102 protein-coding genes and 2 pseudogenes (2 of these 104 only partly in view) are annotated in these 113,105 nt (G+C 71.8%); 62 read left to right on the top strand and 42 right to left on the bottom strand.

Annotation, left to right across the window (positions count from 1 at the left end):
* The 5 genes from KBX26_RS04750 to KBX26_RS04730 form a co-directional block, all read right to left on the bottom strand.
* Nucleotides 1-1,140: the 5' portion of a GH1 family beta-glucosidase gene (locus tag KBX26_RS04750; RefSeq protein WP_210864810.1), read on the bottom strand. It extends 273 nt beyond the left edge of the window; the window shows 1,140 of its 1,413 coding nt (coding positions 1-1,140); its start codon is at nt 1,138-1,140; the stop codon falls past the left edge of the window.
* A complete protein-coding gene (locus KBX26_RS04745; protein WP_030327736.1) occupies nt 1,137-1,970 on the bottom strand; it encodes a carbohydrate ABC transporter permease in 834 nt (277 codons plus the stop codon). Before KBX26_RS04745 ends, KBX26_RS04750 begins: the two co-directional genes overlap by 4 nt.
* A complete protein-coding gene (locus KBX26_RS04740) occupies nt 1,967-2,965 on the bottom strand; it encodes a carbohydrate ABC transporter permease (protein WP_030327735.1) in 999 nt (332 codons plus the stop codon). Before KBX26_RS04740 ends, KBX26_RS04745 begins: the two co-directional genes overlap by 4 nt.
* A gap of 69 nt (nt 2,966-3,034) precedes the next feature.
* The gene (locus KBX26_RS04735) at nt 3,035-4,339 is read right to left on the bottom strand and encodes an ABC transporter substrate-binding protein (protein ID WP_030327734.1); all 1,305 of its coding nucleotides are present in this window, start codon (nt 4,337-4,339) and stop codon (nt 3,035-3,037) included.
* A 185-nt stretch (nt 4,340-4,524) separates the two neighbouring features.
* Complete coding sequence (locus tag KBX26_RS04730; protein WP_030327733.1) at nt 4,525-5,283, bottom strand: maleylpyruvate isomerase family mycothiol-dependent enzyme; 759 nt, start codon at nt 5,281-5,283, stop codon at nt 4,525-4,527.
* A gap of 114 nt (nt 5,284-5,397) precedes the next feature.
* Here KBX26_RS04730 and KBX26_RS04725 point away from each other — a divergent pair, with 114 nt between their 5' ends.
* Nucleotides 5,398-6,435 carry a UDP-N-acetylmuramate dehydrogenase gene (locus KBX26_RS04725; RefSeq protein ID WP_245233501.1) on the top strand — a complete coding sequence of 346 codons (1,038 nt, stop codon included), beginning with the start codon at nt 5,398-5,400 and terminating at the stop codon, nt 6,433-6,435.
* A 126-nt stretch (nt 6,436-6,561) separates the two neighbouring features.
* Here KBX26_RS04725 and KBX26_RS04720 read toward each other — a convergent pair whose 3' ends face one another.
* On the bottom strand, nt 6,562-7,350 hold the full coding sequence (locus KBX26_RS04720; RefSeq protein ID WP_210864809.1) for a class I SAM-dependent methyltransferase: 789 nt from the start codon (nt 7,348-7,350) through the stop codon (nt 6,562-6,564).
* 125 nt (nt 7,351-7,475) lie between these two features.
* A complete protein-coding gene (locus KBX26_RS04715; RefSeq protein WP_210862890.1) occupies nt 7,476-8,243 on the bottom strand; it encodes an SDR family oxidoreductase in 768 nt (255 codons plus the stop codon).
* Between the two features lie 206 nt (nt 8,244-8,449).
* Here KBX26_RS04715 and mshA point away from each other — a divergent pair, with 206 nt between their 5' ends.
* Both mshA and KBX26_RS04705 read left to right on the top strand, forming a co-directional pair.
* Nucleotides 8,450-9,814 carry a D-inositol-3-phosphate glycosyltransferase gene (gene mshA, locus KBX26_RS04710; RefSeq protein ID WP_210864808.1) on the top strand — a complete coding sequence of 455 codons (1,365 nt, stop codon included), beginning with the start codon at nt 8,450-8,452 and terminating at the stop codon, nt 9,812-9,814.
* Nucleotides 9,815-9,871: 57 nt separating this feature from the next.
* Complete coding sequence (locus KBX26_RS04705; RefSeq protein ID WP_210864807.1) at nt 9,872-10,387, top strand: YbjN domain-containing protein; 516 nt, start codon at nt 9,872-9,874, stop codon at nt 10,385-10,387.
* Between the two features lie 314 nt (nt 10,388-10,701).
* Here the strand turns inward: KBX26_RS04705 and KBX26_RS33135 are convergent, their stop codons facing one another.
* On the bottom strand, nt 10,702-11,586 hold the full coding sequence (locus KBX26_RS33135; protein WP_247680191.1) for a hypothetical protein: 885 nt from the start codon (nt 11,584-11,586) through the stop codon (nt 10,702-10,704).
* On the opposite strand from KBX26_RS33135, the pseudogene KBX26_RS33130 reads away from it, so the two are divergent.
* Nucleotides 11,525-11,893: pseudogene (locus tag KBX26_RS33130) on the top strand (hypothetical protein); the annotation flags it as partial. The gene KBX26_RS33135 and the pseudogene KBX26_RS33130 sit on opposite strands and share 62 nt — an antisense overlap.
* Before the next feature lie 364 nt (nt 11,894-12,257).
* Here the strand turns inward: KBX26_RS33130 and KBX26_RS04695 are convergent.
* Entirely contained in the window at nt 12,258-13,553 is a 1,296-nt protein-coding gene (locus KBX26_RS04695) for an MFS transporter (RefSeq protein WP_210864805.1), read from the bottom strand.
* A gap of 74 nt (nt 13,554-13,627) precedes the next feature.
* Nucleotides 13,628-14,902, bottom strand: coding sequence for an MFS transporter (locus KBX26_RS04690; RefSeq protein WP_030329690.1), 1,275 nt, complete (start codon nt 14,900-14,902; stop codon nt 13,628-13,630).
* A 152-nt stretch (nt 14,903-15,054) separates the two neighbouring features.
* On the opposite strand from KBX26_RS04690, the gene KBX26_RS04685 reads away from it, so the two are divergent.
* Nucleotides 15,055-15,822 carry a phosphoglyceromutase gene (locus tag KBX26_RS04685; protein ID WP_030329691.1) on the top strand — a complete coding sequence of 256 codons (768 nt, stop codon included), beginning with the start codon at nt 15,055-15,057 and terminating at the stop codon, nt 15,820-15,822.
* A gap of 63 nt (nt 15,823-15,885) precedes the next feature.
* Here KBX26_RS04685 and phoU read toward each other — a convergent pair whose 3' ends face one another.
* The gene (phoU, locus tag KBX26_RS04680; RefSeq protein ID WP_030329692.1) at nt 15,886-16,539 is read right to left on the bottom strand and encodes a phosphate signaling complex protein PhoU; all 654 of its coding nucleotides are present in this window, start codon (nt 16,537-16,539) and stop codon (nt 15,886-15,888) included.
* A gap of 204 nt (nt 16,540-16,743) precedes the next feature.
* Here phoU and KBX26_RS04675 point away from each other — a divergent pair, with 204 nt between their 5' ends.
* The gene (locus KBX26_RS04675) at nt 16,744-18,027 is read left to right on the top strand and encodes a cell wall metabolism sensor histidine kinase WalK (protein ID WP_030329694.1); all 1,284 of its coding nucleotides are present in this window, start codon (nt 16,744-16,746) and stop codon (nt 18,025-18,027) included.
* A 24-nt stretch (nt 18,028-18,051) separates the two neighbouring features.
* Nucleotides 18,052-18,735 carry a response regulator transcription factor gene (locus KBX26_RS04670; RefSeq protein WP_030329696.1) on the top strand — a complete coding sequence of 228 codons (684 nt, stop codon included), beginning with the start codon at nt 18,052-18,054 and terminating at the stop codon, nt 18,733-18,735.
* Between the two features lie 433 nt (nt 18,736-19,168).
* Here the strand turns inward: KBX26_RS04670 and KBX26_RS04665 are convergent, their stop codons facing one another.
* Nucleotides 19,169-19,966 (bottom strand): hypothetical protein, encoded by a 798-nt coding sequence (locus KBX26_RS04665; RefSeq protein WP_210864928.1) that lies wholly within the window; start codon nt 19,964-19,966, stop codon nt 19,169-19,171.
* Between the two features lie 80 nt (nt 19,967-20,046).
* On the opposite strand from KBX26_RS04665, the gene KBX26_RS04660 reads away from it, so the two are divergent.
* Together KBX26_RS04660 and KBX26_RS04655 are read left to right on the top strand one after the other, a co-directional pair.
* Nucleotides 20,047-20,991, top strand: coding sequence for a Ppx/GppA phosphatase family protein (locus KBX26_RS04660; RefSeq protein ID WP_030329700.1), 945 nt, complete (start codon nt 20,047-20,049; stop codon nt 20,989-20,991).
* A 75-nt stretch (nt 20,992-21,066) separates the two neighbouring features.
* Nucleotides 21,067-21,873, top strand: coding sequence for a sugar phosphate isomerase/epimerase (locus KBX26_RS04655; RefSeq protein WP_081883736.1), 807 nt, complete (start codon nt 21,067-21,069; stop codon nt 21,871-21,873).
* Between the two features lie 34 nt (nt 21,874-21,907).
* Here the strand turns inward: KBX26_RS04655 and KBX26_RS04650 are convergent, their stop codons facing one another.
* From KBX26_RS04650 to KBX26_RS04640, 3 genes are read right to left on the bottom strand one after another with little or no spacing between them, the layout of a single operon-like run.
* Entirely contained in the window at nt 21,908-22,495 is a 588-nt protein-coding gene (locus KBX26_RS04650) for a CGNR zinc finger domain-containing protein (protein WP_030329704.1), read from the bottom strand.
* An 18-nt stretch (nt 22,496-22,513) separates the two neighbouring features.
* Nucleotides 22,514-23,680, bottom strand: coding sequence for a glutathionylspermidine synthase family protein (locus KBX26_RS04645; protein ID WP_210864804.1), 1,167 nt, complete (start codon nt 23,678-23,680; stop codon nt 22,514-22,516).
* Between the two features lies 1 nt (nt 23,681).
* Nucleotides 23,682-23,954 (bottom strand): hypothetical protein, encoded by a 273-nt coding sequence (locus tag KBX26_RS04640; RefSeq protein WP_245233557.1) that lies wholly within the window; start codon nt 23,952-23,954, stop codon nt 23,682-23,684.
* 105 nt (nt 23,955-24,059) lie between these two features.
* Between KBX26_RS04640 and KBX26_RS04635 the strand changes: the two genes are divergently transcribed.
* The 11 genes from KBX26_RS04635 (at nt 24,060) to KBX26_RS04585 (ending at nt 34,513) form a co-directional block, all read left to right on the top strand.
* Nucleotides 24,060-24,980: a proline dehydrogenase family protein gene (locus tag KBX26_RS04635; protein WP_030329709.1), complete on the top strand. Its 921-nt coding sequence runs from the start codon at nt 24,060-24,062 to the stop codon at nt 24,978-24,980.
* Between the two features lie 105 nt (nt 24,981-25,085).
* The gene (locus KBX26_RS04630) at nt 25,086-25,886 is read left to right on the top strand and encodes an alpha/beta fold hydrolase (protein ID WP_030329711.1); all 801 of its coding nucleotides are present in this window, start codon (nt 25,086-25,088) and stop codon (nt 25,884-25,886) included.
* Nucleotides 25,879-26,454 carry a TetR/AcrR family transcriptional regulator gene (locus KBX26_RS32915; RefSeq protein ID WP_030329713.1) on the top strand — a complete coding sequence of 192 codons (576 nt, stop codon included), beginning with the start codon at nt 25,879-25,881 and terminating at the stop codon, nt 26,452-26,454. Before KBX26_RS04630 ends, KBX26_RS32915 begins: the two co-directional genes overlap by 8 nt.
* 55 nt (nt 26,455-26,509) lie before the next feature.
* Complete coding sequence (locus KBX26_RS04620) at nt 26,510-27,799, top strand: hypothetical protein (RefSeq protein WP_030329715.1); 1,290 nt, start codon at nt 26,510-26,512, stop codon at nt 27,797-27,799.
* Between the two features lie 44 nt (nt 27,800-27,843).
* Nucleotides 27,844-29,226 carry an efflux RND transporter periplasmic adaptor subunit gene (locus KBX26_RS04615; protein ID WP_210864803.1) on the top strand — a complete coding sequence of 461 codons (1,383 nt, stop codon included), beginning with the start codon at nt 27,844-27,846 and terminating at the stop codon, nt 29,224-29,226.
* Nucleotides 29,223-30,233, top strand: coding sequence for an ABC transporter ATP-binding protein (locus KBX26_RS04610; RefSeq protein WP_307857747.1), 1,011 nt, complete (start codon nt 29,223-29,225; stop codon nt 30,231-30,233). Before KBX26_RS04615 ends, KBX26_RS04610 begins: the two co-directional genes overlap by 4 nt.
* Nucleotides 30,230-31,414: an ABC transporter permease gene (locus tag KBX26_RS04605; protein WP_210864802.1), complete on the top strand. Its 1,185-nt coding sequence runs from the start codon at nt 30,230-30,232 to the stop codon at nt 31,412-31,414. The genes KBX26_RS04610 and KBX26_RS04605 overlap by 4 nt, the downstream gene beginning before the upstream one ends.
* 212 nt (nt 31,415-31,626) lie before the next feature.
* The gene (locus KBX26_RS04600) at nt 31,627-31,836 is read left to right on the top strand and encodes a helix-turn-helix domain-containing protein (protein ID WP_007465625.1); all 210 of its coding nucleotides are present in this window, start codon (nt 31,627-31,629) and stop codon (nt 31,834-31,836) included.
* Nucleotides 31,837-32,098: 262 nt separating this feature from the next.
* Nucleotides 32,099-32,200, top strand: coding sequence for a 30S ribosomal protein bS22 (locus tag KBX26_RS04595; RefSeq protein WP_007465623.1), 102 nt, complete (start codon nt 32,099-32,101; stop codon nt 32,198-32,200).
* 119 nt (nt 32,201-32,319) lie between these two features.
* The gene (locus tag KBX26_RS04590) at nt 32,320-33,396 is read left to right on the top strand and encodes an NAD-dependent epimerase/dehydratase family protein (RefSeq protein ID WP_030329729.1); all 1,077 of its coding nucleotides are present in this window, start codon (nt 32,320-32,322) and stop codon (nt 33,394-33,396) included.
* 235 nt (nt 33,397-33,631) lie between these two features.
* Nucleotides 33,632-34,513 carry a lysophospholipid acyltransferase family protein gene (locus tag KBX26_RS04585; protein WP_210859084.1) on the top strand — a complete coding sequence of 294 codons (882 nt, stop codon included), beginning with the start codon at nt 33,632-33,634 and terminating at the stop codon, nt 34,511-34,513.
* A gap of 10 nt (nt 34,514-34,523) precedes the next feature.
* On the opposite strand, the gene KBX26_RS04580 is transcribed toward KBX26_RS04585, so the two are convergent.
* The 3 genes from KBX26_RS04580 to KBX26_RS04570 all read right to left on the bottom strand — a co-directional run bounded on the left by KBX26_RS04580 (nt 34,524) and on the right by KBX26_RS04570 (nt 37,656).
* Entirely contained in the window at nt 34,524-35,393 is an 870-nt protein-coding gene (locus tag KBX26_RS04580) for an HAD family phosphatase (protein ID WP_030329732.1), read from the bottom strand.
* Nucleotides 35,394-35,519: 126 nt separating this feature from the next.
* A complete protein-coding gene (locus KBX26_RS04575) occupies nt 35,520-36,410 on the bottom strand; it encodes a DUF5667 domain-containing protein (RefSeq protein WP_210859078.1) in 891 nt (296 codons plus the stop codon).
* 289 nt (nt 36,411-36,699) lie between these two features.
* Nucleotides 36,700-37,656 carry an ECF subfamily RNA polymerase sigma factor, BldN family gene (locus KBX26_RS04570; protein ID WP_030329736.1) on the bottom strand — a complete coding sequence of 319 codons (957 nt, stop codon included), beginning with the start codon at nt 37,654-37,656 and terminating at the stop codon, nt 36,700-36,702.
* Between the two features lie 498 nt (nt 37,657-38,154).
* Here KBX26_RS04570 and KBX26_RS04565 point away from each other — a divergent pair, with 498 nt between their 5' ends.
* Genes KBX26_RS04565 through KBX26_RS04555 form a run of 3 tightly spaced genes read left to right on the top strand, consistent with a single transcriptional unit; the run spans nt 38,155 to nt 40,776 of the window.
* The gene (locus KBX26_RS04565; RefSeq protein ID WP_210864801.1) at nt 38,155-39,849 is read left to right on the top strand and encodes an AMP-binding protein; all 1,695 of its coding nucleotides are present in this window, start codon (nt 38,155-38,157) and stop codon (nt 39,847-39,849) included.
* On the top strand, nt 39,839-40,093 hold the full coding sequence (locus KBX26_RS04560; RefSeq protein WP_030329740.1) for a glutaredoxin family protein: 255 nt from the start codon (nt 39,839-39,841) through the stop codon (nt 40,091-40,093). The genes KBX26_RS04565 and KBX26_RS04560 overlap by 11 nt, the downstream gene beginning before the upstream one ends.
* Before the next feature lie 20 nt (nt 40,094-40,113).
* Nucleotides 40,114-40,776 (top strand): HAD family hydrolase, encoded by a 663-nt coding sequence (locus tag KBX26_RS04555; protein WP_030329742.1) that lies wholly within the window; start codon nt 40,114-40,116, stop codon nt 40,774-40,776.
* Here KBX26_RS04555 and KBX26_RS04550 read toward each other — a convergent pair.
* Together KBX26_RS04550 and KBX26_RS04545 are read right to left on the bottom strand one after the other, a co-directional pair.
* Nucleotides 40,757-41,410, bottom strand: coding sequence for a response regulator transcription factor (locus KBX26_RS04550; RefSeq protein WP_030329744.1), 654 nt, complete (start codon nt 41,408-41,410; stop codon nt 40,757-40,759). The two genes, KBX26_RS04555 and KBX26_RS04550, sit on opposite strands and share 20 nt — an antisense overlap.
* A gap of 58 nt (nt 41,411-41,468) precedes the next feature.
* Nucleotides 41,469-42,773 (bottom strand): sensor histidine kinase, encoded by a 1,305-nt coding sequence (locus KBX26_RS04545; protein WP_030329746.1) that lies wholly within the window; start codon nt 42,771-42,773, stop codon nt 41,469-41,471.
* A gap of 370 nt (nt 42,774-43,143) precedes the next feature.
* Here KBX26_RS04545 and KBX26_RS04540 point away from each other — a divergent pair, with 370 nt between their 5' ends.
* The 6 genes from KBX26_RS04540 (at nt 43,144) to KBX26_RS04515 (ending at nt 49,909) form a co-directional block, all read left to right on the top strand.
* On the top strand, nt 43,144-43,914 hold the full coding sequence (locus KBX26_RS04540) for a redox-sensing transcriptional repressor Rex (RefSeq protein ID WP_030329747.1): 771 nt from the start codon (nt 43,144-43,146) through the stop codon (nt 43,912-43,914).
* Nucleotides 43,911-45,308 (top strand): glutamyl-tRNA reductase, encoded by a 1,398-nt coding sequence (locus KBX26_RS04535; RefSeq protein ID WP_210864800.1) that lies wholly within the window; start codon nt 43,911-43,913, stop codon nt 45,306-45,308. The genes KBX26_RS04540 and KBX26_RS04535 overlap by 4 nt, the downstream gene beginning before the upstream one ends.
* The gene (gene hemC, locus KBX26_RS04530) at nt 45,305-46,273 is read left to right on the top strand and encodes a hydroxymethylbilane synthase (RefSeq protein ID WP_030329749.1); all 969 of its coding nucleotides are present in this window, start codon (nt 45,305-45,307) and stop codon (nt 46,271-46,273) included. Before KBX26_RS04535 ends, hemC begins: the two co-directional genes overlap by 4 nt.
* A complete protein-coding gene (locus KBX26_RS04525) occupies nt 46,270-47,850 on the top strand; it encodes a uroporphyrinogen-III synthase (protein WP_030329750.1) in 1,581 nt (526 codons plus the stop codon). Before hemC ends, KBX26_RS04525 begins: the two co-directional genes overlap by 4 nt.
* 20 nt (nt 47,851-47,870) lie before the next feature.
* The gene (hemB, locus tag KBX26_RS04520; RefSeq protein ID WP_210864799.1) at nt 47,871-48,854 is read left to right on the top strand and encodes a porphobilinogen synthase; all 984 of its coding nucleotides are present in this window, start codon (nt 47,871-47,873) and stop codon (nt 48,852-48,854) included.
* A gap of 539 nt (nt 48,855-49,393) precedes the next feature.
* Nucleotides 49,394-49,909 (top strand): helix-turn-helix transcriptional regulator, encoded by a 516-nt coding sequence (locus KBX26_RS04515; protein WP_081883737.1) that lies wholly within the window; start codon nt 49,394-49,396, stop codon nt 49,907-49,909.
* A gap of 64 nt (nt 49,910-49,973) precedes the next feature.
* Here KBX26_RS04515 and KBX26_RS04510 read toward each other — a convergent pair whose 3' ends face one another.
* The 3 genes from KBX26_RS04510 to KBX26_RS04500 all read right to left on the bottom strand — a co-directional run bounded on the left by KBX26_RS04510 (nt 49,974) and on the right by KBX26_RS04500 (nt 55,932).
* Entirely contained in the window at nt 49,974-53,252 is a 3,279-nt protein-coding gene (locus KBX26_RS04510; RefSeq protein ID WP_210864798.1) for a lamin tail domain-containing protein, read from the bottom strand.
* A 91-nt stretch (nt 53,253-53,343) separates the two neighbouring features.
* Nucleotides 53,344-54,360, bottom strand: a complete 1,017-nt coding sequence (locus KBX26_RS04505; protein WP_210864927.1) for a GNAT family N-acetyltransferase — start codon at nt 54,358-54,360, stop codon at nt 53,344-53,346.
* Nucleotides 54,361-54,432: 72 nt separating this feature from the next.
* A complete protein-coding gene (locus KBX26_RS04500) occupies nt 54,433-55,932 on the bottom strand; it encodes a lytic transglycosylase domain-containing protein (protein ID WP_210858215.1) in 1,500 nt (499 codons plus the stop codon).
* Nucleotides 55,933-55,969: 37 nt separating this feature from the next.
* Between KBX26_RS04500 and KBX26_RS04495 the strand changes: the two genes are divergently transcribed.
* Together KBX26_RS04495 and KBX26_RS04490 are read left to right on the top strand one after the other, a co-directional pair.
* A complete protein-coding gene (locus KBX26_RS04495) occupies nt 55,970-56,185 on the top strand; it encodes a zinc ribbon domain-containing protein (RefSeq protein ID WP_030329758.1) in 216 nt (71 codons plus the stop codon).
* A gap of 152 nt (nt 56,186-56,337) precedes the next feature.
* Nucleotides 56,338-59,178 (top strand): NB-ARC domain-containing protein, encoded by a 2,841-nt coding sequence (locus tag KBX26_RS04490; RefSeq protein WP_210864797.1) that lies wholly within the window; start codon nt 56,338-56,340, stop codon nt 59,176-59,178.
* Nucleotides 59,179-59,292: 114 nt separating this feature from the next.
* Here the strand turns inward: KBX26_RS04490 and KBX26_RS04485 are convergent, their stop codons facing one another.
* Entirely contained in the window at nt 59,293-59,826 is a 534-nt protein-coding gene (locus KBX26_RS04485; RefSeq protein ID WP_210861211.1) for a phospholipase, read from the bottom strand.
* Between the two features lie 179 nt (nt 59,827-60,005).
* On the bottom strand, nt 60,006-61,664 hold the full coding sequence (locus KBX26_RS04480) for a glycoside hydrolase family 10 protein (RefSeq protein ID WP_210864796.1): 1,659 nt from the start codon (nt 61,662-61,664) through the stop codon (nt 60,006-60,008).
* Between the two features lie 202 nt (nt 61,665-61,866).
* Here KBX26_RS04480 and KBX26_RS04475 point away from each other — a divergent pair, with 202 nt between their 5' ends.
* Complete coding sequence (locus KBX26_RS04475; RefSeq protein ID WP_210864795.1) at nt 61,867-63,369, top strand: amino acid permease; 1,503 nt, start codon at nt 61,867-61,869, stop codon at nt 63,367-63,369.
* Between the two features lie 119 nt (nt 63,370-63,488).
* Nucleotides 63,489-64,514: a LacI family DNA-binding transcriptional regulator gene (locus KBX26_RS04470; protein ID WP_210864794.1), complete on the top strand. Its 1,026-nt coding sequence runs from the start codon at nt 63,489-63,491 to the stop codon at nt 64,512-64,514.
* Here KBX26_RS04470 and KBX26_RS04465 read toward each other — a convergent pair.
* From KBX26_RS04465 to KBX26_RS04455, 3 genes are all read right to left on the bottom strand, one after another.
* On the bottom strand, nt 64,494-65,219 hold the full coding sequence (locus KBX26_RS04465; protein ID WP_030329763.1) for a methyltransferase domain-containing protein: 726 nt from the start codon (nt 65,217-65,219) through the stop codon (nt 64,494-64,496). The genes KBX26_RS04470 and KBX26_RS04465 overlap by 21 nt on opposite strands.
* Nucleotides 65,220-65,625: 406 nt before the next feature.
* On the bottom strand, nt 65,626-65,934 hold the full coding sequence (locus tag KBX26_RS04460) for a hypothetical protein (RefSeq protein WP_030329764.1): 309 nt from the start codon (nt 65,932-65,934) through the stop codon (nt 65,626-65,628).
* Between the two features lie 38 nt (nt 65,935-65,972).
* Nucleotides 65,973-67,610: an ABC-F family ATP-binding cassette domain-containing protein gene (locus KBX26_RS04455; RefSeq protein ID WP_210864793.1), complete on the bottom strand. Its 1,638-nt coding sequence runs from the start codon at nt 67,608-67,610 to the stop codon at nt 65,973-65,975.
* Between the two features lie 62 nt (nt 67,611-67,672).
* On the opposite strand from KBX26_RS04455, the gene KBX26_RS04450 reads away from it, so the two are divergent.
* The 3 genes from KBX26_RS04450 (at nt 67,673) to KBX26_RS04440 (ending at nt 69,304) form a co-directional block, all read left to right on the top strand.
* Nucleotides 67,673-68,443, top strand: a complete 771-nt coding sequence (locus KBX26_RS04450) for an ROK family protein (RefSeq protein WP_203120100.1) — start codon at nt 67,673-67,675, stop codon at nt 68,441-68,443.
* Nucleotides 68,444-68,562: 119 nt separating this feature from the next.
* Nucleotides 68,563-68,931 carry a M48 family metallopeptidase gene (locus KBX26_RS04445; RefSeq protein ID WP_030329767.1) on the top strand — a complete coding sequence of 123 codons (369 nt, stop codon included), beginning with the start codon at nt 68,563-68,565 and terminating at the stop codon, nt 68,929-68,931.
* 118 nt (nt 68,932-69,049) lie between these two features.
* The gene (locus KBX26_RS04440) at nt 69,050-69,304 is read left to right on the top strand and encodes a Smr/MutS family protein (RefSeq protein WP_030329768.1); all 255 of its coding nucleotides are present in this window, start codon (nt 69,050-69,052) and stop codon (nt 69,302-69,304) included.
* 67 nt (nt 69,305-69,371) lie between these two features.
* On the opposite strand, the gene KBX26_RS04435 is transcribed toward KBX26_RS04440, so the two are convergent.
* The 3 genes and pseudogenes from KBX26_RS04435 to KBX26_RS33125 form a co-directional block, all read right to left on the bottom strand.
* Entirely contained in the window at nt 69,372-69,866 is a 495-nt protein-coding gene (locus tag KBX26_RS04435) for a GNAT family N-acetyltransferase (RefSeq protein ID WP_210864792.1), read from the bottom strand.
* 31 nt (nt 69,867-69,897) lie between these two features.
* A complete protein-coding gene (locus KBX26_RS04430) occupies nt 69,898-70,524 on the bottom strand; it encodes a class I SAM-dependent methyltransferase (protein ID WP_210860396.1) in 627 nt (208 codons plus the stop codon).
* Nucleotides 70,525-70,534: 10 nt separating this feature from the next.
* Nucleotides 70,535-70,615, bottom strand: a pseudogene (locus KBX26_RS33125) (DinB family protein); the annotation flags it as partial.
* Nucleotides 70,616-70,667: 52 nt separating this feature from the next.
* On the opposite strand from KBX26_RS33125, the gene KBX26_RS04425 reads away from it, so the two are divergent.
* A complete protein-coding gene (locus KBX26_RS04425; RefSeq protein WP_210860397.1) occupies nt 70,668-72,116 on the top strand; it encodes an ATP-binding protein in 1,449 nt (482 codons plus the stop codon).
* An 85-nt stretch (nt 72,117-72,201) separates the two neighbouring features.
* Here KBX26_RS04425 and KBX26_RS04420 read toward each other — a convergent pair whose 3' ends face one another.
* On the bottom strand, nt 72,202-72,543 hold the full coding sequence (locus KBX26_RS04420) for a hypothetical protein (protein ID WP_030329771.1): 342 nt from the start codon (nt 72,541-72,543) through the stop codon (nt 72,202-72,204).
* Between the two features lie 289 nt (nt 72,544-72,832).
* On the opposite strand from KBX26_RS04420, the gene KBX26_RS04415 reads away from it, so the two are divergent.
* Nucleotides 72,833-74,440 carry a hypothetical protein gene (locus tag KBX26_RS04415; RefSeq protein ID WP_210860399.1) on the top strand — a complete coding sequence of 536 codons (1,608 nt, stop codon included), beginning with the start codon at nt 72,833-72,835 and terminating at the stop codon, nt 74,438-74,440.
* 85 nt (nt 74,441-74,525) lie between these two features.
* Here KBX26_RS04415 and KBX26_RS04410 read toward each other — a convergent pair whose 3' ends face one another.
* Nucleotides 74,526-76,949: a M28 family peptidase gene (locus KBX26_RS04410; protein WP_374224207.1), complete on the bottom strand. Its 2,424-nt coding sequence runs from the start codon at nt 76,947-76,949 to the stop codon at nt 74,526-74,528.
* Between the two features lie 289 nt (nt 76,950-77,238).
* Between KBX26_RS04410 and KBX26_RS04405 the strand changes: the two genes are divergently transcribed.
* The 7 genes from KBX26_RS04405 to KBX26_RS04375 all read left to right on the top strand — a co-directional run bounded on the left by KBX26_RS04405 (nt 77,239) and on the right by KBX26_RS04375 (nt 85,917).
* Nucleotides 77,239-78,438 carry a PP2C family protein-serine/threonine phosphatase gene (locus KBX26_RS04405; protein ID WP_210861350.1) on the top strand — a complete coding sequence of 400 codons (1,200 nt, stop codon included), beginning with the start codon at nt 77,239-77,241 and terminating at the stop codon, nt 78,436-78,438.
* A complete protein-coding gene (locus tag KBX26_RS04400; RefSeq protein WP_307857745.1) occupies nt 78,435-80,168 on the top strand; it encodes an ATP-binding protein in 1,734 nt (577 codons plus the stop codon). Before KBX26_RS04405 ends, KBX26_RS04400 begins: the two co-directional genes overlap by 4 nt.
* Nucleotides 80,165-80,617, top strand: coding sequence for a response regulator (locus KBX26_RS04395; RefSeq protein WP_030329776.1), 453 nt, complete (start codon nt 80,165-80,167; stop codon nt 80,615-80,617). Before KBX26_RS04400 ends, KBX26_RS04395 begins: the two co-directional genes overlap by 4 nt.
* On the top strand, nt 80,610-81,413 hold the full coding sequence (locus KBX26_RS04390; RefSeq protein WP_030329777.1) for an inositol monophosphatase: 804 nt from the start codon (nt 80,610-80,612) through the stop codon (nt 81,411-81,413). The genes KBX26_RS04395 and KBX26_RS04390 overlap by 8 nt, the downstream gene beginning before the upstream one ends.
* Before the next feature lie 180 nt (nt 81,414-81,593).
* The gene (locus tag KBX26_RS04385; protein ID WP_210864791.1) at nt 81,594-82,610 is read left to right on the top strand and encodes a hypothetical protein; all 1,017 of its coding nucleotides are present in this window, start codon (nt 81,594-81,596) and stop codon (nt 82,608-82,610) included.
* A gap of 36 nt (nt 82,611-82,646) precedes the next feature.
* The gene (locus tag KBX26_RS04380; RefSeq protein WP_247680190.1) at nt 82,647-84,209 is read left to right on the top strand and encodes a fused MFS/spermidine synthase; all 1,563 of its coding nucleotides are present in this window, start codon (nt 82,647-82,649) and stop codon (nt 84,207-84,209) included.
* Between the two features lie 70 nt (nt 84,210-84,279).
* Complete coding sequence (locus KBX26_RS04375; RefSeq protein ID WP_210864790.1) at nt 84,280-85,917, top strand: serine/threonine-protein kinase; 1,638 nt, start codon at nt 84,280-84,282, stop codon at nt 85,915-85,917.
* A gap of 60 nt (nt 85,918-85,977) precedes the next feature.
* Here the strand turns inward: KBX26_RS04375 and KBX26_RS04370 are convergent, their stop codons facing one another.
* Nucleotides 85,978-86,646, bottom strand: a complete 669-nt coding sequence (locus KBX26_RS04370) for a TrkA family potassium uptake protein (protein WP_030329781.1) — start codon at nt 86,644-86,646, stop codon at nt 85,978-85,980.
* A 17-nt stretch (nt 86,647-86,663) separates the two neighbouring features.
* A complete protein-coding gene (locus tag KBX26_RS04365; RefSeq protein WP_210864789.1) occupies nt 86,664-87,998 on the bottom strand; it encodes a TrkH family potassium uptake protein in 1,335 nt (444 codons plus the stop codon).
* Between the two features lie 481 nt (nt 87,999-88,479).
* Here KBX26_RS04365 and KBX26_RS04360 point away from each other — a divergent pair, with 481 nt between their 5' ends.
* A complete protein-coding gene (locus KBX26_RS04360) occupies nt 88,480-89,235 on the top strand; it encodes a DUF5131 family protein (protein WP_210864788.1) in 756 nt (251 codons plus the stop codon).
* A gap of 24 nt (nt 89,236-89,259) precedes the next feature.
* On the opposite strand, the gene tcmP is transcribed toward KBX26_RS04360, so the two are convergent.
* Both tcmP and KBX26_RS04350 read right to left on the bottom strand, forming a co-directional pair.
* The gene (gene tcmP / locus KBX26_RS04355) at nt 89,260-90,435 is read right to left on the bottom strand and encodes a three-Cys-motif partner protein TcmP (RefSeq protein ID WP_210864787.1); all 1,176 of its coding nucleotides are present in this window, start codon (nt 90,433-90,435) and stop codon (nt 89,260-89,262) included.
* A 238-nt stretch (nt 90,436-90,673) separates the two neighbouring features.
* Nucleotides 90,674-90,940, bottom strand: coding sequence for a GntR family transcriptional regulator (locus KBX26_RS04350; RefSeq protein WP_374224206.1), 267 nt, complete (start codon nt 90,938-90,940; stop codon nt 90,674-90,676).
* A gap of 281 nt (nt 90,941-91,221) precedes the next feature.
* On the opposite strand from KBX26_RS04350, the gene KBX26_RS04345 reads away from it, so the two are divergent.
* The 10 genes from KBX26_RS04345 (at nt 91,222) to KBX26_RS04300 (ending at nt 101,351) form a co-directional block, all read left to right on the top strand.
* Nucleotides 91,222-91,527, top strand: coding sequence for a DivIVA domain-containing protein (locus KBX26_RS04345; RefSeq protein ID WP_210864786.1), 306 nt, complete (start codon nt 91,222-91,224; stop codon nt 91,525-91,527).
* Nucleotides 91,524-91,778 carry a hypothetical protein gene (locus KBX26_RS04340; RefSeq protein WP_210864785.1) on the top strand — a complete coding sequence of 85 codons (255 nt, stop codon included), beginning with the start codon at nt 91,524-91,526 and terminating at the stop codon, nt 91,776-91,778. The genes KBX26_RS04345 and KBX26_RS04340 overlap by 4 nt, the downstream gene beginning before the upstream one ends.
* Before the next feature lie 417 nt (nt 91,779-92,195).
* Nucleotides 92,196-93,395 (top strand): substrate-binding domain-containing protein, encoded by a 1,200-nt coding sequence (locus KBX26_RS04335; RefSeq protein WP_030329783.1) that lies wholly within the window; start codon nt 92,196-92,198, stop codon nt 93,393-93,395.
* A gap of 3 nt (nt 93,396-93,398) precedes the next feature.
* A complete protein-coding gene (locus KBX26_RS04330) occupies nt 93,399-94,142 on the top strand; it encodes an ABC transporter ATP-binding protein (RefSeq protein ID WP_210864784.1) in 744 nt (247 codons plus the stop codon).
* Nucleotides 94,142-94,921: an ABC transporter ATP-binding protein gene (locus tag KBX26_RS04325; protein ID WP_036411002.1), complete on the top strand. Its 780-nt coding sequence runs from the start codon at nt 94,142-94,144 to the stop codon at nt 94,919-94,921. The genes KBX26_RS04330 and KBX26_RS04325 overlap by 1 nt, the downstream gene beginning before the upstream one ends.
* A complete protein-coding gene (locus KBX26_RS04320; protein WP_210859659.1) occupies nt 94,921-95,811 on the top strand; it encodes a branched-chain amino acid ABC transporter permease in 891 nt (296 codons plus the stop codon). Before KBX26_RS04325 ends, KBX26_RS04320 begins: the two co-directional genes overlap by 1 nt.
* Nucleotides 95,808-96,917 (top strand): branched-chain amino acid ABC transporter permease, encoded by a 1,110-nt coding sequence (locus KBX26_RS04315; RefSeq protein WP_030329787.1) that lies wholly within the window; start codon nt 95,808-95,810, stop codon nt 96,915-96,917. The genes KBX26_RS04320 and KBX26_RS04315 overlap by 4 nt, the downstream gene beginning before the upstream one ends.
* 105 nt (nt 96,918-97,022) lie before the next feature.
* Nucleotides 97,023-97,769 carry an SDR family NAD(P)-dependent oxidoreductase gene (locus KBX26_RS04310; RefSeq protein WP_210864783.1) on the top strand — a complete coding sequence of 249 codons (747 nt, stop codon included), beginning with the start codon at nt 97,023-97,025 and terminating at the stop codon, nt 97,767-97,769.
* Between the two features lie 110 nt (nt 97,770-97,879).
* Entirely contained in the window at nt 97,880-100,012 is a 2,133-nt protein-coding gene (locus KBX26_RS04305) for a RecQ family ATP-dependent DNA helicase (RefSeq protein WP_210864782.1), read from the top strand.
* Nucleotides 100,013-100,367: 355 nt separating this feature from the next.
* Nucleotides 100,368-101,351 (top strand): hypothetical protein, encoded by a 984-nt coding sequence (locus KBX26_RS04300; RefSeq protein ID WP_374224205.1) that lies wholly within the window; start codon nt 100,368-100,370, stop codon nt 101,349-101,351.
* Between the two features lie 52 nt (nt 101,352-101,403).
* On the opposite strand, the gene KBX26_RS04295 is transcribed toward KBX26_RS04300, so the two are convergent.
* Nucleotides 101,404-101,820 carry a helix-turn-helix domain-containing protein gene (locus tag KBX26_RS04295; protein WP_030329791.1) on the bottom strand — a complete coding sequence of 139 codons (417 nt, stop codon included), beginning with the start codon at nt 101,818-101,820 and terminating at the stop codon, nt 101,404-101,406.
* Between the two features lie 245 nt (nt 101,821-102,065).
* Between KBX26_RS04295 and KBX26_RS04290 the strand changes: the two genes are divergently transcribed.
* The gene (locus tag KBX26_RS04290) at nt 102,066-102,509 is read left to right on the top strand and encodes a hypothetical protein (RefSeq protein WP_210864781.1); all 444 of its coding nucleotides are present in this window, start codon (nt 102,066-102,068) and stop codon (nt 102,507-102,509) included.
* Between the two features lie 15 nt (nt 102,510-102,524).
* Here the strand turns inward: KBX26_RS04290 and KBX26_RS04285 are convergent, their stop codons facing one another.
* Both KBX26_RS04285 and KBX26_RS04280 read right to left on the bottom strand, forming a co-directional pair.
* Nucleotides 102,525-103,685, bottom strand: a complete 1,161-nt coding sequence (locus KBX26_RS04285) for an SAM-dependent methyltransferase (RefSeq protein WP_210864780.1) — start codon at nt 103,683-103,685, stop codon at nt 102,525-102,527.
* 88 nt (nt 103,686-103,773) lie between these two features.
* A complete protein-coding gene (locus tag KBX26_RS04280) occupies nt 103,774-105,486 on the bottom strand; it encodes a DEAD/DEAH box helicase (protein ID WP_210864779.1) in 1,713 nt (570 codons plus the stop codon).
* Nucleotides 105,487-105,878: 392 nt separating this feature from the next.
* On the opposite strand from KBX26_RS04280, the gene KBX26_RS04275 reads away from it, so the two are divergent.
* Complete coding sequence (locus KBX26_RS04275; protein ID WP_307857744.1) at nt 105,879-106,514, top strand: ferritin-like fold-containing protein; 636 nt, start codon at nt 105,879-105,881, stop codon at nt 106,512-106,514.
* Nucleotides 106,515-106,615: 101 nt separating this feature from the next.
* On the opposite strand, the gene KBX26_RS04270 is transcribed toward KBX26_RS04275, so the two are convergent.
* Nucleotides 106,616-106,843 carry a DUF3107 domain-containing protein gene (locus tag KBX26_RS04270; protein WP_030329796.1) on the bottom strand — a complete coding sequence of 76 codons (228 nt, stop codon included), beginning with the start codon at nt 106,841-106,843 and terminating at the stop codon, nt 106,616-106,618.
* Between the two features lie 64 nt (nt 106,844-106,907).
* A complete protein-coding gene (locus KBX26_RS04265) occupies nt 106,908-107,546 on the bottom strand; it encodes a TetR/AcrR family transcriptional regulator (RefSeq protein WP_030329797.1) in 639 nt (212 codons plus the stop codon).
* A gap of 1,514 nt (nt 107,547-109,060) precedes the next feature.
* On the opposite strand from KBX26_RS04265, the gene KBX26_RS32910 reads away from it, so the two are divergent.
* From KBX26_RS32910 to KBX26_RS04245, 4 genes are all read left to right on the top strand, one after another.
* On the top strand, nt 109,061-110,959 hold the full coding sequence (locus tag KBX26_RS32910; protein ID WP_374224218.1) for a hypothetical protein: 1,899 nt from the start codon (nt 109,061-109,063) through the stop codon (nt 110,957-110,959).
* 23 nt (nt 110,960-110,982) lie between these two features.
* A complete protein-coding gene (locus tag KBX26_RS04255; protein WP_210864778.1) occupies nt 110,983-111,957 on the top strand; it encodes an alpha/beta fold hydrolase in 975 nt (324 codons plus the stop codon).
* Nucleotides 111,958-111,962: 5 nt separating this feature from the next.
* The gene (locus KBX26_RS04250) at nt 111,963-112,817 is read left to right on the top strand and encodes a DUF3152 domain-containing protein (protein WP_210864777.1); all 855 of its coding nucleotides are present in this window, start codon (nt 111,963-111,965) and stop codon (nt 112,815-112,817) included.
* Nucleotides 112,818-112,918: 101 nt separating this feature from the next.
* A protein-coding gene (locus KBX26_RS04245; protein ID WP_210864776.1) for a DUF3152 domain-containing protein crosses the window boundary here: on the top strand, nt 112,919-113,105 show its start. The gene runs 635 nt beyond the window's last position; only the first 187 of its 822 coding nucleotides appear in the window; its start codon is at nt 112,919-112,921; its stop codon lies off the right edge, out of view.

Raw genomic sequence — 113,105 nt, 5'->3', positions numbered from 1 at the left:
TTTGTCGGGGAACGCCGCACCGTTCTCGGTGATCAGCAGCGGCACCCCGGGGTAGTCGGCGGCGAGCCGCTCCAGCAGCCGGGTGAGACCCGCCGGCTCGATCATCCAACCCATGTCGGTGAGCGGGCCGGCCGGTGGCAGGAAGTGCACAGCGCCCTCGGTGCCCGGGTACGCGTCGTTGCCGGCCCCGTCGGGCCGCCCGGCCACGTAACCCGGGGCGTAGTAGTTGATGCCGAGCAGGTCGATCGGGGCGGCGATCAGCTTCTCGTCACCGTCGCGGATGAACGTCGGCTCGACGATCCGGGCCACGTGCTCGCGGACGTCGTCCGGGTAACCGCCGGCCAGCAGCGGGTCCAGGAAGATCCGGTTGTGCAGGCCGTCCACCAGGCGGACCGCCGCAGCGTCGGCAGCGCTCTGCGGGTCCGCCGGGCGCACGTCGGCCGGGTTGACGGTGATGCCCACGCTGCGCGCGCCGGCCGCCCGCAACGCCCGCGCCGCCAGGCCGTGCCCGAGCAGCAGATGGTGTACGGCGGTGAAGGCCGCCGCCGCGTTCCGCTCACCCGGAGCGTGCACGCCGTTGCCGTAACCGAGGTAGGCCGAGCACCACGGCTCGTTGAGCGTGGTCCACACGTCGATCCGGTCACCGAGGCGGGCGTACACCGCCGTGGCGTAGGTGGCGAAGTGCTCGGCGGTGTCCCGGTTGGTCCAGCCACCCCGGTCCTCGAGGGCCTGCGGCAGGTCCCAGTGGTAGAGGGTGACGATCGGGTCGATTCCCCGATCGAGCAGCGTGTCGGTGAGCCGGTCGTAGAAGTCCAGCCCACGGGGGTTGGCGGGGCCGGTGCCGTCGGGCTGGATCCGGGGCCAGGCGACCGAGAACCGGTACGCCCGCAGGCCCAGCTCGGCCATCAGCGCCACATCGTCGGCGTACCGGTGGTAGTGGTCGCAGGCGACGTCGCCGGTGTGGCCCTGGTACACCTTGCCCGGCGTACGGCTGAAGGTGTCCCAGATGGACGGACCGCGGCCGTCGTCGCGGGCGGCGCCCTCGATCTGGTACGCGGCGGTGGCCGTCCCCAAGAGGAAGTTCTCCGGGAACCGGATCTCGTTGCCGTGCCTGTTGGGTTGCTCGCTGTGCTCGCTCACGCCTTGACCGCACCTTCCATGATCCCGCCGATGATCTGCCGGCCGAACAACACGAAGACCAGCAGCAGGGGCAGCGTCGCGATGGCAGTTCCGGTGAACACCTGCGACATGTCCTGGTAGTACCCGTCCGACAGGGCTCGTAGGGACAGTTGCACTGTCGGATTCGCCGGATCGTTCAGCACAGCGTACGGCCACAGGAAGTCGTTCCAGGTGGTCATGAACGTGAGCAGGCCGAGCACGGCGGCGGCCGGACGCAACGCGGGAACCACCACGTGCCACCAGATCCGGGCGGTGCCGCAGCCGTCCATCCGGGCGGCCTCGATCAGTTCGTCGCTGATGGCCTGGCCGGCGTACTGCCGCATCATGAACACCCCGAACCCGGTGACCAGCACCGGCACGATGACCGCCGGCAGCCGGTCGTTCCACTGCAGCTTGCTCATCAGCAGGTAGAGCGGGATCAGGCCGAGCTGGGTCGGCACCATCATGGTCGCGATGATCACCAGCAGCAGGGCGTTGCGGCCCCGGAACCGCAGCTTGGCGAAGGCGAACCCGGCCAGGCTGGAGAAGAACACCACGGAGACGGTCACCGTGCTGGCGACGATCACCGAGTTGATCAGACCGGTCGCGAAGTACGCGTCGGTGTTGTCGAACAGTCGGGCGATGTTCGCGCCCAGGTTGCCGCCGGGGGTGATCGGGGGTGGCAGCTGACCCATCGCGTCGTTGGAACGGCTGGCGACGACGAGCATCCACCAGATCGGAAAGATCGACAGGCCGGCCGCGACGACCAGGGCCAGGTAGGTGAGCGGGCTGGCCCGCCAGAGCCGGCTCATCGGGCCGCTCCCTTTCGTCCGTCGGGCCCCGACCGGCCGCCGATCCGGCGCAGGATCAGCACGTTGACCAGCGCCACGATCGCGATGAGCGCGAAGAGCAACCAGGCCACTGCCGAGCCGTACCCGAAGTTGTAGTGCGGGGCGAAGGCGTTCTCGAACATGTACATGGTCAGGGTCTGCGACTCCCGCAGCGGTCCGCCGCGGATCGGGTTGGTGCCGGAGTGGAACATCCGGGGCTCGGTGAAGAGCTGCAGGCCGCCGATGGTGGCGATGATGGTGCAGAAGATGATCGTGGGCTTGAGCAGTGGCACGGTGACCGACCAGAACTGTCGGACCCGGCTGGCGCCGTCGATCGCCGCGGCCTCGTACAGGTCGCGGGGGATGGCCTGCATCGCGGCCAGCAGAATCAGCGCGTTGTAGCCGGTCCACCGCCAGTCGACCATCGCGGAGATGGCCACCCAGGAGGCGAACCGGTTGGACTTCCACTCGATCGCGTCCAGCCCCACCAGGTCGAGCAACCAGTTGACCATCCCGAACTCGCGGCCGAAGAGGACCCCGAACACGATCGCCACCGCGGCCGTGGAGGTCACGTTGGGGACGAGCACCGCCATCCGCCAGCCGGTGCGGGCCCGCAGGCCGCGGTTGAGCAGGTTGGCCAGCCAGAGCGCGGCGAGCAACTGCGGGACGGTCGAGATGACGAAGATTCCGAGCGTGTTGACCAGCGCGTGCCAGAAGTCCGGGTCGGCCAGCAGCCGGGTGTAGTTCTCCGCCCCGATGAAGGGGTGGTCGGCACCGAGCAGGTCCCAGTCGTGCAGCGAGACCCAGAAGGTGTACGCCAGCGGGTAGGCCCCGAAGATCGCGAAGATCAGGAAGAACGGGGCGATGTAGAGGTACGGCGAGAACCGGGTGTCGAGTCGGCTGAGCCGACCCGAGGAGCGGCGGGGGGTGCCGGCCGCCGGTGCGACCGGTGGGCGGGCGTCGAGCTGGACTGTCATGCCCGGAAACTCCTTTCCGCCGTGCGGGCGGGACTCCGGTCGCCGAAGCCCGCCCGCACGCTGGTTGGGCTACTTGGCGGCGGCCTTCTTCGCGTTGGTCACCGCGTCGGTCCAGCCCTGCGCCGGGCTGCGCTGGCCCAACTCCACGGTCCGTACGGCGTTCTCCACCTCGGTCCGGACGGCCTGGTTCTTCGGGCCCATGTAGACCGGCTTCAGGCTCTTCGCGCCGCTGCCGAAGATGGTGCCGACGGGCGCGTCGGAGAAGTACGCGTTCTTCGCGCCGGTGATCGCCGGGTCGTCGAGCGCCTGCGGCGAGGACGGCAGCGGACCCTTCGCCTTGAACGCGCCGATCTGACCCTTGGCGCTGGTGAGGAACTTGGCCAGCTCGATCGCCTCGGCCTGGTGCTTGCTCTGCTTCGGCACGGCGAGGTGCGACCCACCCCAGTTGCCACCGTTGCCGGGCACCTGGGCGATGTCCCACTTGCCCTGGGCGCCGGTGCCGGCGTTGGCCTCGATGACGCCGGTCATCCAGGCGGGGCAGGCGATCGTGGCGAACTTCGACTGCTTGAACGCGGAGACCCACTCCTCGGACCACGATCCGTACTTTCCGGAGAGGCCCGAGTCGATGATGTCCATCGTGGTGTCCCAGGCCTGCCGTACCGACGGGTTGCTGTCGACGACCAGCTTGTCGCTGGTGTCGTAGTAGCTGTAACCGGTCGTGTTTCCAGCGGTCTGCAACAGGATGGTGTTGAAGGTGTTGGTGGCCGCGTCGAGGAAGGACGCCCCGGTCTTGGCCGCGACGAACTTCTCGCCGGTGGCGATGTAGTCCGGCCAGGTGGGCCAGAGCTTGGAGACCGCGTCCCGCTCGGTGGGCAGGCCGGCCTTCTCGAAGAGGTCCTTGCGGTAGCACATGGCGATGCCGCCGACGTCGGTGCCGAGGCCGATGAGCTGCTTGCCGTCGGCGGTCAGGCCGGCGTTCCACTTCCACTCGAGGAAGTTGCCCTTGAGGTCGGCGGCGCCGTGGTCCAGCAGGTTGACGAAGTTGCCGGGGTTGGCCTTGTACTCGACCAGCAGACCCTCCTCGATGGCCACCACGTCACCGGCGCCCCGGCCGGCGGCGAGCCACTGGGTCAGCTTCGGCGAGTACTCGTCGAGGTTGGTGCCGGTGCCCCGCTCGACGATCTTCACGTTGGGGTTCGCGGCCATGTACTCCTGGTAGAGCTGCTCGTAGCCGAACTGGCCGAAGACGTCGACGGTCAAGGTGATCGGCCCGTCGCCCTGCTCGTCGCCGCCGCCGCAGCCAGCGGTGACGAGCAGGGCGGTGGTGGCGGCGAGGGCCACCGCGGCGAGGCGGCGGCGCGGGAAGACAGCCATGGGTTTCGACCTCTCTCAGGGCGGGCGAGTGATGGCAGATGAATTCAGAGAGCGCTCTCACGACACTGTGGTAGGTCACTGACCCGCTGTCAAGAGAGCGCTCTCACGAGGTCGCGAGGTCGGCCCCACACGCCGACGAGGGCGCCACCCCGGATGGGGTGACGCCCTCGTTCGTGACCGGTCGGTCAGCCGGTGCGCAGACCGTCCAACAGGGTGCGGTCGCCGACGACATCAAGCGTCTCGAAACTCACCCGCCCCCACAACGCCAGCAGCAGATCGCTCGCGGTGCCGCTGACCTGGGCACGAGCGTGGTGATCGTCGTGGTCGAAGATGGTCGCGGTGTCGAGCAGCGCCACCCCCTCGCCGCGCAGCCGCAGATACCACTCCTGGGCCGCGTCCGTCGCGCAGAGCTGCACCACCCCGTGCCAGTCACCCGGCACCTGCCGCCGGCCCGCCGGGAGCCAGGTGTCCAGCACCTCGCTCACCCCGTCGGCGGCGAGCTTCGCCTCCACCGGGTCACCGGCCGCGATGGCGAGCTGCGCGTCCCAGCGGTGCACAGCCGTCTCGTGCGCCATCCGACGCGGCCAGAAACCGGCCTTCTTCGGCTGGGGCGCCCAGTTCCACGCCGATGCCTCCGGGTCGAGCCCGTCGAAGAGGGTCATCACCCGGTCGTAACCCTGCTGCCACAACTGGAGCGCGTCCACGCCCGGGTCGGCCTCGAGCTTCTCCCGCCGAGGCGGCTGGCTGGTCTGGCCGGTGCCGGCGAACGACGAAACCCACTGGTAGATGCCGGCCATGTGCAGGGTCAGGTCGTTCACCGTCCAGCCCGGACAGGACAGCACCGGTGTCTCCGGCGGCGCCTCGGCCACCGCTGCGGCGAAAGCCGGACCCTCCGTCCGGAGCGCTCCGATCCAGAAATCCTTGCTGCCCTGCAGTCTGCTCATCGCCATCCTCCCGGGGGTGCCGGGCGACCAGTGGGTGCCACGGCTAATTGTCAGCCTAAGGTGAAGGGCGTGCCAGACGCCTCCGCCCAGCCGACAACCGACGCCGATCGTGCCATCCCCGGTCCACTCGCCGGCTACACCACCCTGCGAACGGGTGGACCGGCCGCGCGGATCGTGGCCGCCGGCAGCGCCGACGAGATCGTCCGCGCGGTGCGGACCGCGGCAGAGCCGGTCCTGATCCTCGCCGGCGGCAGCAACGTGGTGATCGGCGACGCCGGCTTCCCCGGCACCGTCGTCCTGGTGCGCTCCCGTGGCGTGCGGGTCATCGCCGAGGACGCCACCTCGGTCACCGTACGGGTCGACGCCGGCGAGCCGTGGGACGACCTGGTGGCCACCACTGTCGCCAACGGCTGGTCCGGTCTGGAGTGCCTCTCCGGCATCCCCGGCTCGACCGGCGCCACCCCGATCCAGAACGTCGGCGCGTACGGCCAGGAGGTCGCCGAGACGATCACCGGCGTCGAGGTGTACGACCGGATCCAGGGCACCCGCCAGGTCATCCCCGCCGCCGACTGCGGCTTCGCCTACCGGGGCAGCATCTTCAAGTACGTGGACCGCTGGGTGGTGCTCTCGGTCGACTTCCGGCTCACCAGGTCCCCACTGTCCGGGCCGGTGCGCTACGCGGAACTGGCCAGAGCGCTCGGCGTCGAGGTGGGCGACCAGGTGCCGCTGGCGGACGCCCGAGCCACGGTGCTGCGGCTGCGCGCGGGCAAGGGGATGGTGCTCGACGCCAACGACCCGGACACCCGCTCGGTCGGCTCCTTCTTCACCAACCCGGTGCTCGACCGGGCGACGTACGACCAACTGGTGGAACGCGCCACCGAGCTGGGCGACCCGCCCGCCTGGCCCGGCGCGGACGGCCTGGTGAAGGTGAGCGCCGCCTGGCTGATCGACAAGGCCGGCTTCGCCAAGGGCCACCCGGGCGAGGGTGGAGTGGCCATCTCCAGCAAGCACACCCTGGCGCTGACCAATCGCAGCGGCACCGCCCACACCAGCGACCTGCTCGCCCTCGCGGCCACCATCCGCGACCAGGTGCACGCCCGCTTCGGCGTGACCCTGCACCCCGAACCCGTCCTCATCAACTGCACCCTCTGACCACCCACCCACCCCACCCCACCCCGCGATCTTGCAGTTTCTGCGGCGACATTAAGGATGCCGAAGGGCAAATCGCCAACCAAAAGTGCAAGATCGGCGGGTGGCGGGGTGGGGCGGGGGTGAGGGCTAGGGGAGGGGCCAGGGGAGGGTCAGCTCGCCCTGACGCCAGCGGGTGCTGCTGTCGAGGACGGGCCAGCCCGTTTCCCGCAGGCGGGTCACCGCTCGCAGCCAGCGTTGGCGGGGGCCGAAGGTGGCGTACGGAGCGGCGGCCTGCCAGGCGTCGTCCAGGGCGCGGATCAGCGCGTGCACCGGCTCACCGGGCACGTTGCGGTGGATCAACGCCTTGGGCAGCCGCTCGGCCAGCTCGGCGGGGCTGCCCAGCGTGGTGAGCTTCGCGGCCAGGGTCAGCGACCGTGGGCCGTCGGCGTCGATCAGCAGCCAGCTGGCGAGCCGCCCCAACTCGTCACACGTGCCCTCGACGAGCACTCCACCGGGGGCGAGCGCGGCGGTCATCGTCCGCCAGGCTTCGGCCACCTCGCTCTCGTCGTACTGTCGCAGCACGTTGAACGCGCGGACCAGCACCGGCCGGAGCCCGGCCAGCTCGAAACCGCCCCGGGCGAACGTCAGCCCGGGTGGATCGGCGGCCGGTGCCGCGGCTGCCACCCGGGCCGCGTCGATCTCCAACCCGACCAGCCGCACGTCCGGGCGCACCCCGGCCGCCAGCCGAGCGCGCAGCTCCACGGCGGTCACCGGGGTGGCGCCGTAACCGAGGTCGACCACCAGCGGGTCGTCCGCCGCCAGCAGCCGGTCGGCGCAGGTGGCGACGATCCAGTTGTCCACCCGGCGGAGCCGGTTAGGGTTCGTCGTGCCGCGCGTGACCACCCCGACCGGTCGCCGCCGCGCTGTAGGGCTCATGTCGACCTCAGGGCCAATCTCCGTTCGCGGCTGCGGGCTCGCAAACCCGGCTCACTCCTCGCGCTTCACTGCGTGGTCTCCGTTCGCGGCTGCGGGGCTCGCAAACCCGGCTCACTCCTCGCGCTTCACTGGCCCACTCGGTGCACCTTGTGCTGGGCGGCCTGCGCCCGTGGCCGGACCACCAGCCGGTCGACGTTGACGTGCTCGGGGCGGGTGGCGCACCAGGCGATGCAGTCGGCGACGTCCTCGGCGACCAGTGGCCCCGGCACCCCGGCGTAGACGGCGGCTGCCCGTTCCGCGTCGCCCTCGAAGCGGACCAGCCCGAACTCGTCGGTCTTCACCATGCCCGGGTCGATCTCGATGACCCGCAGCGGCCGGCCACACAGCTCCAGGCGGAGCGTGCCGGCGATCGCGGTCTGCGCGTGCTTCGCGGCGGTGTAGCCGCCCCCGCCCTCGTACACGGTCAGGCCGGCGGTGGACGAGACCACCACGATGGTGCCGGAACCGGAGGCTTCCAGCGCCGGCAGCAGCGCCTGGGTGACCCGCAGGGTGCCGAGCACGTTCACGTCGTACATCCACTGCCAGTCGGCGACCGAGCCGGACTCCACCGGGTCCAGCCCGCGCGCCCCGCCAGCGTTGTTGACCAGGAGGGTGACCGGCCCGGGTGCCTGCGCGGCGGCCTCGGCCAGCCGGGCCACCGACTCGTCCGAGGTGACGTCGCAGGTCACCGCGGTGGCCTGCCCGCCGGCGGCGGTGATCTCGGCGACCAGGTCGGTGAGCCGTTCGGCGCGGCGGGCGGCGGCGAGCACGTGGAATCCCTCGGCGGCGAGCCGGCGGGCGGTGGCCGCGCCGATCCCGCTGGACGCTCCCGTGACGATGGCGACTGAGGTCATCCCGACATTGTCACAGTGGGCGTGCCACCGGCCCCGACCGGGCGTGCGGCAGGCATCGGCGGGCGTCCGCGTGATGAGGTCCGTCACCCCGGGGGGCCGCGCCCGGGAATTTCCGGAGGCCGATGGGGAAGATGGCACCGGGCGTACAGGTTGACCGAGAAGCGCCGGTCGTGCGAGACGGCATCAACCGTGACGAAGGAGCGGATGTGGCGGAAATGCACACCGGTGTCGGGCGTCAGCGAGGTGCCCAGCCGTGGCCCCGGCCTCGCCGCATCGCCACCCTGTCGGTACACACCTCGCCCCTGCACCAACCCGGCACGGGTGACGCCGGCGGCATGAACGTCTACATCCTCGAAGTCGCCCGGCGTCTCGCCGAGGCCAACGTGGAGGTGGAGATCTTCACCCGGGCCACCTCCGGTGACCTCCCCCCGGTGGTCGAGATGGCACCCGGGGTGCAGGTCCGGCACATCACCTCCGGCCCCCTGGAAGGGCTCACCAAGGAGGAGTTGCCCGGTCAGCTCTGCGCCTTCACCGCCGGTGTGCTGCGCGCGGAGGCATCCCGCCCGCCCGGCCACTACGACCTGATCCACTCGCACTACTGGCTCTCCGGCCAGGTCGGCTGGCTGGCCAAGGAGCGTTGGGGTGTGCCGCTGGTGCACACCGCGCACACGCTCGCCAAGGTCAAGAACGCCCAGCTCGCGGCCGGTGACCGCCCAGAGCCCAAGGCCCGGGTCATCGGCGAGGAGCAGGTGGTCGCCGAGGCCGACCGGCTGGTCGCCAACACCCGGGTCGAGGCCAGCGACCTGCTCGACCGCTACGACGCCGACCCGACCCGGGTTGCCGTCGTGCAACCGGGCGTCGACCTGCACAGGTTCCGGCCCGCGTCGGGCGATCGGTCCGCGGCCGCCCGCAAGGCCCGTCGTCGGCTGGGGCTCCCGGTCGACGGGTACGTGGTCGCCTTCGTCGGCCGGATCCAGCCGCTCAAGGCCCCCGACGTGTTGATCCGCGCGGTGGCTGCCCTGCGGGAGCGCGATCCGGCAGTGGCCGACCAGGTGACAGTGGTGATCTGTGGTGGGCCCAGCGGCAGTGGGCTGGACCGGCCGACCGCCCTGATCGAGTTGACAGCCAAGCTGGGGGTCACCGACGGGGTGCGGTTCCTGCCACCGCTCACCGGCGACGACCTTCCCGCCCTGTACCGGGCGGCGGATCTGGTCGCGGTCCCGTCGCACAACGAATCGTTCGGGCTGGTCGCCCTGGAGGCGCAGGCCTGCGGTACGCCGGTGCTGGCCGCCGCCGTCGGCGGGCTGGTCACCGCCGTACGGGACCAGGTCAGCGGGATGCTGATCGACGGGCACGACCCCGTCGACTGGGCGCGTGCGCTGGGCAGCCTGCTGCCGAACCGGGCCCTCCGGTCGGTGCTGGCCCGAGGTGCCGAGCAGCACGCCCGGCATTTCTCCTGGGACCGTACGGTCGCGGGTCTGCTCGGGGTCTACGGCGAGGCGATCGCCGCGCACCGTGCCCGGCTCGCTGCCGACCTGGCATGCGACCCGGCGCTCTCCTGCTCCTGGTGACCGGGGGCGTCGGTCGCCACCCGGTGCGCGGGCCGGGTCGGTCGTAGAGTGGGTCCGGTGAGCCCGAAGAGCGATCTTGCGACCCTGATCGAGTCGGTCTGTGCCGAGCGTGAGCTGGCCTGGGAGTCGACCGGCCCCAACTCGTACGCGGTGACGCTGCCGGGCACCCACAAGCTCAAGACGGTCTGCAACCTGATCGTCGGCGAGCACGCGCTGCGGATCGAGGCGTTCGTGATGCGTCAGCCGGACGAGCGCCGCGAGGAGTTGTGGGCCTGGCTGTTGCAGCGCAACGCCCGGATGTACGGCGTCTCCTTTTCCACCGACGCGGTCGGCGACGTGTACCTGACCGGTCGGGTCAACCCGGCCGGCGTGGACGCCGACGAGTTGGATCGGCTGCTCGGCGCTGTCCTCACGTACGCCGACGAGTCGTTCGACACGATGCTGGAGATCGGCTTCGGTAGTTCGATCCGGCGCGAGTACGAGTGGCGGGTCAAGCGGGGCGAGTCGACAGCCAACCTGGCCGCCTTCGCGCACCTCTTCGAGCCCTCCGGCGCCGGCCCCGACCCAACCTGACCTCGGGCGCCCGCGTGCCCGCGCCCGCGTGCCCGCGCATTCCGCGCCCCGCGCGCCCCACGCCCGGCGCGCCCCACGCCCCGCGCGCCCCGCGCCCCGCGCCGCGCCCGGCGGGCACCCCTGCAAGATCGTGCTGGAACCAGGAAGTAGTGGTGTCGTTGACGCCGCGATGCCACTCGATCCTGGATCGAGCACGATCATGGCGAACTGTCGGTGGTTCGGAGTGCTCCTGACGGGTATGCCGCACCGCGCGGTGCGGCAAGGGACCCCCGCGCGCCGATGACGGAGTGCCAAGGAGCGGAGCGTCCCATGGCTCAGCGGAACAGCTCAGGTCGCGGCGCGACTGCGACCAGGACAAAGCGACAGGCCGGCAACCAGACGCCGGGTACGCCAGGAGTCTCCGAGTCGGAGATCTCCCGGATGCGGGTGGACGACATCCGCGGGCAGCTGCGCAAACGCGGGGTCTCCGGGATCTCCGCACTGCGCAAGCCCGACCTGGTGAAACAGCTGGTGCGCTCGATGCGCGCCGGCGCGGGTCGGAGCAGCACCGGCCCGTCGGGCCGGGCCACCGGCACCCGGGCGTCTGCCGGTCGCGCCGCCACCACCAAGAAGTCGGCGGCCAGGCCGGCATCGAGCCGGGCGAAGGCCGCGCCGGCGAACAAGAGCGCGCCCGCGAAGCGGGCCGCCGCAACGAAGGCGACCGCCGCGCGGAAGTCGACGGCGGCCGCGAAGAGGGCACCGGCGAAGAAGGCGACCGCGAGGAAGACGACGACGGCGGCGACGTCGACCGCCGCGCGTAAGACCGCGACCGCGAGCAGGACGACCGCCGCCCGTAAGACCGCGGCGGCCCGCAAGACCGCGGCAGCGCGGAAGACCACGGCGGCCCGTAAGACAGCGACGGCGCGTACGGCGCCCGCGCGGAAGGCGCCGGCGAAAAAGGCACCGGCGCGGCCGGCGGCGAAGCGTGCGGCGCCGGCCAAGAGCGCGGCGGCGAAGCGTGCGGCGCCGGCCAAGAGCGCGACCAAGCGCACGGCAGCGGCCAAGAGCACGGCGGCCAAGCGCGCGGCGCCGGCCAGGAGCACGGCGGCCAAGCGCACGTTCACGCAGTCGACCGGTGGCGGCACGGCGGCCGGCGGGATTCGGACCGGACGGGGTACGGGTCGGTCGGTCCGCAGTTCGCAGGTGATCTCGTCGACCATGGACCGGCCGGAGCGGCCGGGGCGGAGTCTGATCACGGCGAACCACGAGGTGATCAAGCGCTGGGCCCGGGATCGCGGGGCGAAGCCGGCGACCATCGCCGGCACGGAGCGGGATGGTCGGGCGGGGGTGTTGACCTTCAACATTCCCGGATACCGGGAAAGCAGCCGGATCCGCGAGATCACCTGGGATGAGTGGTTCTACACCTTTGACCTGCGGCGGCTGAACCTGATTTATCAGGAACAGTTGCGAGACGGCCGGCAGAGCAACTTCTTCCGGACCGAGTCACCCGATCGGGAAGACGGTTGAGGTGTTTGCGGGAATGGCCGGCGGGTAACCGGCTGTTGCCAACGGACGAGGCCGGAGCAGCGGATACTCGCCAGTTGTGACCGGCGAGACAGCCGTTCTGGGTTGAATCCAGAATCCGGGCGAACTAGCTTTATTGCACCGCGCCACGTTTGGAAACGTTCGGGGGAGCGGCGGATCGATCAGATCCGCGCACCAGACGAGGCGCGAGGGGACGGGTGGAATAACCGTTGGGGGACGGTTCCCACCTGTTTGGACCGGCGGCGTGAGCGGGCGATGCTTACGGGGGTGAGTGTTGCCCGCCGCCGCCGGCCCCGCCGGCGGGCGCCCACCACGACCTCAGGGACGTGGTGGGCGCTTTGCGTCGTTATCCGGTCGGTACGCGGTCTGCGGCGGTCTTCGGTTCCGGATCGGTGACCCGGCGCAGGGCGGCCACGTGCCGTTCCCGGGGTGGTCCGGCGAGCAGGTGCCCGAGCGCTGCCAGAAGGCCCAGCCCACCCACGATCAGCCAGTGCCGGTCGCCGAGGTGCTGAAGGCTCACCCCGCCGAGGGTGGGCGCGACGAACGCCGCGGCCGGGAAGGTCAGGTAGAAGACCGACTGGTAGCGCGCCCGTAGCTGTGGTGGTGCCAGGTCGGCGTTGATCTGCGCGTTGGGCGGGGCGGCGAGCATCGAACCGACCGTCCATATCACCGCGGCGCCCAGGTAAATGGCCAGTTCGTCGGCGATGGCGAGCGCCCCGAAGCCGAGCGCGAGCAGCGCGGTGGAGGCGGCCAGCACGACGTCCTTGCGGTGCCGGTCGATCAGTCGGGGCACGAACAGCTGCCCGACCACGATCAGCGCGCCGCCGAGCGCCACCACCAGCCCGTACGCCGATGGCCCCAGGCCGTCCGCGCGCATCGCCAGCGGCATGATCGTCGACGTCTGCATGGTGAGTACGGCCAGCACGAAGGTGAGCCCGACGAAGACCAGGAAGGTGCGGTCGGTGAGCGCGGTGTGCAGTCCCGGTCGACGGACCCGGACGGACCTCGGTGCCGCGCGGGTGGCGGGCGGAAGGCCGGCCACCGGCTGGGCCAGTCGCAGGGTTTCCGGCACCTTCCAGGCGATCACGGCGGCGGCGGTGAGGGTGGCACCCGCGTCGACCAGGAACAGCGCCGTGAAGCTCGCCTCGGCCAGGATGCCGGCGAGCAGCGAGGCGACCGCCATGCCCAGGTTGAACGCCCAGAACTGGAGGTTGAACGCGCGCGAGCGGCGCTCGGCGGGCACCACGTCGACGATCGCGGCGACGAACGCGGGGCTGGGCATCGAGTGGACCACGCCGATCAGCGCGGAGAGCACAGCGATCAGCAGCAGTGGCCGGGTGAAGGCGAGCGCCACCATCAGACCGACAGTGGCCAGGTGCGCGGCGAGCAGGGTTGCCCGGCGTCCCCAGCGGTCGGCGAGCACCCCGCCGAACAGGACGCCGGCCGCCCCACCGGCCCCGTACGCGCCGACCACGGTGCCGGCCAGACCTTCGCTCGCGCCGCGTACGTCGGTGAGGTAGAGCGAGAGGAACAGCATGGCGAACGCGCCGGCCCGGTTGATCAGCAGGCCGGCCCAGAGGTACCAGAAGGTGGCGGGGAGCCCGCCTGCGGTGTCGTCCCACCAGCGCCGCAGGGCGTGCACCAGACCTCCCGACAGTTCAGACTGTTAACTGTTTCCACTGCACAGTAGGAAGTCCGGCCCCGACGCGCCAGCCGTTAAGCCTCGGCGGGCTGCGGCGCCCGGGTCGCGGTGGCTGGCGCCAGTGCCTCGCCGGAACGGCGCAGCGCGGTTGCCCGCCGCTCCCGGGCCGGGCCCGACACCAGGTGGGCGACAGCGGTCAGGAGGCCGAGCGCGGCGCAGCCGTACCAGAGCGTGTCGTTGCCGGCATGCTCGCGGACCAGGCCACCGAGGATCGGCGCGCTGGCCCCGGCGATCTGCCACGAGAGGGAGAACACGCCCTGGTAGCGCCCGCGTAGCTCGGCCGGGGAGAGTTCGGCGATCAGCGTGGAGTTGGAGGGCGAGTTCAGCATCTCGCCGACCGTCCAGATCAGCACTGTCAGCCCGTAGAACCAGGGGGTGCCGGCGAAGGCGGTCAGCCCGAACCCCACACCCATCACCACCGAGGCCAGCGCGAGCACGTGCGAGCGGCTCCGACCCCGGATCAGTCGGGGTACGAAGAGTTGGCCGACCACGATGAGGATGCCGTTGAGCGCGATCACCGAGCCGTAGGTGGCCGGGCTCAGACCGTCGTCGCCCATCGCGATCGGCAGCATCGAGATGTGCTGGAGGAACACCAGCGCGGCGAACAGGTTGAGCGCCACGAAGCCGAGGTAGACCCGGTCGGTGAGAATCGTGCGCAGGGCACCGCGCGGGGCGGCCCTCGTGGCGGTGGCGGGGCCGACCTGGCGGGTCTCCGGCACCTTGCTGAAGATGATCAGCGCGGTGATCAGCATGGTGGCCGCGTCGACCACGAACAGCAACAGGTAGTTGGCCTGCGCGGCGAGACCGGCGAGGACGGCGGCGCAGGCGAAGCCCAGGTTGATCGCCCAGTAGTTGAGCGAGAAGGCGCGCAGTCGGTCCTTCGCCGGCACCACGTCGATCATCATCGCCCCGAACGCGGGCCGGGCCGCCTCGGCGAACATGCCGAGCAGCAGCGCGCCCAGCGCCACCGCCCAGAGGTCCCGGGCCAGTCCGAGCGCGAGCATCATGGCCGCCGCGCCCACGTGCGCGGTGAGCAGCGTCGGTCGGCGGCCCCACCGGTCCGCGAGGGTGCCGCCGGCGGTGGTGCCGAACGCCCCACCGACGCCCCAGAGGCCGATCACCAGCCCGGCCTGGGAGGCCGAGAAGCCACGTTCCTGGGTCAGGTAGATCGCGAGGAAGACGAGGACGAACGAGCCGAGCCGGTTGATCAGGGTGCCCGACCACAGGTACCAGAAGGTGGTCGGTAGGCCGCCGGTGGTGTCCCGGAACCAACTCCGCATCGTCCGCATATGGCGCCCCGCTTGCAAGTAATGACCGATGTGACTGTTGCGCCTTACAACCCTAGTGGCGGGCGGATCTGCTGGTCACCCGCTTTTTCACGTGGTGGTCGTCACGACGGCTGCCCGCGTGTCCCCGCAGCGGTTGAGGCAGGATGATCCGCATGACTGCGAGCGAAGGGCCCACCATCGGGACGCTGGTCCTGCTGCGACACGGTGAGAGCGACTGGAATGCCAAGAACCTCTTCACCGGTTGGGTGGACGTCGACCTGACCGAGAAGGGCGAGGGTGAGGCGCGGCGCGGCGGCGAGCTGCTGCGCGAGCACAGCCTCCTGCCCGACGTCGTGCACACCAGCGTGATGCGTCGTGCGATCCGCACCGCCGAGCTGGCGCTCAACGCCGCCGACCGGCACTGGATCGCGGTGCGCCGGTCGTGGCGGCTCAATGAGCGGCACTACGGCGCCCTGCAGGGCAAGAACAAGAAGCAGACCCTCGACGAGTACGGCGAGGAGCAGTTCATGCTCTGGCGCCGGTCGTACGACACGCCGCCGCCGCCGATCGACGACAACGACGAGTGGTCGCAGGTGGGTGACCCTCGCTACGCGCTGCTGCCGACCGAGCTGATGCCGCGCACCGAGTGCCTCAAGGACGTCGTCGAGCGGATGCTGCCGTACTGGTACGACTCGATCGTGCCGGACATCCTGGCCGGCCGGACGGTGCTGGTGGCAGCGCACGGCAACTCGCTGCGTGCCCTCGTCAAGCACCTCGACCAGATCTCTGACGAGGCGATCGCGAAGCTGAACATCCCGACGGGCATCCCGCTGCGCTACGACCTCGACCCGCAGCTGCGCCCGCTGACCCTGGGCGGCACCTACCTCGACCCGACCGCCGCCAAGGCGGCGGCCGCGGCGGTGGCCAACCAGGGGCGCTGAGCTACCAGAAGGGGCCCCTCGTTCACCGCGCAGAGCGATGGCGAGGGGCCCCTTTCCGGTGCGTCAGTTGCCGCTGGGCGTGCTCTCCCCGGTGATCAGGTAGATCACGTGCTCGCCGGCGTTGACAGCGTGGTCGGCGAAGCGCTCGTAGAAGCGGCCCAGCAGGGTGGCGTCGATGGCCGTCTCCACCCCGTACGGCCAGTCGTCACCGAGCAGCACCGCGAACAGGTTCTTGTGCAGCTCGTCCATGGCGTCGTCGTCGCGGTCCAACTCACCGGCGAGGTCGGCGTCGGGCTTCGCCAGCACCGAACCGATCTTCACGGCCATCCGGTCGGCGATCTCGGACATCTCGGTGAAGACCGTCCGCAGCTCGGCCGGGACGGCCGGGGAGGGGTGCCGGCGCAGCGCGGTCTTCGCCACGTGCTCGGCCAGGTCGCCCATCCGCTCCAGATCGGCGGCCACGTGCAGCGCGGTGATCATCGCCCGGAGGTCGGAGGCGACCGGTGCCTGTCGGGCGAGCAGGTCGCAGACCCGCTCCTCGACGTGCCGGTAGAGGTCGTCGATCTCGGCGTCCCGCTCGATGACCGTCTCGGCGGCCTGCCGGTCGGCGGTGAGCAGGGCCCGGGTGGCCTGGCGCATGGCGGCGCGGACGCCCTCCGCCATGTCCACCAGCAGTTGGCTGACGATCTGGAGGTCGGCCCGGAACTCGTCGCGCATCATCACGTCCTGTGGTCGGTCGCCGCCGACGGGTGCCGGCGCAGGGGTTTGAGCAGGTGTGACGCCAACGGTAGGGCGCGCGGACGGACCCCGGATGAACCACGGTGAACGACGCCAGACGTGGGGGTGAACAGTTGTGTAAGTGAGGGTGTTTCGTCCCGTTCTGTGTGGTAGCCAGGTTAACAATGACCCTACGATCGCCGGGTGGAGTGGGCAGTGGCGGTCGTGGTGGTCGTGGCGTTGGTGGCCGGGATGGTCGCCGGTCTGCTGCTGCCCCGGTTCCTGCCGAGGCGGGACGACCGCTCCGCGTCGACGGGGAGCGTCAGCTTCCGCTGGAACAGGGGGAGGCCCGCGATAGCCGACGAGCAGCAGGCCGGGCTCGGCCGCCGGACGATCGACTCGCTCCGGGCCGGTGTCGTGGTACTGGACAACGACGACGTCCCCGTGTTGATCAACCCGGCCGCCCGCGCGATGGGGTTGCTGCGGACCGGCAGCACCCCCGGCTCGATCGCCGCGCACCCACTGATCCGTACCCTCGCCGGCCAGGTGCGACGCACCGGCGTACGGCGCGAGATCGAGCTGGACCTGCCCCGGGGTCGCGACAGCGCGGGGGAGAACCCGCTCGGCGTGCACCTGCGGGCGATGGGCCTCGGCAACGGCTTCATCGCGGTCGAGGCGGTCGACGTGACCGAGTCGCACCGGCTGACCCGGGTGCGACGCGACTTCGTGGCCAACGTGAGCCACGAGCTGAAGACCCCGATCGGGGCCCTGCAACTGCTCGCCGAGGCGTTGCTGGACGCCACCGAGCCGGCCGACGCCGCGGCCTCCGACCTTCCCGAGGACCTGGTGGCCGCCCGCCGGTTCGCCGAGCGGATCCAGCACGAGTCGACCCGCCTCGGCCGGCTGGTGCAGGAGTTGCTGGAACTGACCCGGTTGCAGGGCGCTGAGCCGCAGCCGCCACCGGAGCCGGTCGCGCTGGACTGGGTGATCGCCGAGGTGGTCGACCGGACCCGCACCACAGCCTCCGCCCGAGGGGTCACGGTGGCCGTGGACGGTGAGCGTGGTCTCACCGCGTACGGCAGCGACTCCCAACTCGCCACGGCGGTGGCGAACCTGGTGGAGAACGCCATCAACTACTCGGGTGAGGACACCACGGTCCGAGTCACCCTGCGCGGCGACGACGAGCACGTCGAGGTCGCCGTCGCCGACCAGGGCATCGGTATCGCCCCCACCGACGTCGACCGGATCTTCGAACGGTTCTACCGGGCCGACCAGGCCCGCTCGCGTGCCACCGGCGGCACCGGGCTCGGCCTGGCGATCGTGAAACACATTGCGAGCAACCATGGCGGACGGGTCGAGGTGTCGAGCACTCTTGGTGGTGGATCGACGTTCACCCTCCGGCTGCCCGCCAGTCCACCGGATGACCTCCTGGCGACACTGCCGCCGGTTGGGATCGAGTCCGGTCCGACTGGGCTACGGCAGGTCTGACAGCAAATGGAAAGGAAATCCCCGTTGAGCCGCGTTCTCGTGGTCGAGGACGAGGAGTCGTTCTCCGACGCCTTGTCGTACATGCTCCGTAAGGAGGGCTTTGAGGTTTCGGTCGCCGCGACCGGCACCGACGCTCTCACCGAGTTCGACCGGACCGGCGCCGACATCGTGCTGCTCGACCTGATGTTGCCCGAGATGTCGGGCACCGAGGTCTGCCGGCAGTTGCGGCAACGCTCTGCCGTGCCGATCATCATGGTCACCGCCCGGGACAGCGAGATCGACAAGGTGGTCGGGCTGGAGATCGGTGCCGACGACTACGTGACGAAGCCGTACTCGCCTCGGGAACTGGTCGCCCGGATCCGGGCGGTGCTGCGCCGGCAGAGCCCGGAGGTGGCGGAGGCGGGTGCGCCGACGCTGGCCGCCGGCCCGGTGCGGATGGACATCGAACGGCACGTGGTGACCGTCGACGGCGGTGCGGTGCAGCTGCCGCTGAAGGAGTTCGAACTGCTGGAGCTGCTGCTGCGCAACGCCGGCCGGGTGCTCACCCGAGGCCAGCTCATCGACCGGGTCTGGGGTGCCGACTACGTCGGTGACACCAAGACGCTCGACGTGCACGTCAAGCGGCTGCGCTCGAAGATCGAGCCGGAGCCGTCCGCGCCGCGATTCATCGTGACCGTCCGGGGCCTGGGCTACAAGTTCGAGCCGTGATCGGCGTACCCGAAGGGGGCCCGCGCTCGACGCGGGCCCCCTTCGGCCTGTTTGCGCCTGCTCAGCGAGCCAGTTTCGGGGGCCCAGCCACCTGTGCCCGGGGATGCGAGTCCGGTGGTGGGATCCTTTGGAGCTGATGTCACAAACGAGTCATCCGCCGACGCCGGCCGGGCCGACGCCGGCCGGGCCGACGCCGGCCGGGCCGAGGCCGTCCTGGCCGATGTCGTAAACGAGTCAGCTCCAAAGGCTTCGCATCCCATATCACTGGCTCCCCCGCTACGGGCGCTGTGGCATCGCTCTTCAGGCGGGCGGGCGAGCAGTGTGGCGAGGCGTCCGATGATCTCGTTCGCGACGCCGCCGAAGCCCGTGGCGTCGCTGTGCCGGGCCGTCGTCAGGCGGAGGCGTCGCAGCCAGGTGAACCGTACCGAGACCGCTAGATCTCGTCGGCGGGGTGCGGGGCGATCATGCCCTGCCTCGTCCTGGTCGCGCACAGCTCGGCCAGCCGCTCGTACGCGGCAGCGCCGATCAGAGCGGTCAGCTCCGGCCCGTACGACAGGTACATGGGCTCGGCGCCGACGTGCGCGTCCGTCGAGGACGTGCACCACCAGTCCAGGTCGTGCCCGCCGGCTCCCCAGCCCCGCCGGTCGAACTCGGACAGCGTGGAGACCAGCACCTTGCTGTTGTCCGGTCGCTTCACCCAGTCCTGGTCACGGCGGATCGGCAGCTGCCAACAGACGTCCGGCTTGTACTCCAAGGGGTGCACCCCGTCGCGCAGCGCCTGCGCGTGCAGCGCGCAACCGCCCCCGCCGGCGAAGTCGGCGTCGTTGAGGAAGACGCACGGACCGTCGGCGCCCTGGGTGGCGGTGCGGCGGGCCGGGTTCTTGCCGTCGATGGTGTCCTCGTCGGTCCAGTTCTTGAACCCGCGCCGGAAGTGCTGCCAGGTCGACGGGGTGAGCCGCCGGACGGCGTTGCGGACCCGCTTCTCGTCGTCCGAGTCGGTGAAGAACGCGCCGTGTGAGCAGCAACCGTCCGCGGCTCGGCCGGCGATGATGCCGTGGCAGCCCTTGCCGAAGATGCAGGTCCAGCGGGAGAGCAACCAGGTCAGGTCGGCCCGGATCAGGTGCGCCTCGTCGGCGGGGTCGGTGAACTCGATCCACTCCCGAGGGAAGTCCAGGGGCACCTCACGGCTACGCGGGTCACCCGGGTCGTCCACCAGCACACGGAGCTCCATCGTCACTCGGCCCAGCGTACGCGCGGTGCCGTCCGCAGGTCGGTGAGCCGCGCAAACGTGTTGCACCTAGGGTCTTCACCATGCGACTGGGTGTCCTTGACGTCGGATCCAACACTGTGCACCTCCTGGTGGTGGACGCGCACCACGGGGCGCACCCGTGGCCGGCGCACTCCGAGAAGGTGGTGCTCCGGCTGGCCGAGCAGATCGGCCCCGACGGCGCACTGACCGAGGCGGGTGCGGACGGCCTGGTCAAGGCGGTGGGCATGGCGAAGGCGGCGGCCACCGGGCTGGCGACCGACGACCTGATCGCGTTCGCCACGTCAGCGGTGCGCGACGCCACCAACGCGGCCGACGTGCTGGCCCGGGTCCGCGACGAGACCGGCGTACGCCTGGCGGTGCTCTCCGGCGCGGACGAGGCGCGGATGACCTTCCTGGCCGTACGGCGGTGGTTCGGTTGGTCCGCGGGCCGGCTGCTGGTGCTGGACATCGGTGGTGGCTCGTTGGAGATCGCCGCCGGCATCGACGAGGACCCGGACGTCGCGGTCTCTCTTCCGCTCGGTGCGGGCCGGCTGACCCGCGAGCGGCTGCGGGTCGATCCGGCCAGTGCGGCCCCGCCGTCGGCGGAGGCCGTCGACAAGCTCCGGGAGTACGTGGACGGCCGGCTCGACAAGGTCGTCGACCAGATGACGGAGGTGGGCTGGGGTCGGGCGGTGGCCACCTCGAAGACGTTCCGGACCCTGGCCCGGCTGGCCGGGGCGGCCCCGTCCGGTGCCGGGCTGTGGGCGCGGCGCAGTCTGACCCGGGCCGGCCTTCGACAGGTCATCGGCTTCATCCGGCACATCCCACCGGCGCAGTTGATGGAGCTGGAGGGGGTCAGCGCGGGTCGGGCCCACCAGTTGCTGGCCGGTGCCGTGGTCGCCGAGGCGGTGATGCGCCGTCTGGATCTGGATTCGCTGGACATCTGCCCGTGGGCGCTGCGGGAGGGTGTCATCCTCCGTCGACTCGATCAACTTGAGCCGATCTGACCCCACGACCGTTTTGGGGCTGTTTGCCGGCGCTCGTCACGATGCCCCCGGCGTCGCCGGGCTACGCTGGCTGATGTGACTTCCCGCGTTCCCGTGCTCCTGTCCAGCTCGTCGGTCTTTCCCGAGCCGACCGCGGCGGCGTTCCAACTGGCCGCGGCGCTCGGCTACGACGGCGTCGAGGTGATGGTCTGGACCGACGTGGTCAGCCAGGACGCGGGCGCGCTGCGCGGCCTCTCCACGCACTACGACGTCCCGGTGCTCTCGGTGCACGCGCCCTGCCTGCTGGTCACCCAGCGGGTGTGGAGCCCGGACCCGTGGGAGCGCCTGCGCAAGGCCGCCGAGCTGGCCGAGACGCTTGGCGCGCCGACCGTCGTGGTGCACCCACCGTTCAGCTGGCAGCGGGACTACGCGCGCAACTTCGCCGAGGGCCTGGCGACCGTCGCGGACCGGTTCACCGGGCTGCGCTTCGCGGTGGAGAACATGTACCCGGTGCGGATGGCGGGTCGACAGTTCGTCCCGTACGTGCCCGGCTGGGATCCGACCGACGCCGGCTACCCGTCGTACACGCTGGATCTGTCGCACTGCGCGGCCTCGCACAGCGACCCCCTGGAGATGGCCGACCGGATGGGTGCCGGGCTGGCGCACGTGCACCTCGGTGACGGCACCGGCGAGGGTCGCGACGAGCATCTGGTGCCCGGGCGCGGCACCCAGCCGTGCGGGGAGCTGCTCTCCTCGCTGGCCGGCCGGGGTTTCACCGGGTCGGTGGCGGTGGAGGTCGCCACCCGGGGCGCGAAGAGCCGCGCGGTGCGCGAGGCGGACCTGCGCGCCGCGCTGGAGTTCGCCCGCCAGCACCTGACCGCCCAGTCACCTGTCGACGTCTGACCCGTCCGCCCCCCACGAGAGGGCGGTGGCGGTGTCAGCTGACCGGTGAGAGGGAGTCGACGCCGGCGGTCGGCTGGGCTGCGACAGTCACCTGCTCGCCGACCGCGGCCCGCTTGCGGGCCCGGTGCGCCGCCACGTGCGAGCGGGTGGCGCACCGCTCCGAGCAGAACCGCCGGCAGCAGTTGGACGACGTGTCCAGGTAGACGTTGCCGCACCGCTCGTCGGCGCAGACCCCGAACCGGGCGCTGCCGTACTCGCAGAGCCAGACCGACAGCCCCCAGACCGCGCCGGCCAGGTATTCGGCGCTGACCGAGGCGCCCCGGCTGGTCACGTGCATGTGCCAGTCGCTGGAGTCGTGCCCGGAGATGCGCGGCTGCACCGGGAACGCCTCCAGCAGCGCGTTCAGCTCGGTGACCGCCTGGGCGTCCCGCCCCGAGGTGCCGTACTCGAAGACGTCGCGCAACCGCTTCTGGGCCCGGCGGAAGATCGCGACGTCCCGGTCCGCGACCTCGTCGCGCATCCAGGCGTTCTCGTCGGGGAAGAGGGCCCGCAGGTCGTCGAGGTCGTCCAGGCGGGCGTTGACCAGGTCAACGCCGGTCCGGGCGTACGCGTCGAAGTTCACGCCCCAACGGTAGACGACTCAGCGGGTGCGTGGCGCGTCGATGTAGTGCGGCAGGAACCGCGCGTAGCCGTCGGTGATCAGACTGGCGCTCTCCCGCACCCCCACTCCGGCCGACTCGCCGTCGACGATCCAGCTGCCCAGCACCATCCGGTTGCCGGCGAACTGGGGCAACGCCCGGAACTCCTGGTAGCACCAGCCCTCGTCGCCGTAGATGCCCGGGTTGGTGATCTCCTCGCCGGCGGTGACGATGCGCACCGAACCGCCCTCGCGGCCGAGCAGTGGCTTGGCGACGTACTCCGGCATGCCGCGCGGCGAGTCGAGATACGCCGGGAGCAGGTACTCGTGGCCGGGGTACAGCTCCCAGAGGACCGCGAGCAGCGCCTTGTTGGAGAGCAGCAGTTTCCATGCCGGCTCGATCCAGGTGGTCGGGGTGCCCGGGGCCAGGGCCGCCGGCCCGTACGGCTCGGCCAGCATCCACTCCCACGGGTAGAGCTTGAAGCAGGTGGTCACCGGGCGGTCGTCGGCGTCGACGAAACGTCGGCCGTCCCAGCCGATCTCCTGGATGGGCTGCAACTCGACGTTCAGGCCGGCCTGCCGGGCGGTCTCGGCGAGGTAGCCGGCGGTCATGTGGTCCTCTCCGGACTCCTCCTCGTTCGACCAGAGCACGTGCACCAGCGGGTCGTGCAGCCCCGCCCCGATCTTGGCCCAGGCGCCGACCAGCCGTTCGTGCAGGCTGTTCCACTGGTCCAGATCCGGCTGGGTGTCCTCCAGCCAGTACCACTGGATGATGCTCGCCTCGACCAGCGCGGTGGGGGTGTCGGCGTTGTACTCCAACATCTTCGGGGGCCAGGTGCCGTCGTACGCGAGGTCGAAGCGCCCGTAGAGGGTCGGTGGCGCCTCCCGCAGCGACCGGGCCACCGCCTCGGCCGCCCACTGCGGGATGCCGAACTCGGCGTACCGGCGCCGCGCCACCACGTGCTCGGCGGCGGCCACCGACATCCGGTGCAGTTCCTCGGTGGCCTCCTCCAGCCGCAGCACCTCGTCCAGGTCGAAGGCGTACGCGGCGGTCTCGTCCCAGTACGACATGATCCCGCCGTCGGGCAGTTCGGTGTCGACGTAGACCAGCCCCTGGGAGCGGATGGTGGCGTCCCAGTCGGTGCGCGGGGTGACCGTCTCGCGGCGCACGTCAGCCGCCGCAGGCGGCGAGGTGGGTGCCGAACCCGCCGCGCTCGGGCAGGGCCGTCGTGGCCGGTTCCGGGGCGGTGCGGCCGGCGGCCGGGTCGCTGACCCGCATCGCCAGCGCGACGGTTTCGCCGCCGCCGACCGGCCCGAGGGCGCAGTCGTCGTCATCGTCGTCGTCCGAGGTCATGTTGCAGCCGGAGAGGGCGAGCGCGAGAGCGGTGAGCGCGCCGAGTTGCACGGAGGCCGATCGGAGCCGGCGGCGGGGGCGTTGGTCCACGGCATCGTTGTAGCCGATCGACGCCACCGCCGCCGCCCCGCCCCGGGTCGAAGTGCCCCCGCCGCCCCTCGGCGGGGGCCCTGGCAGGGGCGTTACGCTCGGCTCATGCTCCGTTCCGTCATCCTCGCCGCCTCCCGGTCATCCCAGGTCGAGCGGCTCGTCGCGACCGCCCCGTACACCCGGGACGTCGTCCGCCGGTTCGTCGCCGGCGCCGCCACCGACGACGCGTTGCGCGCGACCCGCGGGCTCGTCGACGACGGCCTCGCGGTCACCCTCGACCACCTCGGTGAGGACACCGTCACCCCCGAGCAGGCCACCGCCACCCGCGACGAGTACCTGAAGTTGCTGAAGATGCTCGCCGGTGCGGGGCTCACCCCGGCCGCCGAGGTCAGCGTGAAGCTCTCCGCCCTCGGCCAGATGTTCGACGAGCAGTTGGCGTACGACAACGCGCGGGCGATCTGCGCGGCTGCCGACGCGGCGGGCACCACCGTCACCCTGGACATGGAGGACCACACCACCACCGACTCGACGTTGGAGGTGCTGAGCCGGCTGCGCAAGGATTTCCCGTCGACCGGCGCGGTGCTCCAGGCGTACCTGCGCCGGACCGAGTCGGACTGCCGGGAGCTCTCCTCGGCCGGGTCGCGGGTGCGGCTGTGCAAGGGCGCCTACAAGGAGCCGGAGTCGGTGGCGTACCAGTCGGCCCGCGAGGTGGACAAGTCGTACGTGCGCTGCATGAACATCCTGATGTCCGGCGACGGGTACCCGATGCTGGCCACCCACGACCCGCGGATGATCGCCATCGGTGAGGACCGGGCCCGGTGGTTCGACAGGGGGCCGGAGCGCTTCGAGTTCCAGATGCTCTACGGCATCCGCCCCGAGGAGCAGGCCCGGCTGGCCGGCGAGGGCTACACGGTGCGCACCTACGTCCCGTACGGCGACGAGTGGTACGGCTACCTGATGCGTCGGCTCGCCGAGCGCCCCGCCAACCTGGTCTTCTTCGGCCGCGCCCTGATCTCCAAGAAGTAACTTCTCCGATTCGGCCGACGGGCCGGCGGCGACCGCTCGGGTCACCGCCGGCCCGTTCGGCTATCCGGCTTGCCAAACTCGGCTAAGCGACTTAGCTTTAAGGCTATGACAGCTAGCCAGGTGTGGCGGGACGGTGGACACATCGCGTACGAGGTGCAGGGCGAGGGGCCGCTTGTCGTCCTCGCGCACGGCATGGGAGAGAACAGGGCGAGCTTCCGGCACCTCGTGCCCCTGCTGGTGGCCGCCGGTCACCGGGTCGCCTCGGTCGACGTCCGGGGCCACGGGCAGTCCAGTGCCGGCTGGCCCACGTACGCCCCGGCGGAGGTCGGCGCGGACCTGCTCGCCGTGGTCCGCGACCTCGACGCCGGCCCGGCCGTGCTGGTCGGCAGCTCGTCCGCCGCGGCGGCGGTGGTCTTCGCCGCCACCGATGCGCCCGAGCTGGTCACCGGCATCGTGCAGATCGGCGCGTTCGTTGGCCAACCGAAGCTCAACCCGTTGCTGCGGATGGCGATGTGGTCCGTGCTGCACAGCCCCCGACTGTTCGGGATGTTCCACAACACCCTGTTCCCGGTGCGCCGACCCGCCGACGACGCGGCCTACCGTCGTTCGATGGTGGCCAACCTCCGCGAGCCCGGCCGGATGGCCGCGACCCGCGGCGTGATCGCACCGGCCGAGCCACACTGGACCAGCCGCGCCCCGCAGGTGCGGCAACCGGTGCTGGTGCTGATGGGGTCCAAGGACCCGGACTTCCCCGACCCGGGAGCCGAGGCACGAGCCGCCCGGCGGCTCTTCGGCACCGCCGAAGCCCGGATGATCGGGGAGTCCGGCCACTACCCGCACGCCGACCAGCCGCAGCGCACCGCCGAGGAGCTGCTCGGTTTCCTGGCGGTGTGCGCCGGTGCCTAGGGTCGGCCTCAACCAGCAGACAGTGGTGCGGGAGGCCGCCCGGCTGGCCGACGAGGTCGGCTTCTCACAGCTCACCCTCGCCGCGCTCGCCAACCGGCTCGGTGTCGCGCTGCCCAGCCTCTACAAGCACGTGCGGGGGGCGGACGCGCTGGCCCAGAAGCTTGCCGCACTGGCCACCGCCGAGCTGGCCACCGAGATGACCACCGCCGCCGTCGGCCGCTCCGGTGGCGACGCGCTCCGGGCCATGGCGAACGCCTACCGTGGCTACGCCCACCGACACCCCGGTCGCTACCCGGCCACCCAACGGGTGCCCGACCCGGCCGACCCGGAGCACGTCGAGGCCGGCGAACGCGCCGTCGGTGCCGTCGTCGCGGTCCTTCGGGGCTACGGGCTCACCGGTGACGACGCGGTGGACGCCACCCGCGCGCTGCGCAGCGCCCTGCACGGCTTCGTGACCCTGGAGGCCGCCGGTGGGTTCGGTCTGCCCCGCGACGTCGACCGCTCGTACCAGCAGTTGATCGCGAGCATGGACATCTCCTTCCGCTCCTGGCCGGGCACCGGCGCGTGAGCCGGCGGCCGGGGCGGCCTCGCCGTGTCCAGGTATTGGTCGTACCCTTCGGCGGGTGACTGACGAGGTGCAGCGGCCAGCACCACGGCGGCTCTGGCCGCTGTGGACGGTGCTCGTGGTGGTGTTCCTGCTGCTGGGCTGCGGCCTGCCGGCGGCGCTCGTCGTCGGAGTGATCCGGGAGACAGGCGCGCGCCCCACCGTCAGCCGGGTCGGTGCCTCGGCTGCCGACGATCCGGCCACCGCCGTGGCCCGCGGGTTGTCCGACCGGATCACCGCCCAGCTGCACCGTCAGTCCGCGGCGCTCCTCGGTGGCGACCGCGCCGGTTTTCTCGCCGTCGCCGACCCCGTCGCCCACAACGACCTGCGCCGACGCTTCGCCGCACTCCGCGAGCTGAAGGTGACCGGGTGGCGGGCCGAGCCGAGTGGTCTGCCCGTGCCGATCATCGGCAAGCCCGGCGAGTGGCGGCTGCTGGTGCGCTTCCAGTACTGCTTCGTCACGCCGAACTGTCGACCCAGCCCGGTGCTGATCGGCACCCGGTGGCGGGAGAACGGTGACCAGCCCCTGATGGTCGCCATGGAGGAATCCAAGTCGGTGGAGACCGGCACCCGACCGTGGGAGATCAGCGACCTGGCGGTCGCCGTCGGCGCGCGGACCATCGTCGCCACCACCCCGGCGCTGCGCGGCAAACTACCCGGCCTGCTCGCCCAGGCCGAGGCGGCGGCCAAGGTCGCCGACGGGTACGCGGTGACCGGGTCACCGCCGGACCGCTACCGGATTTTCTACGCCGGGCGCACCGAGTGGCAGCGCTGGTACGGCGGGGAACGCCCAGAATGGACCGGCGGTTACGCGGTGACAGTGGGCGGCGGCCACCACGAGGTGGTGCTCAACGCCGAAGGGCTCACCAACAGCGGCACCGACGACCTCCTGCGGCACGAGCTGACCCACGCGGCGTCGTTGCCGGAGCGTGGCTACCCCGGCAAGCTCACCTGGTGGTTGGTGGAGGGGCTGGCCGAGTTCGCCGGTGCCGGCGGCCAGGCGGTCGACAGGTACGAAGGAGTCGCCGACGTCCGCAAGATGGTCCGGGGCGGCTGGGACGGCAAGTTGGAGGGCGTCAACCCCGCTGACGATGCCCCGGCCGAACGGGTCGCCGGCAGCTACGGCATCGGCTACCTGGCCGTCCGGCACCTCGTCGACAGGTACGGGCCGCTGCGGCTGCTCACCTTCTTCAAGACCGTGGTGCACGACGGCAGAACCCTCGACGTGGCGTCCGAGAAAGCGTTCGGCGAGCAGTGGTCGACACTGCACGACGAGTGCGTCGCCTACGTCCGCGCCACCGCCGGCTGACGCAGCTCAGAGGTGGTGCGAGGGCACGCCGTACCATCGATGGGGTGCGCCGCCCTCAGTCGTCACGGCCCGCCGGCACCACGCGGCCCCGCCTGCTCGTCGCCCTGACCGCCGTCGTCGTTCTCACCGCCACCACTGCCGCCTCCTGCGGCGACGAAGGCCCCGACCTCGCGTTGGCGTCGGCCGCCCGTAACCCGGTCACCGAGGTGATCGACGCCCCGGCCACCGTGACGGCCCGTGCCGCCGCCACCGTCACCGCTCCCGCCGACGGCACCCTGTCCAGCCTGCGCGTCCAGCCTGGACAGCGGGTCAAGCGCGGTCAGGTGCTGGCCGTTGTCGACTCGCCGAGCGCGCAGCAGCGCCTGCGGCAGGCGAAGGAGGCCCTGTCCGCCGCGAAGCGCGCCGGCCGGGGCGTCGGAGCGGGAAACCTGACCAGCAGCCGGCGCGGCACCGACAAGGCCGCCAACGAGGCGTTCGATGCCGCCCGCAAGGCCGCCGACAAGATCTCCGACCCGCAGCTGCGGGATGCGCTGTTGACCCAGGTGACATCCGCGCAGAAGCAGTACACCGCCGCCGCGCGCAGCGCCGACCAGGCGGTCCGGGCGGTCCAGCGGGGGATCAACGGGTTGAGCTCCGCCGTCGGCGCGCTCTCCGCGGCGCAACGGCTCCAGGCCCAGCAGGCGTACGACCTGGCGAAGGCGAGTGTCGACGCGTTGACGCTGCGCGCCCCGATCGCGGGTGTGGTGCAGCCGGGTGGCACCCGGGCCGGCGGCGGGGCGAACGCCGGTCTGGCCGGGCTGTTGGAGCAGGCCGGGGGCGCTGGCCTCGACCCGTCCGCGCTGACTCCCAACCAGAGTGGGCCGCCGGCCGGGGTGGACGACGCGGTCGCGGTTGGCGGGCTGGTCACCGCCGGAGCGCCGGTGCTGACAGTGGTGGACACCGGGCAGTTGGGTCTGCTCGCCGAGGTGGACGAGACCGACGTACTGCTGGTCAAGGCCGGCGTGCCGGCAACTGTCGAGTTGGACGCCGTCACCGGCGCCAGCTACGACGCCACAGTCCGGTCGGTCGACGTGCTGCCCACCAACTCCGCGCAGGGCGGGGTCACCTATCGGGTACGCCTGGCGTTGGGTGCCGGAAAGCTGGCCGAGGACGAGCCGGCCCCGACGCCCCGCCCCGGCATGAACGCGATCGTTCGCCTGCGGGTACGCGAGGCTGTCGACGCGGTGACCGTCCCCGCCTCGGCGGTGTTCTCCGCCGACGGCCGGGACGCGGTCTGGGTGGTCCGCGACGGCAAGGCCGGCCGGGCGTCGGTGACGGTGGGCGTCCAGGGGTCCGACCTGGTGCAGATCCTCGACGGGGTGCAACCCGGCGACCGGATCGTGGTGCGCGGTGCTGACCAGGTCCGCGACGGCCAGGAAGTCCGGTGACCGAACCCGCCGCTTCAGGTCCGCACGGCGGGGAGCGTGCCCCGGCCATCGAGGCGGTGGACGTCTCCCGGACGTACCAGCTCGACGGGGTGTCGGTGGCGGCGCTGCGTGGGGTGTCGTTGACCGTGCGGCCGGGGGACTACGTGGCCCTGGTCGGGCCGTCCGGCTCGGGCAAGTCCACCCTCATGCACCTGCTCGGTGGGCTGGACCGGCCCACCGGTGGCCGCCTGGTGATCGGCGGGCGGGACGTCAACGCCCTCGCCCCGCCGGAGATGGCGACCCTGCGCAACGAGACGATCGGCTTCGTCTTCCAGGCGTTCCACCTGTTGCCGCGTACCTCGGCGGTGGAGAACGTGGCCCTGCCCCTGGTCTACCGGGGGGTGTCGGCCCGGCAGCGGCGGGAACGGGCGGCGGCGATGCTCGGCCGGGTCGGTCTCGGGCACCGGCTGGACCACCGGCCCAACCAGATGTCCGGCGGTGAGCAGCAGCGGGTGGCCATCGCCCGCGCGTTGGTCACCGAGCCGACGGTGCTGCTGGCCGACGAACCCACCGGCAACCTGGACAGCGTCACCGGTGCCGCCGTGCTGGAGCTGTTGGAGCAGTTGAACGAGGAGTCCGGGGTGGCGCTGGTGATGGTCACCCACGACCAGGAGGTGGCGGCCCGCGCCCACCGTCGGATCACCATGCGCGACGGGGTGGTCGTGGCGGACAGCGCACGCCCGCCGGGCGCGGACACCGACCCGCACTCCGCCCATGATCGACCGCCGTCCGTTGATCACGGTCGACCTGCGACACTGGTCCCCGCTCCCAGCGCGGAGCCCCGGTCCGCGTCCGGAAGCGGCCCGGGGCACCCGTCCGGTGGCTCCGGTGGCGCCGCCGGAGCCACCGGGCGCCTTCCGCGCGAGGCCGAGCGGCCACAGGCCGACCCGCGCGACGCCGACCCGCGTGAGGCACGCGACGCGGCTGTCGGTGAGCGCGCAGCCGAGCGTCCCGGGGGTACGACGTGAGGGTCGCCGAGGCGTGGCGGGTGGCGCTGGACGCCCTGCGGGCCAACCGGCTGCGCAGCGCGCTGACCATGCTCGGGGTCATCATCGGGGTGGCCTCGGTGGTGCTGCTGGTGGCCATCGGCACCGGCACGAAACAGAAGGTCGAGCAACAGGTCGAGGGCCTCGGCTCCAACCTGCTGCTGGTCGTACCCGGTCGGATCGAGGTGGGCAACGCGCCGGTCGTGTCGCCGCTGACCCTCAAGGACGTGGACGCCGTCAACCGGGTCGTCGGTGACCCCGAACGGGTGGCGGTCACCGTCGCGTCCGGGGCGACAGCGCGGGCCGGCGGCCGTTCCGACTTCACCACCGTGCAGGGCGTCCTGGAGACCACCCCGGCGGTGTTCACCAGGTCGCTGGCCCGGGGACGCTACCTCACCGGCACCGACGTGGACACCAGTCGACGGGTGGCGGTGCTCGGCGACTCGGTCGCCCGCGCGCTCTTCCCCGACCGGGACCCGCTCGGCCAGCAGGTGGCACTCGCCGGGGTGCGGTTCCGGGTGATCGGGGTGTTCGCGCCGCTCGGGCAGAGCCTCGGCGTCGACCGGGACGACGAGGTGCACGTGCCGGTGACCGCCGCGCAGCGACTCTGGGGCACCCAGCGGATCGACGGCATCGCGGTGAAGGCACCGGACCGGGAGCGCATCGACGAGCTGGGCGAACGGATCGTCGCCGAGCTGAACCGCCGCCACCCGGACACCGAGTTCAGCGCCGTCACCCAGCAGCAGATCCTCGGCGTGCTCGGCGACATCCTCGGTGTCCTCACCGGTGTGCTGGCCGCCATCGCCGGCATCTCACTGCTCGTCGGCGGCGTCGGCGTCTCCAACATCATGCTGGTCAGCGTCCGGGAGCGGACCCGGGAGATCGGGCTGCGCAAGGCCGTCGGCGCGCGTCCCCGCGACATCGGCGTGCAGTTCCTGCTGGAAGCGGTGCTGCTCACCACGATCGGCGGGGTCACCGGAATGGCGCTGGGCGTGGGAACCGCTCTGCTGGTCGACGCGCTGTCGCCGATCCCGGCCGCGATCACCTGGTGGTCGCTGGCGCTCGCCTTCGGCGTGTCGGCGGTGGTGGGCATCGTCTTCGGGGTGGTTCCCGCGCAGCGCGCCGGCCGCCTCGACCCGGTCGTCGCGCTGCGCACCGAATGAGCACCGCCGGAACAACCGGACGGTGCACGCGCACGGGCGGATACCGGGAGCACGGATCGGGTGAACCGGCCACCGAAACATGATCAGTTGCACGAAGGGATCGCGCCGGTCACAACCGCCCCGCTACCGTACTGGTAACACGCGCGTCGCCGGCCCGGCCCGGAGCATCCGTCGGGTTGGCACGCGCCGGGCATGGGATGGGTCGGTGAGCCATGGCCGGGTCACAGTCCGACGGACGGCTGTCGGAGGTCAAGTTCCTGACCGTCGCGGAGGTGGCGACGGTCATGCGGGTGTCGAAGATGACTGTCTATCGCCTGGTGCACAGCGGTGAGCTCACCGCCGTCCGGGTCGGCCGGTCGTTCCGGGTGCCCGAGCACGCGGTGCACGAATATCTCCGGGGTGCGTTTCAGGAAACCGCCTGAGCCACCACCACACCGCCCGCTGACCGGCATCGGTGAGCGTACGGAGTGAGATCGCGAGCCGCGCAGTCGTGGACCTGAGGCGGCCGCGACGGGGGCGCGTTGGTCCGGCTGACGCCCTCCGGCTACCCTGGAGCCCGACCGAGACCCCACAGGTGCGCCCCGCCGCCCAGACTGGTCCGGTCCGTTGTCCGCAAGCGGTCGCCGTCGCCACCTGCGTGGTGTCATCCGGTCCGCCCCGCACGTTGTATCGAAAGGCTGTCGTATGGGCTCGGTGGTCAAGAAGCGCCGTAAGCGCATGGCTAAGAAGAAGCACCGCAAGCTGCTGCGCAAGACCCGCGTCCAGCGTCGCCGTCTCGGCAAGTGATCGCCGCCGGGCTCAGCGCCCGGCGTGCGTCGCTTGCCAAACTGTCGACCTCCGGAGGCTCAGGTGATCAGGCCGTGGTCGTCCCGGCTCGGTCCATCCTGCCGGCGTAGGTGCGTCAGATGACCCCCGGTGGCACCTCAGGTGCTCCGGGGGTCGTCGTCGTCACCGGAGTGGGCCGTTACCTGGGTGCCCACGTGGCGGCCCGACTGGCCGCCGACCCCCGCATCGAACGGGTCATCGGGGTGGACGCACCGGACGCCGGCACCGAGTTCCCCGACCTGCTGGACCGGGTCGAACGGATCCGCGTCGACAGCGGAGCGCTCGGTGGCCTCCTCGCCGACCTGGACGTCGACGCGGTGGTGCACCTCGCGCTGGTCACCTCACCCGACCCGCAGCACGGCGGCCGGTCCGCGATGAAGGACCAGAACGTCATCGGCAGCATGCAGATGCTCGCCGCCTGCCAGCGGGCACCCCGGCTGCGCAAGCTCGTGGTCCGCTCGTCGACCGCCGCGTACGGGGTGTCGTTCCGGGATCCTGCGGTCTTCACCGAGGAGACCGAGCCCCGCGAGGTGCCGCGCGGCGGTTTCGGCCGCGACATCCTCGACCTGGAGGGGTACGTCCGTGGCTTCCGGCGCCGCCGGCCCGACGTCACCGCCACGGTGCTGCGCTTCGCCCCGTTCATCGGCTCGACCGCCGACACCACGCTGACCCGTTACTTCTCGCAGCCGTTCGTGCCGACGGTCTTCGGCCGCGACCCCCGCCTGCAGTTCCTGCACTTCGACGACGCGTTGGAGGTGCTGCACCGGTCGATCGTGGAGGACCATCCGGGCACGTACAACGTCGCTGGTCCGGGGGTGCTGTCGCTGTCCCAGGCGATCCGGCGGGCCGGCCGGGTCGCCGTGCCGGTGCTGGAGCCGGGTTTGTCGGGGGCCGCCGCGCTGGCCCGCACCATGGGCTTCGGCCGCTACGGCCTGGACCAGGTCGACCTCTTCGTGCACGGCCGGGTGGTCGACACCAGCCGGCTGGAGCAGGAGTACGGCTTCACACCCCGGTCGACAGCCGCCGCCTTCGAGGACTTCATCCGCGCCCATCACGGCGGGGTGGTGGTCACCCGGGATCAGCTGGCCGCCGCCGAGAAACTCGTCCTGGACGGCATCCGGCAGGTCCGATCAGCCATGCGGGAGCGGTCATCGTGAGCGCGAGGAGTGAGCCGGGTTTGCGAGCCCCGCAGTCGCGAACAGAGGTGGCGCTGTGAGTGCACCGGAGGAGGGGCGCGACCCGCAGTCGGTCGGGCGTTTCGACGTACCTCAGCAGGTGCCCGGGCCGGATGCGGAGCCGGCGCGGCGCAACGGACACCGGCCGGCCGCGCAGGCCGCGCCGACCCCGACCCCGGCAGCGCCCCCGACTCCGGCCGACCGGGTCGACGCCGGGCTGCGCGCGGGCACCGGGCCGGCGGTGGCGGACCGGCCGGGGGACCACTGGGACCGCAAGGTCGCGAACGGGTTGGCGTTTCTGCGCCGGCGGCTCGCCGGTGACTACGAGGTCGACGAGTTCGGGTTCGACTCGGAGTTGACCGACGCGGTCTTCCACCCGTTGCTGCGGGTGCTCTACCGGGACTGGTTCCGCACCGAGGTCAGCGGGGTGGAGCATGTGCCAGTGGACGGGCCCGCCCTGGTGGTCGGCAACCATTCCGGGACGGTGGCGCTGGACGCCCTGATCCTCTCCGCAGCGCTGCACGACAAGCATCCCGCCCACCGTTACCTGCGGTTGCTCGGCGCCGACCTGGTCTTCCGGATGCCTGTCGTCTCCGAGTTGGCCCGCAAGACCGGCGGCACGGTGGCCTGCAACCCGGATGCGGAGCGGCTGCTCGGCGGCGGCGATCTGGTCGGCGTGTTCCCGGAGGGTTTCAAGGGCATCGGGAAGCTCTACGCCGACCGGTACAAGCTGCAACGCTTCGGGCGGGGCGGGTTCGTCTCGGCGGCGCTGCGCACCGGCACCCCGATCGTGCCCGTCGCCATTGTCGGCGGCGAGGAGATCTACCCGATGCTCGCCGACATCAAGCCGCTGGCGCGGCTGCTCAAGCTGCCGTACTTCCCGGTCACGCCGACGTTCCCGTTGCTCGGCCCGCTGGGCATGGTGCCGCTGCCCAGCAAGTGGCTGATCGAGTTCTGCCCGCCGATCCCCACCGCCCACCTGACCGACTCGGCGGATGACCCGCTGGTGGTCTTCAACCTCGCCGACCAGGTGCGGGAGACCATCCAGCAGACCCTGCACACGTTGCTGGAGCGACGGCCCGACCCGTTCGGCCCGTAGCCGGCGGTCCTCAGCCGGCGCGCCGGCGGCGCTGGAGGGCCAGGCCGGCGGTGACCGCGCCGGCGACCAGCCCGGCCGCGGCAGTCGACGGTACGGCGATCTTGACCGCTCGCCGGCCGGTGCGGAAGTCCCGTACCTCCCAGCCGTGCTGGCGGGCCTGCCGCAGCAGAACGCCGTCCGGGTTGACGGCGACCGCCCGCCCCACCACGGAGAGCAGCGGCAGGTCGTTCGCCGAGTCGCTGTAGGCCGCGCAGCGGGTCAGGTCGAGCCCTTCCACAGCGGCGAGCTGGGTGACCGCCTCGGCCTTGGCCGGTCCGTGCATCAGGTCACCCACCAACCGCCCGGTGTACGCCCCGTCCACCACCTCGGCCACCGTACCGATGGCACCGGTCAGGCCGAGTCGGGCGGCGATCACCCGGCCGATCTCGACGGGGGCGGCGCTGACCAGCCAGACCCGCTGACCGGCGTCCAGGTGACGCTGCGCGAGCTGGTGGGTGCCGGCCCAGATCCGGGGGGCCATCAGCTCGTCGAAGATCTCCTCGGCGAGGTGTTCGACCTCGTTGACCCGCCAGCCCTCGACGAAGGCCAGCGCCGCCTCCTTGGCCAGTGACATGTCACCGGCGTGTTCCCGGGCGAGCAGCCGAAAACGGAGCTGCTGCCAGGCGAACCGGGCCAGGTCGGCGGTGGTCACGTAGTTCCGGGAGGCGAGCCCACGGGCGAACCAGTAGATCGAGGCGCCCTGCATCATCGTGTTGTCCACGTCGAAGAACGCCGCGCCGGTCGGGTCTGGTGCGCTGACCGGGGCCAGGTCGGTGTCCGCCCAGCCGGCGGTGTGCCCCTCGGCGTCGGTGCTGACCGTCACCTTACGGCTGCGCGCCACGCGATTCCCTTCCTTCCCGGTGCGACTGATGCTCCCTGGCGAGGGTATCCGCTGCAGACGGTCGACCGGCCGGGCACACAGCGAACTGTGGCGCGGCCGGTCGGACGTGCGGTATAGGGGCGCGGGTCAGCGATCGCCGGGGCAGGCGCTCGGGGCCGGGCCGAGGGCGTCGCTGGCGGTCGGTGCCGGCAGGCCGCAGGCGATTGCCGCGCGCAGGTCGTCCGAGCGTTCCCGGATGCTGTCCAGCAGCAGCAGTGACCGGTGGGTCCGGTCCCGGTCGACGCGGGTGCTCCCGTCGAGCAGGCCGCGTACCGCCCGGCGCTGGCTCGACACGAAGGTGTTGAGGGTGTCCAGGCTGCCGGGCTCGGCTCGTTGCACAGCGGCCGAGGTCAGCAGGCGAACGCCCTGCCGGGTGTCGGCGTCCATGTCGTCGAGGACCGCGCTGTAGCCGATCCGGTCGCCGCGCAGCTTGGCGGCTTCGCCGAGTCTGGTCCGGGCGAAGTCCAGGAAGAGTTGCCCTCGGCTGATGTCCGAGCTGGCCAGGGCGAGCTGTGCCCGTTCGGTGGAGCGCTTCATGCCGTACAGCGCGTCACCGGGCACCGCGTTCTCGCTGGCGGCGGAGATCCCGGAGACGGCGATCGCCCCGGCGGCGATGCCGACCAGGATCGCGCCCCGGGCTCGGGCCCGCCGGGCGGTGACCGCCGGCAGCAGCCGTCCTCGGGTGGTGGCGAGCCGCCCCCGGGTGGTCGTGGCTGCCGGTTCGCCGGCCGTCGCCGGTGTGCTGCCCAGCCCTTCCCGCTCGGCCGTCGCGAGCAGCATCGCCCGCAGGCCGGTGCGGAAGTCCTGGTCCACCTCGACAGCCGGGGGGTCGACGCTGAGCCGCTGACCCACTGCGACGAGCGGCGCGAGGTGGCCGTCCACCCGGGATCGCACGTGGTGTCGCCGAGCGCCGTTGGCCTCGTCGAGAAGCTGCGCGAAGCGCTCCGCGCGCCGGCGGGAGAAGAGGGTGTTGTCCACCGCAGGCACCTCCTCTCGCTGGTCACGGCCGGTCGGCCGCCGTCGTTGCCAGCGACCGGGCGGCAGTGTGACACCACGGAGGTGAGGTGCCGCCGGCATGCCGGTCGGACCTCGGTGACCCGGACCTGCCGGGACATCCACCGGTCGCACCCGGAGAAACGCGGCGGGCCGGGCACGGGTTACGGGCCTGGCGGAGCGGAAATTACAGAAAGTGATGGTCATCACCAGGCGGGACCGACCCTGAGCTGCGCGGACGTTGATCGACGCCCGTCGGCCCCGCCGTAACAACCTACGGCTGGAAGCCGTCGGGCAGCAGTCGGGCCAGGGCGCGGACGGCGCGGTACTGGAGGGCCTTGATGGCTCCCTCGTTCTTGCCCATCGCGCGGGCCGTCTCGGCGACCGAGAAGCCCTGGAGGAAGCGGAGCACTATGCACTCCTGCTGCTCCGGGTTGAGCTGCTTGACGGCGGTGAGCAGCGCGACGTTGGTGATGTGCTCCACCACCGCCGCCTCCGGGCTGCCCTCCGGGCCCCGGTCCTCCCGGTCGGCGTCGAGCACGTCGCCGGTGGTGACCTCCAGTCGGTACCGGCCCGACTTGAAGTGGTCAGCGACCAGGTTGCGGGCGATCGTCACCAGCCAGGCGCCGAGGTCGCGGCCCTGCCAGGTGAAGCTGCCGATCCGCTTGAGCGCGCGCAGGAAGGTGTCCGAGGTGAGGTCCTCGGCGAGTTGCCGGTTGCCAACCCGGAAGTAGACGAACCGGAAGACGGTGTCCACGTACCGGTCGTAGATCAGACCGAACGCCTCGGACTCGCCGGCCTGGGCCCGCTCGATCAGCGTCCACACCTCGGTGGCCGGGTCGGACGGGTCCGGTCGGCTCGGGAAACCGGTCGGGGTGGTGGCGGTGGTGGCCGGCACCGCCGGGATCACCGCTGTCTCACCCGCCGCCGGGTCGGTGGTGACCGCCGGTGTGTCGCTTACCCGACGACCCTGCACGGGCATGGCGGGCCGGGACGGTACGGCCACCCGGCCGCCGGCCGGCTTCGCGTTCCCGCCGGGCACCGCGGGTCGCGGTGGTGGCTCGTTGTGATGTGGCCGGCTGCGGATCCGATGCGCCGTGCCGTCACCCCGCAGGCCGCCGCCGGGCTGCTCGTCCAGTGGGGCGCGGGCTGCTGGGCGCTCGTTGACGTGGGAGCGGGCCGGCTGACCGGTCAGGCCGACCGGGCGTTCCGCGTAACCGAAGGTGGTCACCGTGTTGCCCCCGTCCCGTCGGTTGCCGGCCGGGCCGGTCTGGGTCTCGTCGGGACGGACCGACCGGGTGACCGGTCGGGCAGGACGGTCGCGGGAACTGCCGACGGGCGGCAGTTCCGCTGGAGGTGCTGGTCCAATGCGCTCACAGGCACGGGGGCCTCCTCGGGCTGAGGGGTGTCGACTCACGGCAAATGGGGTGACCCGACCCGAGTGATGATAGGGCCAACGTCACCCGCGCGTGGCAAGTCCGTTACACAAGGCGGAAGTATTTCCCGCTCCGTCGCACCGATGGCGGACCGGTTGTCCGTCGTGTGCGATTGACTTTCCGTCGGCACGGTGTTCCAGGGTGGATGCCCAGGTGGGAGGCGTCCGCCTGTTCGGTTGGCCCGACACGCCGGCCGGTCGGGTGGGGGCGACCGAACTGCCTCTGATCGGCATCGCACGTCCCATTGACAGGACCTGATCGGACCGCCGATGGCACACCGGACAGTCCCGTGCATGGGACTGTCGCGGTGCCGCCCCCGCGGGTCCGCCCCGACCGCCGGGCGTGGCCCGTCACCGTGCGCTGTGCCAGACTCGACCACCGTGCCGGACCTCTCGGAAAGCCCCGCGCCGAACCTCGCCGACCGGGTCCGCCGGGCGGCCCTCGACCGGGCCGACCGGCCCGCGCTGCACTGGCACGAGCACACAGTGAGCTGGTCCGAACTGGACGCCGCTGTGGACGCCGCAGCCCGCGGCCTGTCCGCCGCCGCACCGCCCACCGACCCCGGCGCCACCCCGCCACGCGTCGCCATCGCACTGCCCAACACGCCGGACTTCGTGATCGCCTGGCTGGGTGCCCTGCGGGCCGGGCTGGTGACAGTGCCGGTCAACCCCGGCCTCACCGCCCCGGAACTCCGACACGTGCTGGCCGACTCCGGCGCGTCGGTGCTCGTCGCCACCGACCACGTACGAGGTCTGGTCGCCGACATCGCCGCCGAACTGCCCGCGCTCACCTCCGTGCACGGCACGCCACCGACCGTCGACGCACCCGGGCCGGCACCCCGCCCCCGACGAGGCGGCGCGGACCTGGCGGTACTGCTCTACACCTCCGGCACCGAGGGGCGACCCAAGGGAGCGATGCTGTCGCACCAGGCGCTGCTCGCCAACCACGAACAGGTCGCGCAGATCGAACCGCCGGTGGTCGGGCCGACGGACACCGTTCTCCTCGCGTTGCCGCTGTTTCACGCGTACGGGCTCAACTCGGGGCTCGGTGCTGTCGTGCACCACGGCGCCACCGGCGTGCTGCTCGACGAGCCGGGGCCGACGGCGGGGCTGGACGAGATCGCGCGGCACCGGGTCAGCGTGCTGGTCGGCGTACCGTCGATGTTCCTGACCTGGGCCGGCATGGCCGCGGCCCGGGCGGCGACCGCGTCGGTGCGGGTGGCGGTCTGTGGCGCGGCACCGCTCGAACCCGCTGTCGCGGCGCGCTTCACCGCTGTCACCGGGCATCAGGTGCACATCGGGTACGGCCTCACCGAGACCGCGCCGGTGCTCACCTCCACCCTGGTCGGCGGCGTGGCCAAGCCCGGTTCGATCGGCCGCCCGCTGCCCGGTGTGCGGCTCCGCCTGGTCGACGCCGACGGGGTGGAGCTGTGGCGCGACGGGCTGGCAGTCCCCGACGACGACCCGGATGAGCTGGACCTCTCCGACGTCGCGCCGGGCACCGACCCGGGGCAGATCGTGGTGTCCGGCCCCAACCTCTTCGCCGGGTACTGGCCCGATGGTCGGGGCGGCCCGGCCGCCGACGGGTGGTGGGGCACCGGTGACATCGCGTACGCCGACGAGGACGGAGACCTCTTCCTGGTCGACCGGCTCGGCGACCTGATCCTCGTCAACGGGTTCAACGTCTATCCGCACGAGGTCGAGCTGGTGCTCGCCGGGCATCCCGGGGTGGCCGAGTCGGCGGTACTGGGTGTGCCGCACCCGCGAACCGGCGAGACTGTCCGGGCGTACGTGGTGCCGGCGCAGGGACGACCGGTGACCAGCGAGGAGTTGCTCGCCCACTGCGCGCGGAACCTGGCCCGGTTCAAGTGCCCGACCGCCGTCGAGTTCGTCGACGCCCTGCCACACTCGGCGATCGGCAAGGTACGCAAGACCCAGCTCCGGTCGGCGACGCCGACCGACCGCACGGAGGTAACCGATGGCAACTGACGCCCGACTCGCGCTGATCACCCGACCCGGCTGCCACCTGTGCGACGACGCCAAGGCGGCGCTCGACCGAGTCGTGGCGGTCACCGGCGACAAGTGGGTCGAGTGGGACGTCACCGGCGACGAGGGGCTGGAACGGGAGTACGGGGACCGGCTGCCGGTGGTGATGCTCGACGGCAAGGAGCACGGCTACTGGCGGGTCGAGGAGGACCGGCTGCTGCGGGACCTGACCACGCCGCAGCTCTGAGGGGTGCCTATGGTGCTCTGATGACCCCTGCGCCCCCGCACCTCGTCTGGGACTGGAACGGCACCCTGCTCAACGACCTGAGTCTGGTGGTGTCCGCCACCAACGTCGTGTTCACGAGCCTGGGCGGGCCGACGGTCACCCCGGACGAGCACCGGGTGCGGTTCCGCAGGCCGATCGCCGAGTACTACGCCGAGGTGCTCGGGCAGGCCGTTGACGACGACGAGTTCGGCCGCCTCGACAAGATCTTCCACGAGGCGTACCGCACCGGGCTGACCACCTGTGAGCTGGCCGCCGACGCGCGTGCCGCGATGGCCGCGTGGCCGGGCAGCCAGAGTCTGCTGTCCATGTGGTTCCACGAGGAGCTGGTCCCGACCGTGCACACGTACGGGTTGACCGGCCACTTCACCCGCGTCGACGGGCTGCGGGCCACGGTCGGCGGTGGCAGCAAGACCGAACCGCTCCAGCGGCACCTGGCCGAGCTGGGCGTGGACGGCGCCTCGGTGGTGCTGATCGGCGACTCCATCGACGACGCGGACGCCGCGGTGGCGGTCGGCGGCCGGGCCGTGCTCTACACCGGCGGGTTCACCGACCCGGCCCGGCTGCGCGCCTCCGGCCACCCGGTGGCCGACACCCTCACCGACGCTGTCGCCCTGGCCCGGGAGGTCAGTTCCGCAGGTAGGTGAGGACGGCCAGCACCCGCCGGTGCTGTTCGGTGTCCGGCGGCAGGGTCAGCTTGGTGAAGATGTTGCGCACGTGCTTCTCCACCGCGCCGTCGCTGACCACGAGGGCACGCGCGATGGCGGTGTTCGAGCGCCCCTCGGCCATCAGGGCGAGCACCTCGCGCTCACGGGGGGTCAACTCGCGCAGCGGGTCGTCGCGGCGACGCCGGGCGAAGAGCTGACCGACCACCTCCGGGTCGAGCACCGTGCCGCCGCCCGCCACCCGGCGCAGCGCGTCCAGGAACTCGTCGATCGCCGCCACCCGGTCCTTGAGCAGGTAGCCGATCCCGCCGCCGGCGCCGCCGGTGGTGGCGAGCAGATCATCGGCGTACGAGACCTCGACGTACTGGGACAGCACCAGGATCGGGGTACGCGGCACCAGCCGGCGCGCCTCCACCGCGGCCCGCAGCCCCTCGTCGGTGTGCGACGGCGGCATCCGGACGTCGACGATCGACACGTCGGGCCGGTGCTCGACCACCGCCTCGACCAGGGCGTCACCGTCCCCGACGGCGGCCACCACCTGGTGCCCGCTCTCGGTCAGCAGCCGGACCAGCCCCTCCCGGAGCAGGACGGCGTCGTCGGCGATCACGATGCGCATGGCTGTGTTGTCTACCACGTCCGGCCCGTCGGGGCGGCTCGGCGCGGTGCCCGGGCGCTCACAGGGGCAGCTCGGCGCGGATCTCGGTGGGGCCGCCGGTCGGGCTGACCACCACCAGTTCGCCACCGGCGGCCCGGACCCGGTCGGCGATGCCGGCCAGCCCGTGGCCCTTCGCCAGGTGCGCCCCGCCCTGCCCGTCGTCGCCCACCCGTACCTGCAGGTGCGTGCCCTGCCGGACCACCGCCACCGTGGCCTCGGTGGCCCGGCTGTGCTTGGCGACGTTGGTGAGCGCCTCGGACACCACGAAGTACGCGGTGTTCTCCACCGCCGGGTCGAGCCGCCCGGCGGGGGTGCCGAGCTGCGGGTCCACCTGGAGCTCGATCGGGATCAGCCCGCGCCCCGCGAGCGCCGCCAAGGCGCTGGGCAGACCCCGGTCGACCAGGATCGGCGGCGCGATGCCCCGGGACAGCGCCCGCAGCTCGGCCAGCGTGTCCCGGGTCTGGGTGACCGCCTCGTCGATGGTGCGCCCAGCCGCCTCCGGATCCGAGGCGAGCTGCATCCGGGCTCGGCTGAGGTCCATCGCCAGCCGGACCAGGCGCTGCTGGGGGCCGTCGTGGATGTCCCGTTCCAGCCGGCGTAGCGCGGAGGCCTCGGCGGACACCGCGGCCCGTTTCTGCTCCTCCAGCACGGTGATCCGGTCGCGCATCTCGGCCACCCCGGTCAGCATGGCCTTGGCGAAGCTGGCCTGCAGCAGCGCGCAGCCCCGCACCACGATCGGCAGGGTGATCAGGAAGAACACCCCGAGCGCGGTGTACAGGCCGATCCGGGCGGTGGTCGAGTCGCCCAGGCCGAGCAACTGCGCCAGGTCCTGGTCACCCTCGCCGTCGGCCCGGGGCAGCGCCCAGTCGTACGCCCAGTAGAGCGAGCCGGTGATGGCCGCGGCCCACCAGGACACCGTCACCACGAAGGTGCCCACCGCCGCGATCAGCCGCAGGATGCCGTGTGCCAGGTCGAGCCAGGACTGGGCGTCCCGCATCGGCACGAAGATCCGCCGCCAGGCGTTCGCGCCGGCCTCGGGCAGCCGGTAGTGCGGCCGGATCCGGGGTTGGTGGAGCACCGCGGGCAGCCGCAGCCGCTCGACGTCGGCCAGCCCACGGGCGGCGTACAGGGTGCCGCTGAGGATCGGTAGGCCGATCACCGTGACCACCAGGCCGATGCCGACCGCGAGGCCGACGACGAGGAGGACGAAGCTGGCCACCGCCAGGGGCAGGCCCAGCACCACGTACCCGGAGTCGACGAAGAGTTGGCGGGGGATGCTCGGTGCCAGCGTCGGTCGGTCGCTGGTGGCGGCAACGGCGGTCATGCCCAAAGGCTAGGCAGCCGGGCGCGGTGTCCCCATCCCGAAACCCCGCCTCTCCTCCGTAGTGCTGCCCCTACCACCGCCGGGACGACCCGGGACAGGGCCGGCGCGGGATTGGTCAGAGAAGTCGGGATTGAGCAATAATCGCCCCGGCGGTGAGCGGACCAGGCCGTTCAATCGATCTTGTGGGATGGGGGTGCTGGTGCTGTCGCGCCACGCAGCGGCAAGATCGCGATTTGTGCACGTCTTCACAAGCGCCTACGCTGTGACTCCGACGCGCCCTGCTAGCACAGCCGGCAATCTCGGTCGCCAGCGGGAGTCCACAAACGGCCGACCAGCGGAGTTGGCCGAGGATCGCACCGCACGGAGTCTCATGAGTCAGCACCGTCACCCAGGCGCGCCCGGCCGCGCCGGTGCCGTACCGGCGCTCCCGGACCTGCCCGAGGCGACCGTCGCTCGGCTCCCGGAGTACCTGCGCGCGCTGCACAACCTGGCCGACACCGGGCACGAGACGGTCTCCAGCGAAGGCCTCTCCGCCGCCGCCGGGGTCAACTCCGCCAAGCTCCGCAAGGACCTCTCGCACCTCGGCTCGTACGGCACCCGGGGCGTCGGCTACGACGTCGCGCTGCTGATCGAGCAGATCGAGTATGTGCTCGGGCTCACCCAACGCCGGGCTGTCGCCCTGGTCGGCGTGGGTAATCTCGGTCACGCTCTGGCCGGCTACGACGGCTTCGCCAGCCGGGGCTTCCGGATCGCCGCACTGCTCGACGCCGATCCCTCCCGGGTCGGTGAGGAGATCAACGGCCTGGTGGTCCGGCATGTCGACGACCTGCCGACGGTCGCCGCCGAGGAATCCCTGGCGATCGGCGTGATCGCCACCCCGGCAGCCGCCGCCCAGCAGGTCGCCGACCAACTGGTCGCCGTCGGCGTGACGAGCATCCTCAACTTCGCGCCGTGCGTACTCTCGGTTCCGGAGGGGGTCGACGTGCGCAAGGTCGACCTCGCCATCGAGCTGCAGATTCTGTCCTTCCACGAGCACCGCAAGGCGTCGCTGACCGCGCTGCCCGCCACCGGCGGGTCCGCTCTCACCGCCCTGCCCGGCGGGTTCGCGGCCACCGACACCCAGGAGGCGATCGGCACGTGAAACTGCTTGTCGTCGGCGCGTCCTACCGGACCGCCCCGGTCGCCACGCTGGAGCAGCTGGCCGTGCCCCCCGCCGACCTCACCCGCACCCTGGACCGCCTGGTCGCCCAGCCGTACGTGGCCGAGGCGGTGATCGTCTCCACCTGCAACCGGGTGGAGGTGTACGCCGCCGTGTCCGGTTTCCACGGCGGGCTCGGCGACATCTGCGCCGTGCTGGCCGAGCAGGCCGGGAGCTCGCCGACGGCGCTGGCCAGCCACCTGTACGTGCACTACGACACCGCTGCCGTGGACCACGTCTTCCGGGTCGCCACCGGTCTGGACTCGATGGTGGTGGGCGAGGCGCAGATCCTCGGCCAGCTGCGTGACGCGTACCACTGGGCCACCGGCGCCGACTCGGCCGGCCGGCTGCTGCACGAGCTCATGCAGCAGGCGCTGCGGGTCGGCAAGCGGGCGCACGCCGAGACCGGCATCGACCGGGCCGGCCAGAGCGTCGTCACCGCCGCCCTGGAGCTGGCCGCCGGGCACTTCGACGGTGACCTCGTCGGCCGTCCGGCCCTGGTGGTGGGCGCTGGCGCGATGGGTTCGCTCGGGGTGGCCACGCTGTCCCGGCTGGGCGCCGGGCCGCTCATCGTCAGCAACCGGGGTGCCGACCGGGCCGTCCGCCTCGCCGAGTCGTACGGGGCGAGCGCCGCGCCGATGACCGAGCTGGCCGACACTCTCTCCACAGTGGACATCGTAGTGGCCGCCACCGCGTCCACTGAACCGGTCCTCACCCGGGCGGTGGTCACCACGGCGCTGGCCGAACGCGACCCGGCCCGGGGCCCGCTGGTCCTGCTCGACCTGGCCGTCCCGCGCGACGTCGAGGAGGGCGTCGCCGAGCTGCCCGGCGTCGAAGTGATCGACATCGACCGGATGGCGGGGCTGCTCGCCGACGGTCCGGCGGCCGCCGACGCCGCAGCCGTCGAACGCATCGTGCTCGGCGAGGTGGAGGGCTTCCTCACCTGGTTGCGCGGCGCCGACGTGGCGCCCACCGTGGCCGCGCTGCGGGGCCGGGCCGACGACGTGGTCAGCGCCGAGCTGCGCCGGCTGGCGCAGCGCCGCCCCGACCTCGGCGACGACCTGCGGGCCGAGGTGGCCCGCACCGTGCACCGGGTCGTGCAACGGCTGCTGCACCAGCCCACCGTCAAGGTCCGCCAGCTGGCCGCGGAGCCCGGCGGCGACCAGTACGCCGCACTGCTGCGCGAGCTGTTCGACCTCGAGGTGCCGCAGACCTCACCGGTCGACACCGTCCCCGACGTGCTGACCCCCGACCTCGGCCTGGGGCTCCCCGGCACCGGCCCGGTGTCCGCTGCCGACACCGCCGAACCGACCCCACCAACCGGAGGTGCGCGATGACCGCCCCCCTGCGCCTCGGCACCCGGGGCAGCACCCTGGCGATGGCCCAGTCCGGCCAGGTCGCCGAGGCGGTGACCGCCGCCACCGGCCGCCCGGTCGAGCTGGTCGAGGTGGTCACCGCGGGCGACCGCTCCACCGCGCCGGTGCACCGGCTGGGCGTCGGGGTGTTCGTCTCCGCCCTGCGCGACGCGCTCACCGCCGGGACGATCGACTTCGCGGTGCACTCGTACAAGGACCTGCCCACGGCCGGCGCCGGCGGGCTGCACATCGCTGCGGTGCCGGCCCGGCAGGACCCGCGCGACGCGTTGGTGGCCCGCGACGGCCGCACCCTCGCCGAGTTGCCGCCCGGTGCCACGGTGGGCACCGGCGCGCTGCGCCGGATCGCCCAGCTGCACGCCCTCGGCCTGCAACTGGAGGTCACCCCGATCCGCGGCAACATCGACACCCGCCTGGGGCGGGTGCTCGGTCCGGACGCCGACCTCGACGCGATCGTCCTGGCCCGGGCCGGTCTGGCCCGCATCGGCCGGACCGACGTGATCACCGAGACGTTGGACCCGATGCTGATGCTGCCCGCCCCCGCTCAGGGTGCGCTGGCCGTGGAGTGCCGGGTCGACGACCAGGACCTGGTCGGGCTGCTCGCGCTGCTCGACCACGCACCGTCGCGTGCCGCGGTCACCGCGGAACGCGCGTTTCTGGCAACCCTGGAGGCCGGGTGCAGCGCACCCGTCGCCGCCTATGCCGAACTCGCCGAAGGCGAGACCGGCGATGAGATCTACCTGCGCGGGGCGGTGATCAGCCCGGACGGCACTCGTGACCTCCGGCTGTCCCGCACCGGAACGCCCGCCGACGCGGCGGAGATCGGTAAGGCACTCGCCGCCGAACTCCTCGACCTCGGCGCCGACTCGATCCTCGGCCACGAAGGACACACCGGCCCGGGGACCCAGCAATTTGGGAGCACAGAATGACCCGCACCCGTAAGCCCGTCGGCCGTATCGCGTTCGTCGGGGCTGGCCCCGGTGACCCGGGCCTGCTGACCCGTCGGGCCCACGACGCCCTGGTCGACGCCGACCAGGTGATCTACGACCGGGGAGTCCCCGAGTCGTTGCTCGCCGTCGTGCGTGCCGAGGCCTCCGACGATGCCGAGTTCACCCCGGCCGAGGGCGCGCCGGGGGATGTGGCGAAGGTGCTGATCTCCGCGGCCCGCTCCGGGCTGAACGCGGTGCACCTGGTCGCCGGCGACCCGTTCGGGCACGACTCGGTGGTCAAGGAGGTGCAGGCGGTGGCCCGCACCGCCGCCCACTTCGAGGTGGTGCCCGGCGTCGGCCAGGCCGAGGGTGTGGCCACCTACGCCGGGGTCCCGCTGCCGGGTGTGCGTACCGCCGCCGACGTCGAGGACGTCAGCGCGCTGGACTTCGAGGCGCTGGCCACGGCGGTCGGTCGGGGCTCGCTCGCGCTCGCCGTGGACGCCGGTGACCTCGCCGCCGTCCGGGACGGGCTGCTCGCCGCCGGGGTCGACGGCACCACCGGTGTCGGGGTGACCGGCGACGGCACCGGCGAGACCCAGTACACGACCACGTCGACGGTGGACAGCTTCGTGGCCGCCGCGCTCGGCTTCACCGGCCGGGTGGTGCTCACCGTCGGTGTCGGGGTGGGGCAGCGCGACAAGCTGAGCTGGTGGGAGAACCGCCCGCTGTACGGCTGGAAGGTGCTCGTACCCCGCACCAAGGAGCAGGCCGGCGCGATGAGCGCCCGGCTGCGCGCGTACGGGGCGATCCCGTGCGAGGTGCCGACCATCGCGGTCGAGCCGCCGCGCACCCCGGCGCAGATGGAGCGGGCGGTCAAGGGCCTGGTCGACGGCCGGTACGCCTGGGTGATCTTCACGTCGGTGAACGCGGTCCGCGCGGTCTGGGAGAAGTTCGCCGAGCACGGCCTCGACGCCCGGCACTTCGGCGGCGTCAAGATCGCCTGCATCGGTGAGGCGACGGCGGACGCGGTCCGCGCGTTCGGCATCCAGCCGGAGCTGATCCCCGCCGGCGAGCAGTCCTCCGAGGGTCTGCTGGCCGAGTTCTCGCCGCACGACGAGATCCTCGACCCGGTCGGCCGGGTGCTGCTGCCGCGCGCCGACATCGCCACCGAGACGCTCGCCGCCGGGCTCACCGAGCGCGGCTGGGAGGTCGACGACGTGACCGCGTACCGGACGGTGCGGGCCGCGCCGCCGCCCGCCGAGATCCGTGACGCGATCAAGTCGGGTGGCTTCGACGCGGTGCTCTTCACCTCGTCCTCCACCGTGCGCAACCTGGTCGGTATCGCCGGGAAGCCGCACGCGCGGACCGTTGTTGCCGTCATTGGGCCCAAGACGGCGGAGACCGCGACGGAGTTCGGCCTGCGGGTCGACGTCCAGCCGCCGCACGCCTCGGTGCCCGACCTGGTGGAGGCGCTCGCCGCCTACGCCGTCGAGCTGCGCGAGAAGCTGGCCGCCATGCCGGCCAAGCAGCGCCGTGGCTCGAAGGTTCAGGGCCCGACCGCCCTGCGCTTCCGGTAGTCGTTCGAGGAGGCCCTTCCATGTCGTACCCCGAGATCCGGCCCCGCCGGCTGCGCCGCACCCCGGCGGTCCGCCGCCTGGTGTCCGAGACCCGGGTCGACCCGGCCGAGCTGGTCGTGCCGATGTTCGTCAAGGAAGGGCTCACCGAGCCCCGGGCCATCTCGTCGCTGCCGGGGGTACTCCAGCACTCCCGGGACTCGCTGCGCAAGGCGGCGGTCGAGGCCGTCCAGGCCGGTGTCGGCGGGATCATGCTCTTCGGTGTGCCGGAGCAGCGGGACCCGACCGGCTCCGGCGGCATCGACCCGGACGGCATCCTCAACGTGGCCATCCGGGACGTGGTGGCCGAGGTGGGTGACGCCACCGTCGTGATGAGCGACCTGTGCCTCGACGAGTTCACCTCGCACGGGCACTGCGGGCTGCTCGCCCCCGACGGCGCTGTCGACAACGACTCCACCCTGGCCGCGTACGCCGAGATGGCGGTGGCCCAGGCCGCCGCGGGGGTCGGCATGGTCGGGCCGTCCGGGATGATGGACGGCCAGGTCGGCGTGGTACGCCGGGCCCTCGACGCCGCCGGGTACCAGGACGTTTCCGTGCTGGCGTACGCCGTGAAGTACGCCTCCGCCTTCTACGGCCCGTTCCGTGAGGCGGTGGAGTCGGCGCTGGAGGGCGACCGGCGCACCTACCAGCAGGACCCGGCCAACCTGCGGGAGTCGCTGCGCGAGGTCGCGCTCGACGTCGCCGAGGGCGCCGACCTGGTGATGGTCAAGCCGGCGCTGCCCTACCTCGACGTGGTGTCGGCGGTGCGGGCCGCTGTGGACGTCCCGGTCGCCGCCTACCAGGTCTCCGGCGAGTACGCCATGGTCGAGGCGGCCGCCGCCAACGGCTGGATCGACCGGGAGCGGGTGATGTTGGAAACCCTCACCTCGATCAAGCGGGCCGGCGCGCAGGTCATCCTCACCTACTGGGCGGTCGAGGCCGCCCAGCTTCTGCGCGAGCGTTACTGACGCTCGTCCTGCCCCTGACTGACTCTGCCCCTGGCCTGGCCACGCGGCCTCCTCGGGCGCGCCGGGCCGTAAGGGCTCGCCCAGCCGGCCGCGCGGAGTCCCGGGCCTCTCGGCCATGACGGCCAGGCTTCTTCGGCCCTCGTACGCGTTGGCCATTCGTCGCGTCGACCTACTCAGCGTGACCAGCCCAGCCGATCCGCCTTCCCTCTATTCCCCCTTTGCTCTGCACCCATGACGGCGACACCCACGGTCCGTTAGCGGTGCATATCGAACTGCAGAGCAAAGGACACGGTCTGCGGGTTGGGGGTCTGGTGGCCAGGGTTGAGTTTTGCCTGGTCTGGCCGGTTTCGGTCGCTGCCTGCCGGGTCGACTGGACCAGGCGGCGCGAAATCCATGACACAAAGTAATGATGGCGCTGCCAGAGGTCGCCAACACGGACAGTGGTCGGCGGTACAAGGTGTTATCCACAGGCCGGCTCGTTGTCCACAGGCGCGGCCGGCGGGATTGCGGCAGGCTCCGCCAGGCGGGACGGTGACGGCATGAGCGATTCGTCAGCCGCAGCCGAGCCGGTCCTCCTCAGCGAGCCTTCCGACGTGCCCTGGCCGGCCGGCGGTATCGTCCGCGCGGTCCGCCGTCGCGCTGACCTCAGCCAGCGTGAGCTGGCCCGCTGGGCGGGCGTGCACCACGCCACCATCGGCCGAATCGAGGCCGGCCGGATGGTGCCGAGCATCGTCCTGCTCCGGCGCATCATCGCGGTGGTGGGCTGCCGGTTGGCAGTGGTGGACGAGTTCGGCCGGGTGCTGAAACCGATGCGCGACTGGCAGGACACCCGCAACGGCGCGGAGCGCCGCTACCCATCGCACCTGGACACCATCCTCGACCCCGAGTTGGGGGAGTGGTGGGCGGACATCTACGGGCTGGCCCGCCCGCCGGAGACGTTCTACCGCAATCGGGAGGTCCGGGACGCGATGCGTCGGCGCAGCCAGTGGGAGGTGCGGGTGGCCCAGAACCGGCACCTGTCCCCGCCGCCCTGGCCGCCGCGCGGAGTGCTCTGACCTCGGCACGAGAGAGGCCCGCCGACCCGGTACGGGTCGACGGGCCTCGCCGGAACGCGCGACGTCAGTCGTCGTTGATGATCGTGCCGACCGCGAGCGGATCAGCCAGCCGGAGACCGGGTACGCCGGCAACCAGCAACGTCACCTTCTCGTCCGACTCCCGTTTGCGGTCACCGCGCACTGTCACCGGGAAGGTGACCGACGTCTGCCCGGCGGCGAGCGCCTTGCAGCCCGCGTACGGGTCGAAGTCCGAGCCGGCCTGCGCGGTGACGCCGACGGTGGCCGCGCAGAGCAGCACCGGCTGCGACAACGGCCGCGACACGGTGGCGGTGAAGGTGAGCTGCCGGGTGCCCTGGTCGCCCTCGACCACCGTCGCGTCGGCCACCGTCAACGACGCACGGGACCGGAACCGGGCCACCTGCGGGTCGTGGTCACTGGAACCCCGTGACCCGTCGCCGGTGAACTCCGCCGGCCAGTCGGCGTTGATGTGCGCCGCCCGCACCTGCACCAGGTCGCCGTAGAACGCGTCGTTCACGAACAGGTGGTCCAGTGTCTGCGCCTGTCCCTCGAAACTGTACGAGTAGGCCGACGCCGGCACGTCCGCGACGAGGTTGTCCCACAGATTGTGCAGGCCCGCCTCGTACAGCGGGGCGAGCTGGTCCGACGGCGTGGGCTGGTCACCCGTCGCGATCGGATCGTCCGGGCGGGGGAAGACGTTCAGGTCCCCGCCGTAGACCACCCGGGCGGACCCGTCGGCCGCCTCGATCGCGGTGACGATCGCCGCACCGTAGCGCGCCTGCTCCCGCCGCTGCCCGACCCGGCTGTCCGGCCCCGACGAGTAGTGGTTGCTGAGCGCGTACAGGGTGAACCGCTCGGCGGAACCCGGCGCGGCGGCAACGCTGAACTTGCCCAACTGCGGGGCACGGGTGAAGACGTTGGTCCCGTCCCGGCCGGTCGAGGTGTCCACATCCGACGGCAGCACCGCGTTGAGGGCCTTCGGGTTCTGCACGTCGGCGTTGGCCGGCAGGCCCGGAGCCCGGTACTGAACGGTCGGTGCCGAGCCCAGCAGCGGGTCGTTCGCCGTCGCGGCGGCCAACGACAGCCGGTCCGTGCGGTACAGGAACGCGGCGGTGATACCCCGGGCGTCCGCGCCGGTGCGGTCATAGGCGGCGGCGTACGCGGGCCCACCGGCCGCCGCCACCGTGAGCGCCAACTCCTGGATGGTGTCCGGAGCGCCGTCGGCGTTGTTGGTGTCGCCGCAGCTCAACGCGGCCCCGGAGACCGTGCAGATGTCCTGGTCCTCGGCCTCCTGCACCAGGATCAGGTCCGGCGCGTGCAGATCCTTGACGATCTGGTCGGCGAGCGCCGCCAACTGCTCGCGGTACTCCGCCTCGCTGCCCGGGACGTAGTCGAACGGCGGGGTGACACCCGGGCAGCCGGCGTTACCGGTGAAGTCGCAGCCGTCGAACGGGTCGTCCCGGTAGTCGTACAGGTTCTCCACGTTGTAGGTGGCCACTGCCACCTCCTGGGACCGGTCGGCCGGCTTGGGCGGGTTGTTCTTCGACGGGTCGGCCCCGGCGGCGAACTCCGCCCGCTCGACCTGGACGCCGTACTTCTCGAACGAGTAGTAGACCCCGCCCACCGCGTCCGCCCGCAGCGTGTCGAAGGTGTGCGCCGGCGGGAGCAGCGCGGCGCTGTCCCCGGCGGTGGCCTTCACACCCATGCTGCCGAGCAGCGTCCGCTGGCCGTTACCGTCGTCGAAGCGGCGGGCCGGGTCGTTGTCCAGCGGGTGCGAGTCGCGGAAGACCCGCCGGGAGTACGGGTCGGCGCGGTCCAACAGCGGGTCGTCACGGTCGACCACCCACAGCTCCGCGTCGGCGGTGGAGGAGAAGACGTCCCGGCCGCTCACCGCGCCGCTGCCCGCGCGGATCCGCATCCGGGAGCCCTCGTGCCGCTCCCAGAAGCGCTGCGCGTCGGTCAGCACGGCCGGCGGGACCGCGTCGGTCACCGCGACAGCGGTGTCCACGGCCAGGCCACCGCCGATCCGGCGGACCAGCGACGCGCCGGAGAGCTGGGTGAAGTTGTAGTACTCCGACACCCGGGCCCGCAGCACGACCTCGTCGCCGACCGTCGGCACGTAACCGCCGATCAGCGAGGTGAACGCGCCCATGAACACGAAGATCCCGTCGGAGCTGGTCGGGTCGCCGTCGGTGTCACCAACGCGGCTCTGCAGGAAGAACCCGTGCTGATCCGCCCCGGCCGAGGTGCGGGCCACTGTCAACTGGGTGATCACGCCGCGGACGTCGTACATCGTGCTGCTCGTGCCGTTGCCGCTCGCCGGCGCGAGCGGTGACCGGTCGGCGGGCCCGGACTCGGCGTCGGTGGTCGGACCCTGCACCTCGCCGACGGTCAGCTCCCGGGTCACCTGCACGGCCAGCGCGCAGCTGGCGGTGCCACCGCCCGCGTCGGTCGCGGTGAGGGTGACGGTGTACGCCCCGGCGGCGAGATCGGCGCTCACCCCGACAGTGGCGCGGGCGGTGCCGCCCACCCCGTCGGCCGGGGTGAACGCGGTACGGGTGATCGAACCGACGGTCGGCGTCGGGCTGACCGCCGTCACCGCCAGGTCGACGATCGTGTCGTCCGGGTCGGTGCCGGTCACCTCCCGGCTCGCCGCCGTGCCAGCGGCGGTGACAAGGGCGCCGCCGCAGGTCAGCGTGGCCGGTACGTCGACCGGGCCGCCGCCGTCCACGGTGTGCGCGCCCAGCCCGTCGAACGTGTCGACGGGGAAGCCGGCCCACTGGGTGGCAGGGTCGAACGCGTCCGACGGGTCGGTGTCACCGGCGGTCACGTCCGGCATCCGGCGCAGGGTGTTGTCAGCGGTGCTGGTGACGCCGGCACCCCACTCGGTGCCCGGGTCCACGCCGACCTGCCCGACCGAGTCGAGCACCGTGCTGCCCCGGCGCAGCACGATCGCGTCGTCGCCGTTGAAGAGGCTCGCCCCGGTGGTCTGATCGGCCTGGGCGAGGATGGCGGCCCCGGCCGAGGCGCTGGCGAACACGAACGCGTCGCCGGCCGCCACGCTGCCGGTCAGGGCGATGGTGGTCGCCGTGGTGGAGCCGTTGAAGTAGAGCTGCAACTGGTAGCCGCCGGCGGTCAGGTCGATGGCGGAACCGGTGCCGTTGAACAGCTCGATCGCCTTGTTGTTCGACGAACCCTCGACGTACTCCGAGATGAACAGGTCGGTGGGCGCGGCGCTGGCCGCGGTGGGTGCGACGCCGAGCGCCGTGACAGTCACGGCGACGGTGGCGGTCGCGAGCGCGGCGATTGAGCGGCGCGGGCGCATAGGGCCTCCACGATGGGTGGACGGGGTCAACGCACGTTAAGGTGCGCGACTGTCCACCGTCCATCCCCTAATGGACAGTTTCGTGAATTCCTCACCGTGGCGGATCGAGGCGGTGCACCAGCTCAGCGACGTCGACGCTGTATTCGCACCAGTCCCGGTCCGGCCGGTAGCCCAGCTCCGCGTTGACCTTGAGCATCGCCTCGTTGGCCTGGGCGTTCCAGGTCTGCACCTCGATCAGCTCCGGCTCGGCGGAACGCAGCTCCAACAGCATCCTGGCCTTGATCGCCCGATCGATGCCGTAGCCCCGGTGATCCTGCGCGACGATCGTGTCGTACTGGTCGGCGCGGGTCGGGTGCTGCGCCGGCACCACCACCTCGGTCAGGCCGGCCACCTCGCCGCTCTGCTCGTGCCGGGCGAGCACGATGTACGGCTTCATGCCCCGCCGGTGCAGCGTGTCGAGGCTGTCGCGCAGCCGCTCCGGGTCGTACGAGCTGGGGCGCAACTCGCCGTCGTCGACGTCGCGCACCTCGGCCTTGGCCCGCGCGTACGCCTCGAGCAGGTCGTCCGGCGGCCCGCCCGGGAAGAACTCCACCTGGTAGCCCGCGCTGATGCCGGTGGCCATCTCGGCCAGCTCGGCCCAGTCCACCGCGGTCAGGTCGAGCACGCTGCGGGTCTCCACGTACTCCCGGGTGAAGCCGAGCGACTCGTAGAACCCGACGGCGGGCGTGTCGCCGACCACCTCGACCCCGATCGACTGGAAGCCCTCCTGGTAGACCCGGCGGGCGGCACGCAACACCAGGTCACGGCCGAGGCCGGTGCGCCGCACGGACGGGTGCACCAGCACCTCGAGAACACCGATGTCACCCAGAAGGAGGACGTGCACCTGGCCGAGCACCTCGCCCGTGTCGCCCGCAGCGGTCGGCTCGGCCTGGGCGATCCAGGAGATCCGCCGCTCGCCGGGCATCACCTCGGCGAGGTATTCCCGCAGCGAAGTCTCCCGCCAGGGCGGGTCCTGCGGCAGATCGGCCGCCAGGACCGCGTTCAGCGTGGCCAACAGCGACGCGATCTCGGCGGACGACGCGGTCCTGGGGTCCCACTCGCGCACCATCACCCGTCTAGCTTGCCGCTAACAGAGGCCTGGGGGAAGTGTCCAGTTCTCCAACGTATCGAGACGATCACTTCATGACCGACTGGCCCGTCCGTACCGGTTCGCGGTGTCGTAGACGTCCTGGGCGTAGCGCCGTACATCGTTGTAGGAGAGGATCGCGTTCCACCAGTCGCCCGGGATGCTGAGGTTCCGACCACCCTTGCAGAGGTAATTTCCCGCTGCCAGGGCGGCGTCGTCCAGATCGTGCGGGTCCTTGCGGCCGTCGTTGTCGGCGTCCGCGCCGATCTCCTGCCAGGTGGTCGGGATGAACTGCATCGGTCCGATGGCGCGGTCCAGGGTCCGGTCCTCGTCGAGCGCGCCGTCGTCGGTGTCGATGATCCGCATCCGACCCTCCTTCCCGTCCAACGGCAGCCCGATGATGGGGGGCAGCGCCTTGCCGTCCTGCCCCAACCGCGCGCCGTTGGCCGAGCCGTGCCCCGATTCGACCTGACCGATCGCGGCCAGCGTGGTCCAGCTCAGTGCACAACTGCGGTTGGTCTGGGCGAGGACCAGTTCGGCGTAGCCGTACGCCTGCATGGCGACCGGGGGGACGCCGACCTTGGCGCCGACCTGCTGCGCCCAGCCGGCCAGGGCGTCCGACGGGCGGCCGCCGGTCACCGTGCCGGTCGGCAGCCCGGTGCCGGGCAAACCGCCGCTGGGCAGTGGGATGGTGGGCAACGGGCCGGTGGGCAGTGGCCCGGTGGGCAACGGGCCGGTGGGCAGGCCGGACGGTGCCGCCGTCGGTGCGACAGCGCCCGGCGCGGCCGAGGCGTCCACAGCCACCGGACGCGGTGCGCGGATCGTGGCCGGTACGAGCAGCGCACCCGCCGCGGCGGTCGCCGCCACCAGCGCCAGCAGGAAGACGCCGGGCAGGGTCAGCCGACCACTGGGCCGGCCGGCCCAGGCCCGGGTGGCCCGCGCGGCGGCTGCTGCCGCCTGGCGCGGCGGCACACGTACCGCGTGCGCGAACTGCACCCGTCGCCGACGGGCCGGGCCGGACGCCGGCACCGCCGGCAGCTCATCCACAGTGGTCTTCGCCAGATCCGTCGCACCGGCGGTGGCTCCGGTCTTCGCGTCGTCGGCCTTGGGCGTCTCGGCCTTCGCGGTCTCGGTCTTCGCGTCGTCCGGCTTGACCGTCTCGGTCTTCGCGTTGTCGGCCTTGGGCGTCTCAGCCTTCGCGGTCTCGGCCTTTGCTTCCTCGGCCTTGACCGTTTCGATCTTTGCGTCGTCTGCCTTGACCGTCCCGGTCTTTGCGCCAGCGGGTTTGGGCGTCGCCGCCTTGGCCGCCTCGGTCCTGGGGGCCTCGGTGTTGACCTCGGGCGCCGTCGGCGAGGCGGGCACAGTGGCCGGTGGCGTGGCCGTCGCGCCCTTCGAACGTCCGCTCAGCCAGGGACGGCGCGGGCGGGGCACCGCGCGCACCGGATCGGGCGCGGCCCCCGAACCTTCGAGTGGCCCCTCCAGCGGCGCGGCCGGTCGTAACGGTTGCACACGCGTGTCGTCCTCGCCGTCCACCACCTGTTGAGTATCACCCATACTCCGCCAACCGCCAGATCCACGTACGCTGGGTGGCATGCCCCGGTACGAGTTCCGCTGCCGCGCCTGCGGCGACACCTTCGAGGTCAACCGTCCGATGGTGGCTGCCGGTGAGCCGGCCAACTGCCCACAGGGACACGCCGACACGGTCAAGCTTCTTTCCGCGGTCGCGGTCACCGGCCGGGGCGGTGCCGCCGGTGGTGCCCAGACCCCCGCCGCCGGTGGCTGCTGCGGCGGTGCCTGCGGCTGCTGATCGGGCCAATTCGCCGCCGCCTGATGGTCCGGCCTTGCCGGGATCGGGTCCGAGTGGCACGTTGAGGCGGCATCTGCCCGGCCGTTCTCACGATGCGTGATCGCTCGAACTCAGGCAGCATGAACCCGACGTCACGGGCGGAGGTTCCTCGCATGTCGCCACGGATCCAGCTCCCGAGCGGTTGGGTGACCTTCGTGTTCACCGATATCGAGGGCTCGACCCGGCTGGCCCAGCTGCTGGGTCCGGACTATCGCCCGGTGCTCGCCGAGCATCGACGGTTGCTGCGCCGCACGCTGGCCAGCACTGGTGGCGCGGAGCTGCTGACCGAGGGCGACTCGTTCTTCCTGGCCTTCGAGGACGCCACCGCGGCGATGACCGCGTGCCTGACCGCCCAGCGCGCGCTGGCCAGCCACGACTGGCCCACCGCCGAAGCCGCGCCGCGGGTGCGGATGGGCCTGCACACCGGCTACGCCGAGCCGCGCGACGGCGAGTACGCCAGCCCCGAGGTGCACCGGGCCGCCCGGGTGGCCGCCGCCGCGCACGGCGGACAGGTGCTCTGCACGGCGTCCACCGCACGTCGGGCCGAGCCGATGCCGCCGGGTGCGACACTGCTCGACCTCGGTCTGCACCGGCTACGCGGCTTCGACGACCGGGAACGACTGTTCCAACTGGTGGCCCCGGGCCTGGAGCGGCAGTTCCCCCGGCCCCGCACCGCCGACGCGGTGGCGCACAACCTGCCCACCCAGGTGACGTCGTTCGTCGGCCGGCAGGCCGAACGCATCGAGCTGGGCCTGCTGGTGCGGCAGCACCGCCTGGTCACCGTGCTGGGCGCGGGTGGCGCGGGCAAGACCCGACTCGCGGTGGAGCTGGCCAGCGGAGTTGTCGAGGCGTACCCGGACGGGGTCTGGTTCGTCGACATCGCCTCGGTGACCGACCCGGGGCTGGTGGCGTTCGCCATCGCCGCGGTGCTGGGCCTGCGTCCCGAGCCCGGCCGGCCGATGCTGGACACCCTCGTCGAGTACGCGGCCAACCGCCGGATGCTTGTCGTACTGGACACCTGCGACACCCAACCGGCCGCCTGCGCGGAGGTGATCGCGCGGTTGCTGTCCGGCGGGAGCGGGGTGCGGGTGCTGGCGACGAGTCGCGAGTCGTTCAGCCTGCCCGGCGAGGTGGTGTGGCGCATTCCGCCGCTCTCGGTCGACCCGCGCGCCGACGGTGCGGAGAGCGACGCGGTGGCGCTGCTGCTGGACCGCACGGCGGCGGCGCGTGGCGGTCGGCAGCCGGACCCGGCCGAGTCCGCCGACCTGCGTCGGGTCGTGCAGCGGCTGGACGGGCTGCCGCTCGCCATCGAGTTGGCCGCCGCCCGGCTGCGGGTGCTCTCCGTCGGCCAGCTCGCCGAGCGGCTGGACGATGTCCTCGGCACCCTGGACGCCGGCCGGGTGGACCCGGACCCGCCGCCGGTGGAGCGGGGCTGGTCCGGCAACCAGCAGGACACCGTGGACCTGGTCGCGGCGGCGGCCGGTGCGTCACCGCCGAGCCCGGCGAGCCGGGCGGTGCAGCGTTCGGCCACCGAACGGCATCTGACCATGCAGGCCACCGTCACCTGGTCGTACCGGACGCTGGGGCCCCGGGCCGCCCGCCTGCTGCGGTGGCTGGCGGTCTTCGCCGGCCCGGTGGATCTGGAGACGGTGGAATGGCTACTGGGTGACGACCCGCTGGACCCGCTCTCGGTGCTGGTGGACAAGTCGATGGTGTTGGCCGAGCCGCGGGCTGCCGGCAGCACCTACCGGATGCTCGACCCCATCCGGGCGTACGCGGCACGTCGGCTGGTCGAGGCGGGCGAGGAACAGGCCGCCCGGGACCGGCACGTGGCCTGGTCGGCCCACGCGTTGGACCGGGCCCACCTGGGTCAGGACGGCCGGCCGGTGACGCTGTCGTTGTATTCCCTCGACCCGCTGGCGGGGGAGCTGCGCGCCGCGCTGCGCTGGTGCGCCACCGGCGGCAGCGCCCGCGCCGGTCTCGGTCTGGCGGGCGGGCTGGACCAGTGGTGGCTGGAGCGTGGCCTGGCCCGGGAGGGGCGGCTGTGGCTGTTCCGGCTGTACGGGCGGATCGCGGAGACGGGAGAGCGGATCCCGGAGGCGGAGCTGGCGGCGGCGTACCACATGCATTCGTTGCACGCGAGCGCCGATGGCGAGTTCGCCGAGGAGCTGCGCTACTCCCAGCGGGCGGAGGCGGCGGCCCGGCAGGCCGGTGACGCCGGTCTGCTGGCCCGGGTGCTCGCCGGCCGGGCCGCGCCGCTGGTGGACATGGGGCAGTTCGTCGAGGCCGAGCGGGTGTGCCGGGAGGTCATCGACTGGGCGCACGGGCAGGACGTGGTCGGCGAGGCGCTGTTCGCGGTGTTCAGCCTGGCTGAGCTGCTCTGGCGGCGGGGTGCCCTGGAGGAGGCGGCGGAGCTGTTGGGCGCGGTGCGTCCGGTGGAGGCGGCCCGCCCCGTGGAGCGCGGCCGGCGTTCGGTGGACATGCTGCTCGGGATGGTCGCGTTGGCCCGTGGCGATGTGATCGCCGCCCACGAGCACCTGCTGGTGGCGTTGCGTTCGCGGATGGGCCACGGCTACCACGGCCGGGCGTGTGACACCTTGAACGCGGTCGCGGTGCGGTGTGCGATCGGCGGGGAGCGGTTGACCGCCGCCCGACTGTTCGGTGCCGCGCAGGCGACCCGGGCGAGCATGCGGGCCACCCCGGGGATCTTCGGCGGTTACTGGGCGCAACAGCAGGGGGAGTTGCGCGCGGTGCTGGGCGACGCGGCCTTCGACGACGCGTACGGCGAGGGTGCCGAACTGGGGTTGGACGAGGCCGCCGCGCTCGCACTGGACGTGGAACACCCGGACCTCGCGGCGGATTCGACCCGCTTCAGTACGGGCCTGTCCCAGCCGACCCCACGCCGTCCCGCCGACCCCGACCGCCACCCGGCCACCCGCACCGAAGGCGCCTAACCCCCACCCTGGCCCACCCCCTGTCCGTGTTGATCAAGAGGTTTGCGTCAGAAAACGCGCCTCCGGTGACCGAAACCTCTTGATCAACACAGTTCAGGGGGTGGGGTTCAGCGGTTACTGGCGGGCTTTGGCTTCGGCGTCGGCCTTCATTCGGGCGGCGCGGTCGATGTCGGCCTGCTGGACGGCTGCCACCGAACCGAAGATGCTGACCGCCTGGTAGTAGGTCCAGGCCAGGCTGTAGCAGGCCGGCCGGACGACCGAGTTGTACGTGGCGCAGACCCGCTTCAGGTCCTCGTAGAAGGCGCTGTCGAGGCGGGACTTGTTGGCGGGGAACTGGCCGACCGCCTTGTAGTTGCGGTAGCCGAAGTCGTGCCGGTAGCAGCCCAGGTTGAAGGTGAACCCGAGCGGGTTGTCGGGGCTGGACGAGCAGTAGTCGGTGGACCAGTTGAAGTTGTACTCGGCCCAGGGGGCCCGGTTGACCCGGGCGCTGTTCCACGAGTTGTAGCTGGACGCGCTGGTCTGGGTCCAGCTCGACAGCACGGAGAGCTTCTGGGCGGGGGTGACGGCGGCGGCGGGGGAGGCGATGGTGAGGGTGGCGAGCAGCGCTAACGCGCCCGAGGCGAGCAGGGTGGCGAGACGTCGGGGCACGGGTTACCTCCGCGGGGGGTGAGCGGTGGGACCGAAGTTACCGGCGGGTTACCGGATGTCGATGAGTGTCGATCAGCTGATCAACTACGCGGTATGTGCCTCGCCAACTATTGGTGACATGCGTTGAAACAGACGAATGCCCCGGACGCGCGTGGCGTCCGGGGCACTCAGGAACTGAGTCAGCGCAGCACGAAGGCCGGCGGGCTCGCGGGGCTCTCGTTGGCGGACCGGTCCAGGGCGGTCAGCTGGTAGGTGTAGCGCCGGCCGGGCTCGGCCGAGGTGTCCACCCAGGACTGGCTGGCACCGGCCGTGGCGCGGACGGTGCCGACCAGGTTCGCCGCGTCGGCAGTGGCGCACCGGACGGGCAGCGTGGTGCCGTCGAACCGGTAGATCGCGTACGAGGTGGCGGTGCCGAGCGGGCCGACGCCGTCGGCGGGCTGCCGCCAGGTGAGCCGGACCCCGTCGGCCTGCCGGGTCGTCTTGGTGACCACCGGGAAGAGCAGCGGGCGGGCCGGCAGGTGGGGCATGGCCGGCACCAGCGCCGGGCGGGAGTAGTGCTCAGCCGCGTAGATGTCGGTGGCGCCGAGCCGGTTGGCCCGTACCTGCACGGCGGAGAAGTGCACGTTGCCCTGCACCTCCGGGTACGACCGGTTGAGCGTCAGGTGGTCGGACAGTTCGCGTGGGTTCTGCCAGAACGACCCGTACGCCGGGTCGCCGCTCTTGTAGTCGGCCTGGCCGATGTAGAGCTGCACCCGGGTGCCACGCACCGTCTCGGCCCACCACGGCACCAGGCGCGCGTAGTCCGCCGCCGGGTACTGGCCGATGTACCAGTAGAGCTGCGGCACCACGTAGTCGATCCACTCCTGTTTGATCCACTTACGGGTGTCGGCGGAGATGATGTCGTACGACTGGCTGCCGGTGGTGTCCGAGCCGAGCGGGTCGGCGGTCTTGTTGCGCCAGATGCCGAACGGGCTGACCCCGAACTTCACCCACGGCTTCGCCGCCTTGATCTTGCCGTTCATCTCCTGGATCAACAGGTTGATGTTGTCCCGCCGCCAGTCGGCCCGGTCGGTGAAGCCCCGGTTGTGGGCCGCGAAGGTCGCGTCGTCCGGCACCTGGTAGGTGCCGCTCGGGTAGGGGTAGAAGTAGTCGTCGAAGTGGACGCCGTCGATGTCGTACCGCTTGACCGCGTCCATCATGGCGGTCTGGACGAACTCGCGGACCTCGGGGATTCCCGGGTTGTAGTAGAGCCGGCTGCCGGCCACTCCGGCCGGTGGGTAGGCGAACGTCCACTCGGGGTGCTGCTGGGCCGGGTGGCCGGGGGCGAGTTGGGCCAGGTCGGCGCCGGCGCCGCCGGGGGCCGGCATGGAGACGCGGTACGGGTTGAACCAGGCGTGGAACTCCAGGTTCCGTTTGTGCGACTCGTCGACCAGGAAGGCCAGCGGGTCCCAGCCGGGGTCCTGGCCGCGTACCCCGGTCAGGTATTCCGACCACGGCTCGTACGGCGAGGGCCAGAGCGCGTCGGCGGTGGGCCGGACCTGCACCACGACGGCGTTGTGGTTCAGGCGCCCGGCCAGGTCGAGCAGTTCGCGGTACTCGGCCTGCTGGGCGGCGATCCGGTCCGGCGCGGTCTGGGACGCCTTGCTGGGCCAGTCGATGTTGACCACCGACGAGATCCACATGGCCCGGAACTGTCGCTTGGGGGTGGCCGGGTCGGTGGCGCAGGCAGTGGTGGTGGTGTCGGCCGCGCTGGGCGCGGCGCTCGCGGGGGTGACGCTGACAAATGTGCCGAGCAGGGCTGCGACCAGCCCGGCGGCTCCGAGTTGGGTGGCTTTCATGCGGTGTGTCCCTTCGGTGGGGCTCCCGGATGTTTCGCGCGGCGCGCGGCAACATTCGCCGTCGGTGTCCGCGTTCCTGGTAGGAAATTTTCACAGTCTGGCCATCGCCGCAAGAGTTCGGGGTTGACCAATCGCGCCGCTGGGTAGCAACGGCGGTCACCGGCCGCCACGGAGGTGGTCGCACGGTGGGAGGGGTGACCGGGTGTCCGTGCTGCGCACAAAACCAATCAAGGACGTGATAGCCCAGGGTGAGGCGGACGGCAGCGACGGCCAACTGGGGCTGAAGCGGCGCCTCGGCGCGATCGACCTCACCGGCTTCGGCATCGGCATCGTGATCGGCACCGGCATCTTCACGCTCACCGGGATCGAAGCCCGGGACAGCGCCGGGCCGGGCGTGGTGATCTCCTTCGCCATCGCCGGCGTGGTGGCCCTGCTCGCCGCCCTCTGCTACGCCGAACTGGCCTCCAGCGTGCCGACCGCCGGCAGCGCCTACACCTACGCGTACGCCACGATGGGCGAGATCGTCGCCTGGATCATCGGCTGGGACCTGCTGCTGGAGTTCGCGCTCGGCGCCGCGGTGGTGGCCCGGGGCTGGTCCGGTTACCTCGCCGAACTGCTCGACCTGCCGACCCGGTGGTTCGGCGAGGAGGGCAGCACCGTCAACGTTGGCGCCATCGCCATCGTGCTGATCCTCGGCATCGTGGCGATCGTCGGCATCCGCGAATCCGCCCGGATCACCAACCTGCTGGTGCTGGTCAAGGTGGCCATCTGTGTCTTCGTGGTGGTCGCCGGGCTGTTCTTCGTCAAGGCCGCCAACCTCACCCCGTTCATCCCGCCGGCCGAGCCCGCCGGAAGCGGCGACGACGGCATCAAGCAACCGGTCACCCAGGCGCTGTTCGGGCTGGAGCCGTCGGTCTTTGGTTTCGTCGGGGTGCTCAGCGCCGCCGCCGTGGTCTTCTTCGCGTACACCGGGTTCGAGGCCGTGGCCAACCTCGGCGAGGAGACGCGCAAGCCCAAGCGGGACCTCACCCTGGGTCTGCTCGGCACGCTGCTGATCTCCACGGTGCTCTACATCGGCGTGTCGCTCGTGGTGGTCGGGATGGTGCCGTACACCGAGATCGACCGGGGCGCCCCGATCGCGTCCGCCTTCGAGTCGGTCGGCGCGGGCTGGGCGGCAGTCCTGGTCTCCATCGCCGCCGTCGCGGGCCTGACCAGCGTCATCCTGGTCGACCTGGTAGCCATGGGCCGGATCGGTTTCGCCATCGCCCGGGACGGGCTGATCCCACCCTCGATCGCGAAGGTGCACCCGCGTTGGGGCACCCCGTACCGGATCTCGGCGATCATGACGGTGGCGGTCGCGCTGCTGGCCGGCTTCCTGCCGCTGTCCGCGCTGGCCGACCTGGTCAGCATCGGCGCGCTCTGCGCCTTCGTGCTGGTGTCGGTGGCGGTGCCGATCCTGCGCCGCAGGCGGCCGGACCTGGAGCGGCCGTTCCGGGTGCCGTTCTCGCCGGTGCTGCCGATCGTCTCGGCGCTGGCCTGCTTCTACCTGATGCTCAACCTGTCGGTGGAGACCTGGCTGCGGTTCCTGGCCTGGATGCTGCTCGGCGCGTTGATCTACTTCGGTTACGGCTACCGCCGCAACCGGTTGGCCCGACACGAGCCCGCAGTCGCCCCGGGTCCCCGTGAGCCGACCGCCGACAGCTGATCCGACGGAACGAGGAAGGGCCCCGTGCCGCTGCGAGGGGCCCTTTCCCTGTCGCTGGTACCCCTGGCGGCGGTGGCGCTGACGGTATGGTGCGCCCGTCACCTCGGGGAGGTTGCGGCGTGCGACACAGACTCAAGGACGTGGCCGAGCGAGCCGGCGTCTCCGTGAAGACCGTCTCCAACGTGGTGAACGGCCACGTCCATGTCCGACCGGACACCCGGGCACGGGTCGAGGAGGCGATCAGCGAACTCAACTACCGGCCCAACCTCTCCGCCCGGCACCTCCGCAAGGGGCGTACCGGCGTGATCGCGCTGGCCGTTCCGGAGCTGGACATCCCGTACTTCGCCGAGCTGGCCCGCTACGTGGTCAGCGCCGCCGCCGGGCACGGCTGGACGGTGCTGATCGACCAGACCGGCGGTCGGCGGGAGCAGGAACGAGTGCTCGCCTCAGGCATCACCGGCCACCTGCTCGACGGGCTCATCATCAGCCCGCTGGGGCTCACCGCGGCGGACCTGGCCGGCCTGGACGGCACCCCGATGGTGCTGCTCGGCGAGCGGATTGCAGACGGCCCGGCGGATCGTGTGGTGATCGACAACGTGGCGGCAGCCCGGGAGGTCACCGACCACCTGATCCGGTTGGGGCGTCGCCGGATCGCCGCCGTCGGCGCGCAGCGCACCGACGAGGGCGCCAGCGCCCGGCTGCGCCTGGCCGGTTACCGGGACGCGCTGCGCGCCGCCGGGCTCGACGACGACCAGGCCCTGGTGGCGTCCGCGCCGGCCTGGCACCGCGCGGACGGCGCGGCCGCGATGCGCGGCCTGCTCACCTCCGGAGTACGCCCCGACGCCGTCTTTTGTTTCAACGACACGCTGGCCCTCGGTGTCCTGCGCGCGCTGCACGAGGCCGGCCTGCGGGTGCCCGAGGACGTGGCGGTGGCCGGCTTCGACGACATCGAGGACGGCAGGTTCGCCATCCCGGCCCTGAGCACCGTCGCCCCGGACAAGGAGCAGATCGCCCGGCTGGCCGTCCAACTCCTCGCCGACCGCCTGACCGGCAACCCCACCCTCCCCACCCGCCACCTAAAGGCCCCGTACCGCCTCCACCTCCGCGAATCCACCCGGACCGGGTCAGTCGAAGAAGCGGGCTAGGTGGGATTGGGGTGCCGGGTCGGCGTCCGGGGGGAGGGGGGTCAGGTCGGCGAAGATCGAGGCGCCGTCGCAGCCGGCGTGCAGTGGGTACCAGCGCGGGGTGCCCGGGGGCCGGAGCTGACAGATCCCCTTGAACGTCTGCACGTCCATCAGCCGCACGTGGGTCGGGTCGGCCACCGCGTTCACATGCCCCCACCAGGGGCTCATCACGTGCAGCACGCCGCCGGGGCGGAGCACCCGGTGACACTCGTCGACCAGCGGCAGGAAGTCGATCAGGTGCTCCAGGATGTGCACAGCGAAGAGGACGTCCACCGAGTTGTCGGCGAGCGGTAGTGAGCCGGACAGGTCCGCGACGGCGTCCACGCCGGGCGCCGGGTAGATGTCCAGCCCCAGGTTGCTCGACCACTGCTTGGTCGGCCCGCAACCGAGGTCCACGACCACCGGCGCCCGCCCGCCGATGCCGACCCGGCACCAGACGCCGTAGACCCCGGCGAGCCGCCCCACCAGGTCGCGCACCAGCCGCAGTTGGGCGGGCTCGGCCACCTCGCCGCTCAGATGGGCCACCCCCCGGTCGAAGCGCACCTCGACCGTCAGGTCCCGCAACCGCTCATCGTGGCGGACCTGGTCCGCCCATGCCTGGGCGAGGAATTCGTCGATCGCCCGCAGCCGGTCGGCCGAGGGTGGAGTCTGCGCCAAAGCGACCATTCGGGTCACCTCCCGCCGCGCGATACCCGCAATCGCGCCCGTTATGCCCCGCTCGTCCACATCGCTGCTCGCTCGGGCGAGGCCACTCACGCGCGTGTCGCGGGATGCGGGCCGGGGCCGCATCACCTCGCCGCTCACTGGGCGAGGCTGCCCACACGCGTGTCGCGAGATGCGAGCCGGGGCCGCAATCATCGTGATGCCACAGCGGCATCACGATGTCTACTTGGCATCATGCTCAACGCAGACATCGGCTTCGCGCCGGCATCGGGCTTCGCGCCGGCATCGGGCTTCGCGCCGGCATCGGGCTTCGCGCCGGCATCGGGCTTCGCGCCGGCATCGGGCTTCGCGCCGGCATCGGGCTTCGCGCCGGCATCGGGCTTCGCGCCGGCACGGGCCGGGCCGCGTGTCAGCCGGAGATGGTGCGGCGTCCGCCGCGCATCCGCTGGCGAGGTGGCGGGTCGGCGGGCTTCGGCCGCTTGAGGTGATAGCGGTGCAGTTCGTGGTTGCCGGGCAGGGACGGGTCCTCGCTCATCGCGACCAACTCCCAGCCCTGGTCGCCGGCCCGGTTCAGGTGGGCCAGCGAGGTGTCGCCGTAGGGCGTCACGTCGACCATCGAGCCGTCCGGGCCGTACCAGACGAAGACGACCTCCCAGCCGAGGTCGTTGGTCGCGGCCTGGCGGCGGCGGACCAGCAGGGCGTACTCCCACTTGAGCATGGCGTCATTCTCACCCCGCGCCGGCCCGCCGGCACGGATCAATCCTCGGCGATCCGCCCGCCGTCGACCCGCAGTCGCCGGTTGGTCTCGATGGCGGCCAGCATCCGCCGGTCGTGGGTGACCAGCAGCAGCGTTCCGGGATAGCTGGCCAGCGCCGATTCGAGCTGCTCGATGGCGGGCAGGTCCAGGTGGTTGGTGGGCTCGTCCAGCACCAGCAGGTTGACCCCACGGCCCTGCAGCAGGGCCAGCGCCGCCCGGGTCCGCTCACCGGGCGAGAGGGTGGCCGCGGGTCGGGGCACGTGCGCCGCGCGCAGCCCGAACTTCGCCAGCAGGGTCCGCGCGTCGGCCGGCGACAGATGGGGTACGGCCGCGTGGAACGCGTCGATCAGTGGCGCGTCGCCGAGGAACAACCCACGGGCCTGGTCCACCTCGCCCACCACCACGCCGGGCCCGAGCGAGGCGGTGCCCTCGTCCAGCGGCAGCCGTCGCAGCAGCGCGGCCAGCAGGGTGGACTTGCCCGAGCCGTTGGCCCCGGTCACCGCGACCCGGTCCGCCCAGTCGATCTGGAGGTCCACCGGGCCGAGGGTGAAGCCACCCCGGCGTACCACCGCCCCGCGCAGCGTGGCCACGACGGCGCCGGCGCGGGGCGCGGCGGCGATCTCCATCCGCAGCTCCCACTCCTTGCGGGGCTCCTCGACCACGTCGAGCCGTTCGATCAGCCGTTCGGTCTGCTTGGCCTTGGCGGCCTGCTTCTCGCTCGACTCGCTGCGGAACTTACGGCCGATCTTGTCGTTGTCGGTGGCCTTGCGGCGGGCGTTCTTCACGCCCTTCTCCATCCAGCCACGCTGGGTGCGGGCCCGAGCCTCCAGTCCGGCCTTCGTGTCGGCGTACTCCTCGAAGTCCGCGCGGGCGTGCCGACGGGCCACCTCGCGCTCCTCCAGGTAGGCCGCGTAACCGCCGCCGTAGTGATTGACCTGCTGCTGCGGCAGGTCCAGCTCCAGCACCCGGGTCACCGTGCGGGTGAGGAACTCCCGGTCGTGGCTGACCAGCACCGTGCCGGCCCGCAGCCCGGTGACGAACTCCTCCAGCCGTTCCAACCCGGCCAGGTCCAGGTCGTTCGTCGGCTCGTCGAGCAGGAACACGTCGTACCGGCTGAGCAGTAGCGACGCCAGCCCGGCGCGAGCCGCCTGGCCGCCGGAGAGCCCGGTCATCGGGTGGTCCAGGTCGACGGCGAGCCCCAGGTCGGCGCTCACCTGCTCGGCGCGTTCGTCCAGGTCCGCGCCGCCCAGGGCGAGCCAGCGCTCCAACGCGTCGCCGTACGCGTCGTCCGCGCCCGCCGCCCCGGCGGTCAGCGCCTCGGTCGCCGCGTCCAGTGCCGCCTGCGCGCCGGTCACCCCGGTCCGGCGGGCCAGGAAGTCGCGGACCGTCTCGCCCGGCCGCCGCTCCGGCTCCTGTGGCAGGTGTCCGACGCTCGCGGTAGGTGGGCTGAGCCGCACGCTGCCGGCCTCGACCGGCAACAACCCGGCGAGGGTACGCAGCAGCGTCGACTTGCCGGCCCCGTTCGGCCCGACCAGCCCCACCACGTCGCCGGGGGCGACCACCAGGTCCAATCCGGCGAAGAGTTGGCGGTCGCCGTGCCCGGCGGCCAGGTCCTTGACGATCATCGTGGCGCTCATCAGGACGGCAGCCTATCCGGCCGCCCGCATGCCAACCGCCGGCAGCGGGCAGACTCAACGACGTGGTGACCACACTGGCGATCGACTGCGGCGGCGGGGGCATCAAGGCGTCCGTGCTCGACGAGGCGGGAACGATGCGGGCCCGGCCGTTGCGGGTGCCCACCCCGTACCCTCTGCCGCCCGCGTTGTTTGTCCGGACCCTGCTGGATCTGGGCGGGCGCCTGCCGACGGCGGACCGGCTCACGGTCGGCGTACCCGGAATGATCCGGCACGGCGTGGTGGTGAGCACCCCGCACTACGTCACCCGCAACGGCCCCCGCACCCGGGTCGACCCGGACCTGCTCGCCGAGTGGTCCGGCTGGGACGCGCGGGGGGCGCTTGCCGACGCGTTCGGGGTGCCGGCGCTGGTGCTCAACGACGCCGAGGTGCACGGCGCCGGGGTGGTCGCCGGCACCGGTTGCGAGCTGGTGCTGACCCTGGGAACGGGGCTGGGCAGCGCGCTCTTCGACGGTGGGGTGCTCGCACCGCACCTGGAGCTGTCGCACGCGCCGGTGCGCTGGGGCACCACCTACGACACGTACGTCGGCGAGCCGGAACGTCGACGGCTCGGCGACGCCTTCTGGTCCCGGCGGATCCGGCAGGTGGTGGACGGGCTCCGCCCGGTGTTCCGCTGGGACCGGCTCTACCTGGGCGGGGGCAACTCCCGACTGATCCGGCCCGAGCAGCTGGCCCGGATGGGCGACGACGTGGTGGTGGTGCCGAACACCGCCGGGATCGTCGGCGGCGTCCGCGCCTGGGAGCTCTCCGCCGGACGCCGGGACGCCCGCACCTGACCCTTCGGCGGCACTGGGCGGCCGGAACTGGCCCGATCTCGACCCCGGGAACAGTCGCCAAACTTCCAGTGTTGTGCCAGCGTCGGAACAGGTGACGGTGCGACCCGAGGAGGTGGCAGATGGATCTTCTGGCGGACTACCGGCGGGCGACCATGTTCTTCGAAACCGGTGACCCCAGCGGGGCAGCCCGACTGCTGGAGCCGATCATCGACGCCGAACCCGGCAACGCGGCGGTTCGGCAGTTGCTGGCCCGGGCGTACTTCCAGTCGGCCCAGCTCACTCGGGCCGAGGAGCACCTGCGCGAGCTGATCGAGCGGGACCCCAGCGACCACTACGCACACCACGTGCTCGGTCGGACGCTGGAACGGCTCAACCGGCACAACGACGCGCTGCGGCACCTGCGCATCGCCGCCGCGATGTACGCGGCCAACGACGACTACCGGACCGCGCTGGAGCGGGTGGAGACCCGCCTGGGCGGCAGGCGCTGAGCCTGACCCGGTGACGAGTGCGGGGGCGGTCCCACGGGGCCGCCCCTTCGTCGTCGGACGACCCGGCGGACGTGCCTAGGATGGCGGACATGGGACCTGACCGGCCGGGGGCTGCGGCATGAAGCTCAAGCTGGACCTGCACGAGATCTTCAACAAGGGCCACGACATCGACCGCGCCCTGCGCGGGATCATGGACGAGGCGGTGGCGAAGAAGGCCACCCTCGTCGAGATCATCCCGGGTAAGGGGTCCGGCCAGCTCAAGAAGCGGGTGCTGCGGTTCCTCGACCAGAAGGACGTCAAGCAGCTCTACCACCGGGTGGAGAAGGACTCGAAGAACTTCGGCCGCCTCTTCGTCCACTTCCGCTGGAAGTAAGACCACGGCCAACGGAAGCACTGCGGACAGGCTGCCCAGCCCGGCCGACGAGCTGGCACTACACACGTCAGGCCCCGACCTCAGCGACCATCGTGTCCGCGTCCTCGAACGACTCGACCGTGCGGAATCCTTCAGCGGCGTACAGCCTCGCAGCGAAGTTCGCCCGCTTCACGCTCAGTGACACTGTGCGGATGCCACGTTCTCGGGCGACGTCCAGAACGGCGCGCAAGAGCATCCGGCCCACACCCCGGCCCCTCCAGGTTTCCACCACGCCGATAGTCAGCTCTGGCACGTCGTCACTCACGTACCCATAGCCGGGATCAGCGGCGGTCAGGTATCGGAACCAGGCCGCGCCGACTGACCGCTCAGCTTGGCCGACCGCAACCAGGCCAAAGTCGGTTGGCCGCATCCACCCGCTGACGTAGTGGGCCAGCGCGGGATTCGCCAGGATCTGCTCGCGAGACCAGTTGCGCTCAGGCAGCCAGTTCACGGCCTCCACGAGCATGTCAACCAAGAATTCCCGATCAGCCGAGGTTGCTGCGCGGACGCCGAGGTCAGTCACCGCCGAAGCCTCGCACACGACTCGGACCAGGTCAGCCCTGTGGGCGCTGCGCCCAGAAGAGGGTGTGCCCGCTGCTGCCCTCCGGGACGAAATCCTCGGCGCTGATCGTCAGCCCCGCCTGCTGCAGCCAGGCGCGGTAACTGGAGGCGTCGGCGTGGCTCCACCACATGGTGGCGGGGCCATCGAGCCAGTTGTCCTCGGTGCCTGTCCAGGCGGTGTTGCCGACGGTGGTGAGCAGCCAGCCGCCGGGGCGTAACCAGGTGGCGATGCTCTTGATGAGCTGCGGCTGGTCGGCCAGGGGCATGTGGATGAGGGCGTAGAGGCAAACCACGGCATCGAAGGAGGCCGGCGGCAGGTCGAGCCGGGTGGCGTCCGAGTGGAGAAAGGTGCCGTTTGGCACCAGGCGGCGTGCCCGCTCGATCTGCACGTCGCTGATGTCAACGCCGGTCACGCGGTGTCCCGCGTTGGCGAGGAAGCGGGCGACCGGCACCCCGCAGCCGCACCCGAGGTCGAGGACCCCTGCTGAGGCAGGTAGGCGCTGGTGTAAGTCGGCCAGCCAGGGACCGTACTGGCCGTCGTCGGCGTCGTCCGATCGATAGTGGTAGGAGAGCGCGTCGTACCCCCGTCGTACCAATTCACGCTCGTCGTTCCTGCTCATTCCGGGAACCCTAGAGGCTCGGTGTCGCCTGCCAGCGGTAGAGGTCGCACAGCAGGGAAATCTCGGCGCCGTGGTGTATCAGTTCCCTGCTGAGGTAGGTAGACTGTCTCGAAGTAAGATTGAATCTAGCTTCGGGAGGGTCGATGTTCATCGGCCGCCGGACGGAACTCGACCTGCTCGGCAAGCAGCTTGATCATGTGAAGCGCACCGGTCAGGGCCGTTCCGTCGCCATCCGTGGTCGCCGCCAGGTGGGCAAGTCGCGGCTGGTACAGGAGTTGTGCGACAGGGTCGACCTGCCGTACTGCTTCTACACTGCGGTCAAGGGCGCATCGAGCATCGAAGCGGTCGGCTACTTTCTCGGTGCCCTGCGCGACTCGTCGCTGCTCACGTCCAGCGGTCGTGACCTGCTGCCGTCCCAGCCACCGGCCGGTGGCTGGGGAGACATGCTGCGGGTCCTGGCGGGCGTCCTGCCCGATACGCCGAGTGTGGTCGTCCTGGACGAACTGCCCTGGATCTCCGAGCAGGACACGACGTTCGACGGGCACCTTCAGGTCGCCTGGGACCGGCTCATCTCCGGCAAGCCGGTGCTCCTGCTGCTGCTCGGCAGTGATCTGCACATGATGCAGCGGTTCACCGAGTACGACCGCCCGTTCTACGGCAGGGCCACGAACATGGTCCTCGGCCCGTTCAATCCCGCCGAAACCGCCGCGGTGACCGGGTTGAGTGGCGCGGACGCGATCGATGCGCACCTGATCACCGGCGGGTTGCCCGGTGTGGCTCTGGAGTGGTCCCCGGGTACGCCCCCCGCCGATTTCCTGGGTCAGGAGATCTCCAACAAGACGTCGGCGTTGTTCACCGTCCCCGAGCAGTCTCTGGCGTCGGAGTTTCCCGCCCCGGACACTGCCCGACGCATCCTGGAAGCGGTCGGTGGGGCAGGTAGCCGTACGTTCAGCAACATCGCCGCTGCCGCCGGGGACCGCGGCGGCCCGGTCAGCTCCGGCACCCTGTCCCCGCTGCTGCACCGGCTCGTCGAGGAAAAACAGGTCCTCGCCGTCGACAAGCCGCTGTCCACCAAGCCCAGCAAGCTGGCCCAGTACCGGATCGCCGACAGCAATCTGCGCCTGTATCTCGCCATTCTTCGGGATGTGCACCAACTGGTGCTGCGCGACCGGTCAGCGGCCGCCCGCGCCATCCTCGACAGTCGGTGGTCCTCCTGGCGGGGCAACGCCGTCGAGCCGATCATCCGCGATGCGCTCGCCATCAGCGCCGGGGCCGGCGGTTTGCCCTGGACCGACACCTGGGAAGTCGGCGGCTGGTGGAATCGGCAGTCCAACCCGGAAATCGATCTTGTCGGCGCGGACCGCGCCCCGATCGCCTCCCGCATCGCGTTCGCCGGCTCGATCAAGTGGCAGGACGGCCCCTTCGGCCGACGTCATCTCGACGAACTGCGCCGCCATGCCCCGTTGATCCCGGGTTTTCAGCCCGGGGTCAGCGGCCTGGTCGTCGTCAGCCGCTCCGGAGTCGACCTCCCGGCCGAGGCCGTGCACCTGGTGTGGGGGCCGAACGACGTCCTCCAGGCGTGGTCGGCCTGACGCTGTCCAACGGTGGATCGGCACAGGCGGCCGGGGAACGGGCAGGCTGCACCTCGTCTGACCCCGGCACTACAGCAACGGGGGGTCAGAGGCTGGCGGTGAGGAGTGCGCAGGCGAGCAGCGGCAGCGCGGAGAGGGTGCCCACCAGGGCTGACGAGCGGATCCGGGCACGGGAGAGGAGCACCGCGAGCGTCGCCAGGCTGACCAACAGCGCGAGGAACGCCGCCGGCAGGGCCACGTAGAGCCCGAAGAGCAGCGCCCTCGACCGTTCGGAGTCGCACGCCTCGCCGCAGTTCGCCGGAACCGAACCGGAGAGCGTGCTGAGGAACAGACCGAACGACACGACGGCGGCCACGTACCAGCCGGCCAGCACCAGGAACGAGGAGCGCGCGTCGGCGAGGTCGGTGCGGGGCGGAGCCAGCGTCATGGGCGAAGTATCCGCTGTTGTGTGAGCGGGCGAGCGACCTGGGCCAGGCGCGTCGCACCGTCCAGCCGCGCCGTCCAGCCGCACTGCCTCGTTGCTGCGGCCGCTATTCCCTTTTGCCCGATGGGCCCTTCGTCGCGGGACGGCCATTCAATTCAGGCTGCGTTATGCTCCGGCGGTCCAAAACGAGGATCCACGGGGGTCTGGTTTGTTCAGGTGGAATAAGGTTGCCCGGCGAATAGCTGCGGCCACTTTTGTCTGTTTTGTTGGTTCTATCGTTCCTGTCGCGACGGTGCCCGCCCAGGCGTCAGCCGCAGCGCTGCCGCAGTTGAAGGCGGCGATCCCGGCCCAAAGTCTCATCCGGGCAGGCCTGTCATCCACGCTGTACCACCTCGACATTCAGCTTGGGCTGGACAAGCGCCAGGCTACGGAGGTGACGACCAGGTCGGACATCAGCGAAATCAAAGACAAGATGATGTTTTCGTTCGACGACGAGGGTTGCGAACGCGCCGGCGATGTCGTTACGTGCCGGGAGTACGCACGGTTCGGGCTGGGTGCCAGCCAGACGGCGAGCGCATTCGGGTACGCCTCACCGCAAGGCTCGACTCTGCCCAGCGGCGTTGTCGGCACCGTCCGGACGACCGTCGAGGTCAAGGGTTACGCGCCGGCGAATGTGCAGACCGAGATCATCGCCGTTGACCAGTTGACGGTAGAGCGCGTTGGCATGCCGACCCTGAGCGCTGCGCCGGGTGACACGGTCACCGCCCGCTTCGGGTTCAAAGTTTCCGGCACTGTGCCGGCGCGCGGCGTGGTCCTCGACTTCAGGAACGGCGGTCCGCAACCTGGTGTGCAGGACCTGAGCTCAGGCCTGTGGCCGGCTGAGGCGGTGGACCGCTTCTCCAACTGCTCCTACAACGGCGTCGAGTTGCTCTGGTGCCGTTTCGACCAGGAATTTGCGCCGGGTCGGACCTATGTGGTCCCGGTTCGGGTGAAGGTCAGGGCGGATTCCGGTAAGAAGGTGAGCCTGCTCGCGGGCATCCAGCCGTCGTCGGTCCGCCTGCCGAAGATCGAGGCGGTTCGTGCCGTGGCGCCAACGGAGCTGGGCGTGCCGGGCGGTGGCCCCAAGCTCGTTGTTGATAACGCGCCCGCTGTCACCGAGGCCGCTCCCCAGTTGTTCGAGGCATCGGCTGAGCAGACCATCCAGACCGACAGCAAGCTCGCCTCCGACTACGAGAAGGTGAAGCTGTTCGCCAGTACGGTCTACTACCAGAAGACGGGCGACGTGGCGCCGCTGGAAGTGGGATTCGACAACGGTGGCGAAGCGCTCAGCCGTGACCCGTTGCTGCTTGTCCAAATCCCCTTCCGCACCAAGGCGGTAGCGGTTCCGGACTCGTGCTTTGACATAATTCCGCATATGGACTATGTCGAGCCCGCGCTGACAAATCCGGCACCGCTGGGCCGCGAACAGTATCTGTGCGGCTGGCGTGGGGTCGTCGGCAATGGTCAGCGGCTGAGCCTGAAGTTCTCCCTGCGCGTGGAGTACGACAATGCGTACGGGGGCGAAGTGCGGCGCTATCCGTTCGACTTTTCGGAAAAGTCGAACGTGACGATCAACGTTGTCAAGGGGACGCCGCCCACCCCGTCGCCCTCGGCCTCTGCCACGCCCAGCCCAGGGCCGAGCGGATCGCCACCGGCCACCGCCACTCCGACCCCGAGCGGGACGGCCTCGGTCCCGGGGGCGGCATCGCCGTCATCGCCCGCGTCGGGTGCCGGTGGCGGCCTGCCCCTGACCGGTCTGCCCCTGGTCACGTTCGGTGCCGTCGGCGTGGGGATGCTGCTGGTCGGGTTCCTCCTGCTGCACTACGGCCGGCGTAAGCGGCTGACCATCCGCAGCGAGTAGCGGCGGACGCGCCGGGAGTCAGGTTCGACCAGCTCTGCTGAGTGACACGGCGGGGGACCGGAGACGGTCCCCCGCCGTCGTCGTTCTAGAACTGGTAGGTGCGGGCGACCGCCAGCATTTCCGAGCTGTGCGACCCGACGACGCCGACGGCCGGCGGCCGGGGCCGGAAGCCGGGCAGCGCCTCCAAGCCGTCGCTGGCGTCCATCGCCCGCAGCGCCACCTGCCCGGCGATCGGCCGCACCGCCAACGTGACCTCGATGCCCTCGGCCGGCGGGGCGTGGAACACCAGCCCGAAGCCCCACTTGCCGTCCCGAGGCTCCACCGGCACCGACCGCCCCGCCACCTCGGCGCGCAGCACCGTGGCGGTCGACGTGTCGACGTGCAGTGTGGCGATCCGGGCGACCCGCTGCGGGGTGAGCCGCAGCCGCAGGGTGCGTACGTTACCGGCGGCGGCGTCGGTCAGCACCAACTCCAGCTTCGGCGCCGGCAGGTTCGCCGCCTGCGCCGGGCCGGCCCGCAGCTCAGCGTCGCCGAGCCCGGGGAAGTCGTCGCCGATGTCGGTCACCCCGTCCACGTAACCGTCGGTCCACGGCTGCGGGTCGCTCTCGTGGCTGAGCCAACGGGCCTGGCCGGTGCCGGCGTCCATGGCGTACATCAGGTGGGTTGGCACCGGGTGGGCGGCGTCGAAACGGTCCACGGCCAGGCCGACCCCGGCGAGCACCACCGTCGCCACGGCGGCCGCACCGGCGGGCAGCACCGCGAGCCGCCGGGCCCGCAGCGCCAGCATCCCGCGCTGGCCGCCGGCCTGCGGGTGCAGCAGGTCGACCACCGGCAGGGCGACCAGGCCGAGCAGCACCGCCACCAGCGCGGCCACCCCGCCCATCGCCATCCCCAGCGCGGGGAAGAGCAGCACCACGGTGGGCAGCAGGATGACCACGCCGACGGCCGCGGCGGCCGTCACCGCCACCACCGGCCACGGCCCGGTCTGCCGGGTACGCAGCGCGACCAGCCCGCCGACGGCGCCGGCCAGCGCCGGCAGTGTGGTGAGGTACGCCCCACCCGGCACCGCCACGGCGAGCAGCACCCCGAGCACTGCCAGCCAGGCCAGCCCGCCGACGGCGAGCGCGGCCGGGCCGATCCGGCGGCGGGTCAGCGCGTACCAGGCGAACAGGATGGCGGCGGCGAGCGCCACAACGGCCAGCCGGTACCAGATCGGCCGGTACGGGTCGAGCAGCTCCGCGTACCCCGGTCGGATCGTGGTGATCGCCAGCCAGAGCAGTTGGGCGGCGACCGGCGCGGCGATGATCGGCACCAGGGCCAGCGCGAAGCCGGCGGCCAGCCGGCCGGTGCTGGCCCGGCCGCTGCGGCGGGTCAGCCAGGCCAGGGCGGCCACCGCGACCAGCGCGAGCACTGCCAACGGCAGGGTGAGCGTGCCCGGGTAGCGGACCAGCCCACCGGGGACGGGGAAGTAGGTGGCGTCGTGCCCGGAGCGCAGGTCGGTCAGGTCGACGCCGCCGAACTCCCGGGCCAGGCCCAACGCGTTGTCCCCGTGCTGCTGGAGGCTGCCCCGGTCCAGGGCGGCCGGAGTGTCCAACGGCGTGTGGTAGATCGCCCCGCCGTCGATGTACGCCGAGTTCAGCCCGACGAACTTCTGATCGAGGAAGGCGGTGAAGTCGGTGTCGTTGGGCAGCGCGCGGTAGATCTCCACAGCGAACGAGGTGCCGACCGGGTGGGGTGCGGCCCGGCCGAAGATGTCCACCAGCTTCGCGTTGTTCCGGGACGTCTCGAACATGATCACCGGCCCGGTGGAGCCCCGCGCCTCCAGGTTGAGCACCACCCCACCGTCGGCGGCGAGCGGATGACTGGCGGCGAACGCGGCGGCCCCGCAGAGGCACGCCTCCTCGGCGTCGGTCAGCACGAAGACGATGTCGTTGCGGGGCCGGGGGCCGGTGGTCAGCGCGCGGGCCACCTCCAGGATGGCCGACGTGCCGGCCGCGTCGTCGTTGCCACCCGGCCCGGTCTGCACCGAGTCGTAGTGGGCGACCAGGAAGACCCGACCGGTCGAGTCGGTGCCGGGCAGCCGGGCCACCACGTTGCGGACCCGGGCGACCGTCGCGCCGCCCGCCGCGCCGCTGAGCTGACCGGCCTCCGGCGCCACCGTGTCCTGTACCTCGGTCTCCAGGCCCAGCCCGCGCAGCTGCTGCTCAAGGTGCGCCCGGACCTGCTCGTTGGCGGAGCTGCCGGCGACGTGGGACCGGGCGGCGATCACCTGGACGTCCTCGTACGCCCGGTCGGCGCTGAACGCGTCGGCCGGTGCGTCGGTCGGCCGGGGGGTCGGGGTGCGCAGGTCGAGCAGACTGCCGGCACCGAGCGCGGTCAGCGCGACGAGCGCCGCCGCGGCGGCCACGAGCCGCCGGCGTGGCCGGGTCAGCGCGCGGTCGGCAGGGGGTACGCCCGGAATGGGACGGGGCCGCGTGCCCGTCTCGGCCGGGGTGGTGGATGCGCCCACGGGGACTCCCTCGGGGATGGTGGGGCCTGGGGTGGGATCATCCTGCCCGTCGACGGCCGCGGATGGGACGGCCGGTCGCCCGACGTCCACCAACCGCCCGGTTTGTCACGGGGCGGGCAGTGATGCGGCCCATCCCCGCCCGCGCCGCAGGCGTCGTGTTGTGTGCGACCGTTGTCTAATACAGGATCAGCAGGGCACTCGGAAGGAGCCCGACATCACCAGCGAACTCCCGCGTCTCGCGGCGGTGACCCGGCCGCACCGGGGGGCCGGCTTGGCCGGTTCCCCAGTTGTGCCGTACCCGCACGGTGGCCTGGCGCGGCACGCCAACCTGCCGCCGGGTGAGCGGTTGCGGGTGCTGCTGGTGGAGGACGACGAAGGCGACGCCTTCCTGGTCGGTGAGCTGCTCGCCGAGACGAACTCGATGATCGACCTGCTGGTCGCCACCAGCCTCCGGGAGGCCCGGCAGCGGATCGGCGACGTCGACTGCGTCCTGCTCGACCTGGGCCTGCCGGACGCACAGGGCCTGGACGGGTTGCGCCAGCTGCTGGAGATGTCCAGTGGCGCCGCTGTCTGCGTGCTGACCGGCCGCACCGACGAGCACCTGGGCGTGGTGGCGGTCGCCGAGGGCGCACAGGACTACCTGGTCAAGGGCCAGGTCGACGGGGTGCTGCTGACCCGGGCGCTGCGCTACGCCGTGGAGCGTAAGCGCGCCGACGAGAACGCCCGCCGCCTGCGCGAGGTCGAGCTGCGCCAGGCCGAGTCGGCCCGCCTCGAACGTGGCCTGCTGCCCCAGCCGCTGATGACCACCGACCAGGTGGCGGTGCACACCTTCTACCGGCCCGGCCGGCACGCCGCGTTGATCGGCGGGGACTTCTTCGACGTGGTGCAGACGCACCCGGACCGCCTCGACCTGATCGTCGGCGACGTCTGCGGGCACGGGGTGGACGAGGCCGCGCTCGGGGTCGAGCTGCGGGTGGCCTGGCGGGCCCTGGTGCTCGCCCGGGTGCCGGACGACGAGGTGCTGCCCGCCCTGGAGCAGGTGCTGATGAGTGAGCGCCGCCTCCAGGAGATCTTCGCGACGGTGGCCACCGTCAGACTGGATCTGGACGCCAACCGGGCTACCGTCCGACTGGCCGGGCACCCGCCACCGCTGCTGCTCTCCGGCGGTCGGGTCGCCCCGGTGCCCGCCCCCGGCGGCCGGCTGCTGGGCGTACGACCCCGCCGGCCGACCGCCTACGACCTGGAGTTCGACACCGATGACTGGTCTCTGCTGATGTACACCGACGGCCTGATCGAGGGGCGGGTGGATGCCGGCGACGAACGGCTCGACGTGCCCGGCCTCAGCGGGTTGCTGGGCGAGCCGGCGAACCGTTCGGTGTCGCTGCCCGAGTTGCCGGCCTGGCTGGTCGGTCGGGCCGAGCAGCTCAACGGTGGCCCGCTCGCCGACGACGTGGCCATGCTGCTGGTCAGCCGGGGTGGTGGCCGGTGAAGCCGGTTATCGGCGGCTGGAGTCTGCGCCGCCGGGTGATCACCCTGCTCACCGTGGTGGGCCTGCTGCTGATCGGCCTGGCCAGCGCGGAGGCGGCGGTGGCCGCCCGCAACCGCACCCAGATCGACGCCGTGCTGAACCAGACCGGCCCGTTGCGGGTGCAGTCGCAGGAGTTGCTCAACGCGCTGCTCGACCAGGAGACGGCGATCCGGGGGTACGCGGTCAGCGGCGACCCGGCCGACCTGACCCCCTACGAGGAAGGGCTGGATCAGGAGAAGAGCGTGGTCGCCTCGATGCGGACGCTGCTCGACGACTATCCACAGATCGGCCACGAGCTGCGGATGGTCGAGGAGCAGGCGGCGCAGTGGCGGCAGTCGGTGGCGGAGCCGGTGATCACCACCACCGAGCAGAGCGGCACCCGCGCCGGCCAGGCGTTGGTCACCGAACAGGCCCGGCAGCAGTTCGACCAGGTGCGGTCGGCGGTGAACGACCTCCAGGAGGAGATCCTGACCGCCCGGGAGCAGGCCGCCGCCAACGTGCGCACCAGCAGCAACGTGCTGGTCGTCCTCCTGATCGTGGCCGCGCTGGTGGTGGTCGTGGCCGGGGCGCTGCTGGTGCTCTCCCTGGACCGCATGGTCATCCGGCCCCTGATCGGGCTGGCCGACCAGGTCCGCGAGGTCGCCGAGGGTGACTACCAGCACGGCATCGCCACCACCGGCCCGCCGGAGTTCGTCCGGCTCGGCGAGGACGTCGACGCGATGCGGCAGAAGATCGCCGCCGACCTGGCCGAGGTCCGGGCCGCCCGCGAGCGCATCGAGTGGGTCAACAGCCAGCTCCAGAAGCAGGCCGAGGAGCTGACCCGGTCCAACCGTGACCTGGAGCAGTTCGCGTACGTGGCGTCCCATGATCTGCAGGAGCCGTTGCGCAAGGTCGCCAGCTTCTGCCAGCTGCTCCAGCGCCGGTACGCCGGGCAGCTCGACGAGCGGGCCGACCAGTACATCGCCTTCGCGGTGGACGGCGCGCAGCGGATGCAGCGCCTGATCAACGACCTGCTCGCGTTCTCCCGGATCGGGCGACTCACCACCGGCTTCGTCGAGGTCGACCTCAACAAGGTGATGGGCGACGTGGCCGGCCAGACCGAGGCCGCCCGGCAGTACGCCGACGCCGAGCTGACCTGGTCCGAGCTGCCGGTGATCTCGGGTGAGGAACCGCTGCTCACCAACCTGCTGGCCAACCTGGTCAGCAACTCGATCAAGTTCCGCCGCCCGGACGTGCCGTCGAAGGTGCACATCTCGGCCCGGTTGGTGGGAGCCGAGTGGGAGATCACCTGTCAGGACAACGGCATCGGGATCGAGCCGGAGTTCGCCGACAAGATCTTCGTGATCTTCCAGCGGCTGCACTCGAAGGACGCGTACCCGGGCACCGGCATCGGGTTGGCGATCGTCAAGAAGATCGTCGAGTACCACGGCGGTCGGGTCTGGGTGGACACCGACGTGCCGGAGGGCACCGCGATCCGGTTCACCCTGCCGGCACTCCCCGAGGACGTCGAGGCGGCCGCCGCAGCCGATGCCGCGGCGCAGCCGAACGCCCTGACCGTGGGCGACTCGACGGCCTCGACCGAGGCTCCGGCAGCGCCGACGGAGCAGGCGGGCGAGGCGGACCAGCCGGACCGGGCCGACGAGGCGACGGAAAGCGGTAGAACGGGTGACATGAGGGAGACGGTGGGATGACCGCGCCGGCGGATGGCAAGAGCCCGATCGAGGTCCTGCTCGTGGAGGACGACCCGGGTGACGTGCTGATGACCCAGGAGGCGTTCGAGGAACACAAGCTGCGCAACCGGCTGACCGTCGTCTCCGACGGGGCCGAGGCGCTCGCCTACCTGCGGCAGGAAGGCCAGTACGCCGACGCTGTGGCGCCCGACCTGATCCTGCTCGACCTCAACCTGCCCCGGCGCGACGGCCGGGAGGTGCTGGAGGAGATCAAGAAGGACGAGACCCTGCGGCGGATCCCGGTGGTGGTGCTCACCACCTCACAGGCCGACGAGGACATCCTGCGCAGCTACCAGCTGCACGCCAACGCCTACGTGACCAAGCCGGTGGACTTCGAGCGCTTCATCTCGGTGGTCCGTCAGATCGACGAGTTCTTCGTCAGCGTGGTCAAGCTGCCGCCGCGTGGCTGACACCCTGCTGGACGACGTCGGCGACCTGCTCTGGGAGGCCGCCGACCAGGTCGTGCTGCCCCTGTTCCGCAAGCTCGACGACGACGACGTGTCGGAGAAGGCGCCCGGCGAGGTGGTCACCGTCGCCGACCGCCGGGCCGAGGAGCTGCTCTCGGCGGGGTTGCGGCGACTGCGGCCGGGCTCGATGGTGGTCGGAGAGGAGGGCGTCGCCGACGACCCGGGGTTGCTGCGGCACCTGCGCGACGGCGGGGACGTCTGGCTGGTCGACCCGGTCGACGGTACTGCCAACTTCGCCGCCGGTCGCCGCCCGTTCGCCCTGATGGTGTCGTTACTGAGCGACGGTCGGCCGACCGCCGGTTGGATCCTCGACCCGCTCGCCGACACGCTCGCCGCAGGGTGGGCGGACGAGGGCACCCTGCTCAACGGTCGGCCCGTCGACAGCACGGTGCCGCCGCTCGGCGAGCTGCGCGGGGCGGCGATGACCAAATTCCTGCCGCCGGAGACCCGCGACCGGGTCCGCGCGGGCGGTCAGCGGCTCGGTGAGCTGCTGCCCGGCCTGCACTGCGCCGGTCGGGAGTACCTGGACATCCTCACCGGCGAGCAGCAGTTCGTCCTCTTCTGGCGCACCCTGCCCTGGGATCACGCCCCGGGCACCCTGCTGGTCCGGGCCGCCGGGGGTGTCGCCCGCCGGTTCGACGGCGTCGACTACCACCCCGCCGACGACGGCCGCGGTCTGCTGGTGGCGGCCAACGAGCAGGTCTGGGCCGAGGTGCACGACGCGCTGCTCACCACCTGATCGGCGCGCTGCGCGACCGCGTTGGGACGCTGCGTCGACATCGGGACAGCCCGAGGGTCAGGGGGCTGGTCACCGGCCCGCAGTCCGGTATCGTGACCGGCGGTCTCCGCCAGCAGGCCGCCGACCGGCGTCGCCGTGCAGTGTCAATCGGGGGCCGGCGGTCTACGGAAGGACGCTTTCGTGCCCAGGACCAGGTTCAGCCCGCGGCTCGGTCGCCGCGCTCTGTTCGCCCTGCTCGCCGCCGTCGCGCTGGTGCTCGGCGGTGCCGTTGCGCCCGCGTACGCGGAGCCGGGTGAGGGTGGCAGCAAGAAGCTGCAGGACGCGCTGGAGCTGACCGCCCGGGGGCACATCGAGGCGAAGGCCAAACTGGACAATTCCAAGCGTCGCCAGACGGCGCTGAACGGCGAGCTGACGACGCTGGAGGGTCGGCTGGTCGGGCTCAGCGCGCAGGTGGGTGAGGTGGCCGCCCAGTCGTACCGGGTGGGTCGGCTGAGCGCGGTCTCGATGCTGCTCAACACCGCCACGCCGGAGGCGTTCCTGCAACGCGCCGGTGACCTCGACCTGATGGCCCAGCGGGACAGCAAGCGGCTGCGTGACCTCACCGAGGCCCGGCAGCAGGCGCAGCAGGCCAAGGTCGCCATCGACGCCGAGGTCCGCGAGCAGCAGAAGCAGCTCGCGGTGATGGCGAAGAAGAAGAAGGAAGCCGAGGAGGCGCTGGCCGAGGTCAGCTCCGGCGGCAGCAACGGTTTCAGCGGTGGCAGCTCCGCCTCGGCGAAGCCCGCGCCGCGCAACTCCGACGGGTCCTGGCCGTCGGAGTCCTGCTCGGTGAAGGACCCGACCACCTCCGGGTGCATCACTCCGCGCACCCTCAACGCGCTCAAGCAGACCCAGGCGGCCGGCTACAAGCGGCACGTCTCCTGCAAGCGCAGCGGCGGCAGCGGCGAGCACCCGAAGGGCAGGGCCTGCGACTTCTCGGCCGCCACGAACGGCTTCGAGGACAAGAACGCGACCGGCGGCGACAAGGCGTACGGGGACAGCCTGGCCGCCTGGCACGTGCGCAACGCCGACCGGCTGGGCGTGCTCTACGTGATCTGGTATCGGCAGATCTGGCATCCCGGCACCGGGTGGCGCTCGTACAGTGGTAGCGGCTCACCGGCGGCGTCCCACACGAACCATGTTCATCTCTCGATGTACTGACCCGAAGCACCAGCTTCGCTGCGTACCATCGCGACGATGAGCTCCCCACCGTCCGACGTAGCGGCCCTGCCAGCGCACCCGGCCCCGCCCGTGCCGACAACCGGCCGGGCGCTGCCCAACGGCCTGGCCGCCTTCCTGGTGTTCTTCTCCAGCGGTGCCGTGCTGGTGCTGGAGACCGTCGCGCTGCGCCTGGTCGGCCCGTACGTCGGGGTGACCCTTCAGGTGACCAGCTCGGTGATCGGCATCGCGTTGGCCGCGATCGCGTACGGAGCGTGGTCCGGCGGTTGGCTCGCCGACCGGCGCAACCCACGAGGTCTGCTGGCGCCGGCGTTGGTGCTGGCCGGCATCGCCACAGCTGTCACCCTGCCCGTCGTCCGGTACGCCGGTGAGGTGCTGCGCGGTGGTGCGGCCAGCGGCATCCTGCTGCTCGTCGCGCTGGCGGTGTTCGTGCCGGCCGCGTTGCTGGCCGCGGTCACCCCGTTGGTGGTGAAACTCCAGCTCGCCGACCTGCGTCGCACCGGCCAGGTGGTCGGTCGGCTCTCCGGGATCGGCACCCTGGGCGGCATCACCGCAACCCTGCTCACCGGGTTCGTGCTGGTCGCCGCCCTGCCCAGCACCGTCATCCTGCTGGCCCTGGCGCTCGCGCTCGGGCTGGTCGGCATCGGCCTCGGCTGGTACCTGCGGCGGCAGGAGCCCACCGAGCTGCCCGGTCCGGCCCGGGCCCGGGCCGCGCTGGCCGTGCTCGGCCTGGTCGGGGCGGGTCTGAGCACCGTGGCACCCAACCCGTGCGACATCGAGACGGCGTACCACTGCGCCCGGGTCACAGCGGACCCGGCCCGGCCCAGCGGGCGGACGTTGCTGCTCAACTCCGCCCAGCACTCGTACGTGGACCTCGCCGACCCGAAGCACCTGGAGTACGCGTACACGAAGTGGATCGGCGCGGTCGCCGACGTCGCCACGCCGGCCGGTCAGCGCCTGGACGCGCTGCACCTGGGCGGCGGTGGCTTCACGGTGCCGCGCTACCTGACCGCCACCCGACCGGGCACCGACAACCTGGTGTTCGAGATCGACGGTGGGCTGGTCGAGCTGGGTGAGCAGGAGCTTGGCGTACGGCCGGGGCCGCAGCTGCGGGCGGTGGTGGGCGACGCCCGGATGCTGGTCGCCGGCGAGCCGACCGACAGTCGTGACCTGGTGGTCGGTGACGCCTTCGGGCACCTGGTGGTGCCCTGGCACCTGGCCACCCGGGAGATGGCCGCCGACGTCCGCCGAGTGACCCGCCCCGGCGGCGTGTACGTGCAGAACGTCATCGACTACCCGCCGCTGCGGTTCATCCGCGCCGAGCTGGCCACGGTGGCCGCCGAGTTCAGGCACGTCGCGTTGATCGCGCCGCCGGAGGCGCTCGCCGAGGAGCAGGGCGCGAACTTCCTCATCGTCGGCTCCGACGCGCCGCTGCCGCTGGAGGCCGTCCGGGCCCGGTTGGACGAGGTGGACCCGAAGGTCAGCCTTCTCAGCGGCGCGGCGTTGACGGACTTCGTCGGTACGGCGATGGTGTTGACCGACGACTACGCCCCGGTGGACCAACTGCTGGCCACCGCCTGAACGGGTGACATCCTGACCGATTCCGATCGTCCAGGTGTAGGTGGGGCGTTCCTGGGCAACAACGCTCACCATGGGTGGTGGGGACCGGAACGGCGCGCAGCTGCTCGATGAGCGGTACCGGCTGATCGAGCAGCTCGGCGCGGGCGGGATGTCGGTGGTCTGGCGTGGCTACGACGAGGTGCTCGGCCGCCAGGTCGCGGTGAAGGTGCTGGCCTCCCGGCTGGCCAGCGACCGGGCGTTCCGCCACCGCATCCGGATCGAGGCGCAGGCCGCCGCGCGGCTCTGTCACCCCAACATCACGAACGTGTACGACTACGGCGAGTCCCAGCAGGTCGGGCTGACCGTGCCGTACGTCGTGATGGAGCTGGTCGACGGCGGTTCGCTGGCCACCCGGTTGGGCCGGGAGAGCCGGCTGCCGTGGCGGGAGGCGGTGACCATCGGCGCCGAGGTCAGCTCGGCGCTGGCCACCGCGCACGCCCGCGGTGTGGTGCACCGCGACGTGACCCCGGGCAACGTCATGCTCACCTCGACCGGGGTGAAGGTGGTCGACTTCGGCATCTCCGCGCTCGTCGGGGAGAGCGAGAAGGGCCCGGACGGCGCGCTGTTGGGCACTCCCGCGTACCTCGCCCCGGAACGGCTGGACAACGGCCAGGTCTCCCCGGCCACCGACGTGTACGCCGTGGGGCTGCTGCTCTACCGGATGCTCACCGGCCGGCTGCCGTGGCAGGCCAGCACCACCACCCAGATGCTGCGCGCCCACATGTACAACGACCCGGACCCGATGCCCCCGGTGCCGGGCCTGCCGGACGAGGTGACCGACCTGGTCCGGCGGTGCCTGGCCAAGCAGCCCGGTGACCGCCCGCCGACCGCCGAGCTGGCCCGGACCCTCGCCGAGTCGGCCGGGATGCTCGCGGCGGTGCCGGTCTCGCCGGCCGCCGGAACGGTGGACCCGGAGACGCTGGCCAGCGCGGGCACCACGATCCTGCCCTGGTCCGCGGCGACCGACGCGTTGCCGTTGTCGCGGACCCGCAACCGGGCCCGGCGGGGGCACCGGCGTCGCCGGCGGGTGGAGGCCGGGGTGGCCGCCGTCGGGCTGATCGCGGTCACCGGGGCGATGTGGGGGTTCACCTCGCGCAGCCCGGCCAGTGGTGGGGACCGGCCGACCACCGAGGCGCGGATGGGTCTGCCGACGACGGTGCCCTGCGAGGTGGCGTACGCGCTGCGCAGCGACTCCGGCAAGGACTTCGCCGCCGAGCTGACCCTGACCAACAGTGGCAAGCAGGAGTTGCGGGACTGGACGATGAGCTTCACGTTCCCCGGCCAGCAGACGGTGACGAAGGCGGATCCGACGCCGGTGCAGCAGCAGGGGAGGACCGTGCTGATCCGACCGGCGGCGCAGCGCACCACGCTGGCGCCCGGCGCCGCAGAGAAGCTCACCCTCACCGGGAAGTACAGCGGCGCGAATCCGCTGCCTGTCGAGTTCCGGCTCGGTGACACGACCTGTGGGGTGCGTGTCTCCGGGGTGGCCGGCAGCATGCCCGTCACCGTCGCGCCGACCAAGGCGGCCACCACGGCGAAGGCCCCGCCGAAGAAGACGACGGTACGCAGCGGTGGCGGTTCGGGCGGCGGTGCGACGAAGGCGAAGCCGCCGAAGGCTCCCGCGAAGCCGGGCAAGGGAAAGGGCGGGGGTGGTCCGGGAAAAGGCTGAAGGACCCCGGTGGCCACCCGGTGAAGGTCACCAAGGGCCACGGCCGCGACACCTGACCGGTCAGCGCAGCCCCGCGAACCGCTGCACCTGGTCGATTCCGCCCTCGACGATGAGCACCCCGCCCTGGGGAAGCGTGGTGTCGTCGGAGGTGTACCGGAAGCGTTCGCCCGGCAGCTTGGCGCCGACCACGCGTATCCCGTAGCGCTCCTCCGGTCTCAGGTCGATCAGGGTGCGCCCGACCAGGGATTCGGGCACCCGGACGGTGGCGATCGCGAAGTCGTCGTCGAACTCGATGAAGTCGAGCAACCGGCTCACGATCAGGTGGGCGACCCGGTCCCCGGTCTCGGCCTCCGGGAAGATCACGTGGTGCGCGCCCACCGACGCCAGGATCTTGGCGTGCTTCTGCGAGGTGGCTCGGGCCCAGATCTGCGGCACACCCAGCTCGACCAGCGCCAACACGGTGAGCACGCTCGCCTCCACCGAGGCCCCGATGGCCACCACGGCCCGTCCGAACCCGGTGATGCCCAGCTGCCGCAGCGCACCGTCCTCGGTCGAGTCTGCCTGAACCACCCGGTCGAGCTGCGCCGACCAGCGCTGCACCTTCTCCGGGCTGCGGTCGATGGCCAACACCTCACGGTTCATCCGGCTCAGCGACCCGGCCAGGTGGCAACCGAACCGACCCAGCCCGATCACCACGATGCCGCCGTTGTCCGCCTGTCTAGCCGACACCTCGGACCTCCCGCCTGCTAGCCGACAATTGGTTGCTCCTGTGGATAGCGGTAGAGCCGGCGTCGGGTGTTCAGGGCGATCGCCGACCCCAGGGTGAGCGTCCCGACCCGGCCGATGAACATCAGCACTGTCAGCACCAGTTGGCCACCGGCCGGCAGGTCGGCCGCCAGGCCGATGGTCAGGCCGGTGGTGCTGAACGCGCTGGTGACCTCGAACAGGGCCGAGACGAAGCGGACGCCCTCGGTGAGCAGCAGCAACAGCATGGTTCCGGCCGTCACCAACGCGACACTGAGCAGCGCCACCGTGATCGCCTGCCGTTGGCTCGCGGTGGCCACCCGCCGGTGCCCGATCGTCACGTCGGGCTCCCCCCGCAGTTCCGCCCAGATGGTGAACGCCAGCAGGAAGAACGTGGAGACCTTGATGCCTCCGGCCGTGCTGGCGCTGCCGCCGCCGATGAACATCAACACGATCAGCAGGGGGTAGCTCTCCTCCTGAAGGGCGGCGATGTCCAGGACGCTGAAGCCGCCGGTGCGACTCAGTGCGATCTGGGTGAACGACGCGAGGATCTTGCCCGGTACGTCGTACTGGCCGATCGTGTCCGTGTTGGTCCACTCGGCGGCGAGCAGGCCCACGAAGCCGACCAGCAGCAGCGCCACGCTGCCCCAGATGGTCAACTTCGTCGCCACCGCCCAGCGCGCCGGCTGCCGCCACTCGCGGACCGCCTCGAACAGCGCGGGAAACCCGAGACCGCCGATGATCGCGCCGACCGCCAGGGGTAGCGACACCCACGGGTCACGGCTGAAGGCCAGCAGGCCGTCGGTGTAGAGCGCGAAGCCACCGTTGTTGAACGCCTGCACGGCGTGGAAGACACCTGACCAGAGGGCCTGCCCGAACGAGTAGTCGTAGGCCAGCCAGAGCCGACCGGTGACCAGCACTGTCATCACCGCCTCGCAGGCGAAGACGGTCAGCGCGATCCGGCGGAGCAACCGGCCCACCTCGGCGATGCCGAACTCCGCCGTCTCGGCCTGCACCAGCAACCGGTTGCGCAGCCCGAGCTGACGGGAGACCACCAGGATGACCAGCGCCGCGACGGTGAGGATGCCGAGGCCGCCGAGCTGGGTGAGCAGGGTGATCACCGCCAGTCCCCAGCCGGACCAGTAGTTCGGCGTGTCGGTGATCGCCATGCCGGTGACCGACACCGCCGAGGTGGCGGTGAAGAGCGCGGTGACCACTGGCGCGTGCTGGTGCTCGACGGTTGCCCAGCGGGCCATGAGCAACCCGGTCCCGAACAGGATCGGCACCAGGAACGCGAACGGCACCAGCCGCACGGGATTGCGGAGAAACCGGCGCACCAGACAATCTTCCTGTTCCGGTCATCGTTCCGAGTGGGAACAGGCATTCCGGAGATTCACCTACCGGTCTGTCATCGACAAACTTCCGGTCAGGCGCGGACGGTCTGCTGGGGCGGATCCTCCGACGACAGGAGGCGGCGTTGCGATGTATCCCCTCGCCCGTCGGCCTAGCCGGCGCGCTGCGCCGGTGCGAACCTCACCGGGCTCGTGGGTGGTGGCCTGCTGGCGTGACCGTTCGGTGGGGGCCAGCGTGGCCGCCTGGCGGCGTAAACGGTCGCTAATCGCCTGACCCGTCTACGGGAGATGGGTGTCCGGCGCGTCCGGGTACACCCTGTGTTCCGTCGGGTCTCCGGACCGCCACCCCCCACCGACGGTGTCGTTCAGCTATTGAAGGCAACGAAAGCGGTCGGGAACCTGGGGAGCTCTTCCCATGCGTACGGATGTTCGACAAGATGGCATTTCGTGATCGGAAGGAGGGCGCATGGCCGACAAGAGCGCCATCGAGTGGACGGAAGCGACCTGGAATCCCACAACCGGTTGCGACCGCATCTCCGCCGGATGCGACAACTGCTACGCACTGACACTGGCGAAGCGACTCAAGGCCATGGGCTCGACCAAGTACCAGACGGACGGTGACCCGCGCACCTCCGGCCCAGGATTCGGGGTGGCCCTGCACCCTGATGCCCTCGAGGTTCCTCGTCGTTGGCGCGACCCCCGGACCGTCTTCGTCAATTCCATGTCTGACCTGTTCCACGCCCGGGTTCCCATCACCTACGTCCAACAGGTGTTCGCTGTCATGCGCGAGACCCCGAGGCACACCTTCCAGGTGCTTACCAAGCGTGCCTCCAGGCTCGTGAAGGTCGCCCATCAGATCGAGTGGCCGGCGAACGTCTGGATGGGCGTGAGTGTCGAGGACCGCACCCAGCGGGAACGGATCGATCAACTCCGCGAGGTGCCGGCCGCGGTACGTTTCATCTCGGCCGAACCGCTGCTGGGGCCACTGGTCGATTTGGATCTGGACGGCATCGACTGGCTGATTGCAGGGGGCGAGTCGGGGCAGGGCTGCCGCCCGATGGATCCGGCATGGGTGCGCGATCTCCGTGATCAGTGCGCGGCTGCCGGTACCGCCTTCTTCTTTAAGCAGTGGGGCGGGCGTACGCCGAAGGTTGGCGGCCGGCACCTCGACGGTCGGACCTGGGACGAGATGCCGGTCCCGCGTGTACTCGTGCAGGCATAGCGGCTGCCGCAGACGTGAGCCGGCTCAAGGCCGCCAGAGGACTTCCTTCCAGAAGTCACCCGTGCCGGGGTTGCTGATCCGGCCTTGCCGGTGCAGCGACTTGACGGCCTGTCGTACATGGGGTGCCCAGGCATGCCCAAGCACGTCACCGTAGATCTCCGGCACCCGATCGACGATTTTGATCGCCTCGTTCTGTTCGAGCACCTTCACGATGTTCCGCTCGATGGCGCTTGACCAGCGAGGAGCGTTCTCGGTTTTGTACTGCTCGGCGTCGAAGACGGGACCGTCGGCGAACAGTGTGTCCGCCACGTGGTCGCCTCGGCGAATCTGTTCCCGGACCCACGCCTCCTCCCATTCGACGCCAGCCTTGCCGAGGGTGTCGGCGAAATGCCAGGCACCCTCGCCATGGGTGGTGAACAGGGAGAGGACGTACTTCGGGGCGAGGCCGGGTCGTGGCCGCACCGGCATCTGCACAGCCTGATAGTCGGAACCGTGGGTGAGGTCTTGGGCGTACGTGTCTGCAACCCGTAGCGCGACGTCCGTGGCGCGCTGGTCATCGCCCGCATCCGACACCTCGGCGAAATAGCTGCGCCACCAGTCGCCACCCAGGAACCGATCCAATCGGGTGGCGGTCCTCCGGTCGCTCTCCGAGAGCCCGCCCGCTCGTTTCCCGGCGACGTGGACGGCACGTCCCATCCGGGCCACGGCGGAGACGCTGAAATGCAGCAAAACCTCGGTCGGTGGCCAGTTCGGGCGCCCCAGTAGCCGCGTCCGGATCAGATCGAAGTCGAGGGCTGGGCCGAAGGGATCCAGAAAGGCGAAGAGCGAGGCGCCCTTGGCTCGGGCCAGCACCTCGGGCAGGTGCTGGTCCAGAGTGCCCTGACGAAGTTCACGTCGGACCGCGCCGCCCTTGGCGCGGAGCACCTGTTCCAGGTTCGCGTAGTTATTCGGGTCCTGCTCGACGAAGAACGCGAGCACATCACGGAAGCCTTGGACGAGCTCGGCGCACCGGGATAACAGCAGTGGCGAGCCGGGCTCTCCGCCGTCGTACTCGCCCTTGCCGGCATAGCCGTCTAGGAAGACGATCGGGTTCCCCTGCCCCGTCTTGGAGGCGAACACCACGGGATAGCGCTTGAGGATGCCGTGCTTCAGCACGGCGGCTGCCTTCTTGGACCGGAAAAATTCGTCGTTGCTGGACAACGGCCCTCCCCGTGTCGCTCACTTCTGGTCATGAGAAGGTAGCGCTGCGTTGGGAGGCGCGTTGGCCGCAAGAGGGCCCATCCCGGAACGGGTTCGATCGGCGGAGCGCCCAGTTAGCAGCGCCGATGGCCCTCTGGTGGTTGATGCGTGTGCGGCCCTCAGTCCATGATCTGACACCGGCGCAGCGCAGGGGTGGGAACTCGGCGCTGGCAAGCCATCGTGGGTCAGGGGGCGGCCTCTATCGGCCGCGCGGCTCGGCCACGTAGGTGCCGCGGCCGGGTTGACCGGTGATCAGCTCGCGGTCGTGCAGCAGCGAGAGTGCCCGGGAGGCGGTGTTCATGTGGACCGAGTAGGTCTCGGCGAGTTCGCGGGTGGACGGTAGTTTGTCACCCGGCTTCAGCTCGCCGCTCTTGATCTTCCCGGCGATGTCGTTGGCGATGCGACGATATGGGGCTTCTGCTGTGGGCATGGTGAGGGCTCCGGTCGGTTCGGCATCCTCGATCATGCCGGCCTACACCAGCAACTGCAACAAGCTGTCGTGTCCTGACCGCGCAGGGTCGACCTACACAAGTATTTGGGGTAGGTTGCTGAGTGTCCGGCTCCGGTTGGTTCGGCAAACCCTCGGAGGGCCGGCGTAAAAGGGCTCCGGGTCCGTACCGCCGATGAGGGCTGCGGGCGTGGTGCCGGGCGGTCCGGTGGCGTCCCCTACCCGTGCACCGGGCCGCCCTCCATGAGCGGCTGCGTGTCGAGTCTGCGCCAAAGTATCGAGCAACGAGGACGGTGGCCATGCGTAACGTGCTGAATAAATTCCGCCGCTTGAACCGCTGCGGGGGCAGCGCGGGGCCGCCGAACGCCGGCTGGTACCGGTCGGAGTCCTGCCGGCCGCTGACCGTTGCCCAGGTCCGGGAGCGGCGGTTCGGTGTCGTGCGACGCGGCCTCGACCCCGCGGAGGTGTATGCGTTCCTGCACCGCGTCGCCGCCGAACTGGCCGTCACGCGGCGGGACCTCGCTGTCAGAACTGAGGAGAACGTACGGATCAAGCGGGCGCTGCGGAGTTGGCAGTCCCGGTTCGCCCCTGGCGTCCGCCGATGAGCGAGGGTGAGCGGGGGCGGTTCGTCGTCCACCTGCCGGTTTTCGCCGTCAACCTGGCTGGGGCGCTGAGGTTGGCTCGGGTAATCACCCGGGCGCTGAGCTTCCTGGCTGACGTGGATAGGGCCGAGACAACGGTCAGCGAGGAGGACGCCCAGTTCGTCCGCCATCGCGTCTACTGCGACAACCTGCTCGACGGCGGCCGGCGGTGCCCGCGCCCGGCCGACCACGACGATCCCTGCGCCAGCAGCTAGCCCGGGCGGATGACCGCCGTCGCCGCCTGTGCCCCGCAGGTGAAGATCACGCCCGATGAAGGATGTAGTGGTGCCGGCAGGGTCGCGGGGTGGCGCGGTGACTTAGATGCGGCGGCCGGGCTGGCTGGTGATCAGCTCGCGGTCATGTAGCAGCGAGAGTGCTCGGGACGCTGCGCTGTCGGGGATTCGACGGTCGCTGGTGCGAATGGCGCGGGACGACACACCGCCGAGCTGGTCCGTGGGGATTTGGGCCATCGGGAGCGAGGGCTCTCCGGTGATAGTGCCCCCGCTGTAACCCCCGGCCACCTCATTCCTGTTACTTGTGTGTTTCCGCCACATAGCTCGTGGGTGACGTCACTTCTAGCGTGGGCCGTCACAAAGAAGTTCTCTCCCTCCGAGTCCTCATGTGGAGTCGCAATGACGGTCCGGACGACGCGGCGGGTGTTCCTCTCCGCCGCCACGATGATGGCCGCGGCGTTGGCCGCCACGGCCTGTGGCAGCCCGCAGGACACCGCCACCGGCGGCGGCGACAGTGCCGCGCCGGTCAAGGTCGGCCTGGTGTACTCCCAGTCGGGAGCCCTGGCCAGCTACGGAAAGCAGTACATCGAGGGGTTCAAGGCGGGGCTGGACTTCGCCACCGAGGGCACCGGCAAGGTCGGTGACCGGAAGATCGAGGTGACCGAGGTCGACGACGCGGGAGACCCCGCCAAGGCGGTCTCCGCGGCAAAGGACCTGATCGGTAAGGGCACGAAGATCATCGCCGGTTCCACCGCCTCCGGCGTGGCGCTCCAGGTCGCGCCGATCGCGGCGCAGAACAAGGTTCTGTTCATCTCCGGCCCGGCCGCCACCGACGCGGTGACCGGTGCGAACAAGTACACGTTCCGCTCCGGCCGGCAGTCCTACCAGGACGTGGTGACCGCCAAGTCGTTCATCGGCGACCCGACCGGCAAGAAGGTGGTGGTCTTCGCCCAGGACGGCGCGTTCGGCGACGCCAACGAGGCGGCCGTCAAGGCCGTCATCGGTAGCGCCGGTGCCACAGTGAGCAGCGTCCGGGCCCCGGCCAGCGCCACCGAGTTCACCCCGTTCGCCAGCCAGATCAAGGCGGCCAAGCCTGACCTGCTCTTCGTCGCCTGGGCCGGCACCACCGCCCCGGCCATGTGGCAGACCCTCGACCAGCAGGGCGTGCTCTCGTCCACCACTGTCGTCACCGGCCTGGACATCCGCGCCTCGTGGCCGACCTTCGGCGCCGCCGGCGCGAAGATCTCCTTCCTGTCGCACTACTTCGACGGCGCCAGCGACACCGAGGCCAGCAAGGCGCTCAAGGCCAAGGTGAACACCATCGACCTGTTCCACCCGGACGGTTTCGCCGCCGCCCAGATGGTCGTCCGCGCGGCGCAGGAGGGCGGGGACGACGTCGACAAGATGGTCACCGCGCTGGAGGGCTGGAGCTTCGACGGGGTCAAGGGCAAGATGACCATCCGCGCCGCCGACCACGCTCTGCTTCAGCCGATGTTCCAGGCCAAGCTCACCGGCAGCGGCACCGACTTCACGGCGACCGCGCAGAAGAGCCTCACCGGTGACGAGTCGGCGCCGCCGGCCGTGGCGATGAAGGGCTGACCCATGCTCGCCACCCGTGGTCTGACCTGGCGGATCGGTGAGGTCGCCATCGTCGACAGCGTCTACCTCGACCTCGCGCCCGGGGAGTTCCTGGGCGTGATCGGGCCGAACGGCGCCGGCAAAACCTCACTGTTCAACCTGATCACCGGCCTGCGTCGGGCCACGGAGGGCCGGGTCACCCTGGACGGGCAGGACATCGGCGCGCTCGCGCCGCACCGGCGGGCCCGCCTCGGCCTGGGTCGTACCTTCCAGGCGTCCTCGGTCTTCGGCTCGCTGAGCGTGCGGGAGAACGTCCGGCTCGCCGTGCAGGCGCACCGCGGGGGTTCGATGGCACTGTGGCGGCGGGCGGCGGCCGACCGGGATGTCGCCGCCGCCGCCGACGCGGCGCTCGACCGGGTCGGCCTCGCCCACCGGGGTACGGCCCTCGCCGGCACCCTGGCCCATGGTGAGAAGCGCAAGTTGGAGATCGCCCTGCTGCTCGCCGGTGAACCGCGGGTGATGCTGCTGGACGAGCCGATGGCCGGGGTCAGCGCCGAGGACGTGCCCGAACTGGTCGCCGTCATCAAGTCGTTGACCGGCGACGGCGGCCGGGCGGTGCTGATGGTCGAGCACCACATGGACGTCATCCTGGAGTTGGCCGACCGCATCGCCGTCATGCACCACGGCGCGCTGCTGGCCTGCGACACCCCGGAGACGGTGATGGCCAACCCCACTGTGCAAGAGGCCTACCTGGGGGAGTCGCTCTAATGGAACCCGTTCTCAGTGTGGAGGACCTGTCGGTCCGAATCTCCGGGCTGCACATCCTCCAGGGGGTGTCCTTCACTGTCGCCCCGACCGGCGTGACCGTCCTGCTCGGCCGCAACGGCGTCGGCAAGACCACCACGCTGCGCGCGATCGTCGGCCTCACCCCACCCACCGGGGAGGTGCGCGGCACCATCCGGATGGGTGCGCAGAGCCTGCTGGCCCGGCCCACGCACCGGCTGGTCCGCGGTGGGCTCGGCTACGTGCCCGAGGACCGCTGCGTGTTCGCCGGCCTCACCGTCGCCGAGAACCTGCGGCTCGCTGAGCGGCGCGGCACCACCCCGGCGTACGACAAGGTTTTCGCGCTCTTCCCGGAGCTGGACCGGCGCGGACGGCAACGGGCCGGTTCGCTCTCGGGCGGGCAGCAGCAGATGCTCGCCATCGGCCGGGTGCTGCTCAACGACAACCGGCTGCTGCTCGTCGACGAGCCGACCAAGGGGTTGGCCCCGAAGGTGGTGACCGAGGTGGCCGAGGTGTTGGAACGGGTCGCTGAGTCGGTGCCGGTGCTGCTCGTCGAGCAGAACCTGGCAGTGGTCCGTCGACTGGCCCGCGACGCGGTGGTGTTGGCCGCCGGAAAGGTCGCCTGGACCGGCGACGCCCACGAGCTGCTGTTGGAGACCGCGTTGACGAAGTCGTTGCTCGGTGTCGGCTCGGCGGAGGTGTCCACGCCGAGCGCGAGGAGTGAGCTTGCGAGCCCCGCAGTCGCGAGGAAGGACCAGCTCTGATGGGGACCGTGATCCTGTTGACGTTGACCGGGCTGGGCCTGGCGGCGCTGTACTTCCTGGTCGCCTCCGGTCTGTCCCTGGTCTTCGGCCTGGCCGACGTGTTGAACTTCGCGCACGGGCTGTTCCTCGGTGTGGGCGCGTACGGCACCTGGTGGGCGGCGGGCAACCTGCCGGGCGCCGGCCCGGACGGGTTCGGCTTCGTGTTCGCTGTCGCCTTCGGGGTGGCCGCCGGCACGCTGGTGGCGATCCTGGTCGAGCTGGTGCTGATCCGCCCGTTGTACTCCCGCACCATCGAGCAGGTGCTGGTCACCGTCGGCCTGTCCCTGGCCGGGGTGGCGTTGTTGCAGGCCACCTGGGGTGCCGACGCCCGGCCGTTCCCACGTCCGGACTGGACCCGGCAGGTGACCGGGATCCTCGGCGCGCAGGTGCCCAACGGTGGCCTGCTGCTGATCATCGCGGCGGTGCTGGTGCTCGGTGCGATCCTGGCGTTCCTGCGCTGGACCCGGTACGGCCTGGTGATCAGGGCCGGGGTGGAGAACCGGGAGATGGTCACCGCGCTGGGCATCGACGTCCGCAAGGCGTTCACGCTGGTCTTCGCGATCGGTGGGGCGGCGGCGGCGCTCGCCGGCGCGCTCGGCGGGGTCTACTTCGGCACCGTGTCGCCCGGGCAGGGCGGCTCACTGCTGATCTTCGCGTTCATCGTGGTGGTGATCGGCGGGATGGGCTCGGTGGTCGGCTCCGCGTACGCGGCGGTCGTGGTCGGGCTGGTGCAGCAGTTCGTCAACTACTACGGCACGTCCGGGCTGGGCGACATCTGCGTGGTCGGGCTGCTGGCCGTCGTGCTGCTGCTCCGCCCACAGGGCATCGCCGGAAAGGTGGCAACGGCATGACGGTGATCGACGCGCCTCGGGCGCAGGTGCCCGACGAACTGAGTCCGCAGCGGGGGCGGTGGCACCGGGTCCGGCCGTTCCTGCCGCTGGTAGCGCTGGTGGTGCTGGCCATCCTGCCGTACTCGACGATCTCCCTGCCCGGCATCTTCGAGGGGCCGGTCAACTCGCCGGGCACCCTGCAACTGCTCGCCATCTGCCTGATCTTCGGCGGGTTGGCGGCCGGGTACGACCTGCTCTTCGGCCGCACCGGGATGCTCTCCTTCGGGCACGCGCTCTACTTCGCGGCCGGCGTCTACGGCACCGACATTCTCGTCACCCGGGCCGGTCTGCCGCTGTGGCAGGCGGCGTTGCTGACGATCACCGGCGGCACCATCCTCGCCGCGCTGCTCGGCGCGGTGGCGCTGCGGACCGTGGGCATCGCGTTCGCCATGGTCACCCTCGCGTTCGCCCAGGTCGGGGCCATCCTGGTGGCCCGCGACTTCGGTGGGCTGACCGGCGGCGAGGAGGGCCTGCCGCTGGACGTGTCCGGGTTGCCCGCCGGGCTGGTGGGGGTGACCAACACGGTCAATCTGTACTGGCTGGCACTGGCGTACCTGACGCTTGTGGTCTTCGTGGTGCACCGGGTGAGCGGGTCGCCGACCGGGCGGGTGCTCGCCGGGCTGCGCGACGACGAGCGGCGGATCGGTGTGCTCGGGCTGGACCCGTACCGCTACAAGCTGGTGGCGTTCACCCTGGCCGGCGGCTTGGCGTCGGCGGGCGGGGTGGTATACGTCCTGATCGTCGGCGGCGCGTCGCCGCACATCACGTCGTCCGAGCTGACCCTGTCGCTGCTGGTGATGGTGGTGCTCGGCGGGCCGGGCACCCGGTGGGGGCCGGTGCTCGGCGGTGTCCTCTACATGTACCTGGACCACCGTCTCACCGCCTTCGGCACCAGCGACGCGGTGGACAACCTGCCGGCCGTTCTCAGCCGTCCGTTGAGTCAGCCGCTCTTCGTCCTGGGCACGGTCTTCATCCTGGCCGTCTACTTCTTCCCCGGCGGCATAACCAGCCTGGCCCCCCGCCTGTCCCACCTCACCCGCTCCCTCCGCCCCCGCTCCCCCCGCTAACCCCACCCCCTGCTCGTCGATCATGAAGTTGTGGCCATGACACGCCGTGGCGGATGGCGATAACTTCATGATCGACGAGGTGCTGCGGATGGGGAGGTAGGGGAGATGGACTCGCGGGTTGCGGTTGTCAGCGGGGGCGGGACCGGGATCGGGGCGGCGGTGGCGGGGGCACTCGCCCGGGATGGGTACGACGTGCTGATCGTCGGGCGGCGGGCCGACGTGTTGGCGGATGCCGCTGCGCGGATCGCCGCCGAATGCGGTCGGCCGGACGCCGTCACCACCGTGACCGCGGACCTGACCGACCCGGAGCAGCTGGACCGGGTCCTGGCGGCGGTCGACGGTCGGCCGGTCGACGTGGTGGTCAACAACGCTGGCGGCTACCTGAGCGGGGACACCGACACGCTGGCCGGGACGGCCGCGTACTGGCGGGCCAACCTGGACGCCAACGTGCTCACCGCGGTGCTGCTGACCGAGGCGCTGCGCCCGGCTCTGCGTCGACCCGGCGGGCGGGTGATCCTCGTCAGCTCGATCTCCGCGCAGCGGGGCGGCGGTGGGCCGTACTCGGCGGCGAAGGCGGCCCTGCACGGCTGGGCGTACGACCTGGCGGCGCAGCTCGGTCCGGAGCAGATCACCGTCAACGTGGTCAGCCCCGGCTACGTCGCCGAGACCGAGTTCTTCGGTGACCGGATGACCGCCGAGGGGCACGCGAAGCGGGTGGCGGCGACCCTGGTCGGGCGGGCCGGGCTGCCGGACGACATCGCCGAAGCGGTCCGCTATCTCGCCAGCCCGGCGGCCGGTTTCGTCACGGGTCAGGTCCTGGGCGTGAACGGCGGCTCGGTCCTCGGCCGCTGACCGGGCCCATCCCCTGTTGATCAAGAGAAATGCGTCAGGATCCAGCCCGGGAATGACGCAAACCTCTTGATCAACAGGGTGATGACGGACGGCGCTGGTAGAAATGCCGGGTGGAGACAGCAGAGCGGGCAGGCGTACGGGAGCGGGCCGAGGCGGTGCTGCGCCGGCTGGCCGGTGACCACGCCCGGCTGCGCGAGGATCAGTGGCGCGCCATCGAGGCACTGGTCGTCGACCGGCGACGGGTGCTGTGCGTCCAGCGGACCGGCTGGGGCAAGTCCGCTGTCTACTTCGTGGCCACCGCCCTGCTCCGGGACCACGAGCACGGCGACCAGGCCGGGCCGACAGTCATCGTCTCGCCGCTGCTGGCCCTGATGCGCAACCAGGTCGAGGCGGCCGCCCGGGCCGGCATCCGGGCCCGCACGATCAACTCGGCCAACCTCGACGAGTGGGACGAGATCACCGCCGAGATCCAGACCGGCGCGGTGGACGTGCTGCTGATCAGCCCGGAACGGCTCAACAACCCGGACTTCCGCGACGGCGTCCTGCCGAAGTTGGCCGCCACCACCGGCCTGCTGGTGGTCGACGAGGCACACTGCGTCTCCGACTGGGGGCACGACTTCCGGCCCGACTACCGGCGGCTGCGGACGTTCCTCGCCGAGCTGCCCGACCGCACCCCCGTGCTGGCGACCACCGCCACCGCCAACGCCCGGGTCACCCAGGACGTGGCCGAGCAGTTGGGTGACGCCCTCATCCTGCGCGGCACGCTCGACCGCGAGTCGCTGCGCCTCGGGGTGCTCGACCTGCCCAGCCCCGCACACCGGCTGGCCTGGCTCGCCGACCACCTGGACCAGCTCCCCGGCTCGGGCATCATCTACACGCTGACAGTGGCGGCAGCGGGGGAGACCGCCGAGTTCCTGCGCTCCCGGGGCTACCCGGTCGCCTCCTACAGCGGGCAGTCCGACGACGCCGACCGGCGGGCCGCCGAACAGGACCTGCTCGACAACAAGATCAAGGCGTTGGTGGCGACCAGCGCCCTCGGCATGGGCTTCGACAAGCCCGACCTGGGCTTCGTCGTCCACCTCGGCGCACCACCCTCGCCCATCGCGTACTACCAGCAGGTCGGCCGCGCCGGCCGCGCCGTCGAGCACGCCGAGGTGCTGCTGCTGCCCGGCGTCGAGGACGCCGCCATCTGGCGCTACTTCGCCTCGCTGGCGTTCCCACCGGAGCAGCAGGTCCGCGCCGTGCTGGCCGCCCTGCACACCGACCGTCTGCTCTCCACCCAGGCCCTCGAACCCCTCGTCGACCTGCGCCGGGCCCGGCTGGAGCTGATGCTCAAGGTGCTCGACGTGGACGGCGCGGTCCGCCGGGTGCGCGGTGGGTGGCTCGCCACCGGCGAGCCGTGGGTCTACGACGAGGCCCGGTTGCGCCGCGTCGCCGAGGCGCGCACCGTCGAGCAACAGGCCATGCGGGAGTACGCGACCACGTCCGACTGCCGGATGCGGTATCTACGGGAACGCCTGGACGACACCGGGGCGGCCGACTGCGGCCGGTGCGACAGGTGCGCCGACCCCCTCTTCACCGCCGACGTGTCGACGGCCGCGCTCGCCGCCGCGCAGACCTTCCTGGGCCGCCCCGGTGTGGAGATCGCCCCGAAGAAGCTCTGGCCGACCGGGCTCGACGCGGTCGGCGTACCCCTCAAGGGCCGGATCGCCCCGGCCGAGCAGGCGCTGCCAGGCCGGGCCGTCGGGCGCCTCTCCGACCTGGGCTGGGGTGGTCGGCTGCGTGACCTCGTCGGCCCGGACGCACCTGATACACCGGTGCCCGACGACGTCGCCGGTGCGGTGGTGGAGGTGCTGAAGGCGTGGGCGCACGGCGACGACCCGTGGCCCCGCCGGCCAGTGGCGGTGGTAGCCGTCGGCTCCCGACGGCGGCCCCGGCTGCTCGGCTCGCTCGCCGACCGGATCGCCACCGTGGGCCGGCTGCCGCTGCTCGGCGAGGTCACCACGGCCGGCCCCGGCGGCCCGGCCGGCCCGCGCGGCAACAGCGCCCAACGGGTACGCGCGCTGCACGACACCTTCACCGTGCCGACCGACCTGGCCGACGCGCTGGCCGGGCTGGACGGCCCGGTGCTGCTCGTCGACGACCTGATCGACTCGGGCTGGACGATGACACTGGTGGCCCGTGCGCTGCGCCGGGCCGGCGCGACCGACGTGCTCCCGCTCGCCCTCGCCGTGGCCGGCTGACCCCGCTGCCGCTGCCGCTGCCGCTGTTGCCGTCGCTGCCGCTGTTGCCGTCGCCGTCGCCGTCGCTGCCGCTGTTGCCGTCGCCGTCGCTGTCGCTGTCGTCGTCGTTGCTGTCGTCGTCGCCGGTGACGATGACGGCAGGCGGTGCCGTGGCGTTGATGGCGCAGCTCCGCTCGGTCGGGGGCGGAAAGTTCCCGGGCACCGGTGAATGCGACAGTCGCCACGCCGTCCGGGCGTCGGCCTGGCGCTGCCGCCGGCGGCGGTAACGTGGGCAGCATGACCGACCAGCAGCCCGTCACCCGCGGCGTCGACGCCGTCATTGACGTGACCGCCGGCCACCCGCTGGGCGCTGGCGGTGCCTGAGCAGCTCTCCGCGGTGCCGGTCCCGGACCAGGTGTCTGCGGCTCCGGTCATCGACGAGGTTCCCGCCGGGCCGGACCGGAGCACTCTCCGGCTGGCGTTGGTGGTTGGCGGGCTGGTGCTCGCGGTGCTGCTCGGCTTCGGCCTCGGCCGGCTCAACGCCACCGGCGCCGCCACCGGCAGCCCCTCGTTGGCGGCCGAGCACACCGATCCGCCGGGCGTCGCGCCGCACAACCACGGCTCGGCCACGGCCGCCGATCAGGGCGCGGCCACCGAGGCGGGTGGTCTGGCGGTCAGCTCGGCGGGGCTCACCCTGGCCCCTCTGGGCACCGAGTTCGCGCCGGGTCGCGCCGGTCAGTTGCGCTTCCAGGTGCGCGACGCGCAACGCCGGCCGGTCACCCGGTTCGCCATCGTGCACGACAAGCCGATGCACCTCATCGTCGTCCGGCGGGACCTGACCGGTTACCAGCACCTGCACCCGACAATGGCGGCGGACGGCACCTGGTCGGTTCCGTTGACCCTCCCGCAGCCCGGCGTCTGGCGGGCGTACGCCGACTTCACGGTGGTTGCCGACGACGGCGCCCAGACCGCTGTGACCCTCGGCACGGACCTGGTCGCGCCCGGCGACTACCGACCCCGTCCAGTGCCGGGGCCGGCCACCTCGACGACGGTGGACGGCTTCACAGTGAGCTTCCAGGGCACCCCGCAGGCCGGGACGACAGTGCCGCTGACCTTCCGGGTCGACGGTGCTGGTGGTGGTGCCGCCGCACTGCAGCGCTACCTCGGGGCGTACGGGCACCTGGTGGCGTTGCGCGAGGGCGATCTCGGCTACCTGCACGTGCACCCGGAGACCGAACTGGTGGACGGTCAGATCAAGTTCTGGCTGACGATCCCCGGCCCGGGCCGCTACCGCCTCTACCTCGACTTCCAGGTGAACGACAAAGTTCAAACCGCCGAATTCACCCTCACCACCCCTTAATCCCACCCATCCCCGCCCCACCGCCCTCCGAAGGGGGAGGGGTGGGGTGGGGTTAGCCGGCTCGGCGGATGGGGCGGCGGGCCAGGTAGCGGAGCAGGTCGCGGATGTGGTGCTTCTCCTCGGCGGGGACCGTGGGGTCGGCCAGCCGGTCGAGGATGGCCCGGACGTCGGCCTCGACCGGGCCGTCGTCGTGGCGTCGGCGGGGTGCGGGGCCGGCGTCGGGCAGCCCGAGCGCGCGGAACGCGGCGGCGACCGGCAGATCCAGGGCGGCGCAGAAACCGCGCACCTTGGCCAACTCGGGATAGTCCTGCCAGTCACCGGCCAGCCAGCGGAACACTGTGGAGCGTCCCACGCCCGTGTGCGAGGCAAGATCAGTCACGGTCCAGCCACGTTCGTCACGAGCGTCATCGATGGCGCGCCGGACGAAGCGGGCGAAGGCCATCTGCGGTGATACCTCGGCTGATCCCATCCCTGTGTGTCTTCCCCTCCCGCCGGAGCACCGGGACGATGCGCCTTTCGAGGGTAGTACGCCCACAGCCGGAAACAATTGACTGACCGCACAAACTGTCCCGTGGATGAGACTTTTCTCTGCATGCGTGTGTGCAGAACGAAAATTGCATCCAGCGATCATCATCGTTCTCGTTTAGGCTCGGTCCCCGTCCCGACATGGGTCTTTGCCTGCCGCGTCCGACCGGACCACCGCCGAGGAGCACCATGGCCGAACCGAGTCGCCCCCAGCCGTACCAGCCTGGTGCGGTGAGCCTCTTCTTCGTCGCCAAGGCCGGCGTCTTCGCGGCCGCGTTCTGGATCTGGTTGCTGGTCCTGGTGCTCCGCACCGACTCCGCTACCGGACTGCAGGTGCTGGCCGCCACCGGCACCATCACCACCACGCTGGTCGCGGTAGTGCTCGGTGCCCGGATGGCGTTGCAACACAACGCCGCCGTCCGGCACGCCGAGGTGAAGAAGCTGCTGGTGGACATCTCCTGGAACGCCTTCGCGGCAGCCGGCAACGCCGAGGCCGGCGGGGGCAGGGTCGTACCATTCCCGATCGCGCCGGGCGACGGGGAGCGGAGCGCCCGTCGGCCCGGCGCCGACCGGGTGTCGGTCCACGACCGTGGTGCCGGCGAGCGTGACGGTGGCCGGGACCGTCGGCGTTAGCGAGCCGGGCCGGCGTTAGGAGCCGGACGCCTCGTCGGCGGCCAGCAGGGTCTCCAGTCGGGGGACGACCTGCCACTGGTCCACCAGCTCGCGGTACTCCGCGCGCTGCGCCCCGGTCGCCCCGGCACCGGTACGGCGCGCGCGGATCAGCAGGTTGCGGGGCGTGTGCTGCGAGTCCACGAACTCCACCACCTCGGTCCGGTATCCGTGCAGCCGCAGCAGCCCGGCGCGCAGGGCGTCGGTGAGCACGTCGGCGAACCGCTCGCGCAGGATGCCCTGCCGGGTCAGCAGCTCGTACGGGGCCGGGGCGGGGTGGGCGCGCAGCTGCTTCGCCAGATCGTGGTGGCAGCACGGCGCGGCCAGCACCCAACGGGCCTCCCAGCGCACCGCGCGGGCCAACGCCTCGTCGGTGGCGGTGTCACAGGCGTGCAGTGCCAGCACCAGGTCGGGGGCGGGGTCGACGACGGCGTCGGCGATCGTCCCGGCCACGAAGCTGACCTGGTCGGCCCAGCCGAGCCGCTGCGCCAACTCGGTGTTGCGCCGCCGCTGGTCCTCGCGGACGTCCACGCCGACCAGTTGGACGCCGAGCCCTCGACTCGTCAGGTAGCGGTACGCGGCGAACGTCAGGTAGGCGTTGCCGCAGCCCAGATCGACCACCCGTAGCGGACCGGTCAGGTCGTCGGGCAGGGTCGCGGCCAGGGCCCGCAGGAACGCGTCCACCTGACGGCGCTTGGCCGCCGAGCCGCCGATCTCGGCGAAGATGGGATCACCGGGGTCGAGCAGGTACTCCTTCGTCCGGTCGTTTCCGGTCGGCGTCGCCGCCGGGCGGGACGTCGCGGCCCGGTGCACCTGCGCCTCGCCGGACTTGGTCACCCGCAGCTGGAGCGTCGCGTCGGCCGTCTCGACGTGCCAGTTGCCGAACGGCTCGGCCAGCAGTTCGTCGACCGCCGCGGCGGCCTCCGGACCGGAGGCGATGTTGCGGGTGTACGGGCGAGCGCCGTCGGACGTGGTGATCTGGATCCGGGGCCCGGCCTTCAGCGTCACCGGCCGCAGTTCGGCCCGCTCGACGGTGGGGCGACGTCCGCGGCGGCGACCGGCGGCGACCGCCCGGGTCAGCGCGGGGTCGAGCAGCAGCGCCCGAACCTCGGTCAGGGCGGCGTCCAGTGGTTGCGGCATCGTTCCATCTTCAGCAGGCGGGGTGGGAGACGGGAACATCCCCCACGCCGCGCGAGGCGGTGCGGGGGATGTCAGGTGTGGCTGGTGGTCAGTCGGCGGTCGCCTCGGCCGGCGTACCCGCACCGGAACCGCCACCACGGCGGCGTCGGCGGCGGCGCGGCTTCGACGGTTCACCGTCGGACGCGGTGGTCGGCTCGGCGGGGCCGGAGTCGGCGGAGATCACCGCGGTGGTCTCGCCCGCGACCACCTCGCCGGCGCGGCGGCGACGCCGGCGGCGGGGGGTACGGGTGCCTTCCTCGGCGGCGTCGACAGCGGGTGCGTCGGCGGCGGCCGGCGTGCCGGCGTCGGGGCGGTCGCGGCGACCATCGCCCCGACCACGACGTTCGCCGCGACCCTCGCCGCGACCCTCGCCGCGACCCTCGCCACGGCTCTCACCGCGTCGGGAGCCTCGGCCGCCGCTGTCGCCCCGGCGGGAGCGGGTCGTCCCACCCAGGTCCTCTTCGATCTCGGCGGACAGCCCGGCCCGGGTGCGCTCGGCCGTGGGCAGCGTGCCGCTGACCTCGGTGGAGATGTGCAGGTCGGTGTAGAGGTGCGGCGACGTGTGGTACGTCTCCGGCGGCTCCGGCATCTCCAGACCGAGGGTCTTGTCGATGATCCGCCAGCGCGGCATGTCGTCCCAGTCGACGAAGGTCACCGCGACACCCGTCGCGCCGGCCCGGCCGGTACGACCGATCCGGTGGGTGTAGGTGTCCTGGTCTTCCGGGCAGTCGTAGTTGATGACGTGGGTGACGCCGGTGACGTCCAACCCGCGGGCCGCCACGTCGGTGGCGACCAGGATGTCGATCTTGCCGGCCCGGAAGGCCCGCAGGGCCCGCTCGCGGGCACCCTGGCCGAGATCACCGTGGACCGCGGCGACCGCGAACCCACGGAAGTCGAGGTCCTCGGCGACCCGGTCGGCGGCCCGCTTGGTACGCGTGAAGATCATGGTCAACCCACGCCCCTCCGCCTGGAGGATGCGCGCCACCACCTCGACCTTGTTCATCGAGTGGGTGCGGTAGACCAGCTGCTGGGTCTGCGGCGACGGGCCGGTCTCGGCGGTGTGCCCGGCGTGGATCGTCATCGGCTGGCGCAGGAAACGCCGCGACAGGGTGACGATCGGGTCCGGCATGGTGGCCGAGAAGAGCATCGTCTGCCGGTCTTCCGGAAGCATCGCCAGGATCTTCTCGACGTCGTCGAGGAAGCCCAGGTCGAGCATCCGGTCGGCCTCGTCGAGGACGAGCGCGCGCACCCGGTCGAGCCGCAGGTGCTTCTGCTTCTGCAGGTCCATCAGTCGCCCGGGGGTGCCGACCAGGATCTCGACACCCTTGCGCAGCGCGTCGATCTGCGGCTCGTACGCCACGCCGCCGTAGATCGGCAGCACCCGGACGCCGCGCGTCCGGCCAGCGGCGGCCAGGTCCTTGGCAACCTGGATGCCCAGCTCACGGGTGGGGACGACGACCAGCGCCTGCGGGACGCCGTCGCTGCCCTCGCTCGGGGCGAAGACCCGGTCGAGCAGCGGAACGCCGAAGCCGAGGGTCTTGCCGGTGCCGGTGGGTGCCTGCCCGATCAGGTCGACGCCGCGCAGCGCGATCGGGATCGCGTACTCCTGGATGGCGAAGGCGCGGGTGATGCCGGCCGAGGCCAGCGCCTCGACGGTCTCGGCGCGGGCGCCGAGTGCGGCGAACGTGGGGGCCTCCGGTCGGACCGGGGCGGTGGGGGCCAGTTCCTGGCCGTCCAGCAAATCTTGAGTCAGGTCGCTCATGTGGATGTGGGGGTGCCCTCTCGTGGGTGCGCCCGTCCTGTCCTCAGGGCGCGTTCGGTATGACGCGGGCCACACGGTCGGCGGCAGATTGCCGAGCTGGACCGGGCCGCACGCGCGCCGCAGGCTGAGCTTCGATCAGATCGGCGCCCACGGCAACTGCTCCATGTTACCTGAACAGGCATGCCTGCGTCCCGATTCCCGGGCGGCCATCCGCCACGCGGGGCAAGTAAATGTGACCTGCATCACGGCTTGACTGACCTGGTTCGCCCCGCCCCCGCAGAGTCGGGTGGGAGTCGTATCAGGTGCGAAGTTGGCGAAAACGGTTACGACGCGCACCGCGGCTTCATGATCGATCGGGCCGGCGCGGGCGCGCGCCCGGTAGCCTGCCGCTCGTGTCCGCCTTTGCCGTCGTCGATCTTCTGGGTCTCGTCGCCTTCGGCGAGCTGCTGGCCTTCGAGCGGATGGCCGGCGACGCCCGCCTCGCTCCCGACCTGCGCCGCCGGGCCGCGCTGAACGAGATGGCCGCGGCCGAGATCGCCAACTACCGACGCCTCGCCGACCGGCTCACCGAACTGGGCGTACCGCCGGAGGACGCGATGGCACCCTATGTCGAGCCGGTGCAGGCGTACCACGACTCGACCGAGCCGCGGGACTGGGCGGAAGTGGTCACCAAGGCGTACGTCGGTGACGCGATCACCGACGACTTCGTCCGCGAGATCGCCGACGCGCTGGCGGAACCGGACCGGGCGTTGGTGCTGGACGTCCTGCACGACTTGCGGTACGCGGACTTTGCCGCGGCGGAGATCAGGTTGGCCGTCGCCGACGACCCCCGGGTGGCCGGTCGGCTCTCGATGTGGGCCCGACGGCTGGTCGGAGAGGCGTTGTCCCAGGCCGGCCGGGTCGCCGCCGAGCGGGCCACGCTCACCGCGCTGATCGCACGGGACGGCCGGGTCGACGTGCCGGGGCTGTTCGGCAGGCTCACCGCCGCGCACACCGCACGGATGACCGCCGCCGGGTTGAACAACTGACCGGTCGACCGCTCGGCGCACGCCTGAGCGTCGGCTGGTCGGGTCGGTGCCGGCCTGCGGCAGGTGGGCCGGACGCCGACCTGCCGCGATGGCCGGACCGGTCAGCGGACGGTGAACCCGACCGCCCGGGGCGACGCCTCGGCGATCTCGACGTAGGCGACCTTCTCGACGGGAACGATGACCCGCCGGCCCTTCTCGTCGGTCAGGGAGAGCGTGCCGCCGTTGCCGGCGAAGGCGTCGGTCACGATCTGCTCGATCTCGGCCGGCGACTGCGCGCTGTCCAGAACCAGCTCGCGCGGCGCGTACTGCACGCCGATCTTGACCTCCACTGTGCCTCCTCAACTGGGGCGAAAGAACCGCCCTGCGAAGGCTATCCGATCACGGGGTCGACGGTCAGGCTGACTCACCTTGCAGCGGGAAGCTCGCGATGCCCCGCCACGACAGCGCGGCCACCAACGCCTCGGCCTCGGCCTTCGGCACCTGCCGCCCGCCGGCCAGCCAGAACTGCGCGGCCGTCTCCGCGGCCCCGACCAGCCCGGAGGCGAGCAACTCGGCGTGTGCCCGGCTCACCCCGGTGTCGGAGATGATCGTGTCGGTGATCGCCGCGATGCAGCCCTGCTCGACCCGCTCCACCCGCTGCCGCACCGCCGGGTCGTTACGCAGATCCGACTCGAAGACGAGCCGGAACGCCTCACTCTCGTGGTCGACGAAGTCGAAGTACGCCCGCACGGACGCGCTGACCCGCTCCTTGTTGTCGCTGGTGCCGCGCATCGCTTCCTGCACCTGAGCGACGATGGCGTCACAGTGCGTGTCGAGCAGCGCCAGGTAGAGATCCATCTTTCCGGGAAAGTGTTGGTAGAGCACCGGCTTCGAGACCCCGGCCCGCTCGGCGATGTCGTCCATCGCGGCGGCGTGGTAGCCCTGCGCGACGAACACCTCCTGCGCCGCAGCGAGAAGCTGCTTACGACGCGCGGAGCGGGGCAGGCGGGTGGGCCGGCCAGCGGTCTGTGCACCGTTCCCCGCAGCGGTCATGGGATCCTCCGAGTTCTCCGTACGAGCCGGCATTTTCCCCCCAGACCGGGCGAGGCCCGTGACCTCCGTTGTGGAAATGGCCCGCCGCTGTAACTTATCGCCACTCTCGGCACACGGTAGCCTCAGCGGGGGCGACCAAGGAGCGCGCGGTGAGTGAAACAGGGCAACCCGGAGCCGCCACCCCGGGAGAGCACGGTGACGGAGCGGGTCAGCACGACGACCCGAGCCGTTCCGTCAGCGGGTGGGCGCCACCGGCGGGAGGATGGCCCCGGGCCGCCGACCGCGAGGACGCCCGGGATGAGGCGCCGCGCTGGCAGCCCGACCCCGCGTCGGGCTGGCGGGCCGCCTCGGCGCGACACGGTGACCTGCCATCGCCGCTGGTCGGACGACCGGACGACCCGGAGCCGCCGGCCCGCGCCAACGGCCACCGCGTCAACGGCGTGCACCCCCCGGACGACGTCAACGGCGTCCACCTCCCCGGTCTCGAACCGCCAGCGGGACGCCCCACGCCGGTGAGCGCCCCGCCCGGGCTGCCCGCCGAGGGTCGCCCCGGGGCGGCCAGCGACCGGCTCGTGGTGCCCGCCCAGCGTCCCGCGCCGTCGGCGGAGCAGGGTGTCGCCGAGCCCGACACCGGTCCCGCCCCGCACCCCACCGTCGATCCGGCCGCCGCGCACCGGGCCCGTTGGGCCGAACCCGGCCTGCCCACCTCGGCCCCACCTGCCGTCCAGGTGCCGCCCGTCGGCACCGCGGCGTCGGGTTTCGAGGTGCCGCCCGGCTTCCACGCTCCGACCGTCGAGCGGCTGGCCGCCGACGACAGCCCGACCGCGCCACGCGACTGGCGGGACCCGGTCCCACCGGAGCACGCGGCGAGTTCGGGACGCACCCCGGGCCCGGCCGGGCAGGCCGACGACGGCGAGCCCGGTCGCGCTGCCGAGGCTGCCCGGCCGGCCGACCCGCACCGTCCCGGGGACCCGCACCGTCCCGGGGACGCGCACCGGGCCGGGGAGTCGTCGGCCATCGAGCCCGACTGGTCGGGGCCGAGCTGGAACCGTCCGAGTTGGGGTGGGGGATGGGCCCCGCCCTGGTCCCGCCAGGACGACGAGTCGGTTGGCCCGGCAGCCCGGGACGAGTCGGCGCCGGGTTGGGTCGCCGAGCCCAACCAGCCGTACGAGCCGGTGCGCGCCGAGGTGCCCCGTCCGTACGAGCCGGTGCGCGCCGATCCAGGCCGTGGCTACGAACCCGGCCGGGGCGAGTCCGAGTCCGCGCCGGAGTCCCCCGCCGAACCGACGAGCGCGCCACCCGCCGACCGGCCGTCCTGGGCTGGCGGCGGTGCGACGCCGACCAGCGGTCCGCCCGCCGACCGGCCGTCCTGGGCGGCGTCCGGGGCGACCGGCAGACCTCGGGCCGACCCGCCGTCCTGGGCGGGTGGGGGCGACCCCGACCCCACCAGCGCGCCGCCCGCACGGCCCTCCTGGGCCGGGGGTTCCGATCCGACGCCACCCGGTGCGCCGCCGGTGCGGCCGTCCTGGGCGGGCGGGTCCGAGGCGGCGACCAGCGTGCCTCCGGTACGACCGTCCTGGGCCGGCGGGTCCCCACCGCCCACGACCAGCGCGCCGTCGACGCGGCCGTCCTGGGCCGGCGGGTCCGATCCGGCACCGGCCAGCTCGCCGTCGACGCGGCCCTCCTGGGCCGCCAGCCCGTCACCGGCCGACCCGTCGGTCGACGCGCCGGCCGCTGCACCGGCCGGCCCGCCGCCGGCACCGGCCGGGCCACCTCCCACGCTGGCCGACGCGCCACCGGCCCCGGCCGGCCCGTCGCTGGTGGCGGAGCGCCCGTCCTGGACCGGCGGTTCGCCCGCCGCGAGCAGCTCCCGAACCGAGCGGCCGGACTGGTCCGAGGGCCGGCTCCCCGCGACCCCTGTCGAACGCCCGTCCTGGCCGGCCAGTCGAGCGGCCAGCACCGGTGCGGGCGACGGCGGTGAGCCGCCCGGTCGGTCCCGGCCCGAGACCCGGCCGACCGCCCCGTTCCGGCTCCGGCCGGCGACACCCGAGCCCGGTCCCTCGTCCGTCGAGTCGCCCCAGCCGGCCGCACCCGCCAGCGGCCTGCCCTCGAAAGACGTCACACCGCCCGCCGCCGAAAAGGGTTCCGGCCGCACCGGTCAGCCCGCACCGTCGTCCGTCTCTCCGTACGCGGCGCGACGATCCGCCCCGGACCCGACGTCGCCGGCCGACGACGGCCGGCAGTCGGCCCCGAGCGCGGTGGTGCTGCCGCAGCGCGTCCCCGCGGAACCGGACGTGCCCGTCGTGCCGGAGCCGCCAGCCGTGGAGCCCCCCGCCGAAACCCCGGAACTCGCCCGCATCGCCACCCACCTGCGTCGGGACGACGAGCCAGCCCCGTTGCGGGAGCGCCCCGAGGGGTTCGATGTCAACGCCATCCTGGACGCCGTCCGGGAGGTGGCAGGTGTCCGCGACGCGGCCCTGCGCCGTACCCCGGCCGGGGCGCACAGCTTGCGACTGGACCTGGCCGACGGCGCCGACCCGGCCGAGGTGAGCCGGCAGGTGGCCCGGCTTCTCCAGGAGCGGATGGGGTTGGCCGCGGCCCCGCAGAACGTGCCCGGCCTGCCCAGCACGCCGCCTCCGCCGGTGCGCCGCCGCGCTGCCGAACCCCGACCGGCTGAGCGGCGTACCCCGGAAACGCAGAACGCTGCCGCGCGTGATCCCGGCGAGGTTCGGGCGGCCACGTCGCCGACGGCCGCCCGCCCGACCGGCGGTCGGTCCGAGGCCGCGCCGGCTGGCCCGGAACAGCGGACCAGCACGGACCCGACGCGTCGGCGGCGGTCGAACGCTCCGCACCGGGGCCGGGCCACGGTGGAGGAACCCGGATCGGTCTCCGCCGCGCCGGCCGGCGCCGCGACCGGTAGCCCGGCGACGCTCGGCACGTCGTACTCCGGTGGTCAGGTGACCACGACGGAGTCCGCGCCGTCCCGGCCGCTGGAGACCGGCGGCGTCCCGGGGCCCCGGGTGGTGATCGACCACGTGCAGGTCAGCACCTTCGGCCTGGACGCGAACGTCGAGGTCCGGCTGCTGGCCGGGGGCGACAGCGCCTCCGGGTACGCCACCGGGCCGGCGGTGGACGGCTACGTGCTGCGGCTCTGCGCGGTGGCGGCGGCCGCCGCCGTGGACGAGTTGTTGCGCGGCGCGGACAACGCCGAGCGGGGACGCTGCTTCGTCGAACACGCGGCGGTGGTGCCGTTCGGCAACTGCGAGGTGGCCACCGTGGTGGCGTTGCTGGTCTGTGAGGGCTGGGTCGAGCAGCTCGCCGGGTCGGCCCTGGTCGCCGGTGATCCCCGTCAGGCGGTGGTCCGGGCGACGTTGGCGGCGGTCAACCGTCGGCTGGAGGCGCTGCTGTCCTGAGTGGTCCGGGGCAGACTGGAGCAATGAGACGCGCCACCCTCTGGCCGGACCACCTGCTCCCCGACGACCGCGTCCCGCCGCCGTGGCCGGGCCGGGAAGTCCGGCTCGACGGCCGGGTCACGTACGTGCGGGACACCCCGGCCACCGCCGTTGGCGCGCAGCCGGCGCTGTACGTGCACGGGCTGGGCGGGTCGTCGCAGAACTGGACGGACCTGGCCGGGCTGCTCGCCGACCGACTGGACGGTCAGGCCATCGACCTGCCCGGCTTCGGCCGGAGCGAGCCGGGTCCGCGGTACACGATTCCGGCCTTCGCCGATCTGGTGGTCCGCTGGATCGAGCACTCCGGTCGCGGTCCGGTGCACCTGTTCGGCAACTCGCTGGGCGGCGCGGTCGCGGTCCAGGTCGCCGGGCTCCGGCCGGACCTGGTCCGCACCCTCACATTGATCTCCCCGGCGCTGCCGTTCCTGGACTTCCGGCGCTCGTTGCAGGGGCGGATGCTGCCGGTGCTCGCCATTCCGCGTGGTGAGCGGCTGGTCGCCCGGCACCTCACCCAGCTCGCGCCGGAGGTGATGGCCCAGCAGGTGCTGGAGGCGTGCGTCGCCGACCTGAGCCGGATCTGCGATCAGCGTCGGGCCGAGGCGCTGGAGGAGATCCGGGTGCGGTACGAGGCCGAGCACTACGCCGCCGCGTACGTCCGGACGTTCCGTGGGCTGGTCGCCAGCTTCCTGCGCGCGTACCTGCCGGGGCCGGGGTCGCTGTGGCGCCTCGCCGCGGCGGTACGCGCACCGACCCTGGTGGTGGGCGGCCGGCAGGACCGCCTTGTCGACGTGCGGGTGGCGCCGCAGACCGCCCGGGTCATTCCGGACAGCCGATTGATGATGCTCCACGGTGTCGGCCATGTGGCGCAGTTGGAGGTTCCCCGGCTGGTTGCCCGCGCGGTGGTCGGCCTGCTCGCCGAAACGGAGGACGCGGTGGGGCGCTCTGATCTGGCAGGCTGACCCGGATGCCCAGCTCAGCCCGCCACCCCGTGCGCCGTCGACGGCGTTTCGCGTTGCTCGCCCAACTGGTGGCGGTGGCGGTGGCCGTCGGTGCGGCGGTGACGGTGGTCGCCGAAGGGCGGGGCGGGCAACCCGGTGGTGAACGGCTGGCCGCGGAGGAGGTGGGTACGCCTGCCCCGCTGGTGGCCGGGCCGCTGCCGCCGTCGGCCGACCCGTCGCCCGTCGACGTGGTTTCGCCCAGTCCGTCGGCGGTGTTGCGGGTGCCCGGGCCGGTTCCGAGCGCCGGTACGGGCAGGTTCGGCTATGACGCGCGCTCCGGCCCGGTGCTGGGTCGGGCGGGTGAGGTGCGACGGTACCGGGTCGCTGTGGAGTCGGGCAGCGCCGAGGACGCCGCCGAGTTCGCCGATGCGGTCCAGGTGGCACTGGCCGGGCCGGGCAGTTGGGTCGACAGCGGCAGGTTGCGGCTTCAGCAGGTGCCCGGGGCCGCGCCTCGTGACTTCACCGTCTACCTGGCGACCGCCCGGACCGCGGGGCGGATGTGCGCACAGGGTGGGGTGGACATCCGGATCAACGGCCGGCCGTACACGTCCTGTCGGGCACCGGGCAAGGTGATCATCAACCTGGATCGGTGGCGGTTGTCGGTGCCGCACTTCGTCTCGGCCGGTGTGCCGCTGGCGGTCTACCGCACGTACGTGGTCAACCACGAGGTGGGCCACCAGCTCGGGCATCGGCACGAGCGGTGCCCCGGTGCGGGTCGGGCGGCGCCGGTGATGATGCAGCAGACGCTCTTCCTCAACGGGTGCCGGGCCAACCCGTGGCCGTATCTCAATGGGCGTCGGCACGCCGGCCCGGCGCTCTGAGGCGATCGGTCCGACTCGCCAATATCAGTCTCGATCGGGCATCTTGTGGCAATAGCGATAAAAACGGTTAAACGCCCGAATAATCTGGCAGGCTCGACGGTATGACGCCGTCGTCCCCTTACGGCCCGGCCCGGCCGCCCGATCACCGGTCGGCGCGGCGGGATGCGCGTCCCACGTTCGTTCGGATGCGCCGACGGCGTCGCCGCAGCATGCTGCTCGGCCTGCTCGTGCTCGCCGCGGCCATCGGCGTGACAGTGAGCCGGGGCGGCGAGCCGGCAGTCGAGCCGC

Source organism: Micromonospora sp. C97 (assembly GCF_018070385.1).
Lineage (GTDB): Bacteria > Actinomycetota > Actinomycetes > Mycobacteriales > Micromonosporaceae > Micromonospora > Micromonospora parva.
This window is presented reverse-complemented; position numbering and strand designations above follow the sequence as displayed.

What these genes read in the sequence shown, in the direction of transcription:
- KBX26_RS04745 (WP_030327736.1), bottom strand. Translation starts at nt 1,970, where the DNA reads ATGAGCCGGCTCTGGCGGGCCAGCCCGCTCACCTACCTGGCCCTGGTC.
- KBX26_RS04740 (WP_030327735.1), bottom strand. Translation starts at nt 2,965, where the DNA reads ATGACAGTCCAGCTCGACGCCCGCCCACCGGTCGCACCGGCGGCCGGC.
- KBX26_RS04735 (WP_030327734.1), bottom strand. Translation starts at nt 4,339, where the DNA reads ATGGCTGTCTTCCCGCGCCGCCGCCTCGCCGCGGTGGCCCTCGCCGCC.
- KBX26_RS04730 (WP_030327733.1), bottom strand. Translation starts at nt 5,283, where the DNA reads ATGAGCAGACTGCAGGGCAGCAAGGATTTCTGGATCGGAGCGCTCCGG.
- KBX26_RS04720 (WP_210864809.1), bottom strand. Translation starts at nt 7,350, where the DNA reads ATGAGCCCTACAGCGCGGCGGCGACCGGTCGGGGTGGTCACGCGCGGC.
- KBX26_RS04715 (WP_210862890.1), bottom strand. Translation starts at nt 8,243, where the DNA reads ATGACCTCAGTCGCCATCGTCACGGGAGCGTCCAGCGGGATCGGCGCG.
- KBX26_RS33135 (WP_247680191.1), bottom strand. Translation starts at nt 11,586, where the DNA reads ATGGTCGACGAGATCACCTGCGAACTGCGGACCGACCGACCCGTACCC.
- KBX26_RS04690 (WP_030329690.1), bottom strand. Translation starts at nt 14,902, where the DNA reads ATGCGGACGATGCGGAGTTGGTTCCGGGACACCACCGGCGGCCTACCG.
- KBX26_RS04685 (WP_030329691.1), top strand. Translation starts at nt 15,055, where the DNA reads ATGACTGCGAGCGAAGGGCCCACCATCGGGACGCTGGTCCTGCTGCGA.
- phoU (WP_030329692.1), bottom strand. Translation starts at nt 16,539, where the DNA reads ATGCGCGACGAGTTCCGGGCCGACCTCCAGATCGTCAGCCAACTGCTG.
- KBX26_RS04665 (WP_210864928.1), bottom strand. Translation starts at nt 19,966, where the DNA reads ATGGAGCTCCGTGTGCTGGTGGACGACCCGGGTGACCCGCGTAGCCGT.
- KBX26_RS04660 (WP_030329700.1), top strand. Translation starts at nt 20,047, where the DNA reads ATGCGACTGGGTGTCCTTGACGTCGGATCCAACACTGTGCACCTCCTG.
- KBX26_RS04635 (WP_030329709.1), top strand. Translation starts at nt 24,060, where the DNA reads ATGCTCCGTTCCGTCATCCTCGCCGCCTCCCGGTCATCCCAGGTCGAG.
- KBX26_RS04630 (WP_030329711.1), top strand. Translation starts at nt 25,086, where the DNA reads ATGACAGCTAGCCAGGTGTGGCGGGACGGTGGACACATCGCGTACGAG.
- KBX26_RS04600 (WP_007465625.1), top strand. Translation starts at nt 31,627, where the DNA reads ATGGCCGGGTCACAGTCCGACGGACGGCTGTCGGAGGTCAAGTTCCTG.
- KBX26_RS04595 (WP_007465623.1), top strand. Translation starts at nt 32,099, where the DNA reads ATGGGCTCGGTGGTCAAGAAGCGCCGTAAGCGCATGGCTAAGAAGAAG.
- KBX26_RS04590 (WP_030329729.1), top strand. Translation starts at nt 32,320, where the DNA reads ATGACCCCCGGTGGCACCTCAGGTGCTCCGGGGGTCGTCGTCGTCACC.
- KBX26_RS04565 (WP_210864801.1), top strand. Translation starts at nt 38,155, where the DNA reads ATGGGACTGTCGCGGTGCCGCCCCCGCGGGTCCGCCCCGACCGCCGGG.
- KBX26_RS04560 (WP_030329740.1), top strand. Translation starts at nt 39,839, where the DNA reads ATGGCAACTGACGCCCGACTCGCGCTGATCACCCGACCCGGCTGCCAC.
- KBX26_RS04555 (WP_030329742.1), top strand. Translation starts at nt 40,114, where the DNA reads ATGACCCCTGCGCCCCCGCACCTCGTCTGGGACTGGAACGGCACCCTG.
- KBX26_RS04550 (WP_030329744.1), bottom strand. Translation starts at nt 41,410, where the DNA reads ATGCGCATCGTGATCGCCGACGACGCCGTCCTGCTCCGGGAGGGGCTG.
- KBX26_RS04545 (WP_030329746.1), bottom strand. Translation starts at nt 42,773, where the DNA reads ATGACCGCCGTTGCCGCCACCAGCGACCGACCGACGCTGGCACCGAGC.
- KBX26_RS04540 (WP_030329747.1), top strand. Translation starts at nt 43,144, where the DNA reads ATGAGTCAGCACCGTCACCCAGGCGCGCCCGGCCGCGCCGGTGCCGTA.
- hemC (WP_030329749.1), top strand. Translation starts at nt 45,305, where the DNA reads ATGACCGCCCCCCTGCGCCTCGGCACCCGGGGCAGCACCCTGGCGATG.
- KBX26_RS04525 (WP_030329750.1), top strand. Translation starts at nt 46,270, where the DNA reads ATGACCCGCACCCGTAAGCCCGTCGGCCGTATCGCGTTCGTCGGGGCT.
- hemB (WP_210864799.1), top strand. Translation starts at nt 47,871, where the DNA reads ATGTCGTACCCCGAGATCCGGCCCCGCCGGCTGCGCCGCACCCCGGCG.
- KBX26_RS04515 (WP_081883737.1), top strand. Translation starts at nt 49,394, where the DNA reads ATGAGCGATTCGTCAGCCGCAGCCGAGCCGGTCCTCCTCAGCGAGCCT.
- KBX26_RS04510 (WP_210864798.1), bottom strand. Translation starts at nt 53,252, where the DNA reads ATGCGCCCGCGCCGCTCAATCGCCGCGCTCGCGACCGCCACCGTCGCC.
- KBX26_RS04505 (WP_210864927.1), bottom strand. Translation starts at nt 54,360, where the DNA reads ATGGTGCGCGAGTGGGACCCCAGGACCGCGTCGTCCGCCGAGATCGCG.
- KBX26_RS04500 (WP_210858215.1), bottom strand. Translation starts at nt 55,932, where the DNA reads ATGGGTGATACTCAACAGGTGGTGGACGGCGAGGACGACACGCGTGTG.
- KBX26_RS04495 (WP_030329758.1), top strand. Translation starts at nt 55,970, where the DNA reads ATGCCCCGGTACGAGTTCCGCTGCCGCGCCTGCGGCGACACCTTCGAG.
- KBX26_RS04490 (WP_210864797.1), top strand. Translation starts at nt 56,338, where the DNA reads ATGTCGCCACGGATCCAGCTCCCGAGCGGTTGGGTGACCTTCGTGTTC.
- KBX26_RS04480 (WP_210864796.1), bottom strand. Translation starts at nt 61,664, where the DNA reads ATGAAAGCCACCCAACTCGGAGCCGCCGGGCTGGTCGCAGCCCTGCTC.
- KBX26_RS04465 (WP_030329763.1), bottom strand. Translation starts at nt 65,219, where the DNA reads ATGGTCGCTTTGGCGCAGACTCCACCCTCGGCCGACCGGCTGCGGGCG.
- KBX26_RS04460 (WP_030329764.1), bottom strand. Translation starts at nt 65,934, where the DNA reads ATGCTCAAGTGGGAGTACGCCCTGCTGGTCCGCCGCCGCCAGGCCGCG.
- KBX26_RS04455 (WP_210864793.1), bottom strand. Translation starts at nt 67,610, where the DNA reads ATGAGCGCCACGATGATCGTCAAGGACCTGGCCGCCGGGCACGGCGAC.
- KBX26_RS04445 (WP_030329767.1), top strand. Translation starts at nt 68,563, where the DNA reads ATGGATCTTCTGGCGGACTACCGGCGGGCGACCATGTTCTTCGAAACC.
- KBX26_RS04440 (WP_030329768.1), top strand. Translation starts at nt 69,050, where the DNA reads ATGAAGCTCAAGCTGGACCTGCACGAGATCTTCAACAAGGGCCACGAC.
- KBX26_RS04430 (WP_210860396.1), bottom strand. Translation starts at nt 70,524, where the DNA reads ATGAGCAGGAACGACGAGCGTGAATTGGTACGACGGGGGTACGACGCG.
- KBX26_RS04425 (WP_210860397.1), top strand. Translation starts at nt 70,668, where the DNA reads ATGTTCATCGGCCGCCGGACGGAACTCGACCTGCTCGGCAAGCAGCTT.
- KBX26_RS04420 (WP_030329771.1), bottom strand. Translation starts at nt 72,543, where the DNA reads ATGACGCTGGCTCCGCCCCGCACCGACCTCGCCGACGCGCGCTCCTCG.
- KBX26_RS04395 (WP_030329776.1), top strand. Translation starts at nt 80,165, where the DNA reads ATGACCGCGCCGGCGGATGGCAAGAGCCCGATCGAGGTCCTGCTCGTG.
- KBX26_RS04380 (WP_247680190.1), top strand. Translation starts at nt 82,647, where the DNA reads ATGAGCTCCCCACCGTCCGACGTAGCGGCCCTGCCAGCGCACCCGGCC.
- KBX26_RS04375 (WP_210864790.1), top strand. Translation starts at nt 84,280, where the DNA reads ATGGGTGGTGGGGACCGGAACGGCGCGCAGCTGCTCGATGAGCGGTAC.
- KBX26_RS04360 (WP_210864788.1), top strand. Translation starts at nt 88,480, where the DNA reads ATGGCCGACAAGAGCGCCATCGAGTGGACGGAAGCGACCTGGAATCCC.
- KBX26_RS04350 (WP_374224206.1), bottom strand. Translation starts at nt 90,940, where the DNA reads ATGATCGAGGATGCCGAACCGACCGGAGCCCTCACCATGCCCACAGCA.
- KBX26_RS04345 (WP_210864786.1), top strand. Translation starts at nt 91,222, where the DNA reads ATGCGTAACGTGCTGAATAAATTCCGCCGCTTGAACCGCTGCGGGGGC.
- KBX26_RS04340 (WP_210864785.1), top strand. Translation starts at nt 91,524, where the DNA reads ATGAGCGAGGGTGAGCGGGGGCGGTTCGTCGTCCACCTGCCGGTTTTC.
- KBX26_RS04335 (WP_030329783.1), top strand. Translation starts at nt 92,196, where the DNA reads ATGACGGTCCGGACGACGCGGCGGGTGTTCCTCTCCGCCGCCACGATG.
- KBX26_RS04330 (WP_210864784.1), top strand. Translation starts at nt 93,399, where the DNA reads ATGCTCGCCACCCGTGGTCTGACCTGGCGGATCGGTGAGGTCGCCATC.
- KBX26_RS04325 (WP_036411002.1), top strand. Translation starts at nt 94,142, where the DNA reads ATGGAACCCGTTCTCAGTGTGGAGGACCTGTCGGTCCGAATCTCCGGG.
- KBX26_RS04320 (WP_210859659.1), top strand. Translation starts at nt 94,921, where the DNA reads ATGGGGACCGTGATCCTGTTGACGTTGACCGGGCTGGGCCTGGCGGCG.
- KBX26_RS04315 (WP_030329787.1), top strand. Translation starts at nt 95,808, where the DNA reads ATGACGGTGATCGACGCGCCTCGGGCGCAGGTGCCCGACGAACTGAGT.
- KBX26_RS04310 (WP_210864783.1), top strand. Translation starts at nt 97,023, where the DNA reads ATGGACTCGCGGGTTGCGGTTGTCAGCGGGGGCGGGACCGGGATCGGG.
- KBX26_RS04295 (WP_030329791.1), bottom strand. Translation starts at nt 101,820, where the DNA reads ATGGGATCAGCCGAGGTATCACCGCAGATGGCCTTCGCCCGCTTCGTC.
- KBX26_RS04290 (WP_210864781.1), top strand. Translation starts at nt 102,066, where the DNA reads ATGGCCGAACCGAGTCGCCCCCAGCCGTACCAGCCTGGTGCGGTGAGC.
- KBX26_RS04285 (WP_210864780.1), bottom strand. Translation starts at nt 103,685, where the DNA reads ATGCCGCAACCACTGGACGCCGCCCTGACCGAGGTTCGGGCGCTGCTG.
- KBX26_RS04280 (WP_210864779.1), bottom strand. Translation starts at nt 105,486, where the DNA reads ATGAGCGACCTGACTCAAGATTTGCTGGACGGCCAGGAACTGGCCCCC.
- KBX26_RS04265 (WP_030329797.1), bottom strand. Translation starts at nt 107,546, where the DNA reads ATGACCGCTGCGGGGAACGGTGCACAGACCGCTGGCCGGCCCACCCGC.
- KBX26_RS04255 (WP_210864778.1), top strand. Translation starts at nt 110,983, where the DNA reads ATGAGACGCGCCACCCTCTGGCCGGACCACCTGCTCCCCGACGACCGC.
- KBX26_RS04250 (WP_210864777.1), top strand. Translation starts at nt 111,963, where the DNA reads ATGCCCAGCTCAGCCCGCCACCCCGTGCGCCGTCGACGGCGTTTCGCG.